General features: G+C 40.4%; 94 protein-coding genes (1 of these 94 cut by a window edge). 25 read left to right on the forward strand and 69 right to left on the reverse strand.

Annotated elements, in window-relative coordinates; translation table 11 throughout:
• On the reverse strand, positions 1 to 820 hold the 5' portion of the coding sequence (locus KSMBR1_RS01495) for a sulfotransferase (protein WP_099323735.1). The gene continues 155 nt to the left of window position 1, outside the view; the window shows 820 of its 975 coding nt (coding positions 1–820); it begins with the start codon at positions 818 to 820; its stop codon lies beyond the left edge, outside the window.
• Positions 821 to 1,071: 251 nt separating this feature from the next.
• Between KSMBR1_RS01495 and rnpA the strand changes: the two genes are divergently transcribed.
• Complete coding sequence (gene rnpA / locus KSMBR1_RS01500; protein ID WP_099323736.1) at positions 1,072 to 1,452, forward strand: ribonuclease P protein component; 381 nt, start codon at positions 1,072 to 1,074, stop codon at positions 1,450 to 1,452.
• Positions 1,433 to 1,642, forward strand: a complete 210-nt coding sequence (gene yidD / locus KSMBR1_RS01505) for a membrane protein insertion efficiency factor YidD (protein ID WP_099323737.1) — start codon at positions 1,433 to 1,435, stop codon at positions 1,640 to 1,642. Before rnpA ends, yidD begins: the two co-directional genes overlap by 20 nt.
• A gap of 32 nt (positions 1,643 to 1,674) precedes the next feature.
• On the opposite strand, the gene KSMBR1_RS01510 is transcribed toward yidD, so the two are convergent.
• Positions 1,675 to 2,385, reverse strand: a complete 711-nt coding sequence (locus tag KSMBR1_RS01510; RefSeq protein ID WP_164995118.1) for a tetratricopeptide repeat protein — start codon at positions 2,383 to 2,385, stop codon at positions 1,675 to 1,677.
• A gap of 558 nt (positions 2,386 to 2,943) precedes the next feature.
• On the opposite strand from KSMBR1_RS01510, the gene KSMBR1_RS01515 reads away from it, so the two are divergent.
• Entirely contained in the window at positions 2,944 to 5,652 is a 2,709-nt protein-coding gene (locus tag KSMBR1_RS01515; protein ID WP_099323739.1) for a M16 family metallopeptidase, read from the forward strand.
• A 312-nt stretch (positions 5,653 to 5,964) separates the two neighbouring features.
• On the opposite strand, the gene KSMBR1_RS01520 is transcribed toward KSMBR1_RS01515, so the two are convergent.
• The 30 genes from KSMBR1_RS01520 to KSMBR1_RS01665 form a co-directional block, all read right to left on the reverse strand.
• On the reverse strand, positions 5,965 to 6,465 hold the full coding sequence (locus tag KSMBR1_RS01520; protein ID WP_157775666.1) for a cytochrome c: 501 nt from the start codon (positions 6,463 to 6,465) through the stop codon (positions 5,965 to 5,967).
• A gap of 1,391 nt (positions 6,466 to 7,856) precedes the next feature.
• Positions 7,857 to 9,593, reverse strand: a complete 1,737-nt coding sequence (locus KSMBR1_RS01525; RefSeq protein ID WP_099323573.1) for an IS1634 family transposase — start codon at positions 9,591 to 9,593, stop codon at positions 7,857 to 7,859.
• Between the two features lie 193 nt (positions 9,594 to 9,786).
• Positions 9,787 to 11,421 (reverse strand): alpha-glucan family phosphorylase, encoded by a 1,635-nt coding sequence (gene glgP / locus KSMBR1_RS01530; RefSeq protein WP_099323741.1) that lies wholly within the window; start codon positions 11,419 to 11,421, stop codon positions 9,787 to 9,789.
• Between the two features lie 315 nt (positions 11,422 to 11,736).
• Positions 11,737 to 12,288, reverse strand: coding sequence for a hypothetical protein (locus tag KSMBR1_RS01535; protein WP_099323742.1), 552 nt, complete (start codon positions 12,286 to 12,288; stop codon positions 11,737 to 11,739).
• Between the two features lie 682 nt (positions 12,289 to 12,970).
• The gene (locus tag KSMBR1_RS01545) at positions 12,971 to 14,248 is read right to left on the reverse strand and encodes a multicopper oxidase family protein (protein ID WP_099323744.1); all 1,278 of its coding nucleotides are present in this window, start codon (positions 14,246 to 14,248) and stop codon (positions 12,971 to 12,973) included.
• An 11-nt stretch (positions 14,249 to 14,259) separates the two neighbouring features.
• Positions 14,260 to 15,720 (reverse strand): TolC family protein, encoded by a 1,461-nt coding sequence (locus KSMBR1_RS01550; RefSeq protein WP_099323745.1) that lies wholly within the window; start codon positions 15,718 to 15,720, stop codon positions 14,260 to 14,262.
• The gene (locus KSMBR1_RS01555; protein WP_099323746.1) at positions 15,717 to 16,064 is read right to left on the reverse strand and encodes a heavy metal-binding domain-containing protein; all 348 of its coding nucleotides are present in this window, start codon (positions 16,062 to 16,064) and stop codon (positions 15,717 to 15,719) included. The genes KSMBR1_RS01550 and KSMBR1_RS01555 overlap by 4 nt, the downstream gene beginning before the upstream one ends.
• Before the next feature lie 443 nt (positions 16,065 to 16,507).
• Complete coding sequence (locus KSMBR1_RS20605) at positions 16,508 to 16,735, reverse strand: hypothetical protein (RefSeq protein ID WP_157775674.1); 228 nt, start codon at positions 16,733 to 16,735, stop codon at positions 16,508 to 16,510.
• Positions 16,736 to 16,885 carry a hypothetical protein gene (locus KSMBR1_RS20610; RefSeq protein ID WP_157775677.1) on the reverse strand — a complete coding sequence of 50 codons (150 nt, stop codon included), beginning with the start codon at positions 16,883 to 16,885 and terminating at the stop codon, positions 16,736 to 16,738.
• 86 nt (positions 16,886 to 16,971) lie between these two features.
• Positions 16,972 to 20,181 (reverse strand): efflux RND transporter permease subunit, encoded by a 3,210-nt coding sequence (locus KSMBR1_RS01565; RefSeq protein ID WP_099323748.1) that lies wholly within the window; start codon positions 20,179 to 20,181, stop codon positions 16,972 to 16,974.
• A gap of 108 nt (positions 20,182 to 20,289) precedes the next feature.
• Positions 20,290 to 20,430: a GxxExxY protein gene (locus KSMBR1_RS23005; protein WP_419470315.1), complete on the reverse strand. Its 141-nt coding sequence runs from the start codon at positions 20,428 to 20,430 to the stop codon at positions 20,290 to 20,292.
• Positions 20,390 to 20,656, reverse strand: coding sequence for a GxxExxY protein (locus KSMBR1_RS01570; RefSeq protein WP_230408030.1), 267 nt, complete (start codon positions 20,654 to 20,656; stop codon positions 20,390 to 20,392). The genes KSMBR1_RS23005 and KSMBR1_RS01570 overlap by 41 nt, the downstream gene beginning before the upstream one ends.
• 106 nt (positions 20,657 to 20,762) lie before the next feature.
• Positions 20,763 to 22,319 (reverse strand): hypothetical protein, encoded by a 1,557-nt coding sequence (locus tag KSMBR1_RS01575; RefSeq protein ID WP_099323647.1) that lies wholly within the window; start codon positions 22,317 to 22,319, stop codon positions 20,763 to 20,765.
• 134 nt (positions 22,320 to 22,453) lie between these two features.
• Complete coding sequence (locus KSMBR1_RS01580) at positions 22,454 to 24,433, reverse strand: heavy metal-binding domain-containing protein (protein WP_099323749.1); 1,980 nt, start codon at positions 24,431 to 24,433, stop codon at positions 22,454 to 22,456.
• Between the two features lie 69 nt (positions 24,434 to 24,502).
• Complete coding sequence (locus KSMBR1_RS01585) at positions 24,503 to 25,090, reverse strand: hypothetical protein (RefSeq protein ID WP_099323750.1); 588 nt, start codon at positions 25,088 to 25,090, stop codon at positions 24,503 to 24,505.
• Positions 25,068 to 27,824 (reverse strand): cation-translocating P-type ATPase, encoded by a 2,757-nt coding sequence (locus KSMBR1_RS01590; protein ID WP_099323751.1) that lies wholly within the window; start codon positions 27,822 to 27,824, stop codon positions 25,068 to 25,070. Before KSMBR1_RS01590 ends, KSMBR1_RS01585 begins: the two co-directional genes overlap by 23 nt.
• A gap of 24 nt (positions 27,825 to 27,848) precedes the next feature.
• Positions 27,849 to 28,760, reverse strand: coding sequence for a radical SAM protein (locus KSMBR1_RS01595; RefSeq protein WP_099323752.1), 912 nt, complete (start codon positions 28,758 to 28,760; stop codon positions 27,849 to 27,851).
• A gap of 175 nt (positions 28,761 to 28,935) precedes the next feature.
• On the reverse strand, positions 28,936 to 29,295 hold the full coding sequence (locus tag KSMBR1_RS01600) for a response regulator (RefSeq protein ID WP_230408031.1): 360 nt from the start codon (positions 29,293 to 29,295) through the stop codon (positions 28,936 to 28,938).
• 1,084 nt (positions 29,296 to 30,379) lie between these two features.
• A complete protein-coding gene (gene glgX / locus KSMBR1_RS01610) occupies positions 30,380 to 32,530 on the reverse strand; it encodes a glycogen debranching protein GlgX (protein WP_099326940.1) in 2,151 nt (716 codons plus the stop codon).
• Between the two features lie 121 nt (positions 32,531 to 32,651).
• Positions 32,652 to 34,271 carry an HD domain-containing phosphohydrolase gene (locus KSMBR1_RS01615; protein ID WP_099323755.1) on the reverse strand — a complete coding sequence of 540 codons (1,620 nt, stop codon included), beginning with the start codon at positions 34,269 to 34,271 and terminating at the stop codon, positions 32,652 to 32,654.
• Between the two features lie 126 nt (positions 34,272 to 34,397).
• Positions 34,398 to 34,625 (reverse strand): heavy metal-binding domain-containing protein, encoded by a 228-nt coding sequence (locus KSMBR1_RS01620; RefSeq protein ID WP_099323756.1) that lies wholly within the window; start codon positions 34,623 to 34,625, stop codon positions 34,398 to 34,400.
• A gap of 238 nt (positions 34,626 to 34,863) precedes the next feature.
• Complete coding sequence (locus KSMBR1_RS01625; RefSeq protein ID WP_099323757.1) at positions 34,864 to 36,717, reverse strand: multiheme c-type cytochrome; 1,854 nt, start codon at positions 36,715 to 36,717, stop codon at positions 34,864 to 34,866.
• A 67-nt stretch (positions 36,718 to 36,784) separates the two neighbouring features.
• Complete coding sequence (locus KSMBR1_RS01630; protein WP_169702940.1) at positions 36,785 to 38,119, reverse strand: TolC family protein; 1,335 nt, start codon at positions 38,117 to 38,119, stop codon at positions 36,785 to 36,787.
• 64 nt (positions 38,120 to 38,183) lie between these two features.
• On the reverse strand, positions 38,184 to 39,182 hold the full coding sequence (locus KSMBR1_RS01635; protein ID WP_099323759.1) for a M56 family metallopeptidase: 999 nt from the start codon (positions 39,180 to 39,182) through the stop codon (positions 38,184 to 38,186).
• Positions 39,172 to 39,606, reverse strand: a complete 435-nt coding sequence (locus KSMBR1_RS01640) for a BlaI/MecI/CopY family transcriptional regulator (RefSeq protein WP_157820306.1) — start codon at positions 39,604 to 39,606, stop codon at positions 39,172 to 39,174. Before KSMBR1_RS01640 ends, KSMBR1_RS01635 begins: the two co-directional genes overlap by 11 nt.
• A 509-nt stretch (positions 39,607 to 40,115) precedes the next feature.
• Entirely contained in the window at positions 40,116 to 41,306 is a 1,191-nt protein-coding gene (gene lpxB, locus KSMBR1_RS01645) for a lipid-A-disaccharide synthase (protein ID WP_157820307.1), read from the reverse strand.
• A gap of 287 nt (positions 41,307 to 41,593) precedes the next feature.
• Positions 41,594 to 42,817, reverse strand: coding sequence for a DEAD/DEAH box helicase (locus tag KSMBR1_RS01650; protein ID WP_099323762.1), 1,224 nt, complete (start codon positions 42,815 to 42,817; stop codon positions 41,594 to 41,596).
• Between the two features lie 433 nt (positions 42,818 to 43,250).
• On the reverse strand, positions 43,251 to 45,770 hold the full coding sequence (locus KSMBR1_RS01655; protein ID WP_099323763.1) for a glycogen/starch/alpha-glucan phosphorylase: 2,520 nt from the start codon (positions 45,768 to 45,770) through the stop codon (positions 43,251 to 43,253).
• A gap of 585 nt (positions 45,771 to 46,355) precedes the next feature.
• Positions 46,356 to 46,853, reverse strand: a complete 498-nt coding sequence (locus tag KSMBR1_RS01660) for an AmiS/UreI family transporter (protein WP_099323764.1) — start codon at positions 46,851 to 46,853, stop codon at positions 46,356 to 46,358.
• Positions 46,854 to 46,928: 75 nt separating this feature from the next.
• Complete coding sequence (locus KSMBR1_RS01665) at positions 46,929 to 48,278, reverse strand: DEAD/DEAH box helicase (RefSeq protein WP_099323765.1); 1,350 nt, start codon at positions 48,276 to 48,278, stop codon at positions 46,929 to 46,931.
• A gap of 1,071 nt (positions 48,279 to 49,349) precedes the next feature.
• On the opposite strand from KSMBR1_RS01665, the gene KSMBR1_RS01670 reads away from it, so the two are divergent.
• Positions 49,350 to 50,828 carry a B12-binding domain-containing radical SAM protein gene (locus KSMBR1_RS01670; RefSeq protein WP_157820308.1) on the forward strand — a complete coding sequence of 493 codons (1,479 nt, stop codon included), beginning with the start codon at positions 49,350 to 49,352 and terminating at the stop codon, positions 50,826 to 50,828.
• 223 nt (positions 50,829 to 51,051) lie between these two features.
• Here KSMBR1_RS01670 and KSMBR1_RS01675 read toward each other — a convergent pair whose 3' ends face one another.
• Complete coding sequence (locus KSMBR1_RS01675; protein WP_099323766.1) at positions 51,052 to 51,435, reverse strand: VOC family protein; 384 nt, start codon at positions 51,433 to 51,435, stop codon at positions 51,052 to 51,054.
• Positions 51,436 to 51,633: 198 nt separating this feature from the next.
• On the opposite strand from KSMBR1_RS01675, the gene KSMBR1_RS01680 reads away from it, so the two are divergent.
• On the forward strand, positions 51,634 to 52,185 hold the full coding sequence (locus tag KSMBR1_RS01680; protein ID WP_099323767.1) for a ribonuclease HI: 552 nt from the start codon (positions 51,634 to 51,636) through the stop codon (positions 52,183 to 52,185).
• 83 nt (positions 52,186 to 52,268) lie between these two features.
• Here KSMBR1_RS01680 and KSMBR1_RS01685 read toward each other — a convergent pair whose 3' ends face one another.
• On the reverse strand, positions 52,269 to 53,057 hold the full coding sequence (locus KSMBR1_RS01685; RefSeq protein ID WP_099323768.1) for a ParA family protein: 789 nt from the start codon (positions 53,055 to 53,057) through the stop codon (positions 52,269 to 52,271).
• 384 nt (positions 53,058 to 53,441) lie between these two features.
• Between KSMBR1_RS01685 and KSMBR1_RS01690 the strand changes: the two genes are divergently transcribed.
• Positions 53,442 to 55,199 (forward strand): DUF1858 domain-containing protein, encoded by a 1,758-nt coding sequence (locus tag KSMBR1_RS01690; protein WP_099323769.1) that lies wholly within the window; start codon positions 53,442 to 53,444, stop codon positions 55,197 to 55,199.
• Between the two features lie 21 nt (positions 55,200 to 55,220).
• Here the strand turns inward: KSMBR1_RS01690 and pgsA are convergent, their stop codons facing one another.
• From pgsA to pheA, 10 genes are all read right to left on the reverse strand, one after another.
• Positions 55,221 to 55,787 (reverse strand): CDP-diacylglycerol--glycerol-3-phosphate 3-phosphatidyltransferase, encoded by a 567-nt coding sequence (gene pgsA, locus KSMBR1_RS01695; protein ID WP_099323770.1) that lies wholly within the window; start codon positions 55,785 to 55,787, stop codon positions 55,221 to 55,223.
• A 159-nt stretch (positions 55,788 to 55,946) separates the two neighbouring features.
• Positions 55,947 to 57,254 (reverse strand): 30S ribosomal protein S12 methylthiotransferase RimO, encoded by a 1,308-nt coding sequence (rimO, locus tag KSMBR1_RS01700; protein WP_157820309.1) that lies wholly within the window; start codon positions 57,252 to 57,254, stop codon positions 55,947 to 55,949.
• Complete coding sequence (locus KSMBR1_RS01705; RefSeq protein WP_099323772.1) at positions 57,247 to 59,508, reverse strand: DNA translocase FtsK; 2,262 nt, start codon at positions 59,506 to 59,508, stop codon at positions 57,247 to 57,249. The genes rimO and KSMBR1_RS01705 overlap by 8 nt, the downstream gene beginning before the upstream one ends.
• Before the next feature lie 157 nt (positions 59,509 to 59,665).
• On the reverse strand, positions 59,666 to 60,115 hold the full coding sequence (gene dut, locus KSMBR1_RS01710; protein WP_099323773.1) for a dUTP diphosphatase: 450 nt from the start codon (positions 60,113 to 60,115) through the stop codon (positions 59,666 to 59,668).
• 5 nt (positions 60,116 to 60,120) lie between these two features.
• Positions 60,121 to 60,663 carry a flavoprotein gene (locus tag KSMBR1_RS01715; protein WP_099323774.1) on the reverse strand — a complete coding sequence of 181 codons (543 nt, stop codon included), beginning with the start codon at positions 60,661 to 60,663 and terminating at the stop codon, positions 60,121 to 60,123.
• Positions 60,664 to 60,665: 2 nt separating this feature from the next.
• Entirely contained in the window at positions 60,666 to 61,211 is a 546-nt protein-coding gene (gmk, locus tag KSMBR1_RS01720; protein ID WP_099323775.1) for a guanylate kinase, read from the reverse strand.
• 63 nt (positions 61,212 to 61,274) lie between these two features.
• Positions 61,275 to 62,159: a YicC/YloC family endoribonuclease gene (locus KSMBR1_RS01725; protein WP_099323776.1), complete on the reverse strand. Its 885-nt coding sequence runs from the start codon at positions 62,157 to 62,159 to the stop codon at positions 61,275 to 61,277.
• A 195-nt stretch (positions 62,160 to 62,354) separates the two neighbouring features.
• A complete protein-coding gene (gene secG, locus KSMBR1_RS01730; protein ID WP_099323777.1) occupies positions 62,355 to 62,753 on the reverse strand; it encodes a preprotein translocase subunit SecG in 399 nt (132 codons plus the stop codon).
• A 39-nt stretch (positions 62,754 to 62,792) separates the two neighbouring features.
• The gene (gene tpiA, locus KSMBR1_RS01735) at positions 62,793 to 63,578 is read right to left on the reverse strand and encodes a triose-phosphate isomerase (RefSeq protein WP_230405671.1); all 786 of its coding nucleotides are present in this window, start codon (positions 63,576 to 63,578) and stop codon (positions 62,793 to 62,795) included.
• 6 nt (positions 63,579 to 63,584) lie between these two features.
• Positions 63,585 to 64,664: a prephenate dehydratase gene (pheA, locus tag KSMBR1_RS01740; protein ID WP_099323778.1), complete on the reverse strand. Its 1,080-nt coding sequence runs from the start codon at positions 64,662 to 64,664 to the stop codon at positions 63,585 to 63,587.
• A gap of 376 nt (positions 64,665 to 65,040) precedes the next feature.
• Here pheA and KSMBR1_RS01745 point away from each other — a divergent pair, with 376 nt between their 5' ends.
• The 3 genes from KSMBR1_RS01745 to KSMBR1_RS01755 are packed head-to-tail and all read left to right on the forward strand — an operon-like array spanning position 65,041 to position 66,563.
• The gene (locus KSMBR1_RS01745) at positions 65,041 to 65,574 is read left to right on the forward strand and encodes a LabA-like NYN domain-containing protein (protein WP_099323779.1); all 534 of its coding nucleotides are present in this window, start codon (positions 65,041 to 65,043) and stop codon (positions 65,572 to 65,574) included.
• Positions 65,558 to 66,271, forward strand: a complete 714-nt coding sequence (gene rnc, locus KSMBR1_RS01750) for a ribonuclease III (RefSeq protein ID WP_099323780.1) — start codon at positions 65,558 to 65,560, stop codon at positions 66,269 to 66,271. Before KSMBR1_RS01745 ends, rnc begins: the two co-directional genes overlap by 17 nt.
• Positions 66,272 to 66,329: 58 nt before the next feature.
• The gene (locus KSMBR1_RS01755; protein WP_099323781.1) at positions 66,330 to 66,563 is read left to right on the forward strand and encodes a hypothetical protein; all 234 of its coding nucleotides are present in this window, start codon (positions 66,330 to 66,332) and stop codon (positions 66,561 to 66,563) included.
• A gap of 155 nt (positions 66,564 to 66,718) precedes the next feature.
• On the opposite strand, the gene KSMBR1_RS01760 is transcribed toward KSMBR1_RS01755, so the two are convergent.
• The 12 genes from KSMBR1_RS01760 to KSMBR1_RS01815 all read right to left on the reverse strand — a co-directional run bounded on the left by KSMBR1_RS01760 (position 66,719) and on the right by KSMBR1_RS01815 (position 75,987).
• Positions 66,719 to 67,267, reverse strand: coding sequence for a hypothetical protein (locus KSMBR1_RS01760; protein WP_157820310.1), 549 nt, complete (start codon positions 67,265 to 67,267; stop codon positions 66,719 to 66,721).
• A complete protein-coding gene (locus tag KSMBR1_RS01765) occupies positions 67,243 to 67,890 on the reverse strand; it encodes a cyclodeaminase/cyclohydrolase family protein (protein WP_099323783.1) in 648 nt (215 codons plus the stop codon). The genes KSMBR1_RS01760 and KSMBR1_RS01765 overlap by 25 nt, the downstream gene beginning before the upstream one ends.
• A gap of 6 nt (positions 67,891 to 67,896) precedes the next feature.
• Complete coding sequence (locus KSMBR1_RS01770) at positions 67,897 to 68,841, reverse strand: L,D-transpeptidase family protein (protein ID WP_099323784.1); 945 nt, start codon at positions 68,839 to 68,841, stop codon at positions 67,897 to 67,899.
• Between the two features lie 68 nt (positions 68,842 to 68,909).
• Positions 68,910 to 69,602, reverse strand: a complete 693-nt coding sequence (locus tag KSMBR1_RS01775) for an OmpA/MotB family protein (RefSeq protein WP_099323785.1) — start codon at positions 69,600 to 69,602, stop codon at positions 68,910 to 68,912.
• A gap of 34 nt (positions 69,603 to 69,636) precedes the next feature.
• Entirely contained in the window at positions 69,637 to 69,861 is a 225-nt protein-coding gene (locus KSMBR1_RS21460; RefSeq protein ID WP_099323786.1) for a hypothetical protein, read from the reverse strand.
• 133 nt (positions 69,862 to 69,994) lie between these two features.
• A complete protein-coding gene (locus tag KSMBR1_RS01785; protein ID WP_099323787.1) occupies positions 69,995 to 70,348 on the reverse strand; it encodes a flagellar motor protein MotB in 354 nt (117 codons plus the stop codon).
• A gap of 5 nt (positions 70,349 to 70,353) precedes the next feature.
• Entirely contained in the window at positions 70,354 to 71,142 is a 789-nt protein-coding gene (locus KSMBR1_RS01790) for a motility protein A (RefSeq protein WP_099323788.1), read from the reverse strand.
• Positions 71,143 to 71,433: 291 nt separating this feature from the next.
• On the reverse strand, positions 71,434 to 72,090 hold the full coding sequence (locus tag KSMBR1_RS01795; RefSeq protein WP_164995136.1) for a metal-dependent transcriptional regulator: 657 nt from the start codon (positions 72,088 to 72,090) through the stop codon (positions 71,434 to 71,436).
• Positions 72,077 to 72,496, reverse strand: a complete 420-nt coding sequence (locus KSMBR1_RS01800) for a hypothetical protein (RefSeq protein WP_099323790.1) — start codon at positions 72,494 to 72,496, stop codon at positions 72,077 to 72,079. The genes KSMBR1_RS01795 and KSMBR1_RS01800 overlap by 14 nt, the downstream gene beginning before the upstream one ends.
• Positions 72,496 to 74,763, reverse strand: a complete 2,268-nt coding sequence (locus KSMBR1_RS01805) for a ferrous iron transporter B (protein WP_169702860.1) — start codon at positions 74,761 to 74,763, stop codon at positions 72,496 to 72,498. The genes KSMBR1_RS01800 and KSMBR1_RS01805 overlap by 1 nt, the downstream gene beginning before the upstream one ends.
• A 284-nt stretch (positions 74,764 to 75,047) precedes the next feature.
• On the reverse strand, positions 75,048 to 75,551 hold the full coding sequence (locus KSMBR1_RS01810) for a hypothetical protein (protein ID WP_099323792.1): 504 nt from the start codon (positions 75,549 to 75,551) through the stop codon (positions 75,048 to 75,050).
• Positions 75,529 to 75,987 (reverse strand): YkgJ family cysteine cluster protein, encoded by a 459-nt coding sequence (locus tag KSMBR1_RS01815; protein ID WP_099323793.1) that lies wholly within the window; start codon positions 75,985 to 75,987, stop codon positions 75,529 to 75,531. The genes KSMBR1_RS01810 and KSMBR1_RS01815 overlap by 23 nt, the downstream gene beginning before the upstream one ends.
• 339 nt (positions 75,988 to 76,326) lie before the next feature.
• Here KSMBR1_RS01815 and KSMBR1_RS01820 point away from each other — a divergent pair, with 339 nt between their 5' ends.
• The 4 genes from KSMBR1_RS01820 to KSMBR1_RS01835 all read left to right on the forward strand — a co-directional run bounded on the left by KSMBR1_RS01820 (position 76,327) and on the right by KSMBR1_RS01835 (position 80,226).
• Entirely contained in the window at positions 76,327 to 77,703 is a 1,377-nt protein-coding gene (locus KSMBR1_RS01820) for a B12-binding domain-containing radical SAM protein (protein ID WP_099323794.1), read from the forward strand.
• Between the two features lie 16 nt (positions 77,704 to 77,719).
• On the forward strand, positions 77,720 to 78,775 hold the full coding sequence (locus tag KSMBR1_RS01825) for a type III polyketide synthase (protein WP_099323795.1): 1,056 nt from the start codon (positions 77,720 to 77,722) through the stop codon (positions 78,773 to 78,775).
• A gap of 291 nt (positions 78,776 to 79,066) precedes the next feature.
• Entirely contained in the window at positions 79,067 to 79,306 is a 240-nt protein-coding gene (locus KSMBR1_RS20620) for a hypothetical protein (protein ID WP_157820312.1), read from the forward strand.
• Between the two features lie 608 nt (positions 79,307 to 79,914).
• Positions 79,915 to 80,226, forward strand: coding sequence for an HU family DNA-binding protein (locus KSMBR1_RS01835; RefSeq protein WP_099323797.1), 312 nt, complete (start codon positions 79,915 to 79,917; stop codon positions 80,224 to 80,226).
• 97 nt (positions 80,227 to 80,323) lie between these two features.
• Here the strand turns inward: KSMBR1_RS01835 and typA are convergent, their stop codons facing one another.
• Positions 80,324 to 82,174 (reverse strand): translational GTPase TypA, encoded by a 1,851-nt coding sequence (gene typA, locus KSMBR1_RS01840; protein WP_099323798.1) that lies wholly within the window; start codon positions 82,172 to 82,174, stop codon positions 80,324 to 80,326.
• A 730-nt stretch (positions 82,175 to 82,904) separates the two neighbouring features.
• Between typA and KSMBR1_RS01845 the strand changes: the two genes are divergently transcribed.
• Together KSMBR1_RS01845 and KSMBR1_RS01850 are read left to right on the forward strand one after the other, a co-directional pair.
• A complete protein-coding gene (locus KSMBR1_RS01845) occupies positions 82,905 to 83,237 on the forward strand; it encodes a DUF6883 domain-containing protein (protein ID WP_099323799.1) in 333 nt (110 codons plus the stop codon).
• 9 nt (positions 83,238 to 83,246) lie between these two features.
• The gene (locus KSMBR1_RS01850) at positions 83,247 to 83,477 is read left to right on the forward strand and encodes a DUF4926 domain-containing protein (RefSeq protein ID WP_099323800.1); all 231 of its coding nucleotides are present in this window, start codon (positions 83,247 to 83,249) and stop codon (positions 83,475 to 83,477) included.
• 132 nt (positions 83,478 to 83,609) lie between these two features.
• On the opposite strand, the gene KSMBR1_RS01855 is transcribed toward KSMBR1_RS01850, so the two are convergent.
• The 8 genes from KSMBR1_RS01855 to KSMBR1_RS01890 form a co-directional block, all read right to left on the reverse strand.
• On the reverse strand, positions 83,610 to 84,923 hold the full coding sequence (locus KSMBR1_RS01855) for an O-antigen ligase family protein (RefSeq protein WP_099323801.1): 1,314 nt from the start codon (positions 84,921 to 84,923) through the stop codon (positions 83,610 to 83,612).
• Between the two features lie 182 nt (positions 84,924 to 85,105).
• Positions 85,106 to 86,062, reverse strand: coding sequence for a glycosyltransferase family 2 protein (locus KSMBR1_RS01860; RefSeq protein WP_099323802.1), 957 nt, complete (start codon positions 86,060 to 86,062; stop codon positions 85,106 to 85,108).
• The gene (locus tag KSMBR1_RS01865; RefSeq protein WP_157820313.1) at positions 86,059 to 86,946 is read right to left on the reverse strand and encodes a glycosyltransferase family 2 protein; all 888 of its coding nucleotides are present in this window, start codon (positions 86,944 to 86,946) and stop codon (positions 86,059 to 86,061) included. Before KSMBR1_RS01865 ends, KSMBR1_RS01860 begins: the two co-directional genes overlap by 4 nt.
• Before the next feature lie 53 nt (positions 86,947 to 86,999).
• Complete coding sequence (locus KSMBR1_RS01870) at positions 87,000 to 88,088, reverse strand: glycosyltransferase family 4 protein (protein WP_099323804.1); 1,089 nt, start codon at positions 88,086 to 88,088, stop codon at positions 87,000 to 87,002.
• A 67-nt stretch (positions 88,089 to 88,155) separates the two neighbouring features.
• On the reverse strand, positions 88,156 to 89,190 hold the full coding sequence (locus KSMBR1_RS01875) for a glycosyltransferase family 4 protein (protein WP_099323805.1): 1,035 nt from the start codon (positions 89,188 to 89,190) through the stop codon (positions 88,156 to 88,158).
• A complete protein-coding gene (locus KSMBR1_RS01880) occupies positions 89,160 to 90,770 on the reverse strand; it encodes a lipopolysaccharide kinase InaA family protein (protein ID WP_099323806.1) in 1,611 nt (536 codons plus the stop codon). Before KSMBR1_RS01880 ends, KSMBR1_RS01875 begins: the two co-directional genes overlap by 31 nt.
• Before the next feature lie 282 nt (positions 90,771 to 91,052).
• Positions 91,053 to 92,609: a hypothetical protein gene (locus KSMBR1_RS01885; protein ID WP_099323807.1), complete on the reverse strand. Its 1,557-nt coding sequence runs from the start codon at positions 92,607 to 92,609 to the stop codon at positions 91,053 to 91,055.
• A 175-nt stretch (positions 92,610 to 92,784) separates the two neighbouring features.
• Complete coding sequence (locus KSMBR1_RS01890) at positions 92,785 to 93,030, reverse strand: hypothetical protein (protein WP_099323808.1); 246 nt, start codon at positions 93,028 to 93,030, stop codon at positions 92,785 to 92,787.
• Between the two features lie 273 nt (positions 93,031 to 93,303).
• Between KSMBR1_RS01890 and KSMBR1_RS01895 the strand changes: the two genes are divergently transcribed.
• A complete protein-coding gene (locus tag KSMBR1_RS01895; protein ID WP_099323809.1) occupies positions 93,304 to 95,331 on the forward strand; it encodes a tetratricopeptide repeat protein in 2,028 nt (675 codons plus the stop codon).
• A gap of 510 nt (positions 95,332 to 95,841) precedes the next feature.
• Here KSMBR1_RS01895 and recD2 read toward each other — a convergent pair.
• The gene (gene recD2, locus KSMBR1_RS01900; RefSeq protein WP_099323810.1) at positions 95,842 to 98,049 is read right to left on the reverse strand and encodes an SF1B family DNA helicase RecD2; all 2,208 of its coding nucleotides are present in this window, start codon (positions 98,047 to 98,049) and stop codon (positions 95,842 to 95,844) included.
• Between the two features lie 587 nt (positions 98,050 to 98,636).
• On the opposite strand from recD2, the gene KSMBR1_RS01910 reads away from it, so the two are divergent.
• Positions 98,637 to 99,509, forward strand: coding sequence for an SAM hydrolase/SAM-dependent halogenase family protein (locus tag KSMBR1_RS01910; protein ID WP_099323812.1), 873 nt, complete (start codon positions 98,637 to 98,639; stop codon positions 99,507 to 99,509).
• Positions 99,510 to 99,547: 38 nt separating this feature from the next.
• Positions 99,548 to 99,733 carry a hypothetical protein gene (locus KSMBR1_RS01915; protein WP_099323813.1) on the forward strand — a complete coding sequence of 62 codons (186 nt, stop codon included), beginning with the start codon at positions 99,548 to 99,550 and terminating at the stop codon, positions 99,731 to 99,733.
• A 304-nt stretch (positions 99,734 to 100,037) separates the two neighbouring features.
• Here the strand turns inward: KSMBR1_RS01915 and KSMBR1_RS01920 are convergent, their stop codons facing one another.
• Both KSMBR1_RS01920 and KSMBR1_RS01925 read right to left on the reverse strand, forming a co-directional pair.
• Complete coding sequence (locus KSMBR1_RS01920; protein ID WP_099323814.1) at positions 100,038 to 101,573, reverse strand: sensor domain-containing diguanylate cyclase; 1,536 nt, start codon at positions 101,571 to 101,573, stop codon at positions 100,038 to 100,040.
• Between the two features lie 424 nt (positions 101,574 to 101,997).
• The gene (locus tag KSMBR1_RS01925) at positions 101,998 to 103,335 is read right to left on the reverse strand and encodes an IS1380-like element ISCku8 family transposase (RefSeq protein ID WP_099323544.1); all 1,338 of its coding nucleotides are present in this window, start codon (positions 103,333 to 103,335) and stop codon (positions 101,998 to 102,000) included.
• Between the two features lie 983 nt (positions 103,336 to 104,318).
• Between KSMBR1_RS01925 and bioA the strand changes: the two genes are divergently transcribed.
• The 7 genes from bioA to KSMBR1_RS01960 all read left to right on the forward strand — a co-directional run bounded on the left by bioA (position 104,319) and on the right by KSMBR1_RS01960 (position 114,390).
• The gene (bioA, locus tag KSMBR1_RS01930) at positions 104,319 to 105,683 is read left to right on the forward strand and encodes an adenosylmethionine--8-amino-7-oxononanoate transaminase (protein ID WP_099323815.1); all 1,365 of its coding nucleotides are present in this window, start codon (positions 104,319 to 104,321) and stop codon (positions 105,681 to 105,683) included.
• A gap of 27 nt (positions 105,684 to 105,710) precedes the next feature.
• Positions 105,711 to 106,424, forward strand: coding sequence for a dethiobiotin synthase (gene bioD, locus KSMBR1_RS01935; RefSeq protein WP_230405672.1), 714 nt, complete (start codon positions 105,711 to 105,713; stop codon positions 106,422 to 106,424).
• Positions 106,425 to 106,472: 48 nt separating this feature from the next.
• Positions 106,473 to 107,417: a DUF8196 domain-containing protein gene (locus KSMBR1_RS01940; protein WP_099323816.1), complete on the forward strand. Its 945-nt coding sequence runs from the start codon at positions 106,473 to 106,475 to the stop codon at positions 107,415 to 107,417.
• 516 nt (positions 107,418 to 107,933) lie between these two features.
• Positions 107,934 to 109,265: a phosphomethylpyrimidine synthase ThiC gene (thiC, locus tag KSMBR1_RS01945; RefSeq protein ID WP_099323817.1), complete on the forward strand. Its 1,332-nt coding sequence runs from the start codon at positions 107,934 to 107,936 to the stop codon at positions 109,263 to 109,265.
• Positions 109,266 to 109,483: 218 nt separating this feature from the next.
• A complete protein-coding gene (locus tag KSMBR1_RS01950) occupies positions 109,484 to 111,094 on the forward strand; it encodes a B12-binding domain-containing radical SAM protein (protein ID WP_099323818.1) in 1,611 nt (536 codons plus the stop codon).
• Between the two features lie 48 nt (positions 111,095 to 111,142).
• A complete protein-coding gene (locus tag KSMBR1_RS01955; protein WP_099323819.1) occupies positions 111,143 to 112,144 on the forward strand; it encodes a methyltransferase in 1,002 nt (333 codons plus the stop codon).
• A 431-nt stretch (positions 112,145 to 112,575) separates the two neighbouring features.
• A complete protein-coding gene (locus KSMBR1_RS01960; protein ID WP_099323820.1) occupies positions 112,576 to 114,390 on the forward strand; it encodes an RCC1 domain-containing protein in 1,815 nt (604 codons plus the stop codon).
• Positions 114,391 to 114,479: 89 nt separating this feature from the next.
• Here KSMBR1_RS01960 and KSMBR1_RS01965 read toward each other — a convergent pair whose 3' ends face one another.
• Complete coding sequence (locus tag KSMBR1_RS01965) at positions 114,480 to 115,100, reverse strand: lysophospholipid acyltransferase family protein (RefSeq protein WP_157820315.1); 621 nt, start codon at positions 115,098 to 115,100, stop codon at positions 114,480 to 114,482.
• Positions 115,101 to 115,343 lie beyond the last annotated feature (243 nt).

The following is a 115,343-nucleotide window of genomic DNA, read 5'->3' on the forward strand; positions in this document are numbered from 1 at the left end:
TCTCCATAAATTCATATAATGTTTTCAAGGTCTGTTCCGGCGCCAGGAGCAGGTCTTCATGCCGAAAGAGAAAATAGTTATTTCCAAACAGTGCTTGTCCATCATAGTGGGTTCTGCGAAACATAATTTTCCACAAGAGCATAACCCGCATGTAAGCCTTGCATTTTCTGAGATGCGCATATTCAGGCGTTTTCAACAGTACATCTGACAATGTGCGGCTGGCGCCTATCAACGCTTCCGGTCCGCTTCCGAAGAAAATATTCTCGTCAGGAAATTTATCGCGCTGACGTTGCTTTTTCCCCAAAAAAAAAGATGCTGTGACCGAGCGGGGGTCACGCACAATATGAATAAATTTTGCTTTAGGATCAATCTCCCATAGCGTCCGAACCTTAGAAAACATCCTGGTAAACTTTATTACCGTGTGTTCTGCCTGTGAAATCATGAATTTGATGTACTCTTTTGCGTAATCAGGCATATCCGTTTCAAATTCAAGTTCCGGTTTTCGTGGAGCACCGTAATTTAGCATATTTTCCATTTCTATGGCGGGCATTTTGCCGGACAATATGTTTTTAAGAGATTTGCGGAGGGTGGTTTTCATATTTATCTTTTCCAGATGAAGGTATTTTTTCATAAAAGATGCACGACATTGCCTTACCTTTTCATAAAAATCCACAGACCTCATTCCGCTGCCACCCCCAAAGGTATCGTCAGTTGCGGTTGATAAAGGTTCATAGAAGCAGTCAAAGTTCCCATCTTCCCATAGAATATCAAATGCAATGGTCGTCCCGGAGCGTCGCATTCCCTGCATAAAAACGTTCATGTATCATGCCTCAAAGATGTGTGTGTTAGGATTAAATTATAATGTGATATTAAATCAGACCTTTGCGATTGTAAGGTGCAGGCATAAATATATTTATATTGTGCTATTTATGTCAAGATGATTTAATTACTACCATGACAAGGAGATTTCTTATTTCACCCCAAAATGGTAATTTTGCCTGAAATATCATTTTTACCGGTAATTACGATTTCAACCTCTTCACTTTTTATCAATTTCGGGAAACGAACTAAATGGATACAATCCGTTATACCTTCACAAAAGCGGAACGTCTGTTACGAAAGAAGGAGTTTGATAAAGTATTTGACGAAGGCACGGTATTTAAAAACAAATTTCTAGTTCTGTACGTTGCGCCCGGCGCGCAGAAATGTTCACGCATGGGACTGGTCGTGAGTAAAAAAATCGGGAATGCCGTACGCCGGAATCGCGTGAAAAGATTATTACGGGAAGTATTCCGGCTGAATAAAAACAGGTTAACGGTACCGGTAGACATTGTTATCATCCCACGAAACACGTTCACCTCTTCTTTGAAATTGTTTGATATTAGCGCCGGATTTCAACAGGCAATCCATCAAATCAACAAAAATTTTGCAAATGAAATTCATCATAATTAAACTGCTTCAGTTATACCAATATGCCATTTCCCCTCTTTTCCATCATGCCTGCCGGTTTGAACCCACCTGTTCTCAGTACATGATTAACGCCGTAAAAAAGAAGGGGTTGTTGCGTGGCGTCTGTTTGGGGATGTGGAGGATATTGCGCTGTAATCCCTTTGGCGGCTCAGGATATGATCCGGTAAAATAATTTTGCGGTAATTGTTTTTATGGAGACCATATTCATTTTTCTTGCGGTGTATTGTTGCTTAAAACCTCATAGAGTTTTAATTCCTTTTCTGCGTCTTCAATCAACCCTTTCTTCCGGTAAGCAAATTCGAGGTTTTTGTGAGACATTGGGATTTTCGGATTGAGCTGAATGGATTTTTTTAATGCCGCAATAGCCTCATCCAGTTTGCCTGTTTCCGTATAAGCCGCCCCTAAATTGTTATACAAAACGGGATCGTCTGGTTGTGTTTCGAGCACCTTCTTATATGATTTGATGGCGTCGTCAAAACGGTTTTTTTGTGCATATGCAATCCCCAGCGCATACTGTGCCTCCGTGAAATCCGGTTTCAATTCAACCGCCTTTTCCCAAAAAGCAATAGCATTATCCTGATTATTATTTCTTGCTTGTATCGCCCCTACATTGTAAAGAATTTGTGGGTCGTAGGGATATAACTCCAATACTATCTTATACTCTTCGAGGGCTTTATTGAGCTGCCCTTTTTTATGATAAACAGTCGCTATGTTGCAGTGGGCGTCTCTGTTGTACGGGTCTATACTCAATGCTTTTTTATAATACTGCATAGCTTCATCCAGTTTTCCCTGGCTGTCAAAAAGGACGCCCTGACGGTTGTAATTGTCGGGGTCTTGCACCCCGCAACTATTTATTGCCAAAATAAGGAGGAGAAACAGGAACATTTTGCGTTTTACATATGTTTGAAGAAACATGGATTTAAACCTCTTTTTGTATCGTTTCATTGGCATAGGAATTTTCACTCGAAAATACCATTTATCCACCCCCGCCCAGGAATGAAATTGATCGCTTTTTTATAATATCACGAATACAAATACATTTTCTAATAAATTCTTAAAATGGCAATAATTTCGTAACATTTTAGTTTTCTGAAAAAGCAGGGGCGAAGCATTTGCCCGTTTGGGTATGAACGTATTTATGACAACTTATAGCAAATGCTTCGCCCCTACACTATGCGGCAAACATCGCTATTATTGAAATTTTTCAAAAAACTAAAGTGCTACATAATTTCAGGGATACTGAAGTGCCTTTTGTAAAACAGTACCTAAGCTGATTGATTACAGTGAGATAATATCTTAAAAGTTATTTCTTTGCACACTTCCATTCGTCAGTGCGTGCTTTTTGTAAAAATATTTAATGGTGAAATACGAATATTTAGTTTTTTAATCTGTGGAATCTGTATAATCTGTGGTTCCGCCTTTCGTATCTCATGCTTGTTTTTATTTCTGGCTTGTCCATGTTAGGAGAATACTATGGTTTACAGGAATACATTTTTTCGTTATCTGCATTGCGTTTTTTTTATTAAAAAGCTACGGCTATTTGCCCTTTCTCTCATTACGGTTCTCTCACTGTTTTACGGAATGGGGAGTATTAACGGTTACACCGAAGGTATGAATGAAGGGGTTTCCGCATTATTCCATGATACACAGAATGCCTTCGTCTTTTACCTTGATAATGGTATGGAGGTGATACTGGTTGAAAATCATGCCAGCCCCATGATCACCGCTTTTACCATTGTAAAGACAGGCAGTTGTAATGAGGATGCGTCAACCAACGGCTGTGCTCATTTTCTGGAACATCTTCTTTTTAACGGGACAAAATCACGCACACAAAAACAACTTTACGATGAGATGGCTTTTTACGGAGGATACAATAATGCAAACACAACCACCGATTATACAAATTTTATGATCCTTATGCCGAAAGAATATATTTCTCAAGGCATGGATATTCAGGCAGACATGTTATTTAATTCTATTTTACCGGAAGAAAAATTTGAAAAAGAACGGGGTATTGTTATAGAAGAAATCGGAAAATGGGAAAATAATCCGGCGCAGCAGGCGCAAAATCATTTTTTACGCACATTTTTTGCAAACACCCCTTACGAGCGGCCAGTACTCGGTACGGTTTCCACTATTTCACATCTCAAATATGACGCGGTGCGCGAGTATTACAAAACATGGTATGTTCCCAATAATATGATATTGATGGTCATTGGCGATTTTATAACAACGGAAGTGATTGAGCTGGTGAAGGAAAAATACGGAAAATATCCTGCCGGAAGATTGCCGGAGAAAAAGGGTATTCAATTCAATCCCCCAAATAAATTACGCATTATTCAGGCAAATGGTATTGGTAATTTTCCGGCAGACAGACAATATCTCTCTATAGGATATGTGCTTCCTCCCCCGACCGGTGAAGACTTTCAGTCATTACAAATGCTGGCTGAATTTCTTGGTGGAAAGGAGAATTCTGTGCTGGATGTATTGTTTCGTAAGGAAGAGAATAGCGATTTACTCTATTCGATAAGCGCCAACATGGAATTTCACCGTGAATTTTCAACACTGCAAATATCGGCAGAACTTCCTTCTGATTCCGATACGGATCATGTCGTTGGTCTTATTTTACAGGCAATAGATGATATGGCGGTGAATACTGTATCTACTGAGGAATTGAACACCCTCTTAACCTCCGGATTAATCAATGAAATATATCTGCAGGAAAAATTGCATTATTATGCAATGATGAAGTCCGGTTATCTTGTTGCGGGTGGATATGCGTTTTATCGTGAATATATGGATGGGCTAATAAAAGTTACCCCGCAATCCATTCAAAAAGTCTGTCAGAAATACCTAAAGGACCAACTGCCCGTTATAACAACAATGTCGCCTTCCGCTCCTATAAACAAAGAAACGACAAAACGTTCACAGAGCAGTTACTATCAGGAAATCTTACCGAACGGATTGACTGTTGCCATAAAGGAAAACCGGGACAGCAGGGTTGTGGGGATACATCTGCTGGCAAAGGATCGCTGCATTGCAGAAGGAGAGGGAAAGCACGGCTTAACAGAAATACTGCAGCGGATGTTCCTGTCGGGCGGGACGCTTCATTACCCGGAAGATGCATTGTATAAAGAGTACGAATCCATCGGGGCGGAGATCAAACTGTATGATAACCCTCATATTGATTTTGATGATTACTATAATTCCCCGCGTTTTGCATATATTCGTTTAAAAGTTGTTGATTTTTATTTTGAAAAAGGGATTCAACTACTGGCAGAAACAATACTCCATCCGCAACTGACACAGGAGCATTTTGAACAGGCAAAAAAAGAGGTGATTCCCCTTGCCGCCAGGGCGGAATCAGATACACCGCTTAGGGCAAAACGTGTGTTTTATAAAAACTTGTTTGCCATGGATATCGGGTATGGCAATGAGATTGGTTTTCCCGAACAACTGGATAAATTATCCTTAGAAGATGCAAAATCCCTTTACAATAAATTGTATAATCCATCAAATTTGATTCTTGCTGTTTCCGGAAATATTCCGGTGGATGAGGCGTTGCTTCTTATAAAGCGCAGTTTTGGAGGGACATGGGGCAATGCGGGCTGGAATGCGCCGGTGCAGCATATCGTTTTTAATGAACCGGTGGGAAGGATCGTCCGTGAAAAAACAGGAAAGACACAATCGTATATTTCAGTGGGCAGTACGTACGAAATACAAAAAGGCGAAGTACCGGCGCTTGCTGTTTTACAATATGTATTCTCCGAAAGTTTAGCCTTTCAACTGAGGGAAACGCAAGGGCTTGCCTATAGTATTGGCGTCAGTTTCCCCTTACATAATAATGCGCAATGGTACAGGATTACCATGGGTACCCGTCCTGAGAATATAAACCGTGCCATAAGCGGCATACAAAAGGAAATTAATGATATACGCAAGAGAAAATACGAAAAGGATGAAGTGCAAAAAGCTATTAACGCGATATTGGGACGTCATGGCATGCGCAGGCTGGACAGGGTGAATCAGGCGTATTATATGAGTATGGAGATACTTGATGGCAACCCGCCGGAAGATGATGAATTATTTTCAGAAAAGTTAAAAAAAGTAACCCCCGAAGAAGTAGCGCAATTGGCACAAAAGGTATTTAAGAATGACGACCATCTAATCATTATCATCGAGTGATTCATATTTTTGTGCGGGTGTATGAAGGTAAAATATTTTCGGGTGCGAATTGCAAAAATAGGCTTAACCACTACCGTAAAGTTTCAAAGGAGTTATTATGCGGTATGAAAATCAAGTTGATCGTAGTAAGGAGAGAAATTTCCGGTTTTGCATGGTAAATACTAACCGTGATAAGATAGAAAATATGACCGCAATTCACGTTTCAGTGCGGAAATGATGTGATTATTTTCTAAATGACAAAAGGCTGGATAGGATGCATTCCTGATCCAGCCTTTTATTATAAAAAACTACTTAATTATTTTTGCTTAATGATTATTTGCGATATTTCGTATGGCAATTTATACAGGCGTTTTTTAATAATCCTGTAAAGGCAGACAACAATTGATCTGAGTCCTGGGAGTCGGCAGCTTTTTTCAAGGACGCAACTTGCTTATTTATCTCATCCACATAATTAGCAAAATCTTTTTTCTGTATGTCCCTTGCCGGATTTTCTTCCACCTTCCTAAATCTATTACTGTTTTCAAAAAAACTTATAAACATACTTTTGCTTTTTTCTGAAATATGGTCAGCTTCCTGCTTGATATAATTAAAATCATCCTTAAGTATGCCCTCTAAAATGTTATTTACTGCATGCTCCAAATCCCTGGTGAATGTCTTAACAGGTAAATTAACTCCTTCATGCTTTCCTGTCTGTTCATGAGTTATTATTTGTCCCTCACTTCCGAATGTATGATTAGAAATTGCAAAATTCAACATACCAACGATTCCAAAGAAGCTTACTAAACCCATCTTTACCGTAGTTACCCGTCCCATAAATATTTCTCCTTTCCCTATAAAATATAAAACAATTAATAGCATCTATCCGGTAATAGTATCTATCCGGCAAAATTAAACAATTATGTTTTTCACTACAAGCGTAATTATTCAGCGTAAATACTGCATGACTCGCCCTCAAAACTCCTATTTGAGGACACCTGCCTGCAGGCAGGTAATTGCAATGGAAAATATGTTTCCAACAAGAAGCATTCCAGCTTTTTTGTAAACAACCCGTAAAGATTAAAAGTAACTCATGCATCCAGCTTGAGTGTTAAATATCAAAAGCAGGCCTTTTCGGTTTCTGATGCCATTATTTTATTGTTTACTAATAACGGCAACAAAACAACAAGCGAATAACCAATACATTTTTTCACATTAATCATGACTTACACCTCCTATGAAAAAAACATCAAAAAAACCAGCTGTCGACAGCTATAGTTTGTTCTGAAACAAAACAGCTATAGAAAACCCTCTTTAATCAGGCTGTTTTAAATATCTGTTTAATGAAAAATTGCTCAAAAAAATTTATGAAAAGATACCAAATGGATAACAGGAATATAATATAACAAAACAAAAGAAATTGTCAATATGCCCATATGGGTCGGCCTTTATGAATGCCCCCGTTTGGGTGTATTGGTTTTTATAAGCTACTATATAGAAAAACTATCAATTAGCCTTATTGTAACACTTTATTTTTTTGAAAAATTCCAATAATGTAGTGCGACGAGGTTCGTCGCACTACAAATGACAATTTCCAGATCTTTTGTGCCAATATCTGCTATTGTACCCTATCTTGCTACAAACAGGTTGCTCCTATGGTGTTTATAGGAAATACGTTTTTCAAAAGACTAAAAGTGTTACGTAAGTTCTCTTTTGTAAACATTTTCACTACGTTCAGCAGTTTCCAGACGCATACAATGCGTCTCTACTACAAAAATATTGAAATTCCCAAACGTTAACTTATCGTTCCCGGCGGGTTCAGGTTGCAAACCAATGTCATTAAGTTAAGGATGCATTCCTGATTTTTTCTGACTCACGCCAGTTTTAAATAAAACATTACAGTAAGTTAACCCTGACAGAGTTGTCTCGTCCTGACCCCATTGCTATGCTTAACAAAAATATGAATTTAAAACATACTGCAGAACCATCCTGTGCGTATTAAAAAATGAGGCATTAATCGCTATTGAATGCTTCATTATATCAATCCATTTATCTTTATCATTATAAAACATCGGGACAATGACCGTCTCCAGTTTTTCATACATTCCCTCTATTTCGGTTTTCACGTCATCATTGATATCCGAAGCTTGTTTCCCTAGCGTGAGTTTATCACAAAATAAGGCATGAAGCAACGTAACATAAATACAGTCAATGCGTTAAGCACAACATCAATTGTATACACTGAGTCCTTGAAGTTTCAGCCGATGTTTGTGGAAATCCATAATGCCTAACGCATTCATCAACAGAGATTCCTTGTCGGACATTTCTTCCAATTTGTAGGTAGCCTTAACTCTCCCTCTGGCCTTTGTTTCTTCAAGCATAGCAGAAAGCCTTATATTATTAAGGGTGTCTAACAGGGTATCTAACGTTCCACTAAATTGTGCGTGCGCTTTTGCCTGATACCACACAATCGCCGCCATTAGGTATCCGAGGACGCAAATAAAAAAATGCACCCTGATTTTCTGATCCGTCCAGTGAAATTGCGGTTTTAAAGCAAGGTGATAGGGGTTCTTGAGATTTCTAAAGGCATGTTCAATTTTTGATTGCCCATAGTAGGCTTTTATAATGTCCGCGGTATCCCAATCGTGATGGTCTGTCATAAGAATCCTGAACCCCAGTTCCCCTTCTATTTCTTCGAGCTTTTTCTGGTCGATTGAAAAATTCAATTGAAACTTGCCTTCAGATACCTCTTTTAACGACCAATCGATAACATCCTTCGCAAATTGACATTTCACTACACTTCTTATCGTATCCTCCAGACCCTCTTTGTCCCGCATCTTTCCCTTTGGATTACACAGATGCTGCTGTAAGAGCTTTAACTGATGTTCTGCCTTTTCCAGAGACTGAGACATTCCCCTTAATTGCCCAACCTTTAATTTCTCGGAAATAAATACGACAACGGTTCTTTCCTGCCCCCAAATAACCCGTTTGTCATGGTACACCTGTATCTTACTGCCGTCAACGTCATATTCCCTGAAATTACACATGGCATCCCCTACCAACTGCTTGTGATGATACGGTGTAAGCGCTCCAACGTAATGCAATGCCAATCTCTCTACAATAGCCATATTGTCCATGGAATTGTTTCCACGATCAAAAACAATAGTGTGCTTTTTGCTGTCGAAACCTAATCCGGTCATCCTGTCTTTTATCGTCTCAAGAACCGCGCTGAACACCTTTGCATCCGCCATGTTCCCCTGATAGGTATGGTGAAACAACGGTATCATGTCGTTACGTGTAACGACCATCGCCAACCCGACCTGCCTGAGATCGTATCGCTTTTGTTTGTTTTTCCCCCGCCGGGCAATAGTGCATCGCAGATTAGTTGTGTCGATATACGTGAAAAAATTGGTTGTATCAAAAAACAGTGTGTCGCTTTGAAGGTTGTATGTTTTAAATGTCTTTTCAATTAATTCGCGCTCGATTTCTGCAATGGATTCTTCAGGAAGTGCATCCATCAAATCCCAGAAATGCTGACTGTCTATTTTACTCAAGCTGTGTCTGAGTAAGTATTCGGCAGTAGTCGTCTTTGCCCAATCCCACCATCCTCTTTTGCTGGTAGGCACACACACTCTCCCCACGGCACCCAACAAGAGGGTACTTCCGGCGGTCAGATTATTTCGAACAGGTTTTTTAGCACAATACTGCCGTGGCGACTTTATATATTTATTAATCACGGAAGGGACGTCCAGGGCATTGGCCACACTTAGCAATGCGGCTACCGCGCCATGTGAATAAGATTTGAGCCGTAATTTTTCGGTAAGACCTTGCAGTTGTTTTAATAAATCGTCTGCCTTGCCAAGATAGGCCAGGACGATGGGCCTGGGCTTGCCGTTAACGCGCCGCGATTCGACAATATACCAATATTTATAACCTCTGGAGTTTTTAGATTGAATGGTAGCCATGGCTATTAGTTGTTAGTGTATACGTAATAGATTAATACTCCGTGTATAATAGTATATACAGGCATATAATGCAATATAAATATAGTATTATTCAGTGTATACATAATTTTTTAGACAAAAAAAGTCGCAACCCGATACAAATCATTGGATTGCAACTTGATGTCTTTGTCTTACACCTTATTTCGTGATAAACTCACGCTAGAGACCAGCCGGTTCTCCCCTCAATATGCCCTTCAACCCACCAGCCATCCAATACACTGAAACTGGGGACGCCGTTATGTGCTGCCTTCATACCGGAAGTACCGGATGCCTCATTTGGTCTCTGCGGGGTATTTAACCAGAGGTCTACCCCTGAGGTTAACATCTTTCCCATATCTATGTCATAATTTTCCAAATATATTATTTTTACCTGCCCCTTCAATTGTCTTATGCTTGAAAAAATCCTCTTAATCAACTCTTTACCAGGCAAATCCTGCGGGTGTGCTTTGCCTGCAAAAACAAATTGTATGTTACCAACCTCCTGCGAAATAGTTTTCAGCCTGTTTACATCAGAAAAGATCATATCCGCTCTCTTATACAGGGTTGCACGTCTGGCAAATCCGATGGTAAATACATCGTAATGAAAGCCTGCATTTGCTTCTTTATTTATATAATCAATAAGTATCTTCTTTGCCTTCATGTGTGCCTGCCATATTTCGATTTTTGGAATACTTAAGGCGTATCTCAGACTGAAAGAATCGTTTCTCCACCCTGATATATATTTACTATACAACTCCTTAAAACTATCACATGTCCAGGTATTCGAATGTACTCCATTCGTTATAGAATCGATGGAATATCCCGGGAACATTGATTTAGATACTTCGCCATGCTTTTTTGCAACACCATTGATATATTTACTTAAGTTCAAGGCAAGTAATGTCAAATTTAACCTCTCTTCTCCACCAAGCATCTTCATAATATCAAAAGGCATATAGTCCCCTAAAACACCCTTTACCAAATCATAGGAAAACTGGTCGTGTCCTGCCGGCACCGGAGTGTGTGTGGTAAATACACAGAGGTTCCTTACCTCATCGAATTTCCATATTGTTTCATCCTCTGTTCTCCGCATTCTTAATAATTCCAATGTTAATAAGCTTGCATGACCTTCATTCATATGATATTTCCTTATTTTTGAATGGCCTAAATCATGCAACATCCGCAAACCACCTATTCCCAAAATGATTTCCTGAGCAAACCGGTACTTCAGATCTCCTCCATACAGATAATCATTCAGTCCCCTGTCATATTCACTATTTTCTTCAAGGTTTGTATCTAAAAATATGACCGGCACACGGTGGCCGGTTATGCCAATGACCTCATATTGCAAGGCACGAATAAAGACTGTCCTGTTTTCTATCCTTACACTGACCCTGTTCGTCAAAGGAGTAATGAAATCTTCGGGATACCATTGAACAGGCATTTCTTTCTGATTCCCAAGAGTATCTAGTTTTTGATAGAAATACCCTTTCTCGTATAATAGGGTAACCACTACCATAGGCACTTTCAGATCAGCACAAGACCTTATGGTATCCCCTGCCAGTACGCCCAATCCCCCGCTATAGGTGGGAATATGAGATTCAATACCAACTTCCATGGAAAAGTATGCAATCTTTCTTTCCTGCTTTTCGCCTAAAGGAATGAATATGTCTCTTTGATTTAAATATTGTTCAGGAAATTTCTTGAACTCGTCTCTACATAACTCCGAGCAAAAACAAAATTTCTGATCTTTATATTCATATGCGATCTCTTTTTTTGCTGACATACCACAAACCGGGTCTTTCATCATCCTTCACCTTTTAAAAAGTTTACTTTCTTATAACACATCCCAGCCCCCTCTTTTTAGAGTGGAGATAAAAAGTCCCTTCTAAAAAGAGGAGACTTAGGGGTGTGTTTTAACACTAAAATGCCCCCTTGCTCTATAAAACCAGAAATCCTTAATTTTATTGAGTTTTTACAAAAAACTAAAGTGTTACAAAAAATTAAAAGGACAATACAATAACACCTTTGTAAATTTTTCATCTTCTCGTGTATTTTGGGTAAAAATGTTTTTTGACTTCCTCAAAAAAAACCCCTTATAACACCCAATGTCATTGTCCTTACTCTATTTTTCTGTCTTCTTTTGTTCATTTTTACAAAGAGGGCAGGTCAAAAAGTCTATATCACATTCATCACAATGCTGGAGAGTCCATTCCTGTGTCTTTTTCTTGCAATCAGGGCATTTCATCTCCCACTTGGAAAATGCTTTGGCTTTGACATGTCTGGACTTTACTATTTTACATTTAGGACATTTTGCCTCTTTCGTTTCTGCTTTCAACTTTGCGGATTCCGCCTTGCACATTACACAAACCAACGCATCTTTGTCACATTCATCACAATGATGAACGTCAAATTCCGATACTTCTTTTTTGCAATCAGGGCACACCATGCCCATCGGAGCAACTGTTTTCCCTTTCATTGGCCCTAAATGCCCTTTTTTACAAGAGGGACACATCGGTAGTTCAATGGTCTCCGGTATCTGACGTTCCTGTGCCAGTGGTTTTACACTATGTTTAAATGTTTCTTCTTCCGAATACGCATAATTATTGCCCCATAAAACTGCGGAAAATATCACCGCACTAAAAAAAACCGGTATTGACAACTTTTTGTTTTTCATTGCTATCTACTCCTTTGTTTTTATATAAAACGCAACAAATAAAAAATGAATCTTCGTATTTACTCCAGACTTCCCCCCCTTTCCGTTAAAAATTCAGCATTTAAAAAAACAGATAACAGTTCAGTCTACCGCAGAGAACGCTGCGATCGCAGAGGTTTTAAGGAGATAAAAACAGAAAATTATGCAGGTACACATTGTATTTGTTTTCTCCGCGTCCTCTGCGGTGAACTATTACAAAATAGGGTGCATTCCCGATTGTTTGTAAGCGTTCATGGAGTCGGGGCAAAACAACCCTGACAGGGTTTGAAACCCTGTCAGGGTTGACACTACTGCAACGTTTTATTGAAACATGGCAGAAATCACAAAAAATCGGGAATACACCCCAAAAATAGAATGTTTCCTGACACCATGCCACGATTTTCCAGGTTCATACCTTCTGTATCGTTTAACGTCTCAATATTTCATTCTATTTTAAATATTTAATATATATGAATCTTATGCTAGGGAAATCGTTGATTAATATCAAGAAGAAACTTAACTACCAACAAAATTACATGCCTTTGTTTTCAAAACAAACATAGTGTATTTTACACCATTTAAACTATGTGAATACTGCTATTTATGGGTTTCATTTCATTCAACCTAACCCACACCTACTGGAGTAGGACTTATTTGTAAGTAATTATTCAATTACCCGCCAGGCTACAGTACCTTCCTGTTGTTGATACCAGCCAGGGTCATCGTAGCTGGTAATGTCATCGCGAACCTTTAACACGGTAAACATACCGCCCATTTCGACTGGTCCAAACGGCCCTTTTCCTGTCATCATGGGTAGTGTATTTTTTGGCAAGGGCATGTTCATCACTGCCATCCCGGACATGCCGCTCTCACCCATGGCCATATAATCCGGCAGCAGGTTTTGTATTTTCCGTTCCACTCCACTCTGATTTACACCGATCATGTTTGGTACGTCATGCTTCATGGCGTTCATAACGTGGTGGTTCTTGTGGCAATGCAAAGCCCAGTCCCCCGGAGCATTTGCCACAAATTGTATGTCACGCGTAGTACCTGGTGGAACGTTAACCGTGGTTTCAGGCCATTGACCCGAGGCTGGAATGCGCCCTCCATCCGTACCGGTAATCTTAAAATTATAGCCGTGCAGGTGGATCGGGTGGGAGTCCATGCTCAGATTGGCGACTCTGATTCTCACCCTGTCTCCCAAACGGACTACCAATGGCGCCGTGCCAGGGAACACACGACTGTTGAATGTGAAGAGGTTAAAGTCGGTCATGATGTTTGGATTCGGAGTACTTGTGCCGGGTTCGACAAACCATTCCTGAAGAAAGATACAGAAGTCCCGGTCGATCCTGGGCTGTTCTGGTTCTTTTGGGTGTATAATGAAAAAACCTTCCATCCCCATTGCCATCTGCACCATCTCGTCCGCATGCGGGTGATACATCTGTGTACCATGCTGACGGAGCGTAAATTCATAGACATAGGTCTCGCCCGGTTTGATTTGCGGCTGGTTCAATCCCCCGACGCCATCCATACCATTGGGCAGGAGTACGCCGTGCCAGTGGATCGTGGTATGTTCTGCAAGCTTGTTGGTGACTAAGATACGCACACGGTCACCTTCCACCGCTTCGATGGTAGGGCCTGGCGTCTGACCGTTATAACCCCAGCAGTTGACGATCATTCCTGGCGCAAACTCCCGCTTGACCGGTTCAGCGATCAAGTGAAAAACTTTAACGCCATTGTCCCACTTCCAGGGGAGGGTGCTCCCATTGAGTGTCGTAGCCGGTGTATAGGACAAGCCATGTATGGGTGGCATGATAGTGGTGGGTTGTGGTGTGGTCACTGTGTTTACAGCTTCCAACTGCTTGCGACCTAACAGCGTAGAAATACCGCCGGTTAGCAATGCCGCTGCGCTGGAAAGAATCATTTTCCGTCGGGTAATCATGATAAATCTCCTTAATGATGAATATGGTTAGGGAGTTTTGATGGCTGAGTAGCTGGTTGTTCCACGGGTTGTGCGGGCGGATGGATAGTTTCCTCAGTAACTAACAAGCGGCCACCAACTGCACGCTCCAGGTCAGACATGGCAATCCAGTAGTCCCTCAAAGTTTCGATGTATTCACGACCTGTGTTGATCTGGTTTTGCTTCGCCAGGAGTAACTCATACACCCCAATAAGCATGCCGTTGTAATACAGTTGGGACTCATCCACGATCCGCTGCCGAAGGGGAAGAATGACTTCCTGGTAGTATTCAACCATGTTGCGTGCAGTCAAAAGCCGATTGCGTATATCCCTGACCTCCGAACGTATATCGATTGCCAGAGAGGAGAGCCGCTGCTGGCTTTGCCTCAATTGTGCCTCCAACCGTGCGATCTCAGCCTGACGTTGGTCGAAGATCGGTAATTCAATCGTAAGATTAGGTCCTGTAAAATTTACGTTGTCAGCGACGTCGTGTTCAGTATTTACACCAACGTCAAATACATAAAAATACCGATATTTCCGCGTCAATAACAAGGCATGTGAGATGACCAGCGTCTCCTGTCGTGCGGCGGCTAAATCCAGGCGTTGTGACACAGCGAGCGACTCCAGATGTTCTAAAGGGATTTCATCTGCTGATAGCTCAGGAAGTCTGCCAGGGAGTTTCCACGTAGTATCTGCTCCCCAAAGCCCCATCAGTCGGTTCAGACGCTCACGGTCAACAACGATTTGGATATCTGTTCTTGTCATGTCTAATTTCGCCTGAACATGGAACCCATGTTGATTTGCAAGATCTAACGTCTTTAAAGTGCCGGCATCGTGTTGACGGGTAGCAATGTCAACAGCTGCTTCCGTGGCCTGGACTACAGTTCGGCGCATCTCTAGTATTTGCTCATCTGCCTGAAGGGCGTAATAAGTTGACCGTACCGCCGCTGCCAGGTTCAAAACGGCATTACCAACACGCAGCTTCGCTTGTTCAAACTGAGCCGCAGCAACTTTCTTTCGTAAAGGACGCACAAGTAAATCAAGAAAATCCTGAACCACTGAAAATTCTGTATTGGTACTGCGATGCCCTCCCACGGTCTTATCGGGGAACCTGAAGCTAGCTCCAAATGTAGGGTTCCGCAACAAACCAGCCTGTACAAGATCGGCCTGAGCAATACCCAGATCTTCATATGTCGCCTGCAATGACCGGTTGTTAAGTAATGAAATCTGAACAGCTTCATCTAAGGTCAGTTCCTGTTGTAACATTAACCGGACGGCATCGATCACCGCAGCATCCTCCGATGTGCCCTGACTCCAGTGTACCCGGCGACCAATGCGCTGTTCTATGATATTCTGGACGTCAGAAAATCCAGCCTCTTCAGGAACCGAAGCACAGCCAGCAAGTACTCCAATACACATGAGAGTTATAAATATGGCTATCAATCTCTGTGTCATTGTTTTCCCTCCGATTCGGTTTTGGAAAGTGCTGCCGGGACCAGTCCCATCCCACACTTAGGGCATCTGCCCAGGCTTGATTGTACTACTTCGGCATGCATCGGGCAGGTATACATTGTGGGTACGGTTGTGGGTGGATGCGTAGGCAAAGTTGGTTCGGTAGGCGGTTGTTCCGCTGTGACAGGTACCTCGGCCTGGAGCCAATTCGATCGTGGAGCAAATGCAGATTCCAGTGCGTTCGGATTTGCCGGATCGTTGGTAGATATTGGTATTTGAAGTGTCTGGCTAGCACAACCCGTCAAGATTGTCACACACATAGCAGTCGTTACTATCCGTGCTATCATTGTCATCCCCCCTTTAAAAATGGCAGGAATACTACTCCAAAAGCAACCGCTGGTTTTGTTCTATCTTTGGTTAGCGGATAGAGACTTTCTCCTTGTTCACCTGCCAATACCATTATAAGTACTTTTTAAACAAGTTATTATTCAATACCATAATCTGCTCTACACGATTTCAGCTATCAAGATTAACCCAAAATGTTTTCGCCACATTTTACCGACATCAGCGTGACTCGCCGTTTTACTTAATCAGTATACTTTTGCGTCGATTGTTCGAACTTATTTTTGCACACGACCGGGCAAAAATAGTGCGTCTTACTCTGATAGGTGGCAAGTTGGCAAAATCTGGTTTGCTCTTGGTTATCCACAAATGCCAGTAATTTCCAGTACGGTCGGTCAACCCGGCCGGTGTTTCTCCCAGAACGATGTCATTGAGAATCTTCACTTCTCTATCTAAGGTAAAAATCTTGATGGAAAAACAGGCAAAACTGCCGTGAACGATTAACCAGATTATGAACGGTAGTCTCCCTCATGTAGATGTTTTCATGAAAGCCCACGGCATCGCGGCAGTCAAGTATAAGCCCAAGCCGCCGATTGATGAGTTTCACGGAAGTAACCAGTGTGTCAGGTTCATAGGTGAGCAGTCTTTCCCAACCCGGCTCGTGTACCCATCTCAATTACCCCTCAGTGAAGACACCGAAGCGAAACACATGCCCGGCGGTATGATTCTCCTTGCCGATATAGGGAAAATAGATGTCACGCAGCTTATAGGCGGCATCAAACATCACTTGTAGCGAACCGTTACCAATAGTTAATTCTCGTGACATAACTCATTTCCTCATATACCTGGTAGTTCGATAATCTTCACATGGATTCTCATAAACAAAAAATGATAGTTGTCTTCTTTAATAAATTATATAATCATACCTGTTTCTGCAATACCGGGGTCTTTATTCAATTCCTTTTTAAACTTACGTTCTTTTATCCATGCATTCAGGCATGGCACCAGAAAAAACACAATCATCGCCATTGTCATGCCCCCAATGGAAGGGATCGCCATTGGTTTTGCAATTTCAGCGCCTGCACCGGTTGACCATATAATGGGCATCAGGCCAATAAATGTTGTCGCAGAGGTCATTACGGCCGGGCGTATCCTTCTCGTCCCTGCCAAAACAATGGTATCCCTTATCTCCTGAATACTTTTTATTTTTTTATCCTTAAACAGATCATTTATATATGTAGTGATAAGTACACCATCGTCCTGGACGATGCCAAACAGAGATATAAAACCTACCCAAACGGCCACGCTAAAATTATATCCGAATAAATACTGCAGCAGAATGCCGCCTGCAATGGCAGTCGGTACACTGGTTAATAAAATAATCAGCACTTGCGAAAATGATCTGAATGCCACGAAGAGGATAATAAAGCCAACAAACTGAGACAACGGGACAAGTATCTGCAATCTCTTTCTTGCCCGTACCTGATTCTCAAACTGTCCGCTCCATTGAATAAAATAACCCTGCGGCAACATGACTTTCTCAGATACCACCTTAGAGGCTTCTTCGACAAAGCTCATGGGGTCTCTGTCCCGTACGTTCATAAGGACATACGCCCTTAAAAGGGCGTTTTCACTGCTGATCATGGCAGGTCCCATGACGTAACGGATATCTGCAACCTGTGTAAGGGGGATAAGTTTGCCTGTGGAGCTTGAAACATAAATCCTTTTCAGTGCATCAAAATTATCGCGGAGTTCCCGGACGTATCTGACCCGTACAGGATAGCGTTCCCTGCCTTCCACTGTCGTTGTAATATTTTCTCCCCCTATAGCGGTCTCAATAATATCCTGCACATCCTTAATATTTATGCCATAACGTGCAATCTCCTCCCGCTTTATTATGAATTCAAGATATGGCTTTCCGGTAATCCTCTCCGCATAAAGATCAACCGCCCCCGGAACATCCCTTAAAGCCTTTTCAACATCCAGTGCCAGTTGCTGCAGCACGTTCAGGTCTGTCCCAAATATCTTAACGCCAATCGAGGTGCGGATACCGGTTGCAAGCATGTCAACGCGGTTTACTATGGGTTGTGTCCATATGTTTGCCACGCCTGGTATCCTCATGGCTTCATCCATTTCCTGTATAAGCTCCTGTTTCGTAATCCTCCGCTCATCGGGCAGAAACAAGTGAAAGACCGGGTGCAGGAAGGAAGGCACATATTGCAGAAAACCATACTCTATCTTTTTCTTTCGCCATTCCTCTTCAGGTTTTAAGGTGACAATCGTCTCAAACATCTCGGCAGGCGCCGGATCGGTAGGGGTTTCCGCCCTGCCCAGCTTTCCCACGACTATATCCACCTCCGGAAATGACTTGATGATAACATCCTGTTTCTGCATCACCTTGAACGCATCGGTAAGCGCAACGCTCGGCAGCATAACCGGCATAAAAAGGATGGACCCTTCGTCCAATGGTGGCATAAATTCCCTTCCGATCCTTTTCGCAACAAAAACAGATAAAATAATCACAACGATGGGAATCGTAAGAAATAGTCTCTTATGCTCCAATACCCAACGAAGTATCGGCGTATACCCGCTCAGGAGCAGCCTTGAGGTATAATTTCTCTCCATTGGCCTCAGTTTGCCTTTTAACATAAAAAAGCAAAGTGTCGGCGCCAGAGTAAGTGCGAACACAACAGACGCTCCTATTGCAAACGTCTTCGTCCATGCGAGGGGTTTAAAAAGTTTTCCCTCCTGCCCGGTAAGCCCAAACACAGGCATAAACATAAAAATAGTAGTAAGGCCGGCAAAGAGGATTGGTGCCCCCACTTCTTTGGAAGAGTCAAGTATTATTTGAAACCTGCTCTTTTTGCCTTCATATTCTATAAGATTCCTGTATATATTTTCGGTGACAATAATTGCCATATCACTCACCTCGCCAATGGCAATAGCAATACCGGTAATGGTCATAATGTTTGAATCAATCCCCATAAAATACATGCCCAGGAAGGAAATGATTATAGCTATAGGGAATCCAAGACAGCAGACAATAATACTTCGAATGTGCAATAAAAAGAGGGCTACAACGACAGAGGTAATAATTATTTCTTCTATAAGCGCCTCTTTCAGGGTGGCAATGACGCGATATATAAGCCCTTCTCTGTCGTAGAAAGGTACTATTTTTACCCCTGGCGGCAAACCGGGTTCGATTTCCTTTATCTTTTCCTTTATTCGCTTTATAACCTTTAACGGATTTTCCCCCTGGCGCATAATAACAACCCCGCCTGCAACCTCTGCGCCTTCCTTGTCCAGCGCCCCCCGCCTGAAGTCGCCTCCAATCTGAACCGTTGCTACGTTTTTTACAAAGACAGGCACGCCGTTATTGCTGCCAACGGTAATATTCTCGATATCGGTAACGTTTTTAATAAACCCAAGGCCGCGTATAATAAATTCCATATTATTGTTTTCCACCACCTTGGCACCCACATCGATATTGCTTTTTCGAACAGCCTCAAACACATCTCCAACAGTCAGGTTGTGCGCCATTAATTTATTGGGGTCCACATCCACCTGATATTGTTTGACAAAACCGCCCACACCAGCAACCTCCGAGACGCCTTCAACGGCATTGAGCTGGTATCTGACAAACCAATCCTGGATAGACCGCAATTGTCCGAGATCATATCCTTTCCCCTCAACGGTATACCAAAAAATCTGTCCAAGTCCGGTAGCATCCGGACCTAGTCTTGGGAGAACATCTTTTGGAAGCAATGCCTGTACAAAGTTTAATCTTTCAAGCACCCTGGAACGTGCCCAGTAAAAATCGATATTTTCCTTGAAGATAATATAGACCATGGAGAAACCAAACGCAGACTGTGAGCGTATGACCTTTACACCAGGAACGCCCAGGAGATTAACGGTCAGAGGATAAGTAACCTGATCCTCCACGTCCTGCGGGCTACGGCCAGGCCAGTCGGTGAAGACAATACACTGGTTTTCCCCGATATCAGGAATAACGTCCATGTTGATATGCCTCACCCCGAAGAGACCGCCGAATATCACCAGCAGGTAAAAGCATATGACGAGGAAACGGTTGTTAAGACATAGTTCGATAAGTTTATTGATCATAGGAATAAGAAACCACAGGTTGCACGGATTAAAAAAAAGAACAAGTAACCTGATTGCTCAGATTATTTTATTTTGTATTCAAACCTCTGTCATCCATTTTGATAAAATTCAATTTTTGAACCTTCTATAATGAAGGGATTCTTCGCCAAAGTTTATAAGCAATCCTGTGCTATGGCGACTAGTAATAAGGCTATTTATTAACTGTGCTTCATCGACCTTTGACAAAGATTTTTCTGCTTTTATTTTCAACTATAATTTCATTGTAAACAATGAAATCCGTAACATAATATTTTTTCAACTTTTGTTCTTTATAAAATATTTCCAATCGAAGTTGAGAAATAAATGGGGCATTTCTTAATTTGAACTCAATTTCCAAACATTCCTGATAAACGGCCTCCAGGCGTCCTGGTCCTATGATTCTGTGAACCTCCATTGCCGCTCCAATAATTTCATGTGTTCTTACATCTCTATCCATATATTTACCAACACCCTTTTATTTTACCAATTCTTAATCTTGAACAGGTTTTATCTGTGTGATCTGTACTACTATCCATCAATTTCTTGTTTTTTATGCGTGTTTTTCATGCCGCCATTTCCGTAAGTGCTTTAATATCAAGGGCTGAAGCGGTCATCAGTGAACAAGAGAACTTCTGGCCTTTCTCCGTCAAAACATAGCGGTTGGCCCTCGGAACTTTGCGGATTAGACCGTGTGCCCGCAGCATCTTTATCCGTCGGGTCGTTCGTCCGGAATATTTCTTTTGCTGATCCTTGCCGGATTGTTCGGATTCCCGGTAAAGCCACTTACGCAAATCATGGTTGCGGAATCCATTTATCGCGTTTTCGCCTTTGGACAGGAACATCAGCATCTGGTAATCATCCTGCTGCCAGGGATTCAAACCTCGATACCTCTTGCCCTCTTTGACAACCTTGTTACAAGCGCTGCTCACCACTTCTTTCAGTTTCTCCTCTACCTGAGCCGCCGCCAAAGCATCCCCATAACGATCATTGCATTGTTGGCTCACCTCACACCGTCGATGAAGATCGCTTACGCCCTTACGCATCTTCTGCCATGACGCCGGTTTGCCTTCATCATCATTGGGACTCCGAAAGACCTTAAAGTCCCGCGTATTATTGATCGTTGTCTCAATACGCAAGAGACTACCGCTCTTGTTATACATCTTCACTGAATTATAATTCACACTGTGCTTGACCCGTATACCTTCATAGCGTCTTCGATAGTCGCTGATAACCTCATCAGGGGCAGCGCCTGCAAGGTTACGCCTACCCAAATACTTCATCACCGAAGAACTGTCGCAAACCCGCATCGCATGATGAACAAACGATGGAAACAACTCCTCCAATGCCTCAACCGATTTAAACATGATGTCCGTCGCCCACTCCGTCTCATCCGCAGACCAGTAATACTCCGGTTCCAACGGACGAAGAATCTGCGACAATGCCGGGCAACTGCCTAACGCAAGCCCGTTCAGCAGCTTCGCCCAGTCAGTCTTAAGCTGCTCATGGAGCAGAACCTGCGCAGCCGCAATATCCTCTATACGCACAAAACAGTTGCCGTCCTTAACATAATCAATACCTTGCTTCTGAAGTTGCCGCTCCAGCCAATGACGACCATTGAGACAAATGAAAATATTAAACGGCGCCCAACTCTGGATACGAACATGACCAAAACCAAACACTGGATCATTAAAATAATGATACACAAAGACACACTTGCGGGGCGCCATTACCAACTCGAGCTTCTTGCTGGCCTTGTTGCCCTTGACCATCGGCGCAATACAAGGCTCTACCACACTCAACAGGCAGATGGAACCTTCCGTAATCCTCTTATCCGCCGCGATCTGGCGAGCCAACTTCTCCTTATCAACACCGCTGCTCATCAAATACCGCACCTCGATACCCAAATCTTTCGCCCGCGATTCACAACTGTCTCGCACCTGTGCCGTAAGCCCATTGACCCAACCGGAAAAATCCTTAAGCAGAATTCTCGCTTGGTTCATGAATGTTCCCATCCCACGCTCACTGGCCAACCACCGCAATGTCCCGCGAAAACGAATCCTGTCCAGACCGCTTATTGCACCCACGATCCTGTCTCGATATAATTCCATCAACTTATTCATAAGTAGTGTCCTCCAAATTGTCTGATTACTATTTACGAGGATACTACTATACTTTATAATAAACTAAAAATCACCTTTTTGGTTGCGGCCAAAGGCCGCGCTAGGAAATCTGTGGTTTCAAAGTATTTTTTTGCCTATTTTTCTTCCTTAAACTCCATCGCTCCGCCATACAATGCACTTGCTCCGCCTGTAAGCTGGCTCTGGGAATCGATGAGGAAATTTGCTGATGTGACAACCCTGTCACCTTCTTCAAGCCCCTCCATCACAGGATAATAATCGCCCGCTTTTGGCCCAAGAATCACTTCCTTCCCAACGTATTGACCGTTGCCTTTATCAATATAGACAATCTTTCGTACACCCGTATCCAAAACTGCCGTGGCAGGAATGGCAAGCATTTGTGTGATTTTTTCAAGACGCATTCCGCACCTGGTGCAATTATCAGGTTTATCCGATGTTACTTCAGGATGCATGGGGCAGGTGTAAATGGTACGTTTTCTGTGTTCTGTTTTTTTCACCTTCATTCCCACACCTTCCCTAACTTCCCATCTGCCCATTTGCCTTTTACAGTCGGGACATTCACCAGGCTTATCCGAGGTCATGCATGCCATAGGGCACATATAGACATACTTTTGTATCTTTTCACCAGTGGGCGAAGTTACCGTTATACTCTTCTGAAGCATCATACCACACATAGGACAAGACTTTGGGGAAGTATCAGGGTCCCATTCCTGCGGACAAATGCACGTCACCGTTTCATCAACAGGCATTTCCTTTTTTTCGAGATGCATACCACATACCGGGCAATCACCCGGTTTGTCAGACACATAACAATTCATCGGGCATACATACTCATATTCAGTTTCCCCAATTCCCTCTGTTTTGCCTTCGGCAGTCATTTCAAGCCGCGCCGAGGTTTTTTTTATAAATGGGACATTATCCTCGGGGCATATACCGGGTCTGCTTGATTTAATTTCAGGATGATTGGGACATACATAATCCAGTCCGCTCACATAGGTTCTGTCTCGTTCCTCCAGTTCTTCAACAGGTATACGTATGCGGGCATTGACATACATGGCAGGTTTGAGTCTGAGCTGACGGTTAGGAATATCACACCGTATTTTCACAGAACGCGTCTTATCGTCAAGAAACGGTTCTATAAACGATACCGTTCCGATAAATGCCTCTCCGGGATATGCAGGAGTTGTGACTTCCACCTCCTGTCCAACCTTTATCCACGCCATTTCATACTCATAAATGTTGGCCATCATCCAAACCTTGGAAAGATCGGCAAGGGTGTATATCATCTCGCCCGTCATAACATATTGCCCTTCCAGCATCTTCTTCTCTATGACAATACCGCTTATCGGGGCATAGATGATCGTATGTTGTTTTATTTTTCTGTTTCTTGCAAGTTCTTCAATCTGTCTTTCACTAATACCCCACCATAACAACCTTTTTTTGGTTGCATCTATGAGAGATATTGTGCCGTCCACCACTTCCTTAAAAGGGCTATTCTCTACTTTTTCAAAGGTTTCCAGCGCCAACAGATACTCTTTCTGTGTAGATACCAGATCAGGACTATACATCCATACCAATGACTCGCCTTTCACTACCTCTGTACCGGTGAAATCAATAAACAGTTTGTCTATCCTGCCAGGAATCCATGCGGAAACAACCGCTTTAAGCCGTTCATCGTATTCAATCAATCCAACCGTATAAACATCTTTAGTTAACGACCGGAATCCGATAACGTCAGTTTTAACCTGTGCCAGTTTACGGGCGCGTTCACTTAATTCTACGGAGGCTAATGCACCTTCTTCCTCCATACCTGCACCTTTTTCGTATACAGGAACTAAATCCATGGCGCAAATAGGGCATTTTCCTGGTTTATCCATCCTGACGGAAGGATGCATCCCGCATGTCCAGTAGATTATCTTCTTTTCTTTTGTTTCTTCAGCATTTGCGGAAGAAATAAAATTTATCCCATCCTGTAGAGACGCATTGCAATATGTCTCTACATAATTGGATATTTGTATACCAGAAAGAACACTAAGTATGACAGTGACTATTATTATAAAATATCTCAAGGAAAGAAATTTTTGTTTAAACAACATAATTATCGCACCTTTCAAAATATAGCGTAATGAAGTAATGATTTTGCCTTAAACTTTTAGAGTAAAAACCTATTTTTGAAACCGCTCTTGTTTTTTTTCACAAATTGGACAGGCCAGAAAGTCTATATCGCATGTCTTGCAATGCTGAATAAGCCATTCCTGCGACTTCATCCTGCAATCCCGGCATTTCATTTTCCAGGTTGCCAATGCCTTTCCCTTCACATATCTTGAGAGTACCTTTTTGCACTTGGGGCACTTGCCTATCATTGTTTCGGCTTTTAAACCAGCGGATGCCTTTTGACACGCTGTGCATACAAGAACGTCTTTTCCACACTTGTCACAATGATGGACTTCGAGTGCTGATACTTCACTTTTGCAGTCAGGGCAAACCATACTTTTTGCGGCAAGTGCCTTTTCTTTCTCCGGACTTACATACACTTTCTCACAAAAAGGGCACATGGGTGGCTCTGTGGTTGAATGCTCAGCCAGCGGGTCGTTTTCACTGTGTTTGTGCGCTACCTCGCCAGCATACATCAGATTACCTCCCCACAGAAGTAGATACATAATTACCGGCGCAACTGTTTTTATAAATTTCTTACAAACCATGGTATCACCACTTTTCATTAAAAGATTACTAATTCTTTTCCCTTTTACCATATTTAACTACCTCCATGATAATGAAGGTAAGAGAAGAAAAACCAAAGACGGTAATCCAATCAATTAACTCCAGCGGTCTTACTCTGAAAATATCTTCGAAGAAAGGGGTATAGACGATAGCCACCTGTATGGCCAACGAAATCCCCGCTGCCAGCAGGAGTTTATTATTGGTAAAAACACCAATTTCAAATAAGGAACGTCTTGCATTCCTGCAGTTAAAAGAGTGAAATAATTGTGAGACGACCATCACACAGAAGGCAATTGTTCTGGCCAGCTCGATATCCCCACGCAACAGGTGAGGAGCCGCTTCATTACAAAACCAGTGGTAAAGATAGTCAGGTATTGCACGGGTTCCATAGTACAGGACATACGTATATGCCAGAAGGGTACTCATGGCAATGAGAAAACCCTGAAATAGAATCAGGATACCTAGACGCTTGTCTATGATTTGTTCTGTTGACCTTCTTGCCAGTCTTTTCATAATGTCAGGATCTACCGTATCGACACCCAAGGCCAATGCCGGCAGACCATCGGTGGCAATATTTATCCATAATATCTGGATAGGGAATAGGGGGATAGGAAGATTGAATATCGATGCGAGGAGCATTGTCAAAATCTCACCGGTATTACACGAGAGCAGATAGTGGATGGACTTCTTAATGTTGTCATAAATACCTCGTCCCTCTTCAATGGCTGCCTCTATGGAAGCAAAATTGTCATCCGTTATAACCATATCGGACGCCTCTTTTGTGACATCGGTTCCTGTAATACCCATGGCTACGCCGATGTTTGCTTCTTTTACAGCAGGGGCGTCATTTACGCCGTCACCGGTCATGGCCACAACGTCTCCCTGTTTCTTCCATGCCTTTACAATCCTGAGTTTGTGTTCAGCAGTTACACGTGCATATACGGCTATCTTTGACACTTCTTTTGCTAAATCGTCATCGGAAAGCGCATCTAACTCTATTCCATCAATAGCCTTTGAGGAATTGCTGCTAAGAAATCCCAGCTCTTCCCCAATAGCCCGGGCTGTATTCTTGTGATCACCCGTAATCATGACCGTCTTTATACCGGCTGTATGACAAACGGCAACGGCTTCTTTGACCTCTGGTCTGGGTGGGTCAATCATGGCTAATAGTCCCACAAAGATCATCTCTCTTTCTACTGTGTCAGGGACAGGGTTGGTGATTTCCCGGTCAAGAGGCTTGTATGCCACACCGAGGACGCGCAGGGCAGACCCTGCCAAATTATTGTTTTCCTCCAAAATGACCTGTATATCGTTTTCTGTCAAATCCCTTGTCGTTCCATCATGATAAATCTTTGTACAATCCTGTAAGATTACATCAGGCGCACCTTTTTCACATACCTGTAAAGCAGGGGAGGTACCTCTTATTGTAGACATCTTCTTTCGTTCTGAATCAAAAGGAATTTCTGAAATGAGGGGGAATTGTTTATCCAACATTTCCTTCCAGATACCTGTCTTTCCTGCTGCACTTAAGATGGCGCCCTCTGTAGGGTCGCCAATAACCTTCCATGTAGCGTCTTCTTTTTTAAGGTGGGTATTGTTACATAACACACCTATTTCCAGTGTCTTTTCGAGTGCTTTCTGGTCAATTCCCAGAAGAGATTCTCCGTTGACAAGAAAATTTCCATCCGGCATGTAACCCGTCCCCGATACGTCAATGGTTTTACCATTGGCAAATATCTTTCTTACGGTCATCTCGTTTTGTGTTAAAGTGCCTGTTTTGTCTGAGCAAATAACTGTAGCACATCCCAAAGTTTCTACTGATGGAAGCTTTCGGATCAGTACGTGCCGTTTCACCATGCGTTGCACCCCTAAGGCTAAGGCAATAGTCACGATTGCTGGAAGACCTTCCGGAATGGCAGCCACGGCAAGGCTCACAGATATGAGGAATGCCTCTAATAATGGATCCTTTCTACACAACTCCAAAAGGAATACGATTGTTACGATCCCCAAACACAAATAAACCAATTTTTTCCCAAACACCTCGAGCTTTCGCTGAAGGGGGGTCTCTTCCTTCCCTGCCTCCTGAATGAGACCGGCAATCTTGCCCAACTCTGTGTGCATTCCCGTTGTTACAATAACGCACGTCCCTTTACCACTCGTTACCGAGGTCCCCATAAATACCATATTTTTCTGATCGGCAATGGGTAAAGAAGGATTGGGGAGTGGTTCAGTGGACTTACCAACCGGCGTTGACTCTCCTGTAAGAGAAGCCTCTTGGGTCATAAAACTAAAGGAAGAGCATAGTCTGCCATCAGCAGGGACGTAATCACCTGCCTCCAACAATACAATATCTCCCGGCACAATATCCCGGGAGGGGATGGATTGTATTTCGCCGTTCCGTGTTACCCTTGAAAAGGGTGCAGACATTTTTTGTAAGGCCTCAAGTGATTTCTCCGCGCGGTATTCCTGTATGAACCCAATAATCGCATTAATAATAACGATAGCAATAATGGCTAACGCATCGATCCATTCCCTCAAAACTCCGGAGACTATGGCGGCAGCAATCAATACCCAGACAATAAAGTTATTAAACTGCCCCAAAAAGAGGATGAAGGGAGATACACCTTTTTTTTCTTCCAGTTGATTGTATCCGTATTTCTTTAGCCTGTTTTCCGTTTCGTTAAGGCTAAGTCCGGCGTCAACCGAAGTATCAAGGTTCTTTATTACCTCATTGGCATGCATTGTATGCCACTGTAATTCAGTCATTTCGTTTTAGCCTCTCGCATTATCTCATGTCTTATACTGCATTTTTAATCTTTTCCTGTAATTCACACAGGGATGGCTTTCACTTGTTTCGCACAGATGCTTGTCTTCCTCGTTGTCTTTATATAATCTTTGTATGCACACTTCGAGAGGCGACTCTGACACACTATATTTGTCAGACGGCAACAATATACACGATGCTGTATAACCTTCCGGATTAATATGGATGAATTCACTTCCCGCCTTCCTGCTACAGTCCAAGAGACGGCCATCATTTGGAAGATGCAGTAAGTAGGTATTCGTTCTTTCTTTCAGATTTAAAAACCATTGCCTAAATAAAGTCCGTTGTTGTGTTGATAGGGATAGCCCGTAATCATGCGATCTGCCAGTCGGTATATATTCTATAAATAATCCTAACTTGGCGCCAAAAGGGTACTTTTCCAAAAATGCCTCTTCTACTTGAATTAATTCAACATTCTCTGCTGTAACCGTGATAGAAAAACCATAGAGTATTTTATTGTTTTTCAGATTTGCAAAGGCATTCATAACATTATGATAGACACCAGCGCCCCGTCGTTTATCAGTCTCTCTTAAATCTCCTTCCAAACTAATTACCGGAATTATATGCGGTAATCCGGACAACTTTTTTGCAACAGCTTCAGAAATCATAGTCCCATTCGTTATCAGGATAAAAAAACTATTCTTATGGCCGCTTAAAATCTCCATGAGATTTGGATATAGCATAGGCTCGCCACCCGTAAGCATAAAAATGAAACTACCCAATGATTCAGCTTGTAAAAGAATATTTTCTAACATTTCTCCCGGCAAAATTTTTTTTTCCTTATAGATCCTGGCATAACAATGATCACAGGCAAGATTGCAATCAGAGAGAAGACTTATAAAAATAGTATGAGGGATGGGATTGCCATTATTATCCATCAGTTTATATTTCTTCTTTATCTTTTTATAAAAATTCCATAATACCCCCAGGTATCCGGGAAAAGTAAATACCCATGGTAAAAAGGCCTTCCTGAAAATGCGAAGAATATATTCATTACTATTGTTACTGGAAGATAGGGGGCATTATATTATTTATTTTTATAAATATTTAAATTTACTTGTTTTCTAATAATTCTTTTATCTTATTTTTCAATTCTTGAAGATCAGAGGATTTTCTTATGTACGCATCGGCTGACCAGGACAAAAAACTTACCTTATAACAACTAAACGCCGTGTTAATAATGATTGGTATTTTCCTGTGTTTGCTTAAAATTTTCCCCATAGCTTCGAGTCCATCCATTTTTGGCATAATAATGTCCATGACTATTATGTCCGGCAAATAATCATTTACCACTTTTATGCCTTCTACGCCGTTCCTTGCGGTGATAACATTATACCCCTCGCTTTCCAATTCCTGTTTATACAGTAATAGTTGGTTTTTATCATCTTTTACTACAAGAATGGTTTTCATCATGTATCTCTTAACTAACTTATAATTATCTACTTCATCTGCACAATCTTTAATATTAAATATCTCAAATTTATAAGGCTATCGGCATCCGATGTACAAATGTGGATGCCCTTGATACCATGGGGAAAAACACAACGATTGCACCTAAAATGCTTAACATTGATAGATGTTTTTTTGTTAACATAAAACATCTCCTTTGGGAAATTTATAAACGACACAATTGTTTTACACATTGTAAAACTATCACAAGTTTTATGCAGTGTCAAATATAATTTTATAATTGGAAAATAGTTTTAAATAAATTTTAATACACGAGGCAGGTTATTGTCTGTATGGTATTAACTTCCCGAATATAGCGTCATTAATATCTATGCAACAAGGTCTTCCTGGCAGAAGACATATACACAAACACAAATTTACTGATTTGAAATAAGCACAAATTAATTGTTGCAAAATATTTGATAAATGCATCAATTAATTTGATCTTCACATGTATAAGGAATTTCAATTCTTTCGTTATGTTTTAAAACACTCTACAGGAAATCCCTTTTAAGTATGATATATGTTATCGTTTAGATGAAGGTTAATACAAAGGCCAATCCAGTGAATTTTTAATAGCCATGCAAAACGTTGTTTTAAGAAACAAGGCTATTGTTTTTATTGTATCGAACCTAAAGTAAATACTGCTTTTTAAAACATATTTTAGCAGCTTTTTTGTTCAGAGATTTTTCTATTTCTTTCAATTCCTTATCTCTCTAAAGAATAAAATTGTTTAAATCTGTTATTGAATTTCCTATGCTACACAAGACAACAGAGGCTGGAATAATAAGCAACTTCATGATACCTATTATTATTCTTTATTTTTTAAATTTAAGATACTTCATCTATTTTGTATTCATCGGTTAGGCCAATGATGAGTAATATATTCCGTTGCTTCCTGAACATGCAGTTCACGGGTACCCCCCCTCCTGTACGATGACAAAATTTTACATCATTACATTCCCGGTAATATACAGGTCGCGAAGAAGGTTCAATAATGATATGACAAATTTCTTTAGCCTCTAAGATGTGATGTATATTCACCATTTCAGGCAAGAGGCGATGACCTCCTTTCCTCAACTAATTGAAGCAATACAAGGGATCGTGCTTCAAGGCTGTAAAGTTCTCCACCCTTCATTAGTTGTATGCTTCTCTTTCCCGTTGCTTCCCGCGTGTCTATAAGTGTCTTCCACTGTATTTTTGGATTATGCGCCGGCAAAACGAAAGAGATAGATTCATGATGAACGTTCATTAAAATCAACAGTGTGTCATCTACAATTTGTTTTCCACGTTCATCAACTTCTTCTATTGCATAACCGGCCAGGCAGAGCGCTAAAGAGTGGGTACTAGGATTATTCCAGTCCTCATCGGTCATTTCCTTCCCATCAGGCCGGAACCATGTAAGGTCTTTTACCTCTGAGCCGGTAATCTTTCGTCCCTGAAAAAAGTGCCGCCGCCTCATGACAGGATGTTGATGGCGTAGTTGAGTTAGGAGACGGGTGAATTCCAGGAGTTCCTGCCGCGGTTTATCCAGATCCCAGTCTATCCATGAAATCTCATTGTCCTGACAATATGCATTATTGTTACCCTTTTGGGTACGGCCTATTTCATCTCCTGCCAGCAACATGGGTACCCCCTGTGATAGTATAAGGGTGGCAATAAAATTGCGTTTTTGCCGCTCTCGTAATTTTGCGACTTCCTGGTTGTCGGTTGGTCCTTCTATTCCACAATTCCAGCTCAGGTTGTAATCTGTTCCATCCTTGTTTCCCTCTCCGTTAGCCTCATTATGCTTTTCATTATAACTAACGAGGTCGTGAAGACAGAATCCATCGTGTGCCGTTATAAAGTTTATGCTGGCATATGGCCTTCGGCCTCCGTGCTCGTAAAGATCACTGCTCCCTGTCAGACGATAGGCAAGATTCCCTGCTACACCTTTATCACCATGCCAGAATTGTCTCACCGTATCACGATATTTTCCGTTCCATTCCGTCCAGAGGATGGGAAAATTTCCTACCTGGTAACCTCCTGGCCCCAGGTCCCATGGTTCGGCAATAAGTTTGACTTGCGACAACACCGGGTCCTGATGGATTATATCGAAGAAGGCGCCAAGCCGGTCTACTTCATGAAGCTCGCGTGCCAGGGCAGACGCCATGTCAAAACGGAACCCGTCAACGTGCATTTCCAGCACCCAATACCGTAAGCTGTCCATAATAAGTTGAAGTACACGCGGGTGTATCATATTCGGCATATTTCCGCATCCTGTGTAATCCACATAATAGCGCTTGTTGTCTGATGCAAGGTGGTAATAATTGGCGTTGTCTATTCCGCGAAAAGAAAGAGTTGGCCCCAGATGATTTCCTTCAGCAGTATGATTGTATACCACATCGAGAATGACCTCTATACCTTCGCGGTGGAAGGTTTTAACCATGGTCTTAAACTCATTAACCTGCTCTCCCATTATACCGGAACCGGAATAACGCGCCGCCGGAGCGAAAAATCCTATAGAATTGTAACCCCAGTAATTAGAAAGACCGCGTCCGATGAGATCTTTTTCATCCACGAAATGGTGTACCGGCATTAATTCAACTGCGGTAATTTTCAGTGAATGAAGGTAATCTATTACCGCATGGCATGTCAGGCCGGCATACGTCCCTTGCAGTTCTTTTGGTACACCAGGATGTTGTTTCGTAAAGCCTTTCACATGCAGCTCATAAATCAGGGTCTTATGCCATGGAGTGCCAGGGGACACATCATCTCCCCATGTAAATGCGGGATCAACGACAACACACCTGGGGATATTAGGCGCACTGTCTCCATCGTCTTTGGAAAGATCAGCTTCCTTGTGCCCCGGTGTATAGCCAAACAGCGCATCACTCCAGCAGATGGTTCCAGAGATCGCCTTGGCGTATGGATCCAGTAAAAGTTTGGCCGGATTAAACCTGTGACCTGACTTAGGTTCATAGGGACCATAAACACGGTATCCATAAAGTTGACCCGGGCGCACTGTGGGTAGATAGGTATGCCAGACCTGATCGGTGTGATGAGCCATCCGGATACGGGCTACTTCATGATTTCCGTCCTGTCCATCGAATAGACACAATTCCACACCCGTGGCATTCTCTGAGAAGAGCGAGAAGTTAACCCCCGCTCCATCCCAGGTAGCGCCAAGCGGATACGCTTTACCTGGCCATTCAGTCATATGTGTAATTTCGTTCATAGCTTATATTCTCAGAAACTAACCATGTTATTCCACTGGCCGAACAAAGGGCGCCAATGCTCCTCTGGGCTTATACCTGGTTCTTACAGTATGTAAATACTTTTTATTTAAAACCTTTGGGTACTTTTATATTAATATTTTCAGAGACGCTAATCCCCTTGAATTCCTTTTCGATTTCTAAAAAAGCATCCACAATATCGGGATCGAAGTGCTCGCCGCTATCAGACTCTATACGTTTAACTGTCTCTTCGTGTGATAAGGGTTCTTTATAAGTCCTTTTTGATCTCATTGCATCATAGACATCGCACACAGCAAAGATCCTTGCCTCCAGAGGAATTTGCAGCCCCTTTAAGCCTTCCGGGTATCCTTTACCATTATATTTTTCATGATGATACGCACAGATGTTTCTGCCCAGAATAAGAAACGATTGCTTCAGTTTGAATGTATCAATAGCATCCTGAAGTACCTGTTTCCCTATACGGGGGTGTTCCGCCATTTCTTTGTATTCTTCGTCCGATAGCATTGTTTTTTTCAATAAGATGGCATCCCGTATTCCCACTTTTCCTATGTCATGTAAGGATGCTGCATCATACAGGTCTTCAAGAAATTCGTTCTTGAGTATTTTCCGGTACTTTTTTTTCTTTCGCAACTGCCTTGCAAGTATTATGGTATAATTTCTTGTCCTTTCTAAATGATCCCCTGTTTCCTGGTCTCTGATTTCGGTAAGTCTTACCAGAGAAAATATAATAGCCTTCTGCGCCTCTATCAACGCCCAGAATCTTGAGAAATTTATATAGCCAATAACCAATATAAGACAAATAAATAATGCCAGGAGCAGGACGGAGACCCATATCAATCGTTGTAAACCTGCCTTTAGTAAAGGATGGCTGTGGAACATAGCCACTATGAATCTCTTACCTGGAAGGAACTCCACCGTTGCATAGTGGATAGTTTCTACATCCGAAAGATATAACCACCCGGAACTATCATGGAAAATATAATCCGACGTAGCAAAGTTAACAGATCCGTCCTGTTTTAAAGATATGATATTTCCTTCTTCAGTTTGAATAAACATATTTTTAGGGAGGACTTCAAGCACTTCTGAAAAAGATATGTCTAAAATCAAAATCCCATTTTTCTCGTTTTCAGAATTAAACAGAGGGGTCGCAAAACTTATCACCGAAATGCACGGGCCATCCGCCTTTTCCTGATCAATAGTTACACCTATTGGTGACGAACACATTTGATCCTTGTCGAGCTTCATAGTTTCTTGAAAATGGGGATGATGCCTGTGGTCTCGCAGATCAGAGTCAGGAACAATAATGGTTGTATCATCCTGATGTTTATTGATCCTGACAATCTCATGTCCTGAAGCATCGATAATTTTGATTTGAGAATATTTTTTATATACCCTTGCAAAGTCGCGGAATATTTTCTCCTCAATTTTTTTATAATGGCTGGATTCAAAATCACTATCTGCGTAATCCTTAGTATTTGGCAAATCTCTGAGAAATAGCAAATTCTGTGCAGACCAGGAAAAATATTCTTCGATTATTTTCTTGCCTGAAACCAATTGTGCAGTGGTTTTCCCGTGTTGCCATTTTGCCTCTCTTTCATATATCTGACTGCTACCAACATATAGAACTGTCCCAAAAAGTATAAAGAGAAGGATGGTAATTGATAAAAACATCACGTTTTGTTTTATGACATTCCTATTCAACATAATATATCTTGATTATTTGTTTGTTTCCTTTCTGAGATTACCATCATTTTGTTTCCACTGTTTCCCGACTCATATTTTTGCACTGCACAGTAAGACTTTCATACATTAAACTATTATCACAAAATATTACTGTTCGTGCTTATGGCCGTAATGATGGTTATGCCCATCGTTATGGTGGTTTACTTCCATTTTTGCCAAATCCATCCCACACACAGGACATTTTCCAGGCTCATCGCTTTTACTGCCTTCATGTTTCATGTGGCAAAGATAACTATCCTCTATGCCATGTTCTGCCTCCATATATTCATAATTTTCATGGGCAGTTTCTGCACTGTGATGATGATCATGACTCATGTGCTTCCCCTGTTCCCGGAGTGATTGTACATAGGCATAAACTATTATTATATAGTACAGTGTGTATGGTAATATGAGACATTACCTAGTATAGCGTTTCATTAAAATATCTACATTGATACCGTCATTGCGAGCGACAGCGAAGCAATCTTAAGTCTTTTGGGAACAAGAGATTGCTTCGTCACGCCACTCCCCGCAATGACATTTTTTTTCGTACACCTTTTAGCGAAACGATTTACTAGTCTTTTTCCTCCCACTCATACCAACGTTCCACTCCATAATCTGTATCAGTTGAATGACAACCGGCACAGGAATTTGTAATCACGGTACCAGAACTGTTTTGAATACCGTTAGCCGTATTATTATCAGCCATCGCTTTGCTGGCGTATGGTTTGATAATATCAAAGACATGAGAAGATATGTCATTATTTACTGCGCTCTTTGCAGTTTTTGGCATATGACAACCTGTACAAAGGCTTCCACCAGGGCTGGAAGAACTGAATTCATGTTTTGCATGTCTGTTTTGTACTTCACCATCTTTCTCAATGGTCTCCGCAAAATCATCATGGCATGTAATGCAGATCTTATTATTGTCACTTCTCTTGCGTAATTGAGGTGTGCCTGCCTCGCCCGTAACGTGAGGTTCATGACACTGATAACATTTCTGTCCTGCATAGTTGTAATGATGACTCTTAATGAAATCCTGATATTGTTGACGATGTTTCTTGGAATGGTTATTCTCTGAGGCATTCTCACCTAAAGAACCGGCGTCATTATCATTCCAATAACCAGCCGTTGGATTGCCGTCGGCGTCTGTTTCCTCTATATAGTCCGCCAGTACCTTACCTGGTATAAATGGTGTAATCTCATCGCCATTGATAATAGAGGGATATTCTGTCTCAAAGTCGGCGCTATTTTCACCGTCCTTGTTTTTTACACGAACGTGACATTGCCCGCAAACTTCATTGCCACGATCTGAGGCCAGGTATTTCGGGTTAACGATATGCCTGGCTTTTCCACCTCCTTCAGATACGTGTAATTCGCCAGGCCCGTGACAGCTTTCACACGATATGCCCAGTTCCTTTGAATTAGAAACAAATTCTCCGTTGACATTTTGTGTAATATCCAATCCCGTTACGTGACAGCCCTCGCAATTCTGTTCAAAAGATTTTTCTTTATTCGGAGGAGTATCTTCGTCTGTTGTTATTAACGTGCCGTCATTGTTATACCATGTGCTTGCTTCGTAAGAAACCCAGGCTGCATCGGGATTACTTTGGTCTGCATTTCTATTATTATATTGTATGGGCAATATATAATGACTATCTCCTGTTTTTACGTGATACCTCTGTTTTCCTGCAAAGGAAACGCCTCCATGAGTTCTGACTACGGTATATGTGACGGAAATAGCCTCATTGGTCAAATCATAGAGGGTGACTTTATAGTCGCCTCCACTGATAAATGCCCTGAAGGCAACTTTGCCATCATCCGTGGTCATAAAATTTCCACTGAATGGAGCAACAACTGTATCAGATGCCGGCGTCTGGATGGTTTTTGCGTGAGCCGTTTCCTGCCAATCCTTATTGTCAGGATGGCAGCCCAGGCATACCGTACTCCCTACATATTCAGAGTCCGGGTGGGACGAGGAAGAAAGTTTTATTTTAACACTCTTTTTCTTCCCTGATTTTACCTTTACACTAAATTTATCATTGGGTAAATAAAACTCATCAGATAAAGGTGTAGCTCTGACAATGTATTTACCGGGCGCAAGGTTTTTAATCTTAAACTTTCCCTTTTTGTTTGTGGTAGCCATGTCCTCAAAGGCTGACCCGTAAGCCGTTTCCTCTGTAAGTGTCTGGATGCTGATCGTTATATCTGTTAAAGGTTGCCCGTCGGTACTGGTTACCTTGCCAACTATTTTTCCTGTTTCTTTAGACGTGCTTTTTTGTAGAAAAATGCTATTTGAGCCGTTTGCCGAAGACAAAGCCATCGGCGTCATCTGATATACAAAAGCGGATGCCCCTGATACCATTGGGAAAGACACAACAATGGCAATTAAAACACTTAGCATTGATAGATGTTTTCTTATTAACATAAAAACCCTCCTCCATTGCTTTTACATAACGCAGAAGCAATCTTTAAATAATATATTCTGGAATAATTCACTGCGATAGTTGTATCCCCACTGCCCTTTCAAGATTTGCCAGATTTGTTTCATAATCAACTACCGATTTATAATACTGAAGCTGTGAATCTAAAAGCACTCGCTGACTGTCAATCAGGCTGAGAAAATCGATGATATCCGCTTCATAGCCGATTTGCGCCGCTTTAAGCGCTTGTTCCGCCTGGGGAATAACGCCAGTTTTGAAAAGATTTACCGTGCTTTTCGATGATTGTAATCTGACGAAATAATCTTTTACTTCGAAAAGCGTCTTATTATTAATATACCGGTGCTCTGATCTGGAGGCAGAAAGAGCCTCATTTGCTTCCTCCACCCTGGCGCGGTTCTTCGGCCATAACCATGGTATATTAATCGTAATAGAAGACGCCCACGCATCCGGGTTTCCGTCATTCTGCATATATTCAACCATAGGTTCAAAGTCCATAAAGTAATAGTCTTTTCTTGAAAGTTTTAGCTGTGCCTCATCCCTTTTGATTGCGTGGTCATATTTCTTTAGTTCAGGCCTGTTGTTTGAAGCAAGGTTTTCCAACCCTTCTAACGTTACATCCAAATTATGTATCTCAATAAGAGGGGGATCGCCCAATGGATGCTGCGGATGCCTGTCAAGTAAAACATTCATCATGGCAACAACCGACTCTTTTTCCTTGTTCAAAACAATAAGTTCATTCGTAAGTGTTGACAACTCTACCTGTGCAGAAAGCACATCCCTTTGCGATGTTTTGCCAACGGCGTATTTTGTTTCCGCGATTTTTGAAAATTTACGAAGCAGCTCCCTGTTCTCTTCCGTAATTGCAATAGCGCGGTTTACGTAAAACAGATCATAAAAGGCGGTTTTTACCAGGGCGGTAATTTCCTGCACCTTTGCCAACAGATCTTCTTCCGCCATTTTAGATTCCTGAGTTGCTATCTTCCCTCTCATGGCAAGTTTACCGGGAAATGGAATTTTCTGAGTCACGGCGTACCGCTGTTGCAGCATGCTGGTTTGGCCGTTAATGTTGAGAGGTTGGTTGGACATATTAAAAGAACCTGCCCGAAACATGGGGTCTTCGAGTGATTTCGCCTGAGAAATTCTCGACGCGGAAGCATTTAACCGCTGACGCACAGCAATAATCTCAGGATTATGTTCCATCGCCTCATTAATTAGCCACTGTATGTTTAACGTACCGGCAGGCTTTTCTTTAGGTTTGTCAGCGCCCACTTCTTCTTTTGTCTTTGATGGGGAAGTATCACAACTCCCGGTTCGTGAAATCAGGACAAATTGGGTGAAAAAAAGTAAAATGAGTATGAACATCTTTTCGTATTTCATATTTAACATTTCGGATTTTACCATTAAATATTTTGACAAAAAATGCAAAGAAATCTCTGATAAGGTACTGAAATCACTCTTTACACGTAACCATATGACAATTACCTTCTTTGCACCCGGCTTCGCTGGTTAACAGATGTGTATGAAAATAGACGGACGAAAAAAGTATCCCTGAGAAAAAAACCGATACGACGCTTAGATAGCAAGGCATCGCAAATAATCCGCCTTTGCTGAATGATGATACTTTTGGTTCTACCAAACGGCTTATACGCTCTTCAAATGCCTGCTGTTCATTCGAAAATGAGGCTATCGCTATTTGCGTCATATGCTTTGTATTGTATCCGGACATTTTGACAAGGGCGCTTGCCAATGCAAGTGGTTCATTCATAAGCCGCAAAGCAGCATCGTCCGCAGCCTTCTCAGAGTGCATTTTATACAACCGCACAAGATAATTATTAACCGGCAGAAAGAAATGAAGCGCACAGAATATCTGCATTATCGCAAATCGTAACGGGTCCCTGTGTTTCAGATGATGAAATTCGTGAAGAACCACCGACTGTAGCTCTTTTGGGGTCAGATAAGAAAAAAGGCCGGCAGACAAACATATTTTGGGGCGAAATATGCCAAAGGTAAAGGCATTGAATATTTTCTGCCCGGATACAAATATCGGGGAGTTTTTACATGGCAGTGTATTTAATGTATCATCCCCAATCGGATACTCTTTTATGTCCGTCAAACCAAGAGAACGAAACAGACTGCGGTTTATAGTAAAGAGTAAAAACGCCTTATAAAAAGCCCTGCCGACGCCAACGAAATAAATACCCATACAAAGAAAATAAAACAACAGACACAGCGTATAAAAGCTGAAAAGGCAATTCAGACAAATACTTCCACAACAAGTTGCAGAGTGGTACGTGTTAAAAATCCCTTTTATATAGCTGTTAACACTCACCAGAATGCCGGCAACAAAAGCAGAGGCAATGATGCTGTTTATCAACAAAAAAAGAGCAAAACACTTATCAGCATTCTTTTGCTGATTATTAGAAACGTTCTCTCCCCCTTTATTTTCCATTGATTTGCTCTTTCTTAAGCGATTGTTTCTTGGATTCTATGAGTTGCGAAAAATATTCCATCTTGTCCGGATTTAACTGCGACATGCATTCAACAAAATGAACCATTGCGGCTTTTAGCGACAGACCTGAAATCCCCTCAACAACAGCCTTCGACACCATCTCATAAAACTGTTCCTTACTATACAAAGGTTTATACAGGAAGGCCTTCTTTTCCCTTCTTCTGGTCAAAAGCCCCTTTTTCGTCATCCGGTTGGTGACAGTAATCACGGTCGAATAAGAAACACTCCTCTCCTGAGGAAACGATTCCAGGATATCCTTCACGCTGCCCTCACCCTTCATCCACAATGCATTCATAATATCTTCTTCCAGTTTCCCCAGTACCTGATTCAGCCCTTTCCTGAAAGGATTAAAATTAAATTTCAACAGCTTCCCCTCCACATTTTGCATTAATTTTGCATTAATTAGTGTTATAGAATCTTAAGTGTATTGACACAATAATAAGCCCTTTTGGGCAAATCATTGTCAATTGAAATTATTATATTCTACACCATGTAAAAGATGCAAGATTTTTTTTAGTTTTATGTAATGGGACGAGCCTCGTCGCACTACGCCGAAGGCCTAACTCCATTCTCGTTCCCAAGTTCCGACTTGGGAACGTACGTGCCCTGGAAGCTCCTGCTTCCATTTAATAACAAATATTGGGATCAAAAGACGCCTTTTGTAAACCGAATGTTTCCCTTTTGCGTCCAAACCCATCTTCATATCCGAGACTCCTTTTGTCAAAATACGAAGCAGCCTGGCAAACTATCAGATATATTTTTGACAGATATCTGCCCTCTATATACAAACCGAAGCTGGCATAGCCAGAAGCAAACAAGCACGAGATAAAAAACACGAAGCACGAAATACGAAAAATGCGCTTGTTTAGAATGTCAGATCATTTTGTCATTAGAATTTGTTTCGGATTTCACAATTACAGGCTGTGTTTCCTGCCTGAGAAAACGGAATATTTCTTCCGCCGCACGTTCAGATGCTCCTGGTTTTCCTATATCATCCATGAGTGAGCGTAGGTTTTCAATACACAGGTGTCTTTTTTGGTTATTCCTGAGCAATTCTATTGCCTGATTGGCCAGCCTGGAATAATTGTTACTGCACATGAGCGTTTCCGGAACAATCATCTTGTTTGCCAATATGTTTACCAGTCCGATATAAGGGGTGGTAAGGAACGGCCTGGCAATAAAATAAGCGAATGGTGAAATTTTATAAACAATAAGCATTGGTGTATGGTAATAGGCAATTTGCAGTGTAACAGTTCCAGAGCCGGCAAGGCAGATATCGGAAGACTGAATTATCTTGCGAACACAGCCAACGATAATTTCGGCGGGAAGATGAGATGCTTCTACTATTAAACGAATAAGAGAGAAATACTGTTCGCTGGTACAGGAAACGAGGATTTTTATGGAAGGGATGGTCTGTTTTATTTGTTTTGCTGCCCGGAGCAATAGCGGCAGCAGTCGGATAATTTCCTGTTTTCTGCTTCCGGGAAGCAGGGAAACGATGTACTCCCCCACTTGTTTTTCTTCCATCGAAAGGTGATTATTGATGCGTCGTTCCCTGTCTAATTCATCAAACAATGGGTGTCCAACATACGTGACCGGCAGTCCGGAAGTTTCATAAAAAGATTTTTCAAATGGATAGATGACGATTAAGAAGTCGACCAGTTTCCTTAGTTTTTTTATTCGCCATGGCCCGTGCGCCCATAATTGTGGAGTAATGTAATAAATTACCGGTATTTTTAATTTTTTTGCTGCCCTCGCAAGCTGGAAATTGAAACCGCAATAATCAATTAAGATGACGGCGCAAGGGGTTTCATGTTGAAAAAAGCGAACGCAATCTTTTTTCATGCGCAAAAAAGCGGATAATTCTGTCAAGGCGTGAAGCCACATGAGTGATTTTGTTTTCATATCGCAAAGACAATGCAGGCCCGCTTCATTCATACGTTCTTTCCCCAAACCATAAAAGGTGATATTGGGATTTTTCTTAAGGAGGCTGCGCATCAGATTTGCTCCGTGGATATCCCCGGAGGATTCTCCCGCGCTGATAAATATCTTATAATTGTTCATACGTTTGAAAATGTGAATGTGTAATAGTTTATGGAGATGGTAACACTTTGGTCTTTTGAAACTGGAAATTGTCATTTGTAGTGCGACGAACCTCGTCGCACTACATGAATTTAGTGGGCTTAGTAACACCTTAGTCTTTTGAAAAAGTAAGGGCGAAGCATTTGCCCGCTTGGGTGTGAACGCATTTATGACAATTTACAGCAAATGCTTCGCCCCTACATTGCTATTATTGGAATTTTTCAAAAAGCCAAATTGTTACCAATCATTTCATTTTCAGGCAGAGCGTATTATCCTTGCCCTTCGCTTTCCTTTTCTGGTATTTTCCTGTCTTGCAATGGCGCAGGTGAAGGGGTATTTATTTTCTTTCGGGGTATTCGTTGGCGTGATCTGGCTTCTTCATTAAAAGGGTTTTTTCCTATCCAACAGGGAGAGATTTTCCTGCTGGAAATAACTTTACTGAGGAGCGAAAGGTCCTTTTTTGCAACCAGGGTAAAGGCTATTCCCTTCCTTCCCATACGGCCTGCACGTCCTGTACGATGCGTATATTGCTCACCATCTCTTGGCATATCCCAATTAATCACATGCGATACATGAGAAAAGTCAAGCCCCCTTCCCGCAACGTCGCTCGCAATAAGGTAGCGGATTTTTTGGCTTCTAAATCTGCGAATAATTGATGAACGCTTGTCCTGTGCGAGTCCGGCGTGCATATACTCAATATCATGAAAATCTTTCCTAAGCAGCCGAAACAGAGAGTCAACCATGTGCCGTGCATTACAGAAGATAAGCGCCTGGTTCACCTCCTCGCCCTTGAGATATTTAACGAGTTCTTCATGCTTTTGTTTCGGGTTGACATAAGAAAAATAATGTTCAATGCTTTCCGGTGCAGATCTCTTTGTAACAAGCGATATATACTGGGGTTCATGCAAACAGTCTTGTGTAAGTTTTTTTATATCATCGGGCATCGTTGCGGAAAAAAGCAGTGTTTGATGTTTGTGCCGTATACATGACAAAATGAATTCGATATCCTCAAGGAATCCTACCTTTAGCAGCTCGTCCGCCTCATCAAGGATAACACATTTTATCCGTGCAAATGAAAGTATCCCTTCGTACAAAAGATCTATGAGCCGTCCTGGGGTTGCCACTAAAATATGCACTGTCTGTTTTACTCTGGCTATCTGTGCCGCCCTATCAAATCCGCCATAAACGGCATAAGGGATAACGTCCGTTTTTGCCGCTATTTTCCTGATCTCCTCCACATACTGCATACACAATTCACGAGTCGGAACAATCACAAGTCCCTGAATGGCGTCGAGGGAGGGATCAACTTTTTGAATAAGTGGGATGGCGCAGGCTGCCGTCTTTCCCGACCCAGTCTCTGCCAGGGCACATAAATCATGGCCTGCGAAGATTATAGGGTAAGTCGCCTCCTGGATGGGAGTCATTTCATTATATCCCATTTTATCGAGGGCTTTGAGGATGTCTGCAGAAAGCTCAAGGTCGCTGAATTTCATGTATAGTTATCCCCCTCCACAAGGCAATGACCGCATAAATAGAACACAATGGCATTGGGTTAATTAAAAAGTTTTTACTCATATCATTTTTTTAAATCTATCTCCTTAAACATAAACCTTAATTTTTCACAAATTAAATCTTTTCCACTTCATTATCCTGTATTTTTTCCAGCATGGGTGGTTAAGGTTGCAACCAAATGTCATTAAGTTAAAGTTGTTTGATTAAAAACAACCCCCTTTATCCCCCTTTATTAAGGGAGACTTTTGCGGCAGGTAGATTAACTTAATGACATTGGCTTGCAAACCTGAACGGGCGGGAATATCGTTAATTTTGCAGTGATTACGATGTGATTGTCCTGGCAGACCCATCAATCATAGAGAATACGTGCAATACGCCCTATACAAGAATAGTTTTAAATTCTTTAACGTTGAATTATACTGGCACCGGAGACATTTTCCATATTTCATTATTATATTCTTCTATCGTTCTGTCACTGGAAAATTTGCCGCTGCAGGCAGTATTCAAGATGCTCATCCTCGTCCATTTATTCTGATCCCGATACGCCTCTGCTACTTTTTTCTGAGCGTTGACATAACTTCTGAAATCTGCAATCGTCATCCACGGGTCGTTCGGACTGGTAAGCGAATGAATAATGCTATCAAATATTTTATATTCAAACTGGTTGAAATGGCCGCTTGTAAGTAACTGCATCACGCGAAGCAAGTCCTCGTCCGTGTGAATAATCGCATCCGGGTTATAGTTTTTTCGTAATTGGAAAACTTCTTCAGCAGTCAAACCAAAAAAAAAGAGGTTTTCATCTCCAACTTCTTTGCGAATTTCAATGTTAGCGCCGTCGAGTGTGCCGATAGTTATAGCGCCGTTCATCATGAATTTCATATTTCCCGTGCCCGAGGCTTCTTTTCCTGCCGTAGAAATTTGTTCGGAAAGGTCTGTGCCAGGGGCAATAATTTCCATGGCAGTTACAGAATAATTCGGCAAAAAAACCACTTTTAAATATTCGTGCATCTTTGGATCGGCGTTAATTACCTCCGCAACATTATTTATCAATTTAATAATGGTTTTTGCCATAAAATATCCCGAAGCGGCTTTTCCGCCAAAAAGGATGAGTCGCGGAGTCCAATTTGCATCGTCGCCACGCTTCACGCGATCATACAAATGTACCACATGGAGAATATTAAGCAATTGACGTTTATATTCATGAAAACGCTTTACCTGCACATCATACAGGGCGAATGCGTCAACCACAATACCACAACCCTGTTTTATAAGCGCCGCCAAGCGTTTTTTATTATGCATTTTTATCTCCCGCCATCGCAAGCAAAATTCCTTGTCGTTAACATAGTTTTTTAGCAGGTGTAATTGCGGTAAGTCAGTTATCCATCCATTCCCGATTTTTTCTGTGATAAGGCTGCTTAATGCCGGATTTGCCCAGCCCAGCCACCTTCGTGGAGTGACGCCATTTGTCTTATTGTTGAATTTTTCCGGCCATAGCTCATAAAAATCACGAAACAATCCTTCCGTTAATAATTTAGTATGCAGTGCCGCGACGCCGTTTACGGAGAAACTGCAGACAATAGCAAGGTGTGCCATACGGGCATATGGTTCATTGCCGTCTCCGATAATCGACATGCGCATTTGCCGTTCAATATCGCCCGGCCAACGTCGCGCCACTTCTGAGATAAAACGTGCATTAATTTCATAGATAATATCGAGCAATCGCGGCAGCAGTTCGCGGAACATACGCACCGGCCATTTTTCCAGCGCCTCAGAAAGTAAGGTATGGTTTGTATATGCCATAACGTTGTGGGTAATGTCCCATGCCTCATCCCATTCCATTCGATATTCATCCATCAGCAAGCGCATCAATTCCGCCGTTGCGATAGCGGGATGAGTGTCGTTCATTTGAAAACAGTTTTTTTCAGCAAATTCGCTAAAATCATACCCATATAGTCGCACCCAATGGCGTAACACATCCTGCAGGCTTGCTGATGCGAGAAAATATTGCTGTTTCAGGCGCAGCACCTTGCCGTTTTCACTGACGTCATTCGGGTATAAAACCATGGTAATATATTCCGCGGCGCTTTTCGCGGCAACAGATTCAGGATAACTGCCCGCGTTAAACTCTCCCAGATTAAACTCATCTGTGGCGGAAGAAGACCACAATCGCAACGTATTTACGGTTCCATTCCGGTACCCTGGTATCGCAATGTCATAGGGCGTCGCCAATACATCCTGCGTATTTACCCAACGTGCGAACAACCTTCCGTCTTCGCCGCGATAAAATTCAGTTCGTCCGCCAAAATGCACGCGGCACATGTATTCCGGACGTTCCAGCTCCCAGGGATTTCCGTAGCGCAGCCAACGGTCGGGTTCTTCCACCTGTTCGCCATTTTCTATACACTGCCGAAACATTCCGTATTCGTAACGAATCCCGTACCCCACAACCGGCAACTGCAACGTGGCGCAGCTATCAAGAAAACATGCGGCAAGCCGTCCCAGGCCCCCGTTGCCTAAACCGGCGTCGTGTTCCGCCTCGCTCACCTCTTCCAATACGTAGCCAAGTTCCTGCATGCCATGGGAAACCTCGTCAACAATGCCAAGATTGACCATGGCATTGCTCAACGTCCTCCCGGGGAGATATTCCATAGACAAATAATACGTACATTTGCATTTGCTTTCATGATAGGCATAGCGGGTCTTTTTCCAACGTTCCAATAACCGGTCACGGAGCACTAACGCCAGCGCATTATATGAATAGTGTAATAAACGACAATGCTTGTCTCGCCCCAGGGTATCACTAAAATACCGTCGATACTCTTCCCCGATATCTTTAGCGCTCATCCCTAAAGGCGGAAGCTCTGTGAGTGTAGATACTGGTTTGCTCTGTTTTAAAGTCTTATAGGGAAGGATTAGTTCTTTCCGTTTTTCCATTATTTAGATACCTCCTAACCTGGCATAGCCAGAACTAAACAGTCATTAGTCATTGGTCCACCACCTACTGCCGACTTTAGATCGCTGACTGCAGAATGAACTATTAAATATTTTGCCAAAAAATGTAAAGAAATTACACATGGCGGGTTCAAGTTTGCAACTCAATGTCATTAAGTTAAGAATTATTGTAACACTTTGGTTTTTAAAAAAACGTATTACCGATAAGTTTGTAGATAGGATACCATAACAGATCGTAGAGACAGGTTTGAAACCTGTCTCTATAATCAGGAGCGGCCTGTCTTCCTGTCAATCATATACAGGCCGCTCCTACGGAGCTATTTACCTGTTGAATTTTATTGCGCTACAAACAGACCGCCCCTAAAGGGGCTGCATTGTTTTTAATGTCCCCTTGGATTTTTCAAATAACTAAGGTGCTATGAATTATTTGATCAAAAACAACCCCCTTTTTTCCCCTTTATTAAGGGGGACTTTTGCGGCCGTTTGCTTAACTTAATGACATTGGGTTACAACCCTGAACCCGCCTGAAGTGCAAAGAAATTACTGACAAGGTACTATATTATTGCATTATTGCCAGGGCCAGACTTCGACTAAGATTGTATATCCGGCAATACCAGTTACTATGGCATTAACAATTGTCCAGTAACCGGTAATTTTTTCAATAGCCTTTCCGAGTCCAAGCAGCAGAAAAAACATAAACCACAAACTCGCCCACATTAACCACAATATAAGTAATCCTATATCAGGCATTGCAGTAAATGACGTCGGAACGGCGACTACAGACACTAATAAGCAATACCATCCTAATCCCTTGCCCTCATGGTTCCCCAGAGCGTTGATGCCTACCCATAAATAGGTAAATCCAAACAACAGGGACTGCATGGCATAAAAATAGGTTATTATTTCTCCACCGTGAACGAAAACAGTCCGCATAGCTCCGGCCACAATAAGAGCACCGGCAAACAGGTTCATTGGAAATACATGCTTTGCGCTTAACTTTCCCAAAACCATCAAGCCATTCATAAACAGAACAAAGCCAACATACACCAGTGCAACGCCTAACATTCCCACAGCAACCGCTCCTATTTTTAAATCAGTTTCTTAAACCATTTACATTCAGAAAAACCACACACGGCGCACTTATTTATGTTTTAATGGACGTGGCGCAGTCTTTATATTTGCGGATAAGGGACGAGTAGTTTTGGTCTTTATAAAGGAATATTGTTTTTTCATTGTGGAAGTGCTCATATCCTTTTTTAAATCAGTCTTTCCCCTAGTATCACTTTTTTGGTGCCAATCCATTTTATTGCGTACAATTTTTTTCTGTGTTGGTGCAGCATGTGTTCCGGTGTTTTTTAATGCAGGCATAGAATAGTCGAAATCTTCCAGGGTATATCGTTCGATACGTGAGCCAAGGATGTTTTCAATACCGCGTACCATTGCTTTATCATCTTCTGTTACCAGGGTAAAAGCATCTCCGGTACGCGCCGCACGACCTGTTCTGCCAATACGATGGACATATGCCTCCGGGGTATCAGGAATATCATAGTTAATAACATGTGAAATTTGTGAAATGTCTATGCCGCGTGCTGCAATATCTGTCGCCACAAGGATCTGGTAGGCGCCATTTCTAAACCCACCTAAAGCCGCCTGTCGTTGTGGTTGTGACAAATTCCCCTGAAACGACGTCGCCTTGTACCCAGCCCTTATTAACCGGTCGCCCAGGCTCTTTGCCCGGTACTTGGTACGGGTAAAAATCAGCACAGACTGGGTGTCTGTATGTTGCAATATCTTCAGAAGAAGGGGTATTTTAAGATGTTGTTTCACCGGATATAAGGCGTGTTTAACCGTGGATGCCGGAGCGGTTTTCCCTAATTGAACAGTCACCGGTTTTGTTAGCGCTTCCTGCGCCAACTTTCGGATCTCATCTGGCATGGTCGCGGAAAAAAGCAATGTTTGCCGTTTATGCGACAGACACTTTATTATCTTTCTGATATCCGGAAGAAATCCCATGTCGAACATATGATCCGCTTCATCGAGCACCAACACCTCTACCCTTGAAAGTTCGATGGTCCTTTGTTTCATATGGTCCAAAAGCCTTCCAGGGCAGGCAACAACAATCTCTACGCCGCTTCTGAGTCTATTGATCTGCTGGGTAATGCTAACGCCCCCGTAAATGCTAATGCTTCTTAATGATGTTTTTGACCCGAGGGTTTTGAAATCCTGAAGAACCTGTTCAGCCAGTTCACGGGTTGGGACGATAACAAGAGCACGTATTTTGCCGCGTTCTCCCTGCATCAATCTGTGTAGTATCGGCAACACAAATGCGGCTGTCTTGCCGGTGCCTGTCTGCGCCAGGCCCATTACATCTGTCCCCTCCAAAATCAGCGGAATTGCCTGTAATTGAATCGGCGTTGGGGTGACATACCCGACCGATTTTATACCTGCAACAATGTTAGAATTAAAATTAAACGTTTGAAAATTTTTCATAAACCCCTTCTTTCATAAAATATTGTAGGAATAAACTATTCCTATTGTACTATTGTCAGGCCAGCAACATGCTTCCCGTCGCTGTAAAAACGTGACATCTGTATATATAATTACCCGTCATTTCCCCTCTTGCACAAGGAAGGAACTACGGGGATGTTTAAAATATAACCCCTCCGATTCCCTGATAACTTTCAAAGAAAACCAAATACATCAAAAACAACACAACGTCGGGATCGTGATTGGCTGCGTTATAATTCCTTTTAGAATTATTTGATAAAACTATGTTTTTTTGGTATATGGCGGAAGAACAACTCATACAATAGGCTAGTAACGGATATGATAATGTTCTTTCTTCTCTGAAAAAAAATACCTCTGAAAAACAGAGTATTGGGAATCAGGTAACGATTTTTTTCATCAAAAGAGAAGGTTGTGAACAATTTGTGGACGATGTTTCGCAGAAAATCATATTACAACATGCTTTCTTTTATTATTTTCGTATATTTAGCAAATTAAACAGTGCCCAAATTCATCATCAATCACATAATAATATCGTATAATAATAAATTTACCAGTTAAATGATAAAAATATTCCTTACTCTGCATTTTCCCTTTTCTTTAAACATCCCTAAATTGTCATCTTCGGAACCAAACAAGCAGGAGATAAATAAATACTAAACACGAAATCCGAAACGAATCCTAAATTCACCCCGCTATATAACATTCAATAGTGCATTTACTATTGTTAGATAATTCAGATAATTGTGTATCAGACGGTGTAAAATTTTCAAATGTTCAAATGTTCAAAACCCGTTTTTTTTTCATTGGGATTTTGCATTTTAAAATTTGTTTCGGATTTCGTGCTTCGTATTTCTTTATCTCCTGATTGCCTGGCCCTTGATTTGTTCAGATTAAATGTGGGCGAACTATGATCAATTTTCAAACAGCCAAATTGTTATAATTTTGATAATATTGCCGAAAAAATTAAAAATGCTTGCAATCGTCTTCCATTTTAGTTTAACATGTGTTCTACATGGAAAGTGTGGTTTCCTATCACTTATTAAATAAAACATATTGAATATATTATTAATATACCCTGAATTCCCGGATACATTCTGGAGTTTTAAACACGCCCTTAAATTCATACGCAAAAAGGCATCCTTTCCCCCGCTAGGACTCCTGACAGTTGCTGCAATGCTGCCGTCGGAGTGGTCAAAGCGACTTATAGACGTCAATGTAACAAAACTCACGGATGACGATCTGTTATGGGCAGATTATGCGTTTATCAGCGGCATGGTTGTCCAAAGAACGTCGGCAAAACATATCATTGGCCGTTGCAGTAAAGCCGGTGTTAAGGTGGTTGCCGGAGGCCCTTTATTCACGAGCGAACATGAACAGTTTGAGAATGTCGATCATTTCGTACTCAACGAAGCGGAGCTAACCCTGTCACCCTTTTTGGAAGACCTGAATAATAATTGCGCTAAACGTGTATACATCTCATCTAATTTTGCCGACATTCAAAAAACACCAACCCCTCTGTGGGAGTTAGCCGATCTGAATCAATACGCCTCAATGAGCATACAGTACTCTCGAGGTTGTCCATACCACTGCGAGTTTTGCAACGTGACTTCATTATTTGGACGACGTACACGCACCAAAACTGTTGAACAGATTATTGCCGAGTTGGATAGTTTCTATAACAGGGGTTGGCGTGGGCCTGTATTCTTCGTAGATGACAATCTCCTAGGTAATAAAAAAACCCTCAAAAACGAACTACTGCCAGCCCTGATCAAATGGCAAGGCGAACATGTGCCGATAACGTTTAACACCGAAATTTCCATTAACATTGCCGATGATGAATCCCTGATGCAAATGATGTCCGAGGCGGGCTTTATTACGGTTTTTATCGGGATCGAAACGCCGGATACGGATAGCCTGGCAGAATGTAACAAAAAACAGAATAAAAACCGTAACCTCCTCGAAGACGTACGGCGTATTCAGCGGGCCGGACTGCAGGTACAAGCGGGTTTTATCGTTGGTTTTGACAGCGACACACCATCCATCTTTCAGCGACAAATTGATTTTATACAAAATAGCGGGATTGTGTCTGCGATGATTGGCCTGCTTCAGGCCCCGACAGGAACGCGGCTATACGAACGCCTAATGCAGGAGGGGCGCTTGCTTGGACAGATGTCTGGAGACAATGTAGACGGCACCACTAACATTATCCCTAAAATGGATATTGATACATTCCGGGAAGGATATAAAAAAATATTGAAACACATTTATACTCCCAAAAACCACTATCAGCGCATAAAGACCCTCTTTCGGGAATATAAAACGCCAAAGATTAAAGCGCAAATTACCTTTAATGATATACTGGCGTTATTCCGCGCCATCTACTACCTTGGCATCCTTGGCAATGAACGCTTTCACTTTTGGAAGCTCTTGTTATGGACATCCTTTCACCATCGGGAATTATTACCACTTTCCATTACCCTTGCAGTTTACGGCTACCATTTCCGCAAGGTCAGCAAATTACACGTCCTGTAAATCAAAAAAGTCCAGAGGGAATTGGACTCGTCCTTTAGAAGGCCTTTGTCAATCTGAAATTGCATTGTATAAATTGAAACACAGAATACCGACAGGGGGATTGAATCTTTATTGCTGTAAAATTACCCGGAAAAGATTCTTCAGGTGTATCTCAGTGTTTTAAGGTATGAATATGAAAAATGCAGTGGCAAAATAAAAAGGGGCTTCGTCAATAAGGCATTCCTCATTGGGATTTTTGTTTTATTTCAATCAGGTTGCCGGAAAAATCCTTGAGGAAATATACTGTCTTATCTTTATGTTTTCCCTCAATAAGTTCCGCACCAAATCGCCGCGCCTTTTCTGCAATATCCGAAAAGCTTTCAATCATCATCCCGAAATGCGTAAAATTTGGATATGCATGCTTAAAATCAGAGATAAATACCTCAATCTTTATCCCGGGCTTTTCAAAAACCAACACTTTGATCTCTCGGGAAAGAGAGAATAATTGCTTTGAAAGTTCCGGCGGTAAAAGTATTTCTCTTGTTTTTTCAAGACCTAAAAAGTCCCGATAAAATTTCAGGGCGTGATCTTCACTCTTATTTGTGATGCCAATGTGATTTAATTCCATGCCGTATTTTAACGTTTAATTGTCCCTTGTCAATGGGCAGGTTTCATCGCATTGCTAAACGTACAGTGCACACCCATGTTTGGAGCGTTAGAACCCACATTTTAACACACTTTGCGGCTCTATACCTAATTACTCAATAAGCGGACTGTATACTTTTTTCAAATTTTTTTATAAAGAAGGTGATATTTTCGATTCTCCATGGATAAATCTCATTTAACGATTTTTATTGATTCCAGCTACAACCCAAAGAGAAAGCTTGGCGTAGGTGGATTTTTGTGTATTCCGCATAACCCCGGTGAAACACCTGCAAACAAAGACATGTTCGAGGCATGGTATTTTCCGGATGCAGTGAAAACAAGGATTGTGGAGAATACAACGAATACGCGGCTGGAACTTCAGACACTTCTTTGGGCACTTGAATCCCTCACATTAGAAAACGGGAACAAGGCCTCTGAAAAGAGGGATTTCATAACAATTTATACAGACTGCCGTACCGCAGTTGATTTGCCTGGACGAAGGAGGAGGCTTGAGGACGTTTATTATCTCAGTAAAAGAAAGGGCTCTGTTTTGCGGAATGCGGATATCTATAAAAGCATTTTTGCGCTCTATGATGAGTTTTTGCCAAAGCTCGTCTGGATTAAAGGACATACCCCTAAAAAAGACCGTGTTGGCGTACATCAAATATTTTCGGAAGTAGATAGATTAGTCAGGAACCATTTGAGAGCTTACATCGCTCGTACATGCCCATGATTCTTGGAAGATCCTGTAGTTAGCAATCTATGGAGACATTCATTTATTCTGTATGTTTATTTGTACAATAAATAGAGTATAAATTATTCTTCTGGCATATCTTTTTCCCTGGTAGTTTCTAATCCTACTACTTCTTTTGCTAACGCTATATAGTCTTTTGCTCCGGAACTTTCAGGTGCATACATAGTAATAGGTTTTGAGGAAATTGGACATTCTGCCAAACGTACGTTTTCACGAATTATTGTATTAAAAACCTTTTCATGAAAACGCTCTTTCACTTGTTTATACACCTCATTGCTTAGATTTGTCCTGCTATCAAATCTGCACGCAATAATACCGGTGACTTCCAGTTTATGATTCAGCCGTTCCTTTATTATCTGAACGGTATTTACAAGTGTTACCAGCCCATTCAACGCCAGCACTTTTGTTTCAAGAGGAATAAAGACTTCTTTTACAAAAGTAAGTGCATTTATCGTTATCAAGCCCAATGAAGGCGGACAATCCAACAAAATATAATCATAATTATTTGCAACAGGAGCGATTCTTTTGCGTAAGATAAGATCGCGTTCTTTTTCATTTGCCAAAATTCTTTCCACACCTGCCAACGCAACGTTTGAGGGTGCGAGGGTGAGATTATGAACACAAGTATCTTTCAGAATCTCTTCAAAATAAACCTCTTGCAAAAAGACATTGTACATCGATTTTTCTAAGGAATGTATATCGAGCCCAAACCATGAACTCATGTTGCCCTGAGGGTCCAAATCAACCAATAAAACCTTCTTTCCCATTTCAGAAAGACAGGCACCAAGATTTACCGTTGTCGTTGTTTTAGCAACACCACCCTTTTGATTTGTCAGCGCAATACTACGCATATTGTTATTTATTCAATTGAGAAAAAATGAAAAATATTAAAATAAATGTAACATTTAAATAGTTTTATGAGTGATCTTTATCGATTCGGATAAAAATAGCACAATGTGTGAATATAACCAAAATAAAAAGGTTTCTCTACACTAATTTTATTGAACCTTCCGCAATTTTTTATGGGTATTCAAAATTGCATTATATTTATTAGTTAGTCATTGACACTGCTTTTTTAGCCTGATATAGTATTTTTATTTAACTATTCTTGGTTAGATTTTTATATTTTGTATATTTGGTCACAGTAGAGTATCACTTTATCATAAATCATAATAATCACTGTTAAAAACAGTCATTCTATGAAATTACCTTAAAAATTTTTAGGATTATTTTTTATGGACAGGATTCGGGAAAATAGTACGGTAAAGGAAATTGCAGAAAAATTTCCGGTCACCCGAAAGATATTTGATACCTATGGGATAATGTGTGGAGGTGATTCGCTTCCGGACAAACCTATTTCTTTTTTCGCCAGGATGCACAACATTAATCCGTCTACACTAATAGAGGACTTACAAAACCTTATTGACGGCAAAGAAGTTGAAAATGATGAAGTGTCTTTAATCAAACCTCAAACAGAGCATATCTATGAATTTTTTATAAAAACATCAATCATCATCGTACTTTCCACCGGTTGTCTGTATGGAGCTGTAATGTTGGCATACATGGCATATAAGAGATCGTTCCTTTCCGTTCCTTGGGTGTTACTGGAGACACACGGCGATACACAAGTTTATGGATGGGTGGGATTATTCATAATGGGCCTTTCATTTTTTGCTTTGCCAAAGTTTTGGAATACGATTTTGTATAGCACGCAACTGGCATACAAATCTTTTTTTCTAATGGTAATAGGAATTTTATTATCTTTTGTTTTCAAAACGATTTCTTATTATTCCGGGGGACTTTTTTTAAAAATTCCGGTATTTGTGGGATTGTCATTGCAAACGGCTTCTATTGCTATTTTTATGTATGTTTTATGCAGAACATATTTTTCTTCAGAAAAACGTGACTATGAAGTTTATGAAGGTTTCATACTATCGAGTTTTCTATGGTTTCTTTTACAAGCATTTGTTTTTACTGCCTTACATTTCCATTACTGCATAGTAGGTAACACAGAGATACCAGCATATTTTAAAGATCCTATCAGGCATATTCAAATTGTCGGTTTTTCTTGTTTGGTAATAATTGGTATTTTCACTAAAACGTTACCCATATTTCTCGGCATACAAATCCCCAACAGAAAAAATAGCGCATATGTGCTGTATCTGCTAAACCTCTCAATAGCGTTAAGGGTATTCTCCGAATTTTACAAAGGCTATACACAAAATCTTCACGGATTTTTTATCGCAATATCTTTTATTTCAGGACTTTTAGAAGCCCTCGGAATTTTTCTATTTATTTATAATTTAAACTTATTCGATAAAAAGAAGCTTGTTCAAAACAAGGTTAAACTCCCCACTGGTTTCAGAAAATACATTCGGGCTGCCTTATTCTGGTTGTTTGTCTCTGAAAGTGCCTTTTTAACTTTTACCCTATATGAGACATTTGCAGGAGAAAAGGTTTCTCATGCTTTATTTGGAGCATATAGGCACGCAATTTTTGTAGGATTTATCAGTATGATGATTATCGGATGCGCCTCTAAAATGATCCCGCTAAGTAAAGGAGTAAAACTGTACAGCCCTAAATTACTGAATGTAACGTTTTTCCTCATCATATTAGGTTGCGTATTCAGGGTTGTCACCCAACCTGTTTCATTTCACCTCAATCCGCAATTTTATTTTTTGCTGGGACTCAGTGGATTTATAGAATATGCCGCTATCTTCCTTTTTAGTATTAATATATGGAAAACGCTGAAATCTACCCAGGAAGAAATTGCCGAACAAATAAATTCGGCAACTGCATCTACAAATGTTTATCAATTGATCAGACAATATCCGCAAACATTAGACATTTTAATAGGATATGGTTTTAAACAGCTAAAGAATCCTGTGTTAAGAAATACCCTGGCAAGAACAATAAGCCTGGGACAAGCCGTTCAAATTGTATCGGTGAATCTAGAGGATTTGTTAAGGGATTTGAATGCTTCAATGAAGTGAGTGTTGTCTCAAGCCAATAGTTTATCTTTCTAACAACACCGGGCTGGCCTTTACCATATATTTTATACCGGAGACCACAGTAATAATCACCGTCAACCATAACAGAACAATGATTATGTTCTTTATACTTCCCACATGTTTTAAATAAGCGGAAAAAAGCAACATCAAACTGATAGTCAACGCCTGAACAAACATTTTCGCTTTCCCCCATAATGTAGCACCGAATTCAATGCCTCTTGCTTCAGAATAACTTCTTATACTGCTGACAAAAAATTCTCTGGCAACAATCACTAATACCATCCATGGCGGGACATTTTCATAGCCATGTTTTATTAGTAAAATGAAACCCCCACAAACAATAATTTTGTCCACAAAAGGATCGGCAATACGTCCAAAATCAGTCAAAAGACCTTTCTTCCTTGCTACATAACCATCTAACCAATCTGTTAATGACGCTGCTAAAAATGAGAGCAAGGAGAGCGCATAATAATGATAGGACAAGAAAATAAAGAATATAATAGCCAACAAGAGCCTGAATAATGTCAGGCTATTCGGAAGGTTAAATATGGTAGATTTTTGGAAATCCATAATCAACAACTCGCACCCAAATTACACAAGTATGTAGGAATGCCCACATACCCTACAAATCTTCTGCAGGCATAGACAAACAAAGTTTGTCCATACGACGCATGCAACCAGATCAAATAGTAATAAAAATCGTTTGTACAAACAGGTGATAGAAAATAATCAAGCCACCAAATCATAACCGTTTACATTACTGATAACTAATTCTCTTATCTCACCCACTTTTATTTGCTTGTCATTTATAAATACTTTTCCATCTACTTCAGGTGCATCCCCGGACGTCCGCCCTATTAACATTCCGGAAACAACCTCTTTTTCATCAACAATTACAGAGGCCTTCTTCCCGATAAGATTTTTGTTATTTTCCCAAACAATCTCACGTTGTGCCAGCATTATTTCATTTAACCGTTCTTGCTTCACTTTTTTACCTACTTGTTTCTTAAACTTTGCCGCAGGCGTATTTTCTTCTTTAGAATATGCAAAAACCCCAAGCCTTTCAAATTTGGTTTTTTTAATAAATTCTAAAAGTTCCTGATATTGTTCATCAGTTTCTCCGGGAAATCCAACAATTACCGAAGTCCTTAGAACTATGGAACGTATTGATCTTCTTAAATTATTGATTAGGGTCTCAATACTTTTACGGGTAGTGTTTCTGCCCATTTTCCCCAGTATAGTATCATTAATGTGCTGAATAGGCAAATCGATATATTTACAAATGGTTTCGTGTTCGTTAATGGTATTAATTAATTCAGGATAAAAATGTCCAGGGTGCGTATATAACAATCGTATCCATTGAATACCTTCAATCGCTGCAATTTTTTCAAGTAATACATGCAACATCTGTTTCCCATATATATCTAAACCATATGAAGTCGTATCCTGCGAGATAATATTAATTTCTTTCACCCCTTCAGAAGCCATTTGTCTTGATTCTTCCAGGATATTTTCAATAGATCTGCTCATAAAATTACCACGTATTCCGGGAATAGCGCAGTAAGTGCATCTATTGTCACAACCATCTGAAATTCTCAAATACGAATAATGTTTCGGGGTGAGTCTGATTCGATTCCTCCAGTCATCCCCTTGATAAATAGTACTGTTATCCATCTGACGCTTACCTGTTAAATGAGTTATTTTCTCAAAATCTTTTAACCCGACAACATCATCTATCTCCGGAATTTCACTTTTCAATTCAGCAGAATAACGCTGCGCCAGACAACCGGTAACAATCAGTTTTTTGCACTGCGCATTTTCTTTGAGTTTTGCCATCTTAAAAATCATATCAATTGATTCTTTTTTTGAATCATCGATAAAACCACAGGTATTTACAACAAGCACTTCAGCGTCTTCCGGATATTGGCAGATAGTACTGCCGTTCGCTGCAATTCGCCCGAGCATTTCTTCTGCATCCACTAAATTTTTAGTGCATCCCAAATTAATTAATGCTACCGTTTTTGATTTGCTAATCATCTTTATATTCTTCTCTGTCCGCAGAAGATGTTTGTAAATCCCATTCATCTAAAGTTAAATAAACCTCCCGAGCCTGACTGCCTTTATATTCCCCAACAATCCCCGCCTCCGCCATAAGCTCTATTAGTCTCGCAGCGCGGGAATACCCGATTTCCAATCTCCTTTGTAATAGAGAAACAGAACCTCTTTGAGTTTCCAATACGATTCTTACTGCCGCATCAAACAGTGGTTCGTTCTTATCATTATCAGAGATATCTTTCCATTTCTTCAATTCTTTGTTATATTTTGGTTCTGCATGCTTTCTAAGATAATCAACAACATCTTTAACCTCCTCTTCGCTTACATAAGCTCCCTGAACACGGACTAATTTGGAAGTCCCAGGCGGCGAAAAAAGCATGTCCCCGCTTCCCAATAATTTTTCAGCCCCATTTTGATCAAGTATTGTCCTGGAATCAACCTTTGATGATACATAGAATGATATCCTTGAGGGCATATTTGATTTTATTAATCCGGTAATTACATCAACAGACGGTCTTTGTGTGGCAAGTATAAGATGTATCCCAACAGCACGTGATTTTTGTGAAAGACGGATCACCGAAGATTCCACTTCTTTTGATGCAACCATCATTAAATCCGCCAGTTCGTCCACGACAATAACAATGTGTGGAAGGTGTAAAGGGATATCATCTAATTTAACGTCCTCTTCAGCATTTAGTCGTTTTTTTATCTCAGATACGGATAATTTGTTATACCCACTGATGTTTTTAACACCTACGCTGGCAAGTAACGCGTATCGTTCTTCCATCTTATTCACCGCCCACTCAAGTACCGCAGCCGCCTTTTTCATATCTGTCACAACAGGGCTTATCAGGTGAGGTATTTCAGCGAACAATGAAAATTCAACCATTTTTGGATCTACCAACAGTAGCTGAACTTCATTTGGGAATCGGGTATACAAAATACTTAATATAATGGAATTCAGGCATATGGATTTACCAGACCCGGTCGTACCGGCAATTAACAGATGCGGCATGGATGCCAAATCGGAGATAAGAGGTCTTCCGGCCACATCTTTCCCTATTAAAAGCGGAATGGCCATCTTTTTTTTCGCTTCATCAGCGACTTCCAGCAATTCCCTAAAAGTCACCTTCCTTCTATGTGCATTCGGGACTTCAATACCGATAGAAGACCTTCCTTCCAATGGCGCCACAATCCTTACACTTAGCGCTTTCAATGCAATTGCAAGGTCGTCAGAAAGCGCTATTACCTTTCCAACTTTCGTACCTGGGGCTAATTCTATTTCGTACATTGTAACAACAGGACCTGTTTGTAAATCAACGATTTCAGAGTTTACATTGAATTGTGCAAGTGTGTCTCTTAATACATGCGCCCCCTGTGTAATATGATCTAAATCATCCTTGTGATGTCTTGCCGAAGGTTTTTCCAACAACTCAACTGACGGTAACTTATAACTATTCTCTCCATTGGCCTTAGTGAACGAAGGGGAAATATCAGTCTCGCCGCTTTCTTTGTATTTTTTCTCACCAAGGGATTCATTTATATCTTTCTTTATTTGCGGTTCATACCCTATTTCACTTTCTTTTCGTTTCGATATTTCTCCAACATTCAGAAGCTTATTCTCCATCTTTTTTGGTGGCGATATCATTGCAGAAGTATTATTTTTCTCTTTTTTCAAAGGAGCTTTTCTTACCTCTTCCGGCTCTGGTTTTGTTTTAGGGGAACGTATAAATAAAGAAAATGGCGTTCGATTTGCCAAAAGCATTATTGAAATCAACATACCGGATACTAAAATGATGGCAGTGCCGGTAATATTAAAGTATGTACATAGCCTCGAGGTAATTACCAGACCAAATATGCCTCCCAAATTCATTGATAAAAGAGATTGTTTAAAAGTGCATACTGCAAGCGTTAAGAGTGGTGACAAGGTGAAAATTAAAAGAAAGGCTCCCAACAACTTTACACAGAAGTCTTTTATCGTTCCACCGAAAAAAAACCGCAAACTAAACCATCCAAGAATAATTACTATTACATATGAAGCCTTGCCTAAGGTTTCCATGGCATATCCGGAAATTTGTGCGCCGGCTATACCACAAATATTAGCTATCGGGATGTTAGGCGGATAGTCTGCAAATGGCGGGTCATTATGAGAATAACTAATAAAACTTAATAAGATGAATAACTTCGAGGCTAAAAAAGAAATCGCAATGACGCGACGTAAGCAAATAGAAAGCATTTTATTACCATGATTATTGTTTTTTAGTACCTGATAATTTCGGAAATTCTTTTAATTCTAAAAACGTAATAAATCGTTTGTTATTCCTATCGGGGAGAGCGTACTCCGATTCCTCATGGTATTTCTCTTCAGTTGATACGGAAATTATTGAAAATAACTAATGCCCTGTGTGACCAAAACCCCCTTCTCCACGGTTTGATTCTTCCAACTGGTCTACTTCTATCAATTCTGCCCTCACTACTGGTTGAATTACCATTTGAGCAATTCTTAAACCACGTTTCACAACAAACGGTTCTTTTCCGAAATTACATAATATGATTCCGATTTCACCGCGGTAATCACTATCTATTGTGCCTGGAGTGTTTAAAAGTGTTAGACCATGCTTCAATGCCAAACCGCTTCTTGGTCTTAACTGTGCCTCATATCCAAAGGGCAATTCAATATATAGACCCGTAGGTACGAGTTTAATTTCACTGTGTTTCAATGTTAAATCGCTTTCAACGGCGGCATAAAGATCCATACCACTTGCCGCATCACTCATGTATTGCGGCAATGGCAAGTCCTCCGTTCCCTGTTTTCTCTTTAATTTTACTCTGACCGTTTTCACAGCATTTATTTGTTTTTAAGTGTTTCTAATATTACAGAAACTATCATTTCGTTTGAAGCGAGTCTTCCCTTTCCCATCTTCCCTGTACACAAACGACCTTCTTCCGGTTCAATAATTATATAACCATGCTCTTTTAATTTTTTAATATTTTGCTGCACTATTGGGTTTAAATACATGCTATCATTCATTGCCGGAGCGATAATTACAGGGGTTTTCGCGGCCATAACCGTACAGGTTAATGCATCATCAGCAATTCCGGCAGCCACTTTTCCAATAAAATTTGCCGTAGCAGGAGCTACTACAATTAAATCTGCTCTCTCCGCCAGAGACACATGACTAGGATTATAATTTTCATTTTCGACAAACAAATCTGTAATGACATTTTTTTGGGAAATGGAACGAAACGTTACCGGATGTACAAAACGCTGCGCATTATACGTCATTACCACAAACACGGTGCTGCCTCTTTTGACCAAGCCCGATACAATTTCAACCGCCTTATAAGCAGCAATGCTTCCTGTCACCCCAACAACTATACAATTATGCATAATTACGCTATATACAAAATGTTACGAATTGCATTGACGGTTGCGTCCAAATCATCATTTACAACGCAATAGTCATATTTATCTTTGTATTCCAGTTCTTTTTCCGCCATTTTAAGGCGATTCACCAGGTCTTGTGCCTTATCGGTATTTCTGTTAATCAGGCGTTGGCTCAAGGTTACATTATTCGGCGGCAATAAGAAAATTAAAATGGCCTCAGGAAATTTTTCTTTTATTTGCAAAGCCCCCTGCACATCGATTTCCAGAAGATAAAAAATGTCCTTTTTGGTTGCCTCCTGCAGTGGTTTTAGAGGTGTGCCGTAATTGTAGCCGCAATATTCTGCGTATTCGGCAAATTCACCATTTTTGATCATTTCCATAAACTTCTCTTTAGAAACAAAATGATATGATTCGCCGTCTTTCTCGTTGTTTCTGGGTGAGCGTGTCGTTACCGAAATTGATTCTTCGACATGCGCCTGTTGCTTCAATATTTTGCAAACCGTTGTTTTGCCAGACCCTGAAGGCCCTGAAATAATTACAATTTTCCCCATTAAAATATGCTTATGCCGGCAAACAGATTAAAATATTTATTGTTTCTCATTATAACAATTCCCTTATTCAATATTAAATGCCTGCTCACGGATTTTCTCAATTTCCATTTTAATATCAATAAGGTCTTTCAACAATACTGTATCGTTAGCTTTAGAACACATCGTATTTGTCTCACGAAACATTTCCTGAATAATAAAATCAAGTTTCCTACCAATAGATTCATTAGAATCTAATGTCTCCTGCAACTGATGTATATGACTTTTAAGTCTGTTTATTTCTTCTGCAATATCGCTTCTCTCTGCAAATATGGCGACTTCACGACATAAATTACTATCTGTAAGTTCAACGTTGGTTTCAGAAAGCAGGAATGCTACCCTGCTGTGCAGCCGTTTTGCATATTCCTGAATTATTAATGGTAATCGTTCCTCGAATTTATCCATCATTGACACGATAAAATCTTTTCTCTGTAATATATCTTTTTTTATATGACTCCCTTCGGTTATGCGCATTTCTGATAATTTTTCCAGAGCCTCGTTAATAAGAGTATGACAAATACTCAATAACGATTCAGCGTCATTCGCATCATCCTTGTTTTTTTGTAAAACTCCAGGCAATTGTACTAACGAATTGATTGAAATTTCATCAGTACATTTGATTTTTCCTTTAAGCTCGTTTATTAAACGATAATACTCCTCTATCTTCTCCGTATTTAATGTAAAATCATTCTCTTGCCGAAACGATTTATAGTTCAGCGATAAAACAACAGAACCCCGAACAATTTTTTTCCTTATAGCCCGATCAAACTCACTTTCAAAAGACTGAAATTGTTCCGGCAAACGTGTATTTATTTTTAAGAATTTATTGTTCTCAGAGCGGATTTCCACACGCATCGAACCCCTATCATCATTGTATTCAGCAATTCCAAATCCGGTCATACTCTTAAGCATAATAAGGCTCCATATCTATACCTACGGACTCTCAGACTATCATTTCTTTGCATTTTTGTTTCATCACCATATTTAATAATTGTTTATTTAACATTGTTTTGCCTCACGGTAATCCATCTATTACATTGTCAAAGAGACTTTTAGGCACACCCTTAGCCCGGCATTTTCAACATTGTTCTCGCCTTCATACGTGCATTAATCATGATCACAATCTTCACTGTGTTCATGTTCCTGCGGTTCCTGCGGTTCCCGATGTTCATGTGTCATCATTGTTCCTAAATCTCCGGTAGGCGAAGAAAGTTTAAACAAGAAAATTGTTGCAACAATAAAGGCGGCGCCAATCAGATAGGTAACTTGCGTAAGAAACGAGCTTGTTCTTGTGCCAAAAGCGGACTGATCGCCCAAACCTCCAATAGCAGCCAACCCCCCTCCTTTTCCGGACTGCAATAATATTGCACCAATTAAAAATACGCATAAAATTGGCAATGTTATTTTCAATGCAACAATCCAATTTAAAAAAAAGAATGCATTCAGCGTGCCAAAGATAACAACAATAGCAAGCCCCCATTTAAACGCCTTTTCCGCCTTAATCATCTAACTCTCCTACCTATTCATAAAAATCACACTATCAAACTAAAAATCAACACCCTGTACAACTTCAATAATTGTTAAAAAAGATTCTAATTCAAGGCTGGCACCGCCAACCAAAAGACCGTCAATTTCCGGCTGATGTATCAATGCTTCAGTATTATCTGCTTTTACGCTCCCTCCATAGATAATACTCAACTTCTTTGCAATATCTTTACCATAGTCTTCAGATAAAATAGTCCTGATAAAGGAATGAACTTCGTTTGCCTGTTCAGGAGAAGCCGTTCTGCCAGTGCCAATCGCCCAAACCGGCTCATACGCAATGATAATGCATTTTATTAATTCAATGCCAACACCACGCAATCCATTTTTAAGCTGCCGAAGAACGATATCTTTTGTATTCCCGGCCTCTCGTTCTTCCAACGTCTCACCAATACAAAGTATTGGAACTAATTCAAAGGATATGGCTTTTTTGATTTTATCATTTATGAAGAAATCGTCTTCTCCAAAAATATGTCTTCTCTCTGAATGGCCAACAAGTACATGAGAACACCCGACTTCCTTTAACATTGGAGCGGCAATTTCACCTGTAAATGCCCCACTGGCTTCACTGTGCATATTTTGAGCCGAAACGCAAATCGTACTGCCCTCCAAAATGGCACAAATATCTTTGAGGAAAACGTAAGGCGGACAAATACCGCACATAATCCAGGTTTTCCCCGCTATAGCCGCTTTTAAAGACCTGGCATATTGAACCCCCTCTTTCAGGGATTTATTCATCTTCCAATTGCCCAGAATAATCGGTCTTTTTTTTTGGTTGTCTGAATTCAATGCCTCTTAATCTCCTTTTGGAAAAGAGCCGAGAATCTTAACATCAAAACATTTTTTTGATATCTCTTCAAGTGCTTTTTGAACATTCTGGTCTGATACATGTCCATCAAAATCCAAATAAAAGCAATATTCCCATGCCTTTTTTCGCGTAGGCAGTGATTCTATATTCGTGAGATTGATGCTGTACGATTTAAATGGGCCTAAGATTTCTACCAATGCCCCGGAACGATTTTTAACGTAACACATTATCGCTGTTTTGTCCTTTCCGCTGGGGCCGCTATATTCTTTGCCGAGGACAAAAAACCTTGTCGTATTGCTCGGGTCGTCTTCAATATTTTCAAAAAGAATCTTTAATCCATATTTGTGAGAAATCTCAGAGTTGCCAATCACGGCAAAACACCTGCCTTCCTCCGACTTTTGAGCACCTGCAACTATTCTTGCAGCCTCTGCGCTACTACTTACCTCAATAAGTTCAATGCAAGGAATGTTAACCGCCAACCAATTTTTACACTGTGTTAATATTTGTGGTTTCGAAAATACCTTTCTGATTTCTTCTTTTTTGCAATTTGCCATCAAATAATGATGGATTGGCAAAATTATTTCAGAACATACCTTTACATCATGTTTTACAAACATATTCAATGTTTCACGAATGCCACCTTCAATGGTATTCTCAACGGGAACAATGCCATAATCACATCTATTGCCGGCTACATCACTGAAAACACACTCTATGCCCCTTGCCGGGATGTACTCAACAGACGAACCAAATTTCTGTTTTGCGGCAAAATAACTAAACGTTCCTTCAGGGCCGAGATAAGAAACCCTAATAGCCTTCTCTAACACCAAAGAACCTGCCATTAATTCACGGTATATAGCTTTTAAGCATTCATTAGATAAAGGCCCCTTATTTTTTGATGTAATTCGTAGGTAAACTTCCTGCTCTCTATTAGGAACGTAAACCTGTGAACGATTTTGTTGTTTAATTTCTCCAATCTTTAAAACGAATTTTGCTCTTTCGTTGAGTAAATCTACAATCTTCTCATCAATTATGTCAATTTCGTTCCTTAAATCATCGATACTCATGTCTATTTTAACCAGTCAGCAAATAGTAATTATTTAAGGTTAGTCGTTGATAACAAAGCATTTATAGGTAAAATTTCAACTAAATTTATCACAATTCCTCAAGAGAGTCAATAAAATTAAGTCATTTGAAGTTTTTTTAATTGACTGTAGACGAAACATTGTTAAAATCATTAAAATAAAATTTATTTTTGCTCTAATATTTTGCATTTAGGCATGTTATGATGTAAAACGATAACGATGCCATCGTTCTTTTAAATACTATTTTTACGATTGATTTATTATTTTCCTACCTGAGCTTCAATATCATTATCTTACGTTTTTAAGTATTTGTATTATATGAATTTATATTAACCTGTTCAGAAAGGATTGTATACTTATGGCAGTAGGAAAAATAGGCAACTCTCCGCAAAGGATTGGGGTCTTCGTTGATGTTCAAAATATGTTTTATTCCGCAAAGGCGTTACATCAGTCTAAGATTGATTATAGTAAACTTTTATTAGAGATCGTTGGTGGTAGAAATTTAGTACGGGCAATAGCTTATATCGTACAGAAACCGGATGTGGACCAATCCAGTTTTACAGACGCTTTGTGCCGATTAGGGTATGAGATCAAAACGAAGGACCTGCGACTGAGGCCTGACGGCACCGCAAAAGGTGATTGGGACATGGGTATTGCAATTGATACAATTTCAATTGCATCCAAACTGGACACAGTTGTATTGGTTACTGGTGATGGGGATTTTGTACCACTGGTAGAGCTATTGAAATACCATGGTTGTAGGGTTGAAACTGTTTCTTTTCGACGTAGTACCGCCATAGAACTCATCAATGTTTCTACAAAATATACCGCTATAGAAGAATCTATGCTATTTAAGGAAAAAAAGTTTCAAAAAAATGATACTGCAAACTAACTCTCAAACAAACCCGGAAAAATTTATTGCATGCCAGAACATTATTGGCTATTCTTTTAAAAAAATGTTGTTACTAGAAAAGGCATTGACGCATACATCATGCCGGGTTGAGAATAATTTTTCAAACGAGCGGTTAGAATTCCTTGGCGATGCAGTATTAGGTATGATTATTTCCGACTATCTTTACAAAACAATGCCGCATTATAGCGAAGGAGAGTTGACAAATGTAAAGTCTGTTGTTGTAAGCCAATCAACATTGGCAAAAGTTGGCATGGAGGCCGGCTTAAAAGAATTTCTTTTAGTGGGAAGAGGATTAAACGACAGGGACCTTTTTCCGAAATCTTTGCTCGCAAATGTTTTTGAAGCTTTAATTGCAGCAATTTATATTGATGGAGGCATAGAAGCCGCCAGTGAGTTTACCTTAAGATATTTAAAAAAAGAAATAGATCTCGTATGTAAAAACCAGCACAAAAAAAATTACAAATCGATATTGCAACAATACAGTCAAAAAGAATATGGTATTACCCCAACTTACCGGTTATTGCAACAAATAGGGCCAGACCATGGCAAATCCTTCGAAATAGTGGTGTCAATTAAGGGGAGTGAATATGGCCGGGGATGGGGAAAAAGCAAAAAAGAAGCAGAACAATCTGCCGCGAAAGAAGCCTTGAAAATATTAACACCCGATTCAAATTAAATCTTCTGCGTGTAACTAAATGATTCTCTTTATTTTAAACAATTAACGGAGGTAATTTATGGTAAGGCAACTGAATAAAAAGAAAATAGTCGGTATCTGTCCGGTAGGTATAAAAAAAGCAGTATGTCCAAGTATTAAGAAGACCAGACAAATGCACACACAGTTAATGATTGCGCAAAGGCAAAAGAATCCAGATTCATCGCAAATTGAAAGCCTTAGAAATGCTTTAAGAAAAAGAAAGAGCATAGGCATTGCGGTCGAATGCGGTACCTGCATATATAATAAGCAATAATTTATTGGAAAATATTTTTTATCCGCAGATTCTGCAGATTAGCACTTAAAAAAAACTATTTTAATCTTCTCTTGATCTGCGTAATCTGTGGATTATTTATTTTCGTCCCACTTTGTGACCTTTAGGTCATGGATGTTTCATTAGAAATGCGAATATTACACATTATTTAAAATACCTTGTTCTGTATAAGGGTATTCGAGAAGATCTGACATTTCTCTCGTGAGTGATTCAATTTCTTCCTCACTCATATTTGGATTAAAAACATAATATTCTTTATCTTCTCTGGGATATTGAACAACAATACATTCCTTGTCTTCTTGCTTTTGCAGGTTTTTGAATTTAAATACCTTCTTTCGGATTAAATATAGCGCTAAAACATATCGTAAATTTTTTTTGTGCGCATTTTCGCTATCTTCTAATCTGCAAAATATATCCAGAATCAGGCCAATATTGACAAACTTTTTAATGGGCTTGCCCTGCTTCGGTATCCTCGTTTTCCAGAATGAAAAAAGATTTTCAAGCGCATCTCTTTTCCAACAGGTAGCGCAAAAATCTTTTCGTGTAAAATTTTCATCTTCATCAAAAAGGGCTGAATAATAGTCCTCTTCTTCTTCGAATTTTTTCTCACAAACACTGCATTTGGTATTCCCTTTATTTATTCTCCATTCCATAGCGCAATTTAGATAGCTTGTTCTTCTCTCCACAATTTTTTCTGTACGATTTTATAAATTTCATTAAAATAAATTTTGGCAGTTTTCTCTGCCTGATGCATCTCATTTTGTACCTTTTGAATCATTACCTGGTTGTCCAAATGCGAAAGATTAATATCAACATTTATCTTACCACATTGAAATCCTGCATCAGCAAGTATCGCAGCTACACCTACTTCTGATATGAGATTTGGATTGGTAATTTCCGCAAATTCTCTGGTCAATTTTAATACATAAAGACACGTCATTGCGGTTTTTAAGGGTACCATCGTCGCAAATATCTTTGCCCTTATAATGGATTCGAGTCTAAATTTCTTTTCATCACTTGTAATCTTTGGCATCCGTAATGTCTTGTCTACTTCATTATAAACATCAACATCTTCCTGTATTAATGCCGTTAACACTTCTCTGCTCTTTTCACATTCTTTCAGTAATTCCTTTAACCGTCCGGTATTTTGTTCAAATCCTTGTTTTCCAACAGTAAAATGAATCGACATTGAAGCCATTGCTGACGCCAACGCCCCAATTAATGCCGACGCACTCCCACCGCCAGGCGCCGGAATGCGGGCAGCCGAATCATTCAAATACTTTTCAATGGACTCATTTAAATACATCATGGCCTGTTATCTTTGTATGATAATCCCGGTATCCGTTGTAACAAAATCAAACACTTCTTCAACATCACTATTTTTCATTCGAATACACCCGTCTGAAGATGCGGTACCAATTGTTTCAGGCATCGTTGTACCATGAATCCCGAATCCGGCAAGATTTTCTTTTTCTTTAAAACCTATCCACCGTGTCCCTAATATGTTTTTCTCATCTCCGTAAGAATAAACACCGCCATAAGGCGAATACCATGTTGGATTCTTCATTTTGTTCTTGACCTCAAACGTTCCTTCCGGCGTTTTATCATTCTTACCGGTACCGATACGGTATTGTTTTACATAACGGTCGTTCAGCAGCACCGTCAGGGTAAATTCACTCTTACTAATCAATATCTTTGTTTTACCTTTTAGAATCTTGAGTTTTTCTCCAATATTCAGTCGTGAATCCGGTTTTTTATTTATTCTCATAATAAGTTCATAATTGGTATTAAATTGCTTTGCAATCTTCGAAAGCGTTTCCCCAGCCTGCACGGTATACAATACCGCATCTTCGGAAGGTTTGGTTGAAAATATCAATTCACTGTTCAATTTATCTAATAATTCTTTAATTTCATGCTGTTTTTCAGGGATTTTTTTATTTAAAAAAATTTCCGAAAGATGATTTCTCGCCTCATAATTTTTCCCCTCTTTTAAATATTCATCAATCATACCTATGTTAAACACACTCCTTTTTTCACTGAGTGGCGTCTTATTCTTTTTAATATTTTTTAGATCATCAGTGCTTATAATAATATCTTTTTTATACAATATGATATCATCTTTTCCTACCAGTAAAATGGATGTTCCGTGATCATTTGCGGCAAAGATGCTGGTATTGTTGCTAAATAAAAATAGGCCGCTGTTTACAGGAGCGAAAATAGACATAAATATCAATATTTTGTTTATTGTAATATTTTTCATACTATTAACAATCCCCCCGCATAAATAGCACCCAAGTAATTGAAACTCTTTCGATACATAGCAAGCCGTTATCTCAACTTTTTGATGATAATAGACACTCTGTCATTAAATCTGTCGCCGCCAGGGCTTTTAACAAAAGAATTATTGTTGCCATGTCCGACAGTTATTAGCCTTTTGTGAGAAATGTTCCCTTTTTCGTGCAAATAATCAGCAACAGCTCTCGCTCTATCAACCGATAGTTTCCAGCTTGTTTCATAATCCTTAGATGGTTTAAAGGCCACTCTCGTATGCCCCTCTACCATTAACAAAACAGGTCTGTCAGCAGTCAAATTAACCAGGTTATTTAAAGAATGCATGCCTTCCAGCGACAATGTTGCTCCATGCTCTTTAAAATAAATTACTGCAGCGGCAGGTATATGATCTGCTTCATTCTCCATTTTATCTACTTCCTTATCGCCTGTTTGCGCCGGAATATCATCCATATCATCATCGTAAAAGGTATATTTCATATCATGGATATTTTTACTCTCTTCAATACTACTGCTCTCCGGCAACAATCCCCCCATACCTAATGTTATAACATTTCTTTGAAACGATTTTTGAAATGCTTCAACCATTTTCTTGTTTTTCTCTTCAGTAAAAGTATTAATAATGATAAAAAAAGCCAGAAGCAACGTTGCCAATGCTGCATACGATAACAAAAACATGTCCGGCGGCTTTGCAGGAAAGAAACCCTTCTTTTTCTTTTTGCGAGAAGACATCTAAATGTATTTTCCAATAAAATTCACAAAAATATTAGCTCGCTTTTTTTAATACAACAATAGCAATTTTGTCTGTATCTCTTATTTCATCAATCCGTCTGCCGGAGATTGCAACCCTTGCCGGAGCAATCGTTTCAAATGATAATAAATAATCTGCAATACGCCCTGCCCTATCAATTATCAATTTCTTTTGTGCTGAAATTTTCTGCCATTCGACACCCCCAACACTCGTATCCACAATAATCTTTCCGCGCGTCATTCCCAAAACAGAACTCAGTTTTTTAAAAATATTATTTGCTTCCCATGTTAAAATTGACTCACCTTTTTCAAAACAAACATCTACTGGTATTTTTACAATATATCCTACCTTTATCTCTTCAATGTCAATATAATTAGCTTAATTCGGATTTCGTAACAAAATCGTTTAAATATTGATACCATTCTTTATCTTCAACAAATTTTTCCGTTTCCGTCAATTCCTGCATTCGCGTGGGCGGAAAATCAACTTCTTTAATATCAACAATGTCGGACTTTGCATCTTTGTCTAGAGGTTGTTTGCTGCCTTCCAATACATGAGTACCCCCAATACTAGCCTGAACCTGTTTCATGGCTTCTTTATATTTATCAACATTGATCGTAGAAAGGCTTATTAACATAACAAAAAATGTTACTAACAATGTCACCATATCGCCGTATGTTAGCAACCATCCTGGAGTTTCCGGGCCTTTCGGCGCTTCTTCTGACATTGTTTCTATTCCTTTTTATTTTCTTCAGACATTTTCATCGCATCCTTCGGCTGCAAAAACGCCTTCAATTTGTCTTCGGTAATCATGGGTGCATCACCTTTTTGTATTGAAACAACGCCTTCCAGTATGATTTCTTTCGACAAAAGTTCTTTGCTGCTTAACGTTTCTAATCTGCCACCAAGTGGTATAAAAATAAGATTTGACAAAATAACCCCATACAATGTAGTTATAAGCGCAACCGCCATACCGCCGCCAATTTTTGAGGGGTCATCGAGGTTTTTTAACATATTAACAAGGCCCAACAACGTTCCAATCATACCATAAGCAGGAGCCACCATTCCTGCAAAATCAAGAATACCCTTGCCAGATGTATGTCTTTGTCTTATTTTATCAATTTCAGTTCCGAGAATATCCCTTAAGGCATCCGAGTCCGAACCGTCCACCAGTAATCTTACCGACTTAACCAAAAATGGATCATTTATTTTTTCAACCTCTTTCTCGAGTCCCAAAAGACCTTCGCGACGACTGACTTTACAAAATTCAACCAACCGCTTGATTTCTTCCTCAATTGGCCCAAATTTAACAAATACCGTTTTCTTTGCTACGGCAATCGCTCCAATTACTGTCGGTATCGGAAATCGTACGATGGTCGCAGCCAACGTCCCACCAACTACAATCATTATGGAAGGTATGTTGATGTAAGCAATAACTGCCGCTCCACCTCCATCCATCACAATAGATACCAATATCAACGCAGCACCAATTATTATCCCTATTAGTGCACCAGGATCCATAATTTATTTTCTCCATGCAAAAAAATGATAACGTTTTAAAACAAATTTCGTGTTCATAAAATTTTTTCTCGAAATATTACCTTCTATTTAAAACTTACGCAAGTTCTTTTTATGTATATATTTGGATTTAAATTGCAGATATTTGCCGTGGATAATGTATCGGTTTTCTTATTCGCAGCGGTATGTCCAGATATGAAATAATATGCTTCTTCAACTGACGGGGGAAATTTTTATGTCAATTTAGTGGAACTTCTCAACTTTAGTCAAACAAATACAACCATGACCTCTTACTCAACCATGCCGCACATAGATATCGCGTGCAACAGTTGAATCGATTGCAATTTGTGTTTGGCCCATTTGTATCACATAGGTGGGGTATTTCTGGTGTAGGTGGATTTTTATCCCTGGCAATAATCCCATTGAAGAAAGCCTGTCCAGTCTACCGTTAAATTTCGTAACAATGTAAGAAATTTTAGCGTTTTTCCCAGGCTGTAATTCTGTAAGTGGAAATACTACAGGGCGTATTTCCTGATCAGTTTTCCTGCAGCAATCACCCGGAGGGATATTTTTCCCATGAGGACATGTTAATGGGTGACCCAAAAGCGTGCATATGCTTGTTGTTACCTCTTCGCTCAAAAAATGCTCAAAATCACACGCGCTGGAATCCATGGCTTCTTCTTTTACCTCTAAAACATCGTGCAATAATCTTTCCGCAAGTCTGTGCCTTCTGATGATTAATTTTGCTTCCACCTGACCCTTTTCCGTCAGAATAACTTTATTATCTTTTAACAAAATATATCCATTATTCACAAGTGTTTTCAGATATGCTTCAGCAAAAGAACTGCCTTCCTTCCTGATCAGCAATTCCTTCTCGGTTTCACCATGTTCTTCTTCAATTGTCCATATCAACTCCAGCAATTCTTCATGGCAAGACTCAATTATGTTCACGTTTTTTTTCTCCATACAGTTCCATTCTCAAACAATAGTTTGGTTTTGTTATTTTTATAAGAATTATCATGATGACAACCATAATACCGCCACCGATGAAATCATATTCCGAACGATATGTACGAAACACTATAATTTTTGAAAATACTTCTGAAAGAATTACTCCAAAAATAAAGCCGCCAATTAATGATATTATTTTATTTTTATTTATCCAGTTTCTGTTATCACGCAAGATAACAAGCTGTCCAGCCTTTACTTTATTTAGTCCGGCTACCTTTATGATATCTTTTGTTCCTGTTTTCTTGGGGCATGACGAACAGTTACTACACGCGCTTTGTGTATCAACAATACATACCTCTGCACACTCTTCCGAAAGAGAAACAATCCTGCCTATCATTTGTCCCATCAAAATAAACGCAAAACAATTCTTAACAAACCCCCAACGAGTATAGAATAGGGCAATATAAATGCAAACATTAAAAATGCGTTTTTCGCACCGCGCTCTTTGATCATAACAAAAAAATTTGCAATGCAGGGAATAAACAAGGTGATAACCACGAGGGAAACCAGTAACTGTTTTGGATCTATTACATGCCCCACCCCCTGTTCTTCCAACACTTTAAAAATACTAACCGCTCCATAATCTCTTCTTAAAAACCCTAAAATAAATCCGCGGGTCGTTTCAACCGGCAATCCTAAAAAATATCCGATTACTGGTTGCCCTATTTTCTCAACAAAAGATAACACTCCCAACTTTGTAGCAACAAATAAAACAAGCGTACCCAGTACAAACAAAGGTACGGCCTCTTTCATAAACCAGTTAACCCGATAAAATGTCTTTATGAATATATTGGATAATTTTGGCATGCGAAACGGAGGTATCTCCATTATAAAATCAGAGGGGGCGCCTGGCAGGATTATTGCTGATAAATAACCAACAAAAAAAAGCTGTGAGCAAATAATAAGAAAATATGCCGCAAAATATATCCCGGAAATACTACCGAGAACACTTGCAATCACCCCTAGCTGCGCGGAACAGGGTACCGCCAATGCTAACAACAGGGTGGCAATAATCCTTTCCTTTTTCGTATTTAAAATCCTGGTGGTCATCGTTGCCATCGTGTCACATCCCAAACCTAAAACCATTGGAAGCACGGCCTTTCCGTTTAATCCGATACGCTTAAATGTCTTGTCCACCATCACCCCCAGTCTGGGCAAATACCCGCTGTCTTCCATAATGCCAAATGCAAGAAAGAAAAACCCTACAATGGGGAAAACGATTGCAATCGCATAGGTAAGTCCTACCTGAATCAGCCCTGATTGCGCATTTAAAAATAATTCGTAAATCAAATTATCTTTACTCATTATTTTTTGTGCCAACAGTCCAATATAATAATTTATTCCCTCGAAATTGATGTGGGTAAAAGTATAAACCTTTTTAAGAAAAGGAATATACACACATAAATCAAAGCCATCCGAGGGCGTTTCCGCACTGCCAAATATCTTGTTTTCTAAAAAGTCCACACACACACCGGAACCAAACTCTCCCACCCATTTGTAAACTATCCACAAAATTATTATCAACAGGGGAAATGCAGCTATGGGATGCATGGTAATCCGCCCCAAAACTTCGGTAATTTTACTCCGTGTTTTAAATTCATTTTTATAAAGATACAACGTAAAATAAAGGGACATTATGCCGCCGGCAGAAAGTTCCAGCACGGTCTCAAGGACATCGGATACCTGCAACTTCATGGTAATTGCATACATGAGCAACGACATAAGTTTATATCCGATTAAAAAAGTCGTCAGGGGTACCAAAAAGAAGAAAAATACTCCCCTCATAAACGGCCGGGTTTCCGCCTCTTTTCCCGCTGCGGTTGTAACCTTTTCAATCAGACTGTCAACATAATGTGAGCGTTTAATGCTAATAACGTACCCTAACGGATTACTAAAATGTCTCTGCACGTCTTCACGTATTCCGGCAATTTCTTGCAACGAAACTTCCGGTAATTTTTCCTTTAATTTTCTTTCCAGCGATTCGTCATGCGATAACAACATAATCGCCAAAGCCCTGTCGTTCACCACCATTAGATTGTTAAGTATCTTGCCTACCCTTGAAATTCCTTCTTCAATATATCTGCCGTAATTAATCCGGATGTCCGGCACACTGGCAAGAGGCACCGAATGAAACAACTCTCTGAAACCTACCTTGTGTGTTGCAATAGTTTTCACTATAGGAATCTTCAAATAATCCTGCAAGGCATTGATATCAACATTCATCCCTCTGTCAAGGAGTTCATCCCACATATTAAGTACCAGCAAGACCGGCAACCCCATTTCAGCGATCTGGGTTGTTATCAATAAACCACGCCTCAGGTTTTTAGCATCGATAACCTGAACAATGCGCTTATCGTAATCTTCCAGCAAAATATCCCTTGCAACTGCCTCATCTTCAGAAAGCGGTATGAGACTATTCGCGCCCGGCGTATCTATCACTTCGATACCCCCTTCATACCCTTTATATACCCCACGCGATACTTCCACCGTGGTGCCCGGATAGTTTGATACTGTTACGTATTTACCCGTAAGTAACCCAAAAATAACACTCTTTCCGACATTCGGGTTTCCGACAAGTGCCAATTTGAAGGTACCTGCACTCTTAATATTCATATACGTATTACCCGTAACTGCTCTTTCATTTAATTTAACGTTTAGTACCTTATCAGTAATTTCTTTGCACACTTCCATTCGTCAGTGCGTGCTTTGTAGCAAAATATTTAATGGTGGAATCCGAATATTTAATTTTTTAATCTGTGCAATCTGTGGTTCCGCCTTTAGTATTTCGTGCATGTTTGGTTCTGGCTTGATTGATAATGAGTCTCAGCAAAAACAGTCTACTTCCTTTCCGGTTTAAGTCAAGTAATTTCTGCGTAGAGGATTTGATGAACTCTTTCTTAAATATCCGGAGGGAGAATGATGTTGCCGTTTTTCAACGTGTTTGATTTGAATCTCTTAAGTTGTGGGAGAAATGGACTATACTCCCATTCGAGGTGGTATTTATTATAGAGCGTCTTGATTAACCGATGGTATTTTTCATGTATTGATTGGGTTTCATCTTTATGTCTTTCGTCACAATAAAATGCCCTGCAGGAAAGCATCCGAAAGTTCCTGATACTGCATAAATCATTTTTGAGAAATGGACAAACATCTCTTGAAATATCAAAATCGTGAACAGACACATTTTTAGTTACATAATCAACTTCAACACTGCTTGCATACAGCACATGGTCATATTCCCCGAAATTGCCGCACATTCCACATTTATTACATCTGGGATTAATCAAAGACACTTCATGCTCTAAGAGACAATAAAGTTCCTTTAACTCCGAAAACAGTTGATCATTATGAGCTGTTTCCTTTTCTGCAATAATACTATTATCCGGCAAATCGATTTTCATACATTATCAAATTCTTTCGTATTGTTTTCAAATTATGCAACCGCCCTTTATCTATGCCTGCACACTGCCCCTTTAACTTTTCCCACTCGTTCTTTTCTTTGATGTTCGAAGACCAAAAAGGAAACGTTCTGCATTGGCATGGTCTAACTTCATATATAACGCAACCGTTGTTATACATAACGCAATCGCCATTGCCATATTCCACCAAACTAATTCGCCCATAAACATTTCTTAAATATTTTTTTGCAAACATTTCCTGAGTAATTCCCAGAAATCGGGAAATGTCTTTAATCTCTTTGTCATTCACCCAAACAACCCCTGGCTCCCCACGGCAACACTTGCCACACTGCTGGCATTCAAACTGTAGTCCTTTTTTGTACCAGGGCTTACAATCTGCTCCATCCTCTTTATCTTTTGTTTGTTCGCTGCAATCCATATCTCAAATAAATAATTTCTCTTCTATACTTCCCACTTTTTGCGTTTATTCCACACAGTAAAATTTCTCATATATTGAAAATCTATCGGGAAATAACAATACAATTTTAACTTTGAAATGTAAAGGAAGAAATAATGGTAAAACTCCACATTCTGAAGCAATGAATATGTACAATAAACAATTAATAATTCAATAGCTATTAACAAAAAACCATACTAGAATATATTTTTAATCTTTCTGGATGAACGGTAGTTGAAACAATCTGTTTATGGGTTGACATTTTAAGCAGTGAATGTCCTTCTTGTTATCACCAATCGTTATCGCGGTCCAATACCTGTCATGCCCCTCGGAGCATGTATGGTTGCTGATGCCACTGTACGGGCTGGTTATCATGTTCAGGTATTAGACTTAATGTTTGTTCGTAACCCATTACGCGCCCTCTGTTCATCCCTCGATAAAATACAACCTGATGTCATAGGACTCTCTGTACGAAATATCGACAACAATGATATGTTACATCCGGTAGCGTTCTATAAAGATTTGAAACTACTTGTCGATGCAATTCGCACAAAAACGAAAGCTATGCTTATCCTGGGAGGTGCCGGTGCAGGGGTTATGCCAGAACAACTCCTCAATTATACCGGCGCAGATTGGGTAATCACAGGAAACGGAGAGGTTGTCTTTCCCGAAGTGTTGGATGTTCTTTCTAAAAATGAAAAGCCGATTCATGTGCCCGGTATTGCGTGGAATGACAAAACAGGTTTTAAAATAAATGCTCATAGTGGAAGCAATTTTTTATTGAACAACGTAATCCCTGATTTTCGTCGATGGATTAATGTGCCCGCGTATTTATCACGGTTTTCCACTATTCCCATTCAAACGAAACTCGGGTGCCACTTTCAATGTGTCTATTGCACGTATAGAAAACTTGAGGGCATTTCTTACCGGTTATGTGATTCTGAACAGGTAGCAAATGCGATTATTGAATTGACAAAAAGCGGTATGAAAGATATTGAGTTTGTAGACAATGTATTTAATTCCCCTTACGGACACGCACTGGATATCTGTGATTCGATTGCAAAGACTGGAATAAATGCCAGATTCCAAACGGTGGAGTTGAATCCTCTTTTTATTGACGATAAACTTCTTCATGTAATGGAACGTGCAGGTTTTGTTGGTATAGGCATTACCGTTGAAAGCGCTGCCGACCCCGTCCTTGAACGTTTAAAGAAAGGTTTTACCGCGCGTGAGATCTATAGGTCATCTGAAATAATCCGGAAACATACTATGCCTTGTTTATGGATATTTATGTTCGGCGGGCCAGGTGAAACGGAAGACACTGTTATGGAAACACTTGATTTCGCGAAAAGACAAATTCGCCCTGAAGATGTAGCGCTTTTTATGATAGGAATACGCATATATCCAGGTACTGAGCTTGAAAATATAGCACGGTCAGAGGACGTATTAACCGTTTCTCCCCATAACATGCTTGAACCGGTATTTTACTTTTCTCCAACCATTCAGTTGGAATGGTTATTGAAAACAATCCGTTCTGCCATGTCGGTACACATGAATTTTATGACTCCCAAAGCTATCGGTTTGCCGTTCCTTCCTGCTCTGAATCGTATAGGATATTGGCTGGGAATCAAACCTCCTCTCTGGAAAAATACACGATTCATTCGCAGAGGGCTTAGATATTTGGGTAGAGATATATAATGTAATAATCTTGCTTATGTTTAATGAAAATGTATCTATAGCCTCATTATCTACAGTAACACCGCCGTATGTGATAAAACAGGCAGAAGCGGAAGCTTTTCTCGCAAAACATTATGCCAGTAAATTAGGGCCAAAAAGTCTTGCAAGAATGAAAAAGATTTTCGCTCATCCGGGTGTATTATGCAGACATATTGCAACAGATAACATTGAATGCCTTGTCAATGAACCTCCGGATAGTCGTATTACCCGTTTCACAAATTGGGCAATAGAGCTTTCGTCGCAAGCAATTAATGACTCCCTCGCACAGGCTGGTTTAACGAAAGATACCATAACAGGATTGGTAGTAAACACCTGTACCGGATACATTTGCCCGGGAATTTCTACATACCTTATAGAAAAGCTTGGTTTATCTAAACGAATAAGGATTCACGACCTTGTAGGAAGCGGTTGTGGCGGTTCTATCCCCAATCTACAGATTTGTAAAGATATGATACAGTCGAATGGAGATGGAGTGGTCGTAAGTGTTTCGGTAGAAATTTGCAGCGCAACATTTCAAATGGCAGACGATTTGAGTTTAATCGTCTCAAATGCGATCTTTGCTGACGGGGCAGCGGCAACCGTTCTATGGAAACGTCCTGGAATATTTACCTTGGTTGCTTCTGCCAGCAGGTGTGACACTCATCATCGCGAAGATATACGATACATATACAAAAATGGGCAATTGCATAACCAGCTTTCTCAGAAATTACCTGCGATTGCCAGTAAAACTGTTTCTCAGGTTGTAATGGACTTGCTAACACCCTGGAAACTAAAACCTGAGGATATTGAACACTGGGCCTTCCATCCGGGAGGGGAAAAAGTAATCAATGCTATCAGGAACGAGCTGGGACTTTCCGAATCACAACTACAACCAACCCGTGACGTTTTGGCGAGGTATGGAAACATGTCTTCCCCGACAGTATTGTTTGTGTTGCAAGAAATTATAAGGAAAAGCATTGCTCCCGGCGATTGGTGTGTAATGGTAGCGTTCGGCGCCGGGCTGAGCGCTCATGGATTTCTTCTTAGACATTAAAAATCGTCGCAACAGTGGGGTCAAACCTCCATATTTCAATTATCGTAACACTTTAGTCTTTTGAAAAATTCCAATAATAGCAATGTTTGGCGCATAGTGTAGGGACGACGGATGATGAACATCCTTCGTCTTTCGTGCTTCGTCCCTGCTCTTACGTTTTTCAAAAAAACTAAAGTGTTATCCAACTTCTCATTATCCCGCGATATGGGAGCATTCCCGATTTTTTGTAAAAATGCCATTAGCGGGGAGAGGGAAAGGAATAGTAACACAAGCTTCCTGTTTGAGGGTAAAATGCCACAAGCAGGATGTTTGTGTTACAATGTACAATTAGTTAACCAAAAATCGGGAATGCGCCTGTTGTTCAAACTATGTCCCCCGCTGGCGGGGGTGCAGGGGGTGGACTGGATTTCTCCATCGATTCAACTACCCCTTTATTATGAAAACAAATTTGACCCTCTTTCCCACACTCCGCAGACTGGTCAAATGGACAATTTTATACTGTTTCGTGACATGCATTCCCGCAGAACGTAGGAATGAGAAGAAAAATTTATGGCTATTCATGTTATAAACCTCCCTGATTTCCTCCGCAGACAATTCCACCCCCTTAATCCCCCGCCAGCGGGGGACAAGGCTTGCCACATCCCTTGCAGCGTTGTTTTGCCCCAATCACACAAACGGTTACAAAAAATCGGAAATGCTCCTCGCGATATCCTTCGGCTTCCCTTGCAATATGCGGTATTACAGTCATCAACCTGAATAATGAGACCTCCCAAGTTCATTTATGTACCTTTCCCGGCCATACCGCCACTCTCAACTCCGACGACTTGATGTAGAGACGCATTGTATGCGCCTCTACATCAAGAGTAACAACAGAATAAAGTCACTGACAAAGGCGGCCTAATTTATTGAAATGCAATTTTCAAACAGCTAAAATGCTGGAAACGAGTTAAGCTGAAAAGAACTCCCCTTGCTGATTCCCTATTTATGCTAGTTTGCACAAATATATCATACTTATATTTTTTCAGAATGCCCAAAAAATTGCTTGATTCAGAAAGTTATTTACTGTATTCTAACCCCTACTTTAGCTTGTCCTTATGGTTATCTTATATACGCCATATTTTTAGAAAGGAGAAAGTTGTATGAATAAACAGGAGTTAGTTGAGTATGTTGCGAATGAATGTAGTGTTTCTAAGACTTGCGGAGAAAAGGCGGTAAACGCTGTATTGAACGGCATCAAGCAGGGAGTAAAGAAATCGAACGAAGTGCGTCTTATTGGTTTCGGAACCTTTTCAGTAAAAGAAAGAAAAGCACGAAAAGGAAGGAATCCCCAAACGGGAGCAGTTATTAATATTAAGGCAAGCAAAACTGTTAAATTCAGCGTAGGACAAGATTTTAAAAAGGTTGTAGCAAAAGGTGGTTCCGCTTCAACAGGAAAAATGAAAAAGAAGTAATAATTACATATACATTTACTATTATTGTTAAAAAAAGCAGGCTGAAAAGCCTGCTTTTTTTAACAAAACATTATTTGCGTAACGAATCTTCGTATCTTTATGGAATTGCTACCTTTTCAGGGTTCTGTTGCCTGCGTGTGGTTCTCCTTTCATTCTCCGTAAGAAATTTTTTTCTTAATCGAAATGTTTTAGGAGTAATTTCAACCAGCTCATCGTCTTCAATATATTCAAGTGCCATTTCTAGTGAAAATTCTCTGTGCGGAGACAACTTAACGCTTTTCTCTCCGGTAGCCTGTCGGATATTCGTAGCCTTCTTCTCCCTTATCACGTTAACCACAATATCATTCTGTTCACAATGCTCACCAACTATCATCCCTTCATACACTTCTTCACCGGGTTTAACAAACATTATTCCACGATCATGTAAACCCTCCAAAGCGTATGCCGTGGCCTCACCAGCAGCCATAGAAACCAATACGCCCTGCGTCCTGTGCACTATATCTCCTTTGTAAGGTTCGTAATCATAAAAATTATGATGCATAACCGCCTCGCCCCGCGTAGAACTCAACAAACGGTTTCTCAAACCGATTAATCCACGCGAAGGCGCCTTAAATTCAAAATGTGTATATTGTTTTTCCGTCTTCATGCTGACAATTTCACCCTTTCTAGCCCCCAGAAGAGAAATCGCCTGTCCCTCCATTTCTTTTGGCACATCTATAACCACATACTCCATCGGTTCCATTCTCTTCCCGTCTATTTCCTTAAAAATTACTTTCGGTTTTGATACCTGCAATTCATATCCTTCCCTGCGCATGTTTTCGATTAATATTGAGAGATGTAATAATCCCCTTCCTGAAATGCAAAAAGCATCTGGCGAAGCTGTTTCGTCCACCTTAAGGGCAACGTTTGCACGTAATTCCCTAAACAATCTCTCCCTCAAATTTCTGCTGGTAACAAATTTTCCGTCCTTACCACAAAACGGAGAATTATTAACGGAAAATACCATGGAAAGGGTCGGTTCATCAATATGTATCAACGGCATTGCTTGTGGATTTTCAACAGAAGTAATCGTATCACTTATATCAATATTCTCAATTCCCGTTAATGCTATGATGTCTCCAGCCATTGCCAACAGCGTTTTTTCCCTTGATAACCCCACAAACGCAAACAGATCAGTAATTTTATGCAAGGATTGTTTTCCTGTCTTATCAATTCTAACAACTTGCTGGCCGGTGGTAATTGTGCCGGAAAAAATCCTGCCAATTCCAATCCTGCCGACATAGTCATTATAATCAAGCGATGCTATCTGCATTTGCAATGGGAATTCAGCGTCATAACATGGTTTTGGAACAAATTGTATAATTGCATCAAGGAGTGGTCTGATATCGCTGCTTTCATCATCAAGCGATAATTTGGCATAGCCGTTTCGTCCGCTTGCATATACAATTTTAAAATCCAATTGTTCGTCGTTGGCATCAAGGTCCACAAAGAGATCAAACACTTCATTGATTACATCCTGACAACGGGCGTCAGGACGGTCTATCTTGTTAATTACAACAAGAGGATTCAGGTTATAACCAAGGGCTTTTCGCAGTACAAACCTGGTCTGAGGCATGACCCCCTCTGCCGCATCAACCAGCAGCAACACACCATCCGCCATTTTGAGCACCCGCTCCACTTCTCCGCCAAAATCAGCATGTCCTGGCGTATCTATTATATTTATTTTCACTCCTTCGTAATTAATAGCAGTATTTTTTGCCAGTATGGTTATACCACGCTCACGCTCAAGGTCATTCGAATCCATGATTCTTTCACTATGCTGAATCTGCTGATTCACCCTAAACGTACCGCTCTGCTTAAGCAATTGATCAACCAGAGTCGTTTTGCCGTGATCAACATGGGCGATAATAGCTACATTACGAACATTATCTCTTACCGTTTTTGCCATTCTTTTCCTCAAATTTCTTATGGAAACATTACAATGCTTCTCTTGTGAACTCAAAATAAAAAAGCCGCTACGAATAACGAAGCGGCATAGAATAAGATTAACTTTTTATTAAATATACACTATTCCAGATAGATTATTACAGACAATATTTTTTCTGTCAATAAAAATAAACCATCCTGAGGATTTAAGTCACACAGTCTTCCTCATTTTTAGGTTCGGGAAATGCGTTCTTAATTGGCAAGCATAGCATTAGCTATTCCCTGAATGACTGCTTAAAATATCCTTTCTTTTTCTGTTTCCCTCTAATTGAATAATAAGGAACAACACCCCGATAACCTGCCAAAGAAATAAGGATTCAGGGGTTTTCCAGAATATATATATATTGTATTGACCATACAAAAAAAAGATGATGAAGTTGGGACATAGTCATGCAATAGTGTTTCGAAACAATATTTTGTATGTTTTGAAAAAGATGTCGATTTCAATAACCTGCCCTTCGTATTTATCCTTATATCGAATATTAGAATACACAAAGAACTTGAATTTATTATATTTATTCAATATAGTCTTTACTTACATCTGTTGCTCCCTGGTAATGAATGGAATTGGTGTTTCATTCATTTAATAAGGGTTTACAGCAGATCCACACTCTTCTTTCTTTTTACTCATAGATTTTACTGAAGAGCCATAAAGTTATACCACGTAAAATTACTTTCACGTAAGAAAACTAATGAATTTGCCTAATGCAGATCAGGCACAAGTAGATCGTAAAAAAATTACGGAATACTTGTTGTGTACATCACATCCGGATGGGAGCAATAAAGCGGTCTTTTTATCTCAATTTGGTTTCACGCTGGAAAATTGGAGAATATTAGCAGAATCTTTGCGCAAACATGGGGCAACCTATAATGTGGTAAAAGTCGTTGAATCTGAATATGGCACACGTTATAGTGTCGATGGATTGTTAGAAACACCGGATAGCCGCAATCCGTATATAAGGACTGTTTGGATAATAGAAAAAAAGTCTACAACACCAAGATTGATTACTGCACACCCAAAATAGGAGGAAACCATGATAAAAGAGCATGACCGAATTGTTTTGTTGAAAGATTTACCGGAGGATGGTTTACAGGCTGGTGATGTCGGTACGGTTATTCACATTCATCGTCAAGGTGAAGCATTTGAAGTCGAATTTATGACACTTGACGGTGGAACAGTTGCTGTTACAACTTTGCTTTCATCTCAAATACGAGCAGTTAGTAAAAGGGACATAACCCATGTTAGAGAGCTTGCTGTCTCTTGATTAAAAAAGGATTTTACTGAAGCAGACAATATTTTTTCTGTCAATAAAAATAAACCATCCTGAGGATTTAAGTCACACAGTCTTCCTCATTTTTAGGTTCGGGAAATGCGTTCTTAATTGGCAAGCATAGCATTAGCTATTCCCTGAATGACTGCTTAAAATATCCTTTCTTTTTCTGTTTCCCTCTAATTGAATAATAAGGAACAACACCCCGATAACCTGCCAAAGAAATAAGGATTCAGGGGTTTTCCAGAAAATATCAGTTAATCCGTGGGAAATCAGCGAAACAAGACCGGCTGAAACACCTACAAGCAGCATTTTTTCGAATCTATTTTCTGCAATTGATTTTATCGCTTTTATTGTTCTATAAAATATTATGGTAAACATCCATAGGAAGATCGCTAATCCAAATATCCCCGTTTCCACCCACATATGCAGTATAATATTATGCGCATGCGAAAGACTTTCAACCTTTTGCACTTTTTTCTTCTTAATAGTCTTCGCAGGAATATCCCCAAGAGATTTCTTTTCTTTTTCTCTAATCTCCTTTCTGTATGTTTCATATATATCCCTGAAGTTTCTTTTTCCTGGCCCGATCCCCAGCAACGGATGATCAAGAATAATCGCAATCGACGCCTTCCAGCACATCAACCTTTCTCCAAGAATCTTGTTCGACGAAAAGAATTTATCATATTGTGTGATGGTTTTGGCGTGCATGGAATATTTCGATGGCAAAAGCACAAACAATAAAGGACACATAGCAATTATCGCAATGAGCAAGTACTTTTTTTTCAACATGAACGCTATATAAATCACAGCAACCATATTTGCGAACCAGCTTGCCCTGCTCATCGTCAGAACTATTGCATATCCGCTTACAAAAACAAGACATCCAAGCCAAAACCTAACAAATATGCTTCTGTAATAAAAAAACAGACAAATAGCAATCGGCAGGAACAATGAAATATATTTTGCAATCCTTGAGTGATACTTAAATGTAGCAATTAACCTGTCATCTCTTGCGGCAATTCCCGTATAATACCCATACAAACCATATGCACATACCAGCCCACAGGTAATAAGCATTGCCTTTATTATGCGTTTCACTTGTTCAATACTGTGTATTGTATTGACCATACAAAAAAAGATGATGAAGTACGGGACATAGTCGTGCAGGAGTGTTTCGAAACAATACTTTGTATTTTTTGAAAAAATTGATGCTATTATCAGATAAATAAAAAATACCAGTATGGGTATGTTAAGCGCTGTTTTCTCAAAGATAATCCGTTTCTCAAGCACCATCTGATACGCCAGGCATCCAACCATGGTCACCAAACACATCATCTTAATGACATCAGCGCCGAAAGGAAAAAATGTTAAAATAAAAAAATACGTAATAAATGCATACTCTGATACCTGACTTATTTTACTATTTTTCGTATTCATCAATAGTAGTTTTGCCCGCCTATTCCTTAATAATTCGTTACACTTTAGTTTTTTGAAAAATTCCAACAATCAAAAAGTAGGGGCGAAGCATTTGCTGTAAATGGTCATAAATACGTTAATACCCAAACGGGCAAATGCTTCGCCCCCTGCTTTTTCAAAAAACCAAAGTGTTAAAATAATTCTTATTTACCTGGTTTTGCCGACCGTAATCCCATCCAATCAGGACATAACAATACATGCCATTGAAAAAGCCTGCAATATATTGTCAACCGGTATCTCAACTTCCTGCTAAGAAACATAACAATGCCGTTCCCCGCGCTATTGATGATTAAATTGAATAAAATCTTCATAACATACAATATTCTGAAGGTAACGTAAACATCACGGGAATAATTCTTTTTAAAAAAAAGATACAATGACCGGCAATACTCAATTTGCGATTGCCACGGCGCTTTTCTCTTGCTCTCTCCCCCCAGATGAATCACCCTGGCGTCGGGGACATGCCACACTCTCCACCCTGCATTTTTCATGCGATAGCACCAGTCAGTCTCTTCAAGAAAGAAAAAATATCTCTCATCCAATGTACCGACTTTTTTTATTGCCTCATTCCTTACCATAATACATGCCCCTATAACTGATTCTATTTCGACGGGCTGCGTGATGACGCGTTTCTTACTCAGGTATTTATCAGGAAACAACCATCGCAAGAAACTTTTATTCAATAACTCAGATGCCAGGGTTGGATAATTATCAAAACTGTTTTGTTTCATACCGTTTAGTTTTAATAGTTGAACACCGGCAATTCCCGCATCATTATGGGATTCCATAAAAGCATGCAATATCCGCAACGTATTTTTTTCTAAAATCGCATCTGTATTAAGCAATACATAATATTTTGGGGAAATAGCCGTTATTGCCTGATTCACCGCAGCGGCAAACCCCTTGTTTTCCCTGTTCTCTATAATATGCACTCCGGAATACCTGTTACGCACCGCCACAACACTGTCATCTTTCGATCCGTTATCCACGACACAAATTTTAATACTACAATCTGTATCAGATTCATAAACGGATGCAATGCATTTCAACAACAGGTCTTTTGTGTTCCAGTTGACAATAATAATACACAGGTCATTCATGAATGAAACAAGTAGTATCTCAAGGTTCTGATATTAATCGGATCCATTTTCAACGAAAGGCGAAAATTTTCCCTTGCCACAACTTTATCGCCCATTCGCGTATAATGTCTGCCGATTTTAGCATAATGTGCGGCTAAACGTTTTTTATACATTTTTTCGTTAATGCCGTTCTCACTGTCTTTAAACATAGTATATATCTTATCAATGATCACTTTCTGATATTTCAGGACATTATTGCGGTTTTTACTTAGAGATTTGGCACTATGCCTGTATTTCACCAGCGGAACGTCTATGCCAATCGCTTTGTAATAGAATGCGATTCTCAGCCACATGTCCCAATCCTGGCAATTTACCAGTCCAGAATCAAATAAAGCCGTTTTATTAAACACCTCTTTACGAACCACAACGGAAGAACATATTATAAAATTTTGTTCAAAGAATAATTGAGTGAAGATATTGCCAGATGGCAATCTTCTCCTGATCTTTCCTTCCAGAAACTGGCTTTTTGAGTCTATATTTATATGTTTTGAATATACCATTCCAGCATCAGGATTTTTCATGAATTGGTCAATTGACATCTCCAGTTTCTCCGGCATCCAAATATCATCGGCATCAAGGAATGCGACATACTCTCCCTTCGCCGACTGAATGCCCAGATTTCTTGCCGTTGGAAGCCCTTCATTGCGCCCTAAATCAATATACTTTATCTTTTCCATATAAGGCTTCAATACCAGCTTCGTGTTGTCAGTAGAACCATCATCAATCACAACAACTTCATACGCATCGTATGTCTGTGCAAGAACTGATTCAATTGATTCCTGTAAATAAACCGCACAGTTATAGGTAGGCATAATAACAGAAACCAGAGGTTTTTTATTTGCCATAAGCACAGATTACACTTTTTTTGTAATGCATAGAAAACTATCCTTCTTACTATTTATGGCCTGGTGCTCTTTATACATTCTTCATATAATGCGTATATTTCGCCGCCAACATTCTCCAGATCATATTTACGCCCCTGAGCGGCAGAGCGTTTTGAAAATTCAAAAAGCATATCTTTTTGAGAAAATAAGGCAAGTAATCTTTCTGCAATTTCCTTTGGATCATCTCCCGCCACAAACCCATCAATACCGTCATGGACGATTTCCTCAACAAAATCTCTCTTTAGACAGATAGCAGGTTTCCCCAACACCTGACATTGCCTTAAAGCCCTCGCTGTTCCATCAGAACCGGCAACCGTATAAAACATTACGTCAAAGCAATGTACGGCGTCCCAGTAATCCAGTCTCTTGTACCCGCCGAAAATCACACTATCCTCTAATTTATTTTTCTTAACCGGCATTACCGCCAGTTTATTCAGATTAGGGCCCCTTCCCAGCAGTAAAAACTTAATATTTTTACCGGATTCCTTTATTATTTTAACGACTTCAACAACCAGTTCAAATTTTCTGTGATGCTGCACTCTCATGACAAGGCCAACCACAAAATCATCATCATTTAAACCAAATTCCGGCCTGATATTTTTTGGTTTTTTTGGTATTTGATGAATATCCAGCCACGGTTTTAAACAAACTACCTTCCTGAAATCGTTCTGCAGCATATCTCTTAATTTAAGGCTAAATACCGTGAAAACATCCGCCTTTTTGCAAATTGTTTTTTTCAAAAAACCGGGCGGAGTAACATTGAAATCGGTAAATATTTTTACCGCCTTATGCGAACTCCCCAGGTGCACAGCAAGGTCTCTATCACGAAAGAAATGAATGATGTCAGGATCAAATTGTTGAACAACCTGCTTTGCCACACGTCTGTTTCTCATCATTGCGCCAATCCCACCGCGCTTAGCAAGGGTTTGTACCGTTTTTACCCTGCCGGATTCCACATGAAAAATCAAGCCTGTATCCGGAATTTTAGGCACACTCGTCAACAACATAACGTCGGCCTTTTTGCTCATATAATTACACAACTCAACAATAGGCTGCGAAGGCCCCGTCCACTTGTGATCAGAATACAGGTAGAGAATTTTCATAATCAATGCTTTTGTGTATTTTAAATACCGTTATTTCGCAGTGGAAACTTTTCCACCCTCTATTACGTTAAACACCCCTGATAACATTTATAAATTTCGGCGCATTCGCCTGTAATGAATATCCGGCATCTAATGTCTTTCTCCCTGCCAGCCCCATACGCCTTCTCAGCGCCGCATCATCGGCCAGGCATTTTATCTTCTCTGCCCACTCATCAACACTTGAAGCAAACATGCCGCTCACGCCTTCCTCAACAATCTCACTGTGAACTCCCACCGGTGAACATACTACGGGAACGCCCACTGCGAAATATTGAAGCAGCTTTGTAGCGCACTTGCCCCTTGTCCATTCATGATTCGGCAAAGGCGCCAAGCCTATATCAATGCCTTGTAAATCAGCATTTTCGTCTTCAATTGCCCATATCTTTTTGTGTACAGGCATTGTTTTGCAATCAATAAATTCGTTGCAAATAATCTTCAGTTCCAGCGATTTATTCTGTTCTGCCAACTTATCAAAAGCAGGCGTCAATTCCTGTATGAACGGAAGCGATGACTTGCTTCCGATCCATCCTATGGTTATCTTTTCCTTCCTGGTATCATAATTCCTGACCGAATACTTGCCCGTATCTATTGCAGTAGGGATAATAGTTACGTTATTATTGTAAGGCAATGCCTTTGATTTCAGATACGAATTGCCTGCAATTACAGAATCGGCAAACCGCACCATTCTGGCAAATGTCCGCTGTCTTTTAAACGATCTTCGGCGTCCATCTACCGGGCTTTTGTACATCACCGCATCGTCAAAATCATATATTATTTTGATGCACTTTCTCTTCAGATACCAAAGTTGCCAATACCACAGCCTCTTTTTCTGGACATACAATACATCATAACCATTCATTTGAGAAAACAATTTCATCCATTGCCAGAACGAACCGGGGAAAAGTGATACTGTATATGCTATATGTGCTTCATTTAAGTAGGGAAGATACTGCAACACCCTGTATCTGCTTGCAGGGTGTTCCCATTCCTGTATTAAAAAATAGACTCTTTTTGTTTCCATAACTATGATAGCTACTTTAAGACCTTTGCCTGCGGCGGCCATAAGTGTTTTCTTGCTATGCTGGCCTTAATAATTCCCCGTATAATTTCTTTATCAGCATTATTAATCTTCTTTCCCTTCATATACGCCCTGTAAAACCGTAATCTGTCCGTGTATGTCAAACAATCTGGCATCGATGCATTTATTTGAGACAAATTTCTAATGCGTTCATCACGCGTAATTCTTCCGTTAAAGTAAACCCTGTCGAGGTCAAGGTAATAAAAATTCCAGGCATCAGGCAATTCATTCACCAGGATATTATTTGCCTTCAGATCAGCGTGATATACCCCCAAATCGTGCAATTTCCTAAAAGACTCCGCCAGACTTGAAACAAACCTTCTTTTTTTTCTAAAAACCGGTTTGCCATGCGCCCTATTTAATTTTTCCGTTACATATTGATTACACGGCAAATTCCCGGATGCATTCTCCGTCACAAGAAAGCTTTTCTCCAGAATGCCATACTTCCTGCTTTCGCAAAGCGCAATCGGTTGAGGAGTCAGAAGTTTTAGCGCTAAAAGCCCATGAGAGGCAAGCCATGCCTTTCGCGCAGGGGAATGAATGAGGGAATAAACGCCTCTTTTTAACAAAGCTGGATAACGGTATTCTTTTACGCACACACCTTTGATTTTTTCATCAGGGCAGAAAACAAGGGTAATCCCTGTTTTATGAGAATTTTTAATAACATTCTCCTGCCTATCGCGCAATGAATCATTATGCTTTTCAATGAGGGCAAGCAGTGTATCTGCGTCCCACTCCGCTCTCATGTTTATTCTGTAACCGCCCTTTTTTATTATGGTAAATATATTATTTTTCTTTAAACATTTTCCCGCCCTGCTGCGCCATATACGGTATTTCGTAGCACCTACGCTCTCTAATATTTCTTTAGGATCAAAAGTTCCGTAACAACGCGCCAATTCAATTATCTCGTCATTTGTGCATACATCTTTAATGGAATACAATAATCGGGACAATTCCTTCTTTCTGGCAGGCAATGTCGTTTTTTTCCCGCACCTGGCACGGCCAATATCTATTAAATAAAACAGCGCAAAATCATTGACGTCAACCAATATATTCTCAGCGTGAAGTTCTCCGTGTAAAATCCCGGCGTCATGCATATTTTTTACAAAGAGTATAAGGTTTCGCAACACCTCCTTTTTTTGTATTACGCCCGCCGGAGTCTTTATTAACTCAAGCAAAAGGGCTTTTACTGCAATGCTGTTTGGAATTGTTTTTGAAATTATGTAACAATCCCGGAGTATTCCGCAACTACGTGTTTCTCCCATAGCTACTGGTTCTGCGGTATGAAAACCGTTTTTCAGCAATAAAAAACCCTGATTCCACTCCCTTTTAGCCTTTGACTGAGCAAACAACGATTTAAACCTGTCGATACTGCCCTTTGCCTTATAGTGTTTTATATAATACGATTCATGACTATTAGTATATTTCAAAACCCTCCTGAAATGTCCATTACGTACCATTTCATATTGATCATCCCGATGAATAGTATTAAATATTTCGCTTAACGCATCGGTTAATCCACCGTTCACCAGCCATTCAATACCATTATTAACATAATTATTCATATCTCATTTCATACCGCACATTCAGGCATGTAAATTTATTTCCAGCCGCTTTACGCTGTTAATCAATAAAATTGTACGATCGGTTCGAAAATAAAACTACAAAAAACAACTTAAGTACATATACCACAACATGAAATGGCTATAAAACCATTTTCATCGTTTCCAGGTGTTGTTAACGCAACATGATGACTGATGACTTATTTTGTCGTTGCCAGGGTTGATTTTGTCATTACAAGCTTCCGTACTACTATCCATCAATTTCTTGTTTTTTATGCGTGTTTTTCATGCCGCCATTTCCGTAAGTGCTTTAATATCAAGGGCTGAAGCGGTCATCAGTGAACAAGAGAACTTCTGGCCTTTCTCCGTCAAAACATAGCGGTTGGCCCTCGGAACTTTGCGGATTAGACCGTGTGCCCGCAGCATCTTTATCCGTCGGGTCGTTCGTCCGGAATATTTCTTTTGCTGATCCTTGCCGGATTGTTCGGATTCCCGGTAAAGCCACTTACGCAAATCATGGTTGCGGAATCCATTTATCGCGTTTTCGCCTTTGGACAGGAACATCAGCATCTGGTAATCATCCTGCTGCCAGGGATTCAAACCTCGATACCTCTTGCCCTCTTTGACAACCTTGTTACAAGCGCTGCTCACCACTTCTTTCAGTTTCTCCTCTACCTGAGCCGCCGCCAAAGCATCCCCATAACGATCATTGCATTGTTGGCTCACCTCACACCGTCGATGAAGATCGCTTACGCCCTTACGCATCTTCTGCCATGACGCCGGTTTGCCTTCATCATCATTGGGACTCCGAAAGACCTTAAAGTCCCGCGTATTATTGATCGTTGTCTCAATACGCAAGAGACTACCGCTCTTGTTATACATCTTCACTGAATTATAATTCACACTGTGCTTGACCCGTATACCTTCATAGCGTCTTCGATAGTCGCTGATAACCTCATCAGGGGCAGCGCCTGCAAGGTTACGCCTACCCAAATACTTCATCACCGAAGAACTGTCGCAAACCCGCATCGCATGATGAACAAACGATGGAAACAACTCCTCCAATGCCTCAACCGATTTAAACATGATGTCCGTCGCCCACTCCGTCTCATCCGCAGACCAGTAATACTCCGGTTCCAACGGACGAAGAATCTGCGACAATGCCGGGCAACTGCCCAACGCAAGCCCGTTCAGCAGCTTCGCCCAGTCAGTCTTAAGCTGCTCATGGAGCAGAACCTGCGCAGCCGCAATATCCTCTATACGCACAAAACAGTTGCCGTCCTTAACATAATCAATACCTTGCTTCTGAAGTTGCCGCTCCAGCCAATGACGACCATTGAGACAAATGAAAATATTAAACGGCGCCCAACTCTGGATACGAACATGACCAAAACCAAACACTGGATCGTTAAAATAATGATACACAAAGACACACTTGCGGGGCGCCATTACCAACTCGAGCTTCTTGCTGGCCTTGTTGCCCTTGACCATCGGCGCAATACAAGGCTCTACCACACTCAACAGGCAGATGGAACCTTCCGTAATCCTCTTATCCGCCGCGATCTGGCGAGCCAACTTCTCCTTATCAACACCGTTGCTCATCAAATACCACACCTCGATACCCAAATCTTTCGCCCGCGATTCACAACTGTCTCGCACCTGTGCCGTAAGCCCATTGACCCAACCGGAAAAATCCTTAAGCAGAATTCTCGCTTGGTTCATGAATGTTCCCATCCCACGCTCACTGGCCAACCACCGCAATGTCCCGCGAAAACGAATCCTGTCCAGACCGCTTATTGCACCCACGATCCTGTCTCGATATAATTCCATCAACTTATTCATAAGTAGTGTCCTCCAAATTGTCTGATTACTATTTACGAGGATACTACTATACTTTATAATAAACTAAAAATCACCTTTTTGGTTGCGGCCAAAGGCCGCGCTAGGTATTCCGTGGTTAAGAGCTTGTCATTGCGAGGGCTTTTTCCGAAGCAATCTCACAAACCGTTTAGACGGTTTATATTCCTAGCTTTTTCGTTATAGATGAGATAGGGATAGTTTCTCTTTCCTTCGATCTTTCATCTAGAAATTCCATGAACTTCTTACTACTACCGAGTTCTTTTACCTCTTTCTCAAACTCATCAATTTCCTCCAGGACATAATTTTTCCCATCTTTGTCGCAAATCATTAATGGTTCAGATCTTGCCATAGTCAATAATTCATCAATTGAATGTTTCTTTTTCCTTAAATCGATTGTATTCATAAATCGAAAATTATCACATTTATCATCTTGACGCAACACTTGTTATTATTTTACCACCTAACAAGTATATGCTGAAACCCGCTTAAGAATCGTCCTGTCATGCTGCCTTCTCTCTGTGCAATTTGCATTTTTCATTTTGCATTTTCACTGTTTTTGCTTTAATATCGCCACAAAGAAAAGGGGGGAACACCATCCCCTCCCCGTCGTTTTACCACACAATGATAAGCAGAAAAGATTATTCGCAATAACCATTGGAACAGGCACTCTCTCATTTTGAAAAAATATTTTTGCATATATTGCTCACTGGCGCTCTTGTTTTACTCATTTGTCGTTTATTTGAATTGTCTGCACAATTCCTTTGTGTATGATGATCAATCAACGATAGTCGATAATTATTTCATACGGCACTGGCATAACTTTCCGGATATTTTTACAGGCAAATATTTTTCTCTTTCCGCTGAATTAACGTATCGTCCGGTAGTCACCCTCTCTTATTTTGTTGATTTTACCTTCTGGAAATCCAACCCTGCCGGCTACCACCTTACCAATGTTTTAATCCATTCGGCAAACTGTGTATTCTTCTTTCTCTTTTGTTTTCAACTGCTGAAAAAACGGCTAACTGCTTTTGTGTCGGCATTACTGTTTTCTTCATATCCCCTCTTATCAGAATCCGTAAACGCAATCGGGTTTCGGGAGGATCTGTTTGCGTTTCTATTTATGATATCGGGCTTTCTCTTTTTTTTAAAATCCCGCAAAGACAAATATTTCATTCATTACTCATTATCTTTACTCTGTTATTTTTTTGGACTTTTCTCCAAAGAAATGGCGATTACTTTACCGGTATTAATTATTTTACACGACCTTGTTTTCCCACCGTTTTTACTAAAAAATACACTGTTGGCAGGACGTCAAAACAACGGGAGTGTGCAACCAATAAACCCATCCATATCATTACGCCTCTCTTATCTAAAATCAGGTTTTTATCGCTATTATAGCGGCTACCTGCTGATTTCTCTTTTCTATCTCTCAATCCGCTTTTACTTTCTCCACAATCCTTTGGAATCAGAAATACAATCGCCATTAAAGAATCCTTTCTCCAGCTTTCTTACCATGACCCACGTATTGGCATATTATATAAAATTACTCTTCCTTCCCTTTCCTTTAAATGTGGATTATGTGATTCCTGTTTCAACATCCATTGCGAAAATATCCTTCTGGATATACGCACTGCTTTTAACGGCAACGGGAATACTTGCATTTCGTACAAAACAAAGAAATAACTATATTTTCTTTTGCATTGTGTGGTTTTTCATTACCTTATCCCCCGTAATGAATATTATCCCATTGGGCAATGTTATGGCAGAAAGGTATTTATATGTTCCTTGTGCCGGTATTTGCATGGCATTTGGGATTTTGTTGACTAAGAGCGCCTCCTTTTTATCTTCTTATCATGAACGGAACACCGTCAGAAAACCTTTTACATTCACTACAACTTTCCCTATTTCGCTGACGCTGCTTCCGGCGCTCTTTTTTCTTTTGTCAGGAAGCGCATATTTAACGCTTCGGAGAAACACGGATTGGAAGGATGGGTTACGCTTATGGTCAAAAACACTTACTGTTTCACCGAACAGTGCGAGAAGTCACATTAACCTGGGAAATGCCTATGAAAAAATGGACATTAACAGCGCCGCTTTTGAAGAATACAAAAAGGCGTTAAAAATAGACCCGAACGACGCCGACCTTTTTAATAACCTTGGCATTTATTATGACAAAATGCGTCTTTATGAAGATGCAATTGCCTGTTACAAAAAAAGTATTGAAATATATCCACAACACACACAAGCACATAATAATTTAGGGGTAATATATACCAAAGAAAGAATATTAGATGAAGCAATCCGGGAATTTACCAAAGCAATCTCAATAAATCATTATTACCCTGACGCACACAGTAACCTTGGCATCGCATATTACCGAAAGGGCGCTATGGATCTGGCGGAACGTGAATTCCTGACTGCGATTTCTATGGAACCAAATCACGCAAAGGCCCATAACGGACTTGGCATCCTCTATAACGACAGGCAGCAATTTGACAATGCCATTCATGCATTTCAAACTGCCGTAAAAATCAAACCCGATTACGCAAACGCCCATATGAATCTGGGCGCTCTGCTGCTGAAACACAAAAAAGACAAACATGCGGCATTATTTCATCTTAAAGAAAGCATAAAACTCGATCCGCAACAAGACCAGGCTACCGGCATAAACAAACTTATACAACAACTTGAACAGGCAAACTAAACGTAATTTCTCAATAAGTTGAGACTGTGCAATCGGCAGTCGGCAAATTGCAGACTGTGGACTGTAGAAATTATTATAAAAACATCAACTTATTGAGAAGTTATCAAAAGGACAAAAGCAATATTTTACACTGTCCCCTGTTCAGCATTCGCTCTCGTTCCCAAGCTCCAGCTTGGGAATGTGATTGTTTGAGAAGCTCCGGCTTCGCATGGAAAAAAGAATAAAACCATGCTATCCATATATTTGAAAATCTATTTCATGCTTCGTTAAATCGTTAAATCTCCCAGTAGGGGGGCAAGGGGGGATGCTAATCCCTTTAACTTTGAACCGAATATGCTTACCAAAGGGAAGCGAGAGCTTCCAATGCAATTGCGTTCCCAAGCCGGAGCTTGGGAACGAGCGTTTTTGCTTTTTCAAAAAACTAAAGTGTTACAAAGTTTTACATTATTATAAAAACATCAACTTATTGAAAAGTTACAACTAAACGATCAAAAGGACAAAGGCAATATTTTAGACTGTCCCCTGTTCAGCATTAAATACCTCTACCAGCCTTCTTTTTAAATACGTATATCTTTTACATGGTTTGTCATTTTTTACTGCGATTGCCAATGCCTTTTTTGTACCTATTAACACCACCAATTTCCTTCCCCTGGTTATTCCTGTATACAAAAGATTTCTTTGCAAGAGCATATAATGTTGCATATGAACAGGCAGTATAACAACAGGGTACTCACTCCCCTGGGATTTATGAATCGATACCGCATACGCCAGCACTATTTCATCGAGTTCTTTGTAATCATATACAACCTCCCCTCCGTCATAATTTACGGTAATTTCCTGATATTCATCATCTATATCAACAATGAACCCTATATCACCATTATATACATCTTTTTCATAGTTATTTACTATTTGCATAACCTTATCATGTTTTTTAAATTGTCTTGTGCCTTTTATTAATTCAACAGGAGATTTATTGAGGGCATTTTGAAGGGTGTTATTTAAATGATGTACCCCCAATACCCCCTTATTCATTGCCGTTAACACCTGGATATCCTTAATAGCATCAAACTGAAATCTGCCGGGAATCCGTTCTTTACATAACGAAACGATTTCGTTTATTATTTTTTCAGGGTCTTCAAGCTGAATAAAATAAAAATCCTGAAGTCTGTCTTTTTCAAAAGTAAGCACCGGCATATATCCGCTGTTTATCCGATGAGCATTCATCACCACAACGCTTTCTTTCGCCTGACGAAAGATCTCATTGAGATGAACGTAAGGCACAACACCAGACGTTATGATATCATTTAAAACATTTCCCGCCCCTATCGAGGGAAGCTGATTTACATCACCGACGAGGATCAGGGTTGCATCCTTCCGGACAGCCTTCAAAAAATGGTACATAAGTATCGTATCCACCATTGATACTTCATCCACGATAATTACATTTGCGTCCAGTGGATTTCTCTCATTTTTCCTGAAACCCCCTTCCTGTGGGTTTATCTCCAATAATCTATGAAGCGTTTTCGCCTCATGTCCCGTCATCTCAAACATTCTCTTCGCCGCCCTGCCCGTTGGCGCAGCTAATATTACACTAAACCCTGATTTCTCATAAATTCTGATAATTGTTTTTATAATCGTGGTCTTACCCGTACCAGGTCCTCCTGTAATGACAAATACCTTTTTATCTATCGCCCCTTTTACCGCCAGGAGTTGTTTTTCCGCAAGGTAAATACCAAACTCTTTCTGAACCCAATCAACAGAGGTATCCATACCCATCAGATACATCCGTTTTTCCTTTTGCATCAGGTCATTGAGCATTTCCGCTATTCCCTTTTCCGATACATAACATTTTGCAAGATATATCGCCTTGTTATTGGCCGTTATTTCATCATTTTCATTACAGTCTTCAATTACTATCCTCTTCTCAAACGCAATGGTTCCAAATGCACGGATAATAAGGTCGCGTTCTACCTCAAGCACCTTCCTGCATTCCTCCGTCAATAATTCGTAAGGATAGTACACATGGCCTTCGTTTAATAATTTTTTCAGAACATACAAAATGCCCGCTTCAGCACGCAATATTGAGTCCTTCGCAATGCCCATATTTTCAGCAATTTTATCTGCGGTAATAAACCCGATACCAAATACTTCCATTGCCAGCCGGTACGGGTTCTCTTTTACAATACGGACAGATTCCCTGCCGTACTGTTTAAATATCTTTGCCGCATATGCAGAGCTTACTCCGTTGCTTTGAAGAAAAAGCATTACCTCCTTTACTTCTTTTTGTTCCGTCCATGCGGTTTTGATCATCGCAATGCGCTTTTCTCCAATGCCTTCCACCTGTTTTAGCTGTTCTATTGAATGTTCAATAATATCAAGTGAGGCCACTCCAAAGCGGGACACGATTCTTTTTGCCATTACCGTCCCAATGCCTTTAATAAGCCCTGAACCAAGGTATTTTTCAATACCCTTTGCAGTTGCGGGGGTCACCGGTTCGTAAGAACTCACTTTAAATTGTTCTCCATATTTCGGATGACAATACCAATGCCCCCGAAGATTTACTGTTTCGCCTTCAGTAACCGATGCCAGGTTGCCGATAAAGGTAATGACCTCCTTATGATTATTTACCTTCATTTTGGCAATAGTGTATCCCGTATCTTCGTTGCGATAGGTAATTCTTTCTAATTGCCCCTGAATGACAGATTCTATGGTCATATTCTGTTACTCTACAAAAACATTGTAACACTTTAGTTTTTTTAAAAATTCCAATACTCGCCGTGTAGGGTCAAAGCATTTGCCCGTTTGGGTATGAACGCATTTATGACAGTTTACATCAAATGCTTCGCCCCTGCTTTTTCAAAAAGCTAAAGTGTTACTAAAATATTACGTACTATTTCCCTACAACATGATATGATAGCGATGAAAATGTTAATTTAAAAAATCCTTGTATTTCAGATAGTTTGATTTTAGCATGTTTTTTGTAACATTTTGTAACATTTTAGATATTAGCCTTGTATTATCCTTCACTATTTTTAAAGCGTTTAAACAATGATACCTTGTAATAAATGCAGCCAGCATATTGGCGAACGTCTCTGTATTGGACTGGGAGACTGGCTTTGCCCGAAGTGTTGTGGACAATATCGCATTGTTGACATAAATTGCTGGAAGTATTGTCCCTTCTTTTTTAAAGAAGAAATCCCCGTCAATGCTGAAAAACAGAAACAATAACTGATTACCCGGGAAAAACCGCAGAAAACATTTACGGACGAAAACGATAATCGCTGCTTTAACAAAAGCATGTAATGAGAGGAGCGTTTTCCCCCTGGTATGCGGAGAAACCATTTTCAAAATTACCCGGCAAACGCCACATGGCAAATCAACGGTCACGGATAATAACACTTCTTACGGACTTCGGAATTCATGATGCTTATACCGGCATTATGAAGGGAGTGATTGCCGGGATTAATCCGCATGCCAACATCATCGATCTGTGCCATATGATTCCGCCACAAGACGTTTTTCGCGGGGCATATATACTGTACACCTCTTACCAGTATTTTCCAAAAGGAACTATACACATTGCCGTTATTGACCCCGGCGTTGGCAGTGAAAGAAACATACTCTGTGCAGAATGCAAAGGACACCTGTTCCTTGCCCCGGATAATGGTTTATTGAGTTTTATCCTTCAAAAAGAAAAGACTAAAACCATCACACGTGTGACAAATACCAAATTTTTCCTGCCGGGGCAAAGCAATACCTTTCATGGACGGGACATCTTCGCACCGGTAGCGGCACATCTGTCACTTGGCATCTTACCCGATCAGTTAGGCAGGAAAATCAATCAGTTCCGTCAGATTGACATGCCAAATCCCGTATTTGCAAAAGAAAACAGAAGGATTAACGGAACCATTCTCTCTATTGACCATTTTGGCAACCTCATTACCAACATCACAGAAAAAGACATAGATAATTTAGAAACAACCACAAACAATCTAATTTTAACGGTAGACAATGAGAAAATAAAGGGCTTAAGTAATACCTATGCCGATGTAAAAACCGGCATGCCACTTATGTTTATAGGAAGTGCGGGGTTTTTAGAAATATCAGTAAATCAGGGAAATGCCAAAAAACATTTCAGGGCAAAACAAGGCCACAAGGTTTACCTCGATGCTTGAACAAAAAGAAACCCACCTATCTATAATACTTTAGTTTTTTGAAAACTTCCAATAATCGCGAGGTATTCTCAAATTCTGTTACGCAGGTTAAAAGGGTAGCTGCTCTGATAAATGAGATTGCTTCCGCTTCAGAAGAACAAAGCAATGGCATTCAGCAGATGGATCAGGTAGTGCAAAAAATGCCGCAACTGCAGAAGAGGCTGCTTCGGCAGGAGAAGAATTGACGGCGCAAGCCCAGGAACTTAATGCCCTTGTAAAAACAATATCCCTCGAAGTCAATGCAAGCGAAGGGGAACACCATTAGCCTGAGTCCTCAATCGGCAATCTGCAATTTGCAATTTGCCGACTGCATAATGGTGAAATCCGAAATGCGAAATACGAAGCAAATTCCAAACTTCAACTGTTCAAAACCGGGTTTTTTTCATTGGGATTTTGTATTTTTGAATTTATTTCGGACTTTGTATTTCGTACTTCAAATTTTTTATCTAACGCATGTTTGGTTCTGGTTATACCAACTTAGGTACTGAATCATTTTTTCTTATCCAAACAGGCGGTGATCCTGTTTTTGCCATTTTTCTTCGATTCTAATAATGCCTTATCTGCACGTCCAATAAGACCGCTCCTGTTTAAGTTATCTATTGATGGTTTCGTTTCCGCCACACCAATGCTTATTGTTACTTTATATTGTTCTTTATTATCGGCAAAGACATGCTCTGCAACCCTTTGGCGCAGTCTCTCTGCAACAATCAAGGCGCCTTCCAGATCTGATTCAGGCAAGACTATTGCAAATTCTTCTCCCCCGTAGCGGGCGAGTATGTCATAAGTTCTGATTCCCTTTTTCAATAAATCGCACAATTCCTTTAAAATAAAATCACCTGCCTGGTGGCCATAGTTATCGTTAAATTTTTTAAAATTATCCACATCGAGCATGATTAAACAAAAAACGCCCTTTTTCCTTTTTGTTCTATTAAGTTCCCTTTCAAGAAATATTTGTAAATACCGATGATTATATACTTCCGTTAACCCGTCTATATTGGCAAGACTTTCAAGCCACTTATTTTTTATCTCAAGCTCCCTGGCCGCTTTCTGCATTTGTATTTTTGCATTGACAAGTTCTTTATTCATTTGATCATACGTCAGATTTATTCCACTGAGAATGGTATTTGCTTCAATCAATATCTCCTCAATAGATTTTGGCTTCTTAATATAAAACCCAAAATAGTTTGCATTATGCACCACCTCCAGGTCAACTTTATCCAATATATCGTCAATTACTGCCTTGCTAAAACCCAAATTAACCTTCATTTCCTTAATAAATGTATCATAATATTTATTCGGCTCATTAGAATATAAAATGTTGGATACCAACCCTGAAAAATAAATAACATTTGTGTAAAGTTGTGCCTTTTTATCATCTCCTTTGTTCTTTTCCGGAAAATGGTGATGTTGAATGGGAACTGATAATATATCCGGGAAGCACCAGTTCTTTGTAATCTCATAGCCTATTTGTGCGTGGTCTATACCGATAATTTGCTGCTCAATCTCAATAATGTTTTTTTTACTATTTTGCGCCTCTTTAGCGACCTGATCGTATAATTCTGGGTGTGTGCTCGCTATAATTAATTTGCCAATATCTTTTAAAAGTCCCGCAATAAATATCTCCTCAAGATCATTATTATCAATTTTATTCTTAATCAACCTGGCAACAACTGCGGTAGCAAGAGATTTCACCAAAAAATCTTCATACATGAATAATTCCGCCTTATTGCCTCCTTTAATTGAGAGAAATGAAAAGGAAAGAACCAGGCTCCTTATAGCATTGATTCCGATACATGATATTGCTTGCTGTATGGTGCTTATTTTATATGCAAAACCATAATAGGCAGAATTAGCAATCTTTAATACTTTCGCAGAAAGCGAAACGTCTTTTGATAACATACCTGCTATTTCTTTTACAGACGTTTCCTCTTTTGATGTAAGGGAAATAATTTCTGATGCTACGGAAGGTAATGTTGGCAGGTCTGGCGATTTTAGTATATCCTTTAAAATATCTTCTTTTTTCATATCAATACTCCACTATTAATGTATAGGGCGTTTGCAAAACGGACCTTTTTGGCCACTTAATACTTATAGTTAGCGCATGGATACACTGCACAAACATCAATAGCATTGGAATTTCTTAAAAACATAAATTGTTACTATTTACCGTAAAATATATTTTTCAATTTTTACCTAAATCCTGCAAACGATTTTCGCAATGCGAAAACCAGTATTTTCCACTACCAAGATTGGCAAAAAGCGATAACAGATATCCGTTTTTTAGCAATTGTGGTAGCGCTATTGTACTACTTTAAACAAAAAGACATGGGAAATTGTCGGAAACGTGCTCTCTGATGCAATGAAAATCAAGATAGGGATGTACTGTCTCCATCTGCGGTATACTTACCACTCTCAAAAGACTAAAAAAACGAAATACAACGTCGGTTTTCTACTGAAAAACTACATCCAGTGACATGCGTTCCCACTTTTCCCATTCCTCCTGATGGAGAAATTTCTCCGGCAATTTTAATGTCATCTGCCGGCTTCTCTCCACCAGTTTCCCTGCCACACGGATTAACCACAGTCTCATCGTCTTTACTTCCCACTGTTGTATCACTCCACCACTGAGCAATCCCATCCACTTCAAAAGATTATACGCTAACACCGCACACTGAAATAGCGCAGCATTGGCCAAAAATTCACCCGTACGTATGTGCCCCGCATTCATCTGTCCTTTACTCTCTTCTATCAAAGTCTCGCAGGTAGCCCTCTTTCCATAACAACGATGCGCTTCCATCGGACTTAACCGCTCCGTTGTAACGTAACAAAAATACTCATACACGGACACTTCTACTAATTTCTTTTCTCTTTTGACCAATTGCCGCACTGCCACAAAACGTCTCGCACGATCCCACCCTGCACATCGATACCAAAATTCAGCCTGTTCCCATCCTGGCTCCCCTTTCACCTCATTCCATTTCTGCCCTTCAAGCAATCCTTCCAGATTCTTCAGCTTTACCTTAATCAGATATCCCGCCAATATTGACTCAAGGTATTCAAGTAATTCTCCGGTAAAAAAACCGCTGTCTCCTCGAAATACCACCCTTACCCCCTTATTCATGTACGCCATACATTCCTTCATGAACTCTACTACTCCGTTACTCGTGTAGGCGCTTCCACAGCGGAACCAACTATGTAATACCTCCTTTGTTTCTGCAATAAATGCCATTAAGGGATGATACGCCTTCTGCCCCTTCTTGTGCGGATTATATCCTACCTCTGCACCCTCCTGTTTCCCATATACACCATCTACGGTAGAATCAACATCTATCCATACTTCGCAAAGAGCACTCCTGAGTTTATGGCCTGATCTCACCGCACGCTTCCATATCTTTCCCCTAAACCGGTGGATCACCCCCGTCAGTTCCACTATATCTCCCTGACTCGCCAGCTTCATAATACGTCCTATCGTAGTATCTACAGGTACCTCTTTCCACCCGGACATCTTCTTCAATACCTCATCTGTACACACCTTCATCACCTCTACCATCGATGTCGCCCCTGCTATCAACCCTATCACTACCATTTGTACCGCATCGACAAACTGATACCGGGCATTTGCTCCACGATCCTTATGGACCGCTTCATGGACTCTCTCCCGGAACATCAGCTTACCCATAAAATTCAATACCGGTAAAAGCCCTGCATGTACCGTTAAGCCTTTCCCGCTCATCTCTGCCTTGATTTTCGGTTGTCTTTTGCTGTATTTTTTTGCTATATTCTTCATCGAAATGGTGAATCTCCTTTCAGGTGTTTTTTGTTATCAATATACCGCCGAATACCTTGGAAATCCTACCATTTCAATCCTATTCCTGCAACAAGGCTTTGCCTTGTTTGCAGGATTTAGGTTTTATTTTCTATTGCCTTATTATACTTTACTATACTTGAAGTTTAGTGCACAAATCCAACTTTTTGTAACACTTTAGTTTTTTGAAAAAGTAGGGGCGAAGCATTTGCCCGTTTGGATATGAACGCATTTATGACAATTTACAGCAAATGCTTCGCCCCTACACTGCGATTATTGGAAACAGTTTAGATTTTTGGAAAAACAAAAATGCTCGTTCCCAAGCTCCGGCTTGGGAACGTAATTGCGTTAGAAGCTCTGGCTTCCATTTAGCCGGCAAGCGAAACTTCGTGTATTATTCGATTCAAAAGAGGTTTTCCAAATATCTTGGGTAACATACAGAAAAACGGGTGCATTCCCGATTGTTTGTAAGCGTTCATGGAGTCGGGGCAAAACAACCCTGACAGGGTTTGAAACCCTGTCAGGGTTAACACTACTGCAACGTTTCATTAAAACATGGCGGAAATCACAAAAAATCGGGAATACACCCCAGAAAAACCTCCAGGCTGACATCATGGGTTCATTCCCTTTTCCATTCGAAGCTGGAGCTTCGCAAACAATCCCGTTCCCAAGCCGGACAGACTGGGTCAAATGAAAAATTTTATCCTATTTTACGACAGGCATTCTCCACTTTAATGGTAAAACAGCACTAAATAGGGTCTAAAACAGGCATAATGCGAGGAGTTGCCCCCACTTTTGAGACAACAAAGTTCATTTGACCCAGTCTGCGGAGCTTGGGAACGAGCGATTTTTTTTCATAGGACTAAAGTGTTACGATTATTGGAATTTTTCAAAAAACTAATGTATTACTACTTTTTAGTAAATAGGCAATTTTGAAATATGGCAAGAAGGAGATACGTGGAATAATGTTTGAAGAGATTCGTAAGGAACAATTGCAGACATGGGACAAGACCTACCTCTGGCATCCTTTTACCCAAATGCAGGAGTACGTGAAGGAAACCCCTCTTGTTATTGCGGAAGGAAAGGGGATTTACCTGAAAGATATTGATGGCAACGAATACATTGACGGGGTTTCCTCTATGTGGTGTAATCTTCACGGCCATCGCAAAAAAGAAATCGATGACGCCATAAAGGCACAGCTTGACAAAATCGCGCACAGCACCTTTTTAGGCCCTACCAATATCCCCGCTTCAGAACTTGGTAAAAAACTTATCGAAATCGTACCAAACGGTTTAAGCAAAGTGTTTTACTCTGACAATGGCTCCACCGCAAATGAAGTTGCCCTGAAAATGGCCTTTCAATATTGGCAGCATAAAGGCAGAAGAGATAAAACACAATTCATTGCATTACAGTATGGGTATCATGGAGACACTATAGGCACGATGGCGGTGGGCGGGATTGATATATACCATAAAGTATTTAGCCCCCTTTATTTTAAAACACATTTTGCACCTTCTCCTTATTGTTATCGCTGTCCATTAAATAAAATTCCGGAAGATTGCAGCATGGAATGTCTCGGTACACTGGAAAAGATTTTACAGGAACATGCGGATAATGTCGCTGCAATGATTATGGAACCCCTTGTACAGGGTGTAGGCGGTATGTTAATGCATCCAAAGGGCTATCTGGCAGGAGTCAGCAAACTATGTAAGCAATACGATGTACTACTTATTCTGGATGAGGTAATGACGGGATTTGGACGAACGGGAAAAATGTTTGCCTGCGAACACGAATGTGTCGTCCCCGACCTTATGCCTCTGTCAAAAGGGATTAATGGCGGATATATGCCTCTGGCGGCTACGCTTGCAACGCAGGAAATATATGACGCCTTTTTAGGAGAATATACCCATTTGAAAACCTTCTTTCATGGACATACCTATACAGGGCATCCCCTCGGATGTGCAGCGTCCCTGGCAAGTATACACCTCTTCGAAAAAGAAAACATTCTGGAAAATTTACAGCCGAAAATAAAGCACCTGAAAGAGAAGTTATCATCTTTCAAGGTATTAAAACATGTCGGTGAAATACGGCAGTGTGGTTTAATCGCCGCAATTGAATTAGTAAAAGATACGAAAACAAAAGAACCTTATTCATGGGTTGAACGCATAGGAATACAAATCTGTCTTGAGGCAAAGAAACAGGGGGTATTAATACGTCCATTAGGCCATATCATTGTCATCATGCCGCCGTTGATTATTACCACTGCTGAATTGGACAGATTACTTGGCGTTATTTACGAGTCTATACGGACGGTTACGGAAAAAGTGTAAAAAAGAATTGTTATTAATTAAGGAGAAATGGTTGTGACTGCAGGATGCTTTGTGACAGGAACAGATACAGGTGTCGGCAAGAGCATTGTTGCGGGAGGGCTGGCCGCTCTTTTGAAAAACAGCGGTTGCAATGTGGGAGTTATGAAGCCTGTTGCTACAGGAGGCAAATACCATAACAATAGGTTGGTATCGGACGACGCGCTATTTCTTATGTCAGCAGCGGAAATTGATGACGACTATGAACTCATCAACCCCATATGTTTTGAACAACCCATTGCGCCCACAATTGCGGCTCAATTAAATAATACCACAATAGACCTGGAAAAAATCAGACATGCCTTTGATATCCTCTGTAAACGGCACGATTTTATGATTGTCGAAGGTGTAGGCGGTTTGCTTGTCCCTGTAAATGAACACTATTTTATCATTGATTTAGCCCGCGAATTTAAACTCCCCCTGATAGTTGTCAGCCGGCTCTCTCTCGGAACAATAAACCATACCCTTCTCACCCTGTCATATGCCCGTGAACATGGCGTAAACATAAAAGGAATAATCTTTAACGACCATGCGGATACCAATGACTGCCTGAAAAACTATACGGTGAAAGAGATCAAAAGATTTACAAATGTACCTGTACTTGGCACCATACCCTTTGATAAACGGCTTGATGTTGAAAATTACCATAAAGAAACCGTATTAAAAATTTTTAGTGATAATGTAGACAAAAACATTATAATATGAAACGCCATTGTTTGCCGCATTTTTGTAGCTTTTTGTGGAGGAATTATCATGCCGCCCGTAGGTGAAAGGGTTGATAACCTGGAACAAATACTCGCAGAGTTCATCAGGAACGTTGGCAATGCACAAATGCAGACGGAGAGGGAAATCCGTGAATTTAAGGACGAAATGCAACGGGACAGGGAAAACTCCAAAATCGAAATGAAGTTATTCAGGGAGGAGATGCGGAGTTTCAGGGACGAAATGCAACGGGATAGAGAAAACTCTAAAATTGAAATGAAGATATTCAGAGAGGAGATGCAGCAGGACAGGGAAAACTCCAAAATCGAAATGAAGGTATTCAGGGAGGAGATGCAACAAGACAGGGAAAACTTCAAAAATGAGATGCGGAATTTCAGAGACGAAATGCAACATGATAGAGAAAACTCTAAAATTGAAATAAAAGAATTCAGGGAAGAGATGCAACAGGACAGAGAAAACTCCAAAAACGAAATGACTGAATTCAAGGAGGAGATGCGGAAAGACAGGGCAAGGGCATTTAAACAATGGGGAGAAATCACCAACAAAATGGGCACGTTGGCAGAGGATTTTGTAGCCCCAAACGTTGGGGAAATCGCCATGCGGTATTTCTGCTGTGAGGAAGGCAGCGAAGAAGATTTCATGGTCAGAAGATTTAAAAGAAAGCCAAAAACGAAGAGCAAGAGAAGAGAGTTTGACGTAATTGCAGTGTATGATACCAAAATTATTCTTGTAGAAGTAAAATCCACTCCCAGAATACAGTACATAGATGATTTTGCGGAAACTTTAAAGGAAGTGTACGAGTACTTTCCAGAATATATAAACAAAAAGATCATTCCTGTTTTTGCATCCCTTTATTTACCAGATGAAGTAATTGCATACCTCACAAAGAAAAACATTTTTGCAATGGCAATCAGAGATGACATGATGGATTTGATGAATTTCGGGGAAGTACATCAGGCCAGGGCAAACACATAATAATCGCTGTAAAATCAACGAGATATTTCCAACGTGTTCTGTTTTGCAACCCATGAGTTTATTCGGGGAATAGCACTCTGTATGACTATCCGCCAACTCCTTGTTTTTTATGTTGGAATCCAGGTGAGCAATGGTGAAATAAATAGGGTGTATTCCCGATTTTTTGTGATTTCCGCCATGTTTTAATGAAACGTTGCAGTAGTGTTAACCCTGACAGGGTTTCAAACCCTGTCAGGGTTGTTTTTGCCCCGACTCCATGAACGCTTACAAACAATCGGGAATGCACCCAAATAAATACTAGTACATCGTTTCGTTAAAATGTGTACGTAAAAAAATGTCATTGCGAGTAGTGGAGTGACGAAGCAATCTCTTGTTCCCAAAAAACTTAAGATTGCTTCGCTGTCGCTAGCAATGACGGTATCAATGTAGATATTTTAATGAAACGCTATACTAGAAAACGGTGGTTTTTAGTTTGAGAAAGTTTTTAAAGGCTTAATTAATTTGGAGTAAAAATAGATGAAAACTCAGTTAGAACTTGCACGCGATGGTGTTATAACGGAAGCCATGAAAGAGGCTGCTGTATATGACGACGTCACCCCGGAATTTATCCGAGAAGGCATTGCAAAAGGACAGATCGTTATTTATGGAAATCCGAACAGAAAGGCGCGTGTGATTGGCATCGGCAAGGGACTCAAAACAAAGGTAAATGCCAGCATCGGCACTTCCCCCGATATTATTGACGCCGAGATGGAAGTGAAAAAGGCGCAAACCGCTGAAAAATACGGTGCGGATACACTGATGGAGCTTTCAACAGGCGGTGACTTGGTCAAAATCAGAAAACGGGTGTTGGACTCCATTTCTCTTACAGTAGGTACCGTGCCCCTTTACCAGGCGGCAATAGAAACCAATAAGAAAAAGGGTTCTGTAGTACACATGGAGGCTGATTTCCTCTTTGATGTTATAGAACAGCAGGCGGAAGAGGGTATTGGTTTTATGGCTATCCACTGCGGCATTAATTTAATCACCTTAGAGCGATTAAGAAGGCAAGGTTATCGTTATGGCGGCCTGGTGAGCCGCGGCGGTTCGTTTCTGACCGCATGGATGAATCATAATAAAAAAGAGAATCCCCTCTATGAACAGATCGACCGTCTTATTGATATTATGAAAAAACACGACGTTATTCTCAGCCTTGGAAATGGCTTACGGGCAGGAGCAGTTCATGACAGTACTGACCGCGCACAGATACAGGAACTTATTATCAATTCCGAAATTGCGGAATATGCCCAAAGCAAAGGGGTTCAAATTATCGTTGAAGGACCTGGACACATCCCCATCGATGAGATCGAGGCAAACGTTTTGATACAAAAACGACTCAGCAACAACGCCCCTTTCTACATGCTTGGCCCTATTACTACCGATATAGCCCCCGGATATGACCACATTTCATCTGCCATTGGCGCTGCCTTATCTTCACGTTACGGCGCAGACTTCATTTGCTACGTTACACCGCCTGAACACCTTGCCCTTCCAGGACCTGACGACGTGCGTGAAGGCGTTATGGCCGCTCGTATCGCCGCCCACGTAGGTGATATGGTAAAACTAAAAGACAAGGCGAAAAACTTAGACCTCAAAATGGGTATTGCACGCAGAGACCTCGACTGGAAGACTCAATACGAAACAGCCATCACCAAGGAACGTGCACAGGAAATTCGCAATAGCCGTCCTCCCATGGATGAGGATACATGCACAATGTGTGGCAGTCTGTGTTCACTCAAAGGTGTGATGAAATACTACGAAGAAGACCTGAATAAAAGCCGCAAGAAAAGCGCTGCCACTGCAGCATTTTGAACCTGAAGGTCAAAAGCATAACGATTTTTTGCTATCAGTCATAATTATCACTACAGCGACATATTATTCTTACGCCCTGCTCAATAATTATGCCTGGTATATTAATCCTGTCAGGGTTGTTTCGTTAATTATTGCAAATTTCAAAAGGATCTATTGCCTTGTCGATTGTCTTGCTCGAACACCCACGTTTAAATAATTCAGTCCGATGTGAGGAAGTAGTGAATGCCCCGTTATCAGCATGCCTGTTTACAGGATATATTGCCTCTGTTTTACGGGAAAACAAGCTTACGGTCGAAGTTGCCAATGCACATCTTTATGACTGGTCAATAGAAGAAACCATTACACATATCATCGCAAACAAACAATTACAGCTTCTGTGTGTCCATACCGTATATCTGTGGGAAAGGACCATGGATATATTTGATATGCTCTCAACACTGAAAACGGCGAATGAAGCCTTACACATCAATCTCTACGGTTATTTTCCCACGTTTGCTTATAAAAATATTCTTACTGATTATCCATTTGTTGATTCTGTGACGGTTGGCGAACCTGAATTTACAACCCTTGACCTTGCAAGAGGTATTGTATCGGGAAATCGTACTTCAACGGAAATCCAGGGAAGCAATACATTATTAAAAAAGAAGAGAAACCCCCTCTCTTGCCCCCCCCTTGCGAATCCGGGGAATGAGGTAAGAAGAAGTGTATTCCCTGATGGAATGAATATTGCCGGGCTTGCTTCCAAGGATAAAGACGGGAGGGTCGTTTTTACGCCCAGGCCTCCTATCCATAATTTAGACCAGCTACCCTATCCTTGCCGGCAGGATGTTACTCTCTGTCAGAAAAAGGGTATTGTTACGTATATACAAGGAAGCCGGGGATGTTACGGGCATTGTGCCTTTTGCTACCTGAATCCCTTTTATGAGCAAACAAGCCTATGGCGCGGCAGAAGCGCAAATAATATATTTGATGAAATCTTCAAATTACACACCAAATACTCTATTGAAAACTTCTATTTTTCAGATGCTAACTTTTTTGGCCCCGGGAAATATGGAAGTGAACGTGCGTCTGCCCTTGCGGATCTTATTCTTGCAAACGGTTTAAATATCCGATTCGGCTTTGAATGCCGCGTCAACGATATTGAAGAAAAAACAATAGAAAAACTGGTCATGGCAGGACTTGCCAATGTATTTCTTGGTCTGGAAAGCGGCGATGACAATTCTCTGAAACGATTTAAAAAACACACAACTTCTGAGGAAAATAAAAAGGCTATTCGTCTGTTAAGAAATTACGGAATAGAGCCAACCTTTGGTTTTATTATGTTTGAACCACATGCTACCATGCAAAGCATACGCAATAATTTTGAATTTCTGAAAGAAACAGGCATTATGACTTCACCAGCAGTCACCGCTCATTTGCTCCACCACAGGCAAACAGTTTTCCAGGGAACGCCTGCATATCAATCAATGATGCAATCGCAGACAAAACTTGATGACTCATTTTCACCCTATGAAATCTTTTATAAAATAAAGGATTTAAAGGCGGATGCATTTTCCGTAATTATTACAAACATATGCAAAGATATTTTAGCCCTCTTGCCTCATACCTTTGTTGAATGCAACGACATGTTATCGGATACCCGCTTTGATTATCCTTTATTAAAAAAATTAAACGACGCATTGATCACCGCATTTGAAGATATCCTGCATAAATTCGAAAGTGCCTCCATTGTTCCCAACGGTGAATATTTTCATTCCACACACAGGGAAATAATAAACGATATTCAATCATTACTGTTGCATGCAAATGCCTTACATGAGACCAAATGAATATAAATTCATCACTATCCTTTACCCCATTTTAAACAGGAACGATTCATGAATGAAATAAATCATTTACAATTTGAGTACTTACTTCAACTCAGCTCCGCCTACTGGAAGTCACAAGTACTATTTACCGCAATAGAATTAGATATCTTCACCGCCATTGGCAATAAACATTTAGCCGCAGAAGAACTCGCGCATAGCATTAATGCAAATGCAAAGGCAACGGAAAAGATACTCGACGCCCTTGTTTCACTCGATCTCCTTGTGAAACAGGAAAAGCTTTATCAAAATTCACCAATAGCGAATTCCTATCTCATCAAAGGGAAACCCTTTTACCAGGGTAACGCCATCCACCATTTTAACAATATCGCTGAAAACTGGACTATGCTGTCCCAAACGGTGAAAACTGGAGAGGCGGTCGTGTTAAAAGATTTGCCGGAAGAGGCAGACCCGCATGATTTAAAAGACTTTATTACCGCAATGCAAAATATTGCATCGGTAAAATCACACGATATATGCGCCACAATACCTTTAAAGAACCCTAGAAATATGCTTGATATTGCCGGAGGCCCGGGCACGTATTCCATCGAATTTGTAAAGAAATATCCTGAATTGCACGCGGTAATCTTTGACCTGAAACACGTAACAAAATTAACACATGATTTTATTCAGGCCGCAGGGTTACAGGAAAGGATAAAAGTACAGGCGGGAAACTGCCTTGAAGATGATTTTGGCACTAATTGTTACGACACAATTCTCGTTTCCAATTTATTACACATATACAACCCTGAGAATAATATAACAATACTCAAAAAATGCTGGAAGGCATTGCAAAATGAGGGCACGTTAATTATTCATGAATTTGTTCTTGATGAAACAAAAACACATCCTCAGTTTGCCGCACTTTTTAGTCTTAATATGCTCATCGGTACACAGGAAGGGGCGTCTTATAGCGAGACAGAGTATCGTTCCTGGCTGAAAACAGTTGGTTGTAACAAAATCACACGCACCGATCTGCAATCAAACTCTTCGTTAATTATTGGCAAAAAATAAACAATCGTAATGACCGAATAAAATAAAGTAACGGATTTCATCCTCCTTCACAAGCAACAGTTCATGGAGGGCTCATAATAAAAAAGAATTGCAAAAACGTTTTTATGACCAATAAGGGCAAAAACGTTACTGGTTCAAATTACTTGAAATAAGTCCTTTTATTTGATAACTTAGCACACATTTTCCCGCGATTTATACTATTGTTTTAAATTACATGTATGAATAGTGAATTTTTGTAGCAATTTAGTTTTTTTCGAAAAATTCCGATAATAGGGATGTTTGTCACATATCGTAGAATTTTTTTAAATGGGCAATCCATCTAACACTTTTATCAAGAAGAAAGGAGAAAGTAGAAAGTAGAGATTTACCACTGATTACTAGCTATTTTATTTTGTTTTACCGCTTATTTATCATAAGGAAAGGGGAATTTGATGATAAAAAAACGCTTTTTAGGGCTACCTTTAGTATCTGTTTTACTTTTTACAATGACATTCTTATGTATAAACGATCATATCGCTTATGGTCAATTGCCACAGCCAACAAGAACTCAGCCTCAACCAGGATTTTCTCCAAGGCCTCAGCCTACTGGCACTCAGCCGCAACCAGGATTTTCTCCAAGGCCTAGGCCTACTGGCACACAGCCTCAACCGGGATTTTCTCCACGACCTCAGCCTACTGGCACTCAGCCTCAACCGGGATTCTCTCCACGGCCTCAGCCTACTGGCACTCAGCCGCAACCAGGATTTTCTCCAAGGCCTAGGCCTACTGGCACTCAGCCTCAACCGGGATTCTCTCCACGGCCTCGGCCTACAGGCACCCAGCCTCAACCAGCACCTACACCTGGTGTTGTAACTCCTCAAATATCGGGTGGATGGTCTCATTCGTTAGCACTAGACTCCGAAGGAAAGTTATGGGCGTGGGGACTTAATGAAGACGGGCAGTTGGGCGATGGCACAAACGACAGCCAAACAACCCCTGTAGCTGTTCAAATAAATGCTCTTACTACCATTACTGCCGTAGATTGTGGTGGAGATCATAGTATGGCGCTTGACTCACTCGGCAGAGTTTGGGCATGGGGTTATAACGGTGACGGAGAGCTTGGCGGTGGAACAACGGAGAATAACAGTAATGTTCCCGTTCCCGTTCCCGTACCTAACCTTACCGATATAATTGCCATTTCTGCCGGAGGCGAATACAGTATTGCTTTATCATCTGACGGTTCTGTTTTAACATGGGGTGCAAACAGTGACGGGCAGCTCGGCAATGGCAATACTGACCAGAATAGCGTTCCTACTAAAATAAGCAGCCTACCATTGATGAAAGGAATTTCTGCCGGAGAAGCTCATAGTCTTGCCGTAACAGAAGACGGCTTTGTTTATGCCTGGGGATTAAATGATGAAGGGCAAATTGGCAATGGCGAAAAGAGCGCGGACAATCCTGTTTTAAATCCTGTACAAGTTCAAGGATTGACTGATATTGATGCAGTTTGCGCAGGAGCCACATTCAGTTTGGCGCTCGGCATTGACGGAAGGGTATGGGCATGGGGACTTAATGATGAAGGACAATTAGGTGATGGCACGAATACCAACAGCACCACACCCGTAGAAGTTACAAACCTTGCAAAAATTTCCGCAGTTGCCTGTGGAAGTGACCACAGCCTTGCAATACGAAATGGCAAAGTAAAATCCTGGGGATTAAACGATGAAGGACAGCTTGGCGACGGTTCAACGAGAAGCAGTTCTGCACCTCTTGACGTTACCGGTTTGTCGGACATCGTATATGTTGCAGCAGGAGAATCTCATAGCCTGGCAATCACCTCAAAAGGCAACATATATGTGTGGGGATTAAATGGAGATGGTCAATTGGGCGATGGGACGAACAGGAGCAGCAGGACGCCAAAAACGATTGATTTGAATCTCGGCGTGACTGCAGTTGAAGGTCCCGGGGAATGCGAAACAGACGACATTGAAGCAGACCCAAAAAAGTTAAAGCTCAAAGTCGGAAAAAGCACAGAAGTAACATTAACATTAACGGGAGAAGATGGTTGTCTGGTTGAAGGAGAAAGTATTACGGTAAAACTGAATTCATCCGGAAAACGACGTGTTTCTATCTCTCCGAGCAAGCTAACATCAGACGAAAATGGCAATGCATCCTTTACCGCTACCGCAAATGCGAAAGGCAAAGCCAAGATCACTGCCAAAGCCGGCAGCAGTAAGGTGAAAATAAAGGTAAAAGTTAAGGAATAACCGTTTTACCTTGCAAGTAATTTAAAAAAGGGGTATTTCATTTAAAATGAAATACCCCTTTTTGTTTATGCCTTTTCTCCAAATAATCTCTAAACAGACAGATTTTTAATCTGCATCATGATTTCATTCGTGATTTCAACCACTCTTTCCCTGTCATCCTTCCCTATTCCCACATTCTCAAAAGTAACGGGTAGTCCAAAGTATATTTTAATTTTTGTTCTTTTGGGTATCTTTGCCCCTTTTGGTAATGCTTCATATGTACCTGCTATGAATGCAGGCACAACCGGGGCGCCACTTTTAAGCACAAAGAAACCTATGCCCGGGTTTCCCGGTTGCAATATTCCTTCCTTACTAACGCCGCCTTCCGGAAAAATCCCTAAAACACCTTTTTTTTTAAGCACACCTAACCCCTCTCTTATTGAAGAAGTATTTGGTCCGCTCTGCCGCACACAAATACAATGTAACAACTTGAAAAACCATTTCAACTTCCCTTCATAATACAACTCGGTCATTAAAAACGAAATACGCCTCGAAAACATTGCCTGAAGCACAATTGGGTCCATATAGCTGAAATGATTTGCCGCAACGATAAGCGGGCCGGTACGAGGTATGTAATCCTTATTTACCGATTCTATCTGATAAATTGCCTTTAACAAAACAATACCCAGGAGCTTTAAAATCAGGAAAAAACACTCGTTTAAAATACTCACATCCTCTCTCTTTCTCCTTAGTAAAATAATCTTTTTAAAAAAATCGCGGTATTTGCCGCATATTGTAGTGGCGAAGCATTTGCTATAAATTGTCATAAATGCATTCATACCCAAACGGGCAAATGCTTCGCCCCTACTTTTTCAAAAAACTAAATTATCACAAAGTGTTACTTTTTTTAAAAAAATCTTTTAAAAACACCGCATAAAACAGTAAATAGAGCGCTGCATTGCATCTTATAAAGC

It is taken from the genome of Candidatus Kuenenia stuttgartiensis (assembly GCF_900232105.1).
GTDB lineage: Bacteria > Planctomycetota > Brocadiia > Brocadiales > Brocadiaceae > Kuenenia > Kuenenia stuttgartiensis_A.

What these genes read in the sequence shown, in the direction of transcription:
- rnpA (WP_099323736.1), top strand. Translation starts at nt 1,072, where the DNA reads ATGGATACAATCCGTTATACCTTCACAAAAGCGGAACGTCTGTTACGA.
- yidD (WP_099323737.1), top strand. Translation starts at nt 1,433, where the DNA reads ATGAAATTCATCATAATTAAACTGCTTCAGTTATACCAATATGCCATT.
- KSMBR1_RS01510 (WP_164995118.1), bottom strand. Translation starts at nt 2,385, where the DNA reads ATGTTTCTTCAAACATATGTAAAACGCAAAATGTTCCTGTTTCTCCTC.
- KSMBR1_RS01515 (WP_099323739.1), top strand. Translation starts at nt 2,944, where the DNA reads ATGGTTTACAGGAATACATTTTTTCGTTATCTGCATTGCGTTTTTTTT.
- KSMBR1_RS01520 (WP_157775666.1), bottom strand. Translation starts at nt 6,465, where the DNA reads ATGGGACGGGTAACTACGGTAAAGATGGGTTTAGTAAGCTTCTTTGGA.
- KSMBR1_RS01525 (WP_099323573.1), bottom strand. Translation starts at nt 9,593, where the DNA reads ATGGCTACCATTCAATCTAAAAACTCCAGAGGTTATAAATATTGGTAT.
- glgP (WP_099323741.1), bottom strand. Translation starts at nt 11,421, where the DNA reads ATGATGAAAGACCCGGTTTGTGGTATGTCAGCAAAAAAAGAGATCGCA.
- KSMBR1_RS01535 (WP_099323742.1), bottom strand. Translation starts at nt 12,288, where the DNA reads ATGAAAAACAAAAAGTTGTCAATACCGGTTTTTTTTAGTGCGGTGATA.
- KSMBR1_RS01545 (WP_099323744.1), bottom strand. Translation starts at nt 14,248, where the DNA reads ATGATTACCCGACGGAAAATGATTCTTTCCAGCGCAGCGGCATTGCTA.
- KSMBR1_RS01550 (WP_099323745.1), bottom strand. Translation starts at nt 15,720, where the DNA reads ATGACACAGAGATTGATAGCCATATTTATAACTCTCATGTGTATTGGA.
- KSMBR1_RS01555 (WP_099323746.1), bottom strand. Translation starts at nt 16,064, where the DNA reads ATGATAGCACGGATAGTAACGACTGCTATGTGTGTGACAATCTTGACG.
- KSMBR1_RS20610 (WP_157775677.1), bottom strand. Translation starts at nt 16,885, where the DNA reads ATGTCACGAGAATTAACTATTGGTAACGGTTCGCTACAAGTGATGTTT.
- KSMBR1_RS01565 (WP_099323748.1), bottom strand. Translation starts at nt 20,181, where the DNA reads ATGATCAATAAACTTATCGAACTATGTCTTAACAACCGTTTCCTCGTC.
- KSMBR1_RS01570 (WP_230408030.1), bottom strand. Translation starts at nt 20,656, where the DNA reads ATGGATAGAGATGTAAGAACACATGAAATTATTGGAGCGGCAATGGAG.
- KSMBR1_RS01575 (WP_099323647.1), bottom strand. Translation starts at nt 22,319, where the DNA reads ATGAATAAGTTGATGGAATTATATCGAGACAGGATCGTGGGTGCAATA.
- KSMBR1_RS01580 (WP_099323749.1), bottom strand. Translation starts at nt 24,433, where the DNA reads ATGTTGTTTAAACAAAAATTTCTTTCCTTGAGATATTTTATAATAATA.
- KSMBR1_RS01585 (WP_099323750.1), bottom strand. Translation starts at nt 25,090, where the DNA reads ATGGTAAAAGGGAAAAGAATTAGTAATCTTTTAATGAAAAGTGGTGAT.
- KSMBR1_RS01590 (WP_099323751.1), bottom strand. Translation starts at nt 27,824, where the DNA reads ATGACTGAATTACAGTGGCATACAATGCATGCCAATGAGGTAATAAAG.
- KSMBR1_RS01595 (WP_099323752.1), bottom strand. Translation starts at nt 28,760, where the DNA reads ATGGATAATAATGGCAATCCCATCCCTCATACTATTTTTATAAGTCTT.
- KSMBR1_RS01600 (WP_230408031.1), bottom strand. Translation starts at nt 29,295, where the DNA reads ATGATGAAAACCATTCTTGTAGTAAAAGATGATAAAAACCAACTATTA.
- glgX (WP_099326940.1), bottom strand. Translation starts at nt 32,530, where the DNA reads ATGACTGAATGGCCAGGTAAAGCGTATCCGCTTGGCGCTACCTGGGAT.
- KSMBR1_RS01615 (WP_099323755.1), bottom strand. Translation starts at nt 34,271, where the DNA reads ATGTTGAATAGGAATGTCATAAAACAAAACGTGATGTTTTTATCAATT.
- KSMBR1_RS01620 (WP_099323756.1), bottom strand. Translation starts at nt 34,625, where the DNA reads ATGAGTCATGATCATCATCACAGTGCAGAAACTGCCCATGAAAATTAT.
- KSMBR1_RS01625 (WP_099323757.1), bottom strand. Translation starts at nt 36,717, where the DNA reads ATGTTAATAAGAAAACATCTATCAATGCTAAGTGTTTTAATTGCCATT.
- KSMBR1_RS01630 (WP_169702940.1), bottom strand. Translation starts at nt 38,119, where the DNA reads ATGTTAAATATGAAATACGAAAAGATGTTCATACTCATTTTACTTTTT.
- KSMBR1_RS01635 (WP_099323759.1), bottom strand. Translation starts at nt 39,182, where the DNA reads ATGGAAAATAAAGGGGGAGAGAACGTTTCTAATAATCAGCAAAAGAAT.
- lpxB (WP_157820307.1), bottom strand. Translation starts at nt 41,306, where the DNA reads ATGAACAATTATAAGATATTTATCAGCGCGGGAGAATCCTCCGGGGAT.
- KSMBR1_RS01650 (WP_099323762.1), bottom strand. Translation starts at nt 42,817, where the DNA reads ATGAAATTCAGCGACCTTGAGCTTTCTGCAGACATCCTCAAAGCCCTC.
- KSMBR1_RS01655 (WP_099323763.1), bottom strand. Translation starts at nt 45,770, where the DNA reads ATGGAAAAACGGAAAGAACTAATCCTTCCCTATAAGACTTTAAAACAG.
- KSMBR1_RS01660 (WP_099323764.1), bottom strand. Translation starts at nt 46,853, where the DNA reads ATGTTAGGCGTTGCACTGGTGTATGTTGGCTTTGTTCTGTTTATGAAT.
- KSMBR1_RS01665 (WP_099323765.1), bottom strand. Translation starts at nt 48,278, where the DNA reads ATGAAAAATTTTCAAACGTTTAATTTTAATTCTAACATTGTTGCAGGT.
- KSMBR1_RS01675 (WP_099323766.1), bottom strand. Translation starts at nt 51,435, where the DNA reads ATGGAATTAAATCACATTGGCATCACAAATAAGAGTGAAGATCACGCC.
- KSMBR1_RS01680 (WP_099323767.1), top strand. Translation starts at nt 51,634, where the DNA reads ATGGATAAATCTCATTTAACGATTTTTATTGATTCCAGCTACAACCCA.
- KSMBR1_RS01685 (WP_099323768.1), bottom strand. Translation starts at nt 53,057, where the DNA reads ATGCGTAGTATTGCGCTGACAAATCAAAAGGGTGGTGTTGCTAAAACA.
- KSMBR1_RS01690 (WP_099323769.1), top strand. Translation starts at nt 53,442, where the DNA reads ATGGACAGGATTCGGGAAAATAGTACGGTAAAGGAAATTGCAGAAAAA.
- pgsA (WP_099323770.1), bottom strand. Translation starts at nt 55,787, where the DNA reads ATGGATTTCCAAAAATCTACCATATTTAACCTTCCGAATAGCCTGACA.
- rimO (WP_157820309.1), bottom strand. Translation starts at nt 57,254, where the DNA reads ATGATTAGCAAATCAAAAACGGTAGCATTAATTAATTTGGGATGCACT.
- KSMBR1_RS01705 (WP_099323772.1), bottom strand. Translation starts at nt 59,508, where the DNA reads ATGCTTTCTATTTGCTTACGTCGCGTCATTGCGATTTCTTTTTTAGCC.
- KSMBR1_RS01715 (WP_099323774.1), bottom strand. Translation starts at nt 60,663, where the DNA reads ATGCATAATTGTATAGTTGTTGGGGTGACAGGAAGCATTGCTGCTTAT.
- gmk (WP_099323775.1), bottom strand. Translation starts at nt 61,211, where the DNA reads ATGGGGAAAATTGTAATTATTTCAGGGCCTTCAGGGTCTGGCAAAACA.
- KSMBR1_RS01725 (WP_099323776.1), bottom strand. Translation starts at nt 62,159, where the DNA reads ATGCTTAAGAGTATGACCGGATTTGGAATTGCTGAATACAATGATGAT.
- secG (WP_099323777.1), bottom strand. Translation starts at nt 62,753, where the DNA reads ATGATTAAGGCGGAAAAGGCGTTTAAATGGGGGCTTGCTATTGTTGTT.
- pheA (WP_099323778.1), bottom strand. Translation starts at nt 64,664, where the DNA reads ATGAGTATCGATGATTTAAGGAACGAAATTGACATAATTGATGAGAAG.
- KSMBR1_RS01745 (WP_099323779.1), top strand. Translation starts at nt 65,041, where the DNA reads ATGGCAGTAGGAAAAATAGGCAACTCTCCGCAAAGGATTGGGGTCTTC.
- rnc (WP_099323780.1), top strand. Translation starts at nt 65,558, where the DNA reads ATGATACTGCAAACTAACTCTCAAACAAACCCGGAAAAATTTATTGCA.
- KSMBR1_RS01755 (WP_099323781.1), top strand. Translation starts at nt 66,330, where the DNA reads ATGGTAAGGCAACTGAATAAAAAGAAAATAGTCGGTATCTGTCCGGTA.
- KSMBR1_RS01765 (WP_099323783.1), bottom strand. Translation starts at nt 67,890, where the DNA reads ATGATGTATTTAAATGAGTCCATTGAAAAGTATTTGAATGATTCGGCT.
- KSMBR1_RS01770 (WP_099323784.1), bottom strand. Translation starts at nt 68,841, where the DNA reads ATGAAAAATATTACAATAAACAAAATATTGATATTTATGTCTATTTTC.
- KSMBR1_RS01775 (WP_099323785.1), bottom strand. Translation starts at nt 69,602, where the DNA reads ATGTCTTCTCGCAAAAAGAAAAAGAAGGGTTTCTTTCCTGCAAAGCCG.
- KSMBR1_RS21460 (WP_099323786.1), bottom strand. Translation starts at nt 69,861, where the DNA reads ATGACGCGCGGAAAGATTATTGTGGATACGAGTGTTGGGGGTGTCGAA.
- KSMBR1_RS01785 (WP_099323787.1), bottom strand. Translation starts at nt 70,348, where the DNA reads ATGTCAGAAGAAGCGCCGAAAGGCCCGGAAACTCCAGGATGGTTGCTA.
- KSMBR1_RS01790 (WP_099323788.1), bottom strand. Translation starts at nt 71,142, where the DNA reads ATGGATCCTGGTGCACTAATAGGGATAATAATTGGTGCTGCGTTGATA.
- KSMBR1_RS01800 (WP_099323790.1), bottom strand. Translation starts at nt 72,496, where the DNA reads ATGGGACAAATGATAGGCAGGATTGTTTCTCTTTCGGAAGAGTGTGCA.
- KSMBR1_RS01805 (WP_169702860.1), bottom strand. Translation starts at nt 74,763, where the DNA reads ATGAATATTAAGAGTGCAGGTACCTTCAAATTGGCACTTGTCGGAAAC.
- KSMBR1_RS01810 (WP_099323792.1), bottom strand. Translation starts at nt 75,551, where the DNA reads ATGAAAATCGATTTGCCGGATAATAGTATTATTGCAGAAAAGGAAACA.
- KSMBR1_RS01815 (WP_099323793.1), bottom strand. Translation starts at nt 75,987, where the DNA reads ATGGATTGCAGCGAACAAACAAAAGATAAAGAGGATGGAGCAGATTGT.
- KSMBR1_RS01820 (WP_099323794.1), top strand. Translation starts at nt 76,327, where the DNA reads ATGCCCCTCGGAGCATGTATGGTTGCTGATGCCACTGTACGGGCTGGT.
- KSMBR1_RS01825 (WP_099323795.1), top strand. Translation starts at nt 77,720, where the DNA reads ATGTTTAATGAAAATGTATCTATAGCCTCATTATCTACAGTAACACCG.
- KSMBR1_RS20620 (WP_157820312.1), top strand. Translation starts at nt 79,067, where the DNA reads ATGCCACAAGCAGGATGTTTGTGTTACAATGTACAATTAGTTAACCAA.
- KSMBR1_RS01835 (WP_099323797.1), top strand. Translation starts at nt 79,915, where the DNA reads ATGAATAAACAGGAGTTAGTTGAGTATGTTGCGAATGAATGTAGTGTT.
- typA (WP_099323798.1), bottom strand. Translation starts at nt 82,174, where the DNA reads ATGGCAAAAACGGTAAGAGATAATGTTCGTAATGTAGCTATTATCGCC.
- KSMBR1_RS01845 (WP_099323799.1), top strand. Translation starts at nt 82,905, where the DNA reads ATGAATTTGCCTAATGCAGATCAGGCACAAGTAGATCGTAAAAAAATT.
- KSMBR1_RS01850 (WP_099323800.1), top strand. Translation starts at nt 83,247, where the DNA reads ATGATAAAAGAGCATGACCGAATTGTTTTGTTGAAAGATTTACCGGAG.
- KSMBR1_RS01855 (WP_099323801.1), bottom strand. Translation starts at nt 84,923, where the DNA reads ATGAATACGAAAAATAGTAAAATAAGTCAGGTATCAGAGTATGCATTT.
- KSMBR1_RS01860 (WP_099323802.1), bottom strand. Translation starts at nt 86,062, where the DNA reads ATGAATGACCTGTGTATTATTATTGTCAACTGGAACACAAAAGACCTG.
- KSMBR1_RS01865 (WP_157820313.1), bottom strand. Translation starts at nt 86,946, where the DNA reads ATGGCAAATAAAAAACCTCTGGTTTCTGTTATTATGCCTACCTATAAC.
- KSMBR1_RS01870 (WP_099323804.1), bottom strand. Translation starts at nt 88,088, where the DNA reads ATGAAAATTCTCTACCTGTATTCTGATCACAAGTGGACGGGGCCTTCG.
- KSMBR1_RS01875 (WP_099323805.1), bottom strand. Translation starts at nt 89,190, where the DNA reads ATGGCCGCCGCAGGCAAAGGTCTTAAAGTAGCTATCATAGTTATGGAA.
- KSMBR1_RS01880 (WP_099323806.1), bottom strand. Translation starts at nt 90,770, where the DNA reads ATGAATAATTATGTTAATAATGGTATTGAATGGCTGGTGAACGGTGGA.
- KSMBR1_RS01885 (WP_099323807.1), bottom strand. Translation starts at nt 92,609, where the DNA reads ATGAATAAGTTGATGGAATTATATCGAGACAGGATCGTGGGTGCAATA.
- KSMBR1_RS01890 (WP_099323808.1), bottom strand. Translation starts at nt 93,030, where the DNA reads ATGAATACAATCGATTTAAGGAAAAAGAAACATTCAATTGATGAATTA.
- recD2 (WP_099323810.1), bottom strand. Translation starts at nt 98,049, where the DNA reads ATGACCATAGAATCTGTCATTCAGGGGCAATTAGAAAGAATTACCTAT.
- KSMBR1_RS01910 (WP_099323812.1), top strand. Translation starts at nt 98,637, where the DNA reads ATGAGAGGAGCGTTTTCCCCCTGGTATGCGGAGAAACCATTTTCAAAA.
- KSMBR1_RS01920 (WP_099323814.1), bottom strand. Translation starts at nt 101,573, where the DNA reads ATGAAAAAAGAAGATATTTTAAAGGATATACTAAAATCGCCAGACCTG.
- KSMBR1_RS01925 (WP_099323544.1), bottom strand. Translation starts at nt 103,335, where the DNA reads ATGAAGAATATAGCAAAAAAATACAGCAAAAGACAACCGAAAATCAAG.
- bioA (WP_099323815.1), top strand. Translation starts at nt 104,319, where the DNA reads ATGTTTGAAGAGATTCGTAAGGAACAATTGCAGACATGGGACAAGACC.
- bioD (WP_230405672.1), top strand. Translation starts at nt 105,711, where the DNA reads ATGGTTGTGACTGCAGGATGCTTTGTGACAGGAACAGATACAGGTGTC.
- KSMBR1_RS01940 (WP_099323816.1), top strand. Translation starts at nt 106,473, where the DNA reads ATGCCGCCCGTAGGTGAAAGGGTTGATAACCTGGAACAAATACTCGCA.
- thiC (WP_099323817.1), top strand. Translation starts at nt 107,934, where the DNA reads ATGAAAACTCAGTTAGAACTTGCACGCGATGGTGTTATAACGGAAGCC.
- KSMBR1_RS01955 (WP_099323819.1), top strand. Translation starts at nt 111,143, where the DNA reads ATGAATGAAATAAATCATTTACAATTTGAGTACTTACTTCAACTCAGC.
- KSMBR1_RS01960 (WP_099323820.1), top strand. Translation starts at nt 112,576, where the DNA reads ATGATAAAAAAACGCTTTTTAGGGCTACCTTTAGTATCTGTTTTACTT.